This is a genomic window from Bacillus sp. FSL M7-0558, assembly GCF_038003245.1.
Taxonomy (GTDB): domain Bacteria; phylum Bacillota; class Bacilli; order Bacillales; family Bacillaceae; genus Bacillus; species Bacillus pumilus.
In genome coordinates this window covers 57,672-173,014 of sequence record NZ_JBBOOU010000001.1, presented here as the reverse complement: position 1 = coordinate 173,014, position 115,343 = coordinate 57,672, and the positions used below count along the sequence as shown (strand labels likewise).

The following is a 115,343-nucleotide window of genomic DNA, read 5'->3' as shown; positions in this document are numbered from 1 at the left end:
TCTTTATCCTGCGTACCAGTGTTTCCAGCTTGAACCACTAGTTCACGTACACGTTGAAGGATCGAGTGAGTTTCAGTCAATGCACCCTCAGCTGTTTGGATAAGAGAGATACCGTCTTGTGCGTTTTTAGATGCCATTTCTAAGCCGCGGATTTGTCCACGCATTTTTTCAGAGATGGCTAGACCTGCTGCGTCATCTCCTGCACGGTTGATTTTAAGACCAGAAGAAAGCTTCTCCATGTTCTTTTGGCTCGCACCGTTGTTTGCAGACAAACGGTTTAATGTGTTAAGTGCTGCGATATTGTGGTTAATTCTCATTTCTTATTACCTCCATGTAATTTTTTTCGAGAGCTTATCTGTTAAGTCCATTTGGATGAGAAGCTCTTCCTTAGAATTTCCGATTTCTAAGGCATGTGTATAGTAGTAACGCAGAGCACCTTTTGGCTCTCTAACTTTACTACCATATGTAACACCAGTCATGGCAATAATCATGAAATCTCCTTCTTTTAATGCTCACCATAACAATGAGTATTGTGTTACCTACTATAGACAGACCTACCATATATTTTAGTTTGTGGAAATTGTTAATTTCACAAATTCGACACATTTAAAAAGCACATAGGGATGATAAAATTCAATCAACTGCGTTTTGTGGAATATTAAGTAAAATAAAAATGACATTTTACGAAAACAGGGGAGAAACATGATTAGTGTAAAACCGTGTGGAAACAACACTTTTTCACATGCCCTAAAAACACTCGATAAAGTAACAGAGAAAAGAAAAAGGATTTTGAGAGAAGGATTCACTTCAAAAGAAGAACAATGAAAGTTGCAAATGCAAAAGAATTGCAGCTCCACGGATTTTCAAACGATGAAAAATAAACATCAAAAAAGCCCCTATTCTCTATGGTCAGGGGCTTTACTTTTTTCATTTTTTCAATGCTTTTTGAAGAGCTGCTTTTGTTTTCGATCCGTTCCATCTCTTATGTGGCACAACGTTGGCCAATGAAATGCCTTGCTCTGTCATCAGCTGGACGAATTAGCATTGTGCGTTCTCTCAACTACCTTTTCAAATTTAAATACATGGTGGGAGCGATTCGTAAAAAGGCACAATATAAGAAAATTCATTTGCATGATATGCATCATACTCATGCTGCTATGCTAATAAATCAAATCGGCAAAATACCTGGGTTTAATATCAAATCTGTCTCTCAGCGTTTAGGTCATGCGGAAGCTATAACAAACTTATTGCAAATTCGATAATTGGTCCCTAATTTGTCCCCAAGCAATTAAAAAAGGACATAAAAAAAGCCTTCTCATCATCGAGAAACCTTGTCAGATCAACATTTAGAGGAAAGCTTCCAAGCGGGCTCGAACCGCTGACCTCTTCCTTACCATGGAAGTGCTCTACCTACTGAGCTATGGAAGCATGGCTCCGCAGGTAGGACTCGAACCTACGACCGATCGGTTAACAGCCGATAGCTCTACCACTGAGCTACTGCGGAATGATAAAGTAACTTCTTCCATTGGAAGGATATAAACAAAAAGCTTGGCGGCGTCCTACTCTCACAGGGGGAGACCCCCAACTACCATCGGCGCTGAAGAGCTTAACTTCCGTGTTCGGTATGGGAACGGGTGTGACCTCTTCGCTATCGCCACCAAACCTGATGGAGAGAATGTTCTCTCAAAACTAGATAACAATGTTCAAACTTCACATTAGAATATAGGTTAAGTCCTCGATCTATTAGTATCTGTCAGCTCCACGTGTCACCACGCTTCCACCTCAGACCTATCAACCTGATCATCTTTCAGGGATCTTACTTCCTTGCGGAATGGGAAATCTCATCTTGAGGGGGGCTTCATGCTTAGATGCTTTCAGCACTTATCCCGTCCGCACATAGCTACCCAGCGATGCCCTTGGCAGAACAACTGGTACACCAGCGGTGCGTCCATCCCGGTCCTCTCGTACTAAGGACAGCTCCTCTCAAATTTCCTGCGCCCGCGACGGATAGGGACCGAACTGTCTCACGACGTTCTGAACCCAGCTCGCGTACCGCTTTAATGGGCGAACAGCCCAACCCTTGGGACCGACTACAGCCCCAGGATGCGATGAGCCGACATCGAGGTGCCAAACCTCCCCGTCGATGTGGACTCTTGGGGGAGATAAGCCTGTTATCCCCGGGGTAGCTTTTATCCGTTGAGCGATGGCCCTTCCATGCGGAACCACCGGATCACTAAGCCCGACTTTCGTCCCTGCTCGACTTGTAGGTCTCGCAGTCAAGCTCCCTTGTGCCTTTACACTCTGCGAATGATTTCCAACCATTCTGAGGGAACCTTTGGGCGCCTCCGTTACATTTTAGGAGGCGACCGCCCCAGTCAAACTGCCCACCTGACACTGTCTCCCTGCCCGATAAGGGCAGCGGGTTAGAAGGTCAATACAGCCAGGGTAGTATCCCACCGATGCCTCCACCGAAGCTAGCGCTCCGGTTTCCAAGGCTCCTACCTATCCTGTACAAGCTGTACCAACATTCAATATCAGGCTGCAGTAAAGCTCCACGGGGTCTTTCCGTCCTGTCGCGGGTAACCTGCATCTTCACAGGTACTATAATTTCACCGAGTCTCTCGTTGAGACAGTGCCCAGATCGTTGCGCCTTTCGTGCGGGTCGGAACTTACCCGACAAGGAATTTCGCTACCTTAGGACCGTTATAGTTACGGCCGCCGTTTACTGGGGCTTCAATTCGCACCTTCGCTTACGCTAAGCGCTCCTCTTAACCTTCCAGCACCGGGCAGGCGTCAGCCCCTATACTTCGCCTTACGGCTTCGCAGAGACCTGTGTTTTTGCTAAACAGTCGCCTGGGCCTATTCACTGCGGCTTCTCGGGGCTTTAACACCCTAAGAAGCACCCCTTCTCCCGAAGTTACGGGGTCATTTTGCCGAGTTCCTTAACGAGAGTTCTCTCGATCACCTTAGGATTCTCTCCTCGCCTACCTGTGTCGGTTTGCGGTACGGGCACCTCTCACCTCGCTAGAGGCTTTTCTTGGCAGTGTGGAATCAGGAACTTCGCTACTAAATTTCGCTCGCCATCACAGCTCAGCCTTTACGGGAAACGGATTTGCCTATTTCCCAGCCTAACTGCTTGGACGCGGATATCCAATACCGCGCTTACCCTATCCTCCTGCGTCCCCCCATTGCTCAAATGGTGAGGAGGTGGTACAGGAATATCAACCTGTTGTCCATCGCCTACGCCTTTCGGCCTCGGCTTAGGTCCCGACTAACCCTGAGCGGACGAGCCTTCCTCAGGAAACCTTAGGCATTCGGTGGACGGGATTCTCACCCGTCTTTCGCTACTCATACCGGCATTCTCACTTCTAAGCGCTCCACCAGTCCTTCCGGTCTGACTTCACAGCACTTAGAACGCTCTCCTACCACTGTTCGTAAGAACAGTCCGCAGCTTCGGTGATACGTTTAGCCCCGGTACATTTTCGGCGCAGAGTCACTCGACCAGTGAGCTATTACGCACTCTTTAAATGGTGGCTGCTTCTAAGCCAACATCCTGGTTGTCTAAGCAACTCCACATCCTTTTCCACTTAACGTATACTTTGGGACCTTAGCTGGCGGTCTGGGCTGTTTCCCTTTCGACTACGGATCTTATCACTCGCAGTCTGACTCCCAAGGATAAGTCATCGGCATTCGGAGTTTGACTGAATTCGGTAACCCGGTAGGGGCCCCTAGTCCAATCAGTGCTCTACCTCCGAGACTCTTACCTTGAGGCTAGCCCTAAAGCTATTTCGGAGAGAACCAGCTATCTCCAGGTTCGATTGGCATTTCACCCCTACCCACACCTCATCCCCGCACTTTTCAACGTGCGTGGGTTCGGGCCTCCATTCAGTGTTACCTGAACTTCACCCTGGACATGGGTAGATCACCTGGTTTCGGGTCTACGACCACGTACTCATGCGCCCTATTCAGACTCGCTTTCGCTGCGGCTCCGCATCTTCTGCTTAACCTTGCACGGGATCGTAACTCGCCGGTTCATTCTACAAAAGGCACGCCATCACCCTTTAACGGGCTCTGACTACTTGTAGGCACACGGTTTCAGGATCTATTTCACTCCCCTTCCGGGGTGCTTTTCACCTTTCCCTCACGGTACTGGTTCACTATCGGTCACTAGGGAGTATTTAGCCTTGGGAGATGGTCCTCCCGGATTCCGACGGAATTTCACGTGTTCCGCCGTACTCAGGATCCACTCTGGAGAGAACAACATTTCAGTTACAGGGCTGTTACCTTCTTTGGCGGGCCTTTCCAGACCTCTTCGCTTATATCGTTCCTTTGTAACTCCGTATAGAGTGTCCTACAACCCCAAGAGGCAAGCCTCTTGGTTTGGGCTGTTCCCGTTTCGCTCGCCGCTACTCAGGGAATCGCATTTGCTTTCTCTTCCTCCGGGTACTTAGATGTTTCAGTTCCCCGGGTATGCCTTCTCATACTCTATGTATTCAAGTATGGATACTACTCCATTACGAGCAGTGGGTTTCCCCATTCGGAAATCTCCGGATCAAAGCTTGCTTACAGCTCCCCGAAGCATATCGGTGTTCGTCCCGTCCTTCATCGGCTCCTAGTGCCAAGGCATCCACCGTGCGCCCTTTCTAACTTAACCATTTCTTACTTTAGAAAGAATCACTATGTGTGATGAACTTTGCATTGCATTCAATGTGAATGTATTACTTATTGTTATCTAGTTTTCAAAGAACAATCCTGTCTCGCTAGAGACATGTCTTGAAGGAATGATCCTTCAAAACTAAACAAGACGAAAACGCACACTGCTCCATATATCCTTAGAAAGGAGGTGATCCAGCCGCACCTTCCGATACGGCTACCTTGTTACGACTTCACCCCAATCATCTGCCCCACCTTCGGCGGCTGGCTCCATAAAGGTTACCTCACCGACTTCGGGTGTTGCAAACTCTCGTGGTGTGACGGGCGGTGTGTACAAGGCCCGGGAACGTATTCACCGCGGCATGCTGATCCGCGATTACTAGCGATTCCAGCTTCACGCAGTCGAGTTGCAGACTGCGATCCGAACTGAGAACAGATTTATGGGATTGGCTAAACCTTGCGGTCTCGCAGCCCTTTGTTCTGTCCATTGTAGCACGTGTGTAGCCCAGGTCATAAGGGGCATGATGATTTGACGTCATCCCCACCTTCCTCCGGTTTGTCACCGGCAGTCACCTTAGAGTGCCCAACTAAATGCTGGCAACTAAGATCAAGGGTTGCGCTCGTTGCGGGACTTAACCCAACATCTCACGACACGAGCTGACGACAACCATGCACCACCTGTCACTCTGTCCCCGAAGGGAAAGCCCTATCTCTAGGGTTGTCAGAGGATGTCAAGACCTGGTAAGGTTCTTCGCGTTGCTTCGAATTAAACCACATGCTCCACCGCTTGTGCGGGCCCCCGTCAATTCCTTTGAGTTTCAGTCTTGCGACCGTACTCCCCAGGCGGAGTGCTTAATGCGTTAGCTGCAGCACTAAGGGGCGGAAACCCCCTAACACTTAGCACTCATCGTTTACGGCGTGGACTACCAGGGTATCTAATCCTGTTCGCTCCCCACGCTTTCGCTCCTCAGCGTCAGTTACAGACCAGAGAGTCGCCTTCGCCACTGGTGTTCCTCCACATCTCTACGCATTTCACCGCTACACGTGGAATTCCACTCTCCTCTTCTGCACTCAAGTTTCCCAGTTTCCAATGACCCTCCCCGGTTGAGCCGGGGGCTTTCACATCAGACTTAAGAAACCGCCTGCGAGCCCTTTACGCCCAATAATTCCGGACAACGCTTGCCACCTACGTATTACCGCGGCTGCTGGCACGTAGTTAGCCGTGGCTTTCTGGTTAGGTACCGTCAAGGTGCGAGCAGTTACTCTCGCACTTGTTCTTCCCTAACAACAGAGCTTTACGATCCGAAAACCTTCATCACTCACGCGGCGTTGCTCCGTCAGACTTTCGTCCATTGCGGAAGATTCCCTACTGCTGCCTCCCGTAGGAGTCTGGGCCGTGTCTCAGTCCCAGTGTGGCCGATCACCCTCTCAGGTCGGCTACGCATCGTCGCCTTGGTGAGCCATTACCCCACCAACTAGCTAATGCGCCGCGGGTCCATCTGTAAGTGACAGCCGAAACCGTCTTTCATCCTTGAACCATGCGGTTCAAGGAACTATCCGGTATTAGCTCCGGTTTCCCGGAGTTATCCCAGTCTTACAGGCAGGTTACCCACGTGTTACTCACCCGTCCGCCGCTAACATCCGGGAGCAAGCTCCCTTCTGTCCGCTCGACTTGCATGTATTAGGCACGCCGCCAGCGTTCGTCCTGAGCCAGGATCAAACTCTCCGAAAAAGTACAAAACCGAAGTTTTGTTTTTCGTCAGTGTTTGACTGACTACCTATGATATAACATAGGATTTTTTATAAAAACTCGAATTAACAGGTGCGTTTTGTCTTGTTTAGTTTTCAAAGATCATCTTCGCCGTTCTTAGCGGCTTTAATAATATAACATTTCGCTTCATCTTATGTCAATAACTTTTTTCAAGTTTATTTCCCGAAGCGTTTTATGTTTGTCACTGTGTGTCAGCGACGATTAATAATATATCACGAAAACTTTCTATTGGTCAACGCCTTTTCAAAACTTTTTTTGAAATAGTTTTATCGTGCATCTCAAACCCTTGTCCTGCATACAATCAAGTAACAATCTCGGACAAGGCAGGAGTGTTTGAATTGAGTCGATTATATGTGTTGCCTATTAAACGGCTGAAGCAAGTTGTCATTATTCTTGTAGCAGCCCTTGCAGCTGCAACCTTTTTTTATGTACAAAAGGCACCGCCGCTGTCGGTATTTAAAACAGAACACGGACCCCGAGCCATTTATAAAGGCGAGACTTCCTCAAAACAGGTCTCCCTTACTTTTAATATCGGCTGGGGAGATGAGAAGGCAGTTCCTATTTTAAATGTCCTTCGAGAGTACGATATAAAGAACGCTACTTTCTTTCTGTCTGCTTCTTGGGCTGAGCGTCATCCTGATATCGTCAAACAAATTAGAGAGGACGGTCACCAAATCGGCAGCCTTGGCTATGCTTATAAAAATTATAGCCAGCTTGAAGATAGTGAAATCAAGCAAGATCTTGTCCGGGCACAAAATTCATTTCAAAAGCTTGGACTAGATGACATTCAACTATTAAGACCGCCAACTGGGCAATTTAACGAAAAAGCTTTAAAAATTGCCACACAGTACGGTTATACCGTTGTCCATTACAGCGTCAATTCACAGGATTGGCTGAATCCAGGCGTCGATCAGATTGTTCAGAATGTAAATGATCGAATGAAAAGCGGAGACATTGTTCTCCTCCATGCCTCAGATTCAGCAACCCAAACCGCTCAAGCCTTACCAGCTATTTTGAAACAAATCAAAGAAAAGAATTTAAAGAATGTGACGGTTGGCGAACTGATCTCCAATACCAAAACAAGGTCATCGGAAGTTAAGTAGCTTTTGCCTTTGAAAACCGCGGCATAGCTAATAACTGAAACGCATTACAGCCTAATAGCGGGAATAGCATTAAATACAGCCAGTCCTCTTCATTGACTCTGAGCGCCGGGAACCATTCTAGCGACGTGATGACGACCATGAGAAACATTGCGGAAACAAATGTTTTCTTAGAGGACTGCTGCTGTTTAAAGTACGCCACGATCAATGCGAACACACCGATAAAGACAGGCAGCCATAGGTATGGAAGAAATGATTCATTCTCCCCGAAAAACAAAAATCGCAAGTAAGCTAAATCAAACAGCACAAAGATCACCAGAAACAGCTGAATGGTATTCCATAAAGAATGTGACCGGAATATCTCTAGCGCAAACCGGTGCACCGTCAAAAAGACAACAAACCCCATCTGACTAATGACACTAAAAATCATCCCCACACCAATGAACCAAAATAACACAGATACGATTTCTAGTATTTCAAACGATATAAAAAGCTTCTGATATTTCCCCCACTCCAGCGCAAAGCCTACCACGCTTGTAATGACCGCTCCAACAGCTAGCACAGAGAAGAAGAAACGAACTAAATCCCGACTTTTCATTGAATTGACCCAACCCCTATTTTTGTTATGTATAAATTCACGTGAAACATTCATATTAAAAGTAAGACATGTAACGAAAGGAGCCACAGTATGTCAAAAGGCATCTTGCGTATAATGAGCTGTTTTCTCCTTTTATCTCTAACAGCTTGTGCTCCCAAAACCCAATCCTCATCTAATATGGACTATGACGAAACAAAGAAAATGGTCGTCGATATATTGAAGACAGATGACGGTAAAAAGGCCATTCAACAGTTATTAAATGACGAGGCAATGAATGAAGCTTTGGTAATGGATGAACAAACTGTGAAAAAAACGATAGAGAAAACACTGACTTCTGATAAAGGCAAAGAGTTCTGGAAGAAGGTCTTTGAGGATTCTAAATTTGCCGAGACTTTCGCAAAATCCATGCAGCAACAGCATGAAAAGATGTTAAAACAGTTAATGAAGGACCCTGACTATCAGCAATTGATGATGGATATTCTCAAGGATCCTGAAATGGAAAAGAAATACGGTGAACTGGTGAAAAGCAAAGAGTTCAGAAAGCATTTAGAAAAAGTTATTACGGAAACATTAAGCAGTCCTCTTTATAAGAAGAAATTCGAAGATGAGCTTAAAAAAGCAGCATCTGAAAGCAGTGATTCCGGATCAAAAGGCAGCGAAGAAAGCGGCAGTTAAACATCACCCGAGTGGACATACATCCACTCGGGCTTTCATTATGCTTTTACTGCTAATTGTTCAATGACTTTATTCGCAATGTGTTGATACACTTCTCCTGTCGGATGACTCGCATCATAGACGGATGGAGCAAAATCCTCTTCATTCCAATCAGGCTGTCTTAAAGGAATTTGGCCAAGGACCGATACACGCAGTTCTTCTGCCAGCTTGTCCCCGCCCCCTTTTCCAAAGACATGTTCTTTCTCACCTGTTTTTTTGCTTTCATAATAGCTCATATTCTCAACGACCCCTAGCACTTCGTGATCTGTTTGCAGTGCCATTGCGCCTGCTCTAGCAGCAACGAAGGCAGCTGTAGGATGCGGTGTTGTGACAATGATTTCTTTACAGCTTGGAAGCATTGTATGAATATCAAGCGCCACATCTCCCGTTCCAGGCGGAAGGTCTAATAGTAAGTAATCTAATTCTCCCCACTCGACTTCGTGGAAGAAGTTATTTAGCATTTTACCAAGCATCGGTCCTCTCCATATGACCGGTGCATTTTCTTCAACAAAAAAGCCCATTGAAATCACTTTGACACCAAAGCGTTCCACAGGAATAATTTTTTCCCCTTTAACCGTTGGTCTGACGGTGATTCCCATCATATCCGGTACACTAAAGCCATAAATATCTGCATCAATCAGTCCGACTTTTTTCCCTAGACGAGCCAGCGCTACAGCAAGGTTAACAGACACGGTGGATTTCCCAACGCCGCCCTTTCCGCTCGCTATCGCTAAGAACTCAGGCGGATTTTTAGAATTGAGCAGGTTTTCTTCCTCATCTTGTGAAGGCATAAACCTTTCAAGTGTTTCCTGAGGCAGTTCTTCAAAACGAAGTCCTACTGTGTTAGCACCCTCTGCTTTCAAGGCTTGTACGATGTCTTGCTGCAGCTTCATCTGCTCAGCAGTACCCGTTTTGGCAATGGCGACCTTTAAGCTCACATGTTCTTTTTCAGGCTTTAGGCTGATTTCCTTGATGGCATCCAGCTCACCAAGCGGTATATGAAGGAAAGGTTCGTCCATCTTCCCAACTAGTTTTCTCACATCATCTTGTCCGATCATAGCAGAACCTCACCCTTTATTGAATTCGTTTACAATCCAAGTATATCATACATATCCTTACAATGTCTGTCCTGTTTGCCTGCGTTCAAAAGGAAAAAGCCCCTTATTCAGGCGGCTCTTTTTGCTCTGTTAAATATCTTAAAATGCCTTTATAAATGGATGCGGCTATTTGATCTTGATATTTAGGTGTTGCCAGCTGACCGGCCTCTTTCGGATTGGAGAGAAACCCAATCTCCACAAGAGCTCCTGGCTTTGTGACATTTTGCATTAAATAAATACCATTGATCCGCTTCGCCTTTCGATCTGTGTTTTCAAGATTATTGCGTAATTCATCTTGTATGAACTTCGCTGCCTTTTCATTCTCTTCATACTTTCCGTAAAAAAACGTCTGCGCGCCGCTCCATTTGTTCGATGGGATCGCATTTAAATGAATACTTAAATAGAGATCCGCTTCAGACTCATTGATGACTTTTACGCGGTTTCTTAAATCTTCCGCTTTCTTCCGGGCATATCCCTTTGTGTTCTTTGATGATAAATCAGAATCATCCTCGCGGGTCATGAGAACAAGCGCTCCCTGCTCCTGCAAATAGTCACGTATCTTCATGGATACATCCAGTGCAATCTCTTTTTCAAGCAGCTCTCCTCCTACAGCCCCGCCATCTGGACCGCCATGACCCGGATCTAAATAGATGATCTTGCCGCTCAGAGGCAAGTTCCACGATTTCCACGAATCATCATTTAGAAATTGAAACCTGAATAAGAATAAGAGGACAATAAACCCGATTAAAAACCCTGTCCATTTCAGCTTTCTTTTCATCCCTGTCCCTCCCATACACCATTATTTTATAGATATGGGACAAGGACTGGAAATATGCTTAATGCAGCCGAAGCTTATGCCTTTTTTCTGATTCTCGAAAGCCTTCCTGCCACCACACGCTTAAAAAATCCTTCGCAAATGAATACAGACACGACATCTTCCGCTCCATTCGGAACATATTTCCCCACGATTGCAAACACCCTACTAGCTCCTCAACCAGCTCATCTTCTTCATGAACTGACCGCTTCTTTATATCATCGAACGATTCACCGTATTTGCTCGACTCACCGTATCTCCCACCTGCTAAAAAAGCTTCAATGGCGAAATCGATGCAGCCATCACTCATAATCCCAGCTGGATCATCTGCAAATGGGAACAGCTTCTTCGTGAATTTCTCGGAAGCGACCGTCACCTGTTGAAGAGACAATGTACGCAACAGCTTCTTTTCAAGCGTGACATCTCGTTTTGTTTTCAATTGATAAAATGAAAGAACCTCTGCCATGGACTGAACTCCTTTTTTCTTTGTATTGTTCGTTGGTTTGAACAAAACATGCAGTTCAGTAAATGGAAATCAATGAGCTAATGGATTGGAAAATTGTGATAAGATGAACACTTATATATAGAAAGAATGGAAAAGGGGCAAAATTCATGAAGAAGTGGATGTATATCCTACTGCTACTAACAGTCGTCTTATCTGGATGCAGCAGTCACGCGACCGAGCAGAAGAGCGATATAAAAGGAATAGAAGACATATCATTAAAACAGCTTTCTAAGCACAAAAATTCTTATATTGGAGACAACGGAGCAATTGGCGCTATTTTATCAGATCTTCCAGGTAACGTGATTCGTGAGTATGAAATCGTAGATGAAAAAGAGCTAAAAGTGACATATGGCGTGAAAGAAAATGCCAATGATACAGAAGAACAATTTGATACATTTTGGTTTGACAAGAAGGATACCATTGAAAAAAACTACTTATATAACGCATTGGCACTTTTTATTCTTATCGATAATGCTGAGCAAGTGACACTCAAGATGAACTCTAACGACAAACAATCCGTCACGTTTAAAAGACAAGAGCTAGAAAAAAAGCTGCCTCACTCATTTAAAGAGTACCAAGACGATGTAGCGCTTTGGCAGAAGGAACTGGTTGTTGGAGTTGTGAAGTCAAAAGAGAAACGCCAAGATGTATACAAAGTGTTTCCAATGCAGAAATAATAAAACAGAGGGGTATCTCCCTCTGTTTTTTTGATGATTATGTAGTAAAAGCCTTAATTAAACGTTGTCTAAAGTTTTGATCCACTGCTGCAGTAAGCATAAATTCATTGAATACTTCCTCAATCCAGTGAGAATTGTTCGCTTTCGGATCATTGATAAAAAGAGAGATGGATATAGAGGATGTTTCTGTTCTTCGATATAAAGCAGCTGTGAAAACAAACAATGTTGCTCCGCCTTTATACCAAAGGTATTGATCTGTTTCCGCCTTGAATGTTTCTCCCAGCACAATTTGGCTAAAAAGACGCTTTTCTTCTGTTGTTAACAACTCATCCTGCAGACGTTTCATAAAATGTGCATATTGATTAGTTGTAGACCTTGTCATTTTTTGCGTCAGTAATGATTGAATACGCAAGCTTAACAAGTTCTTTTTCATTATTTTATCTTCTAACGCCTTTTTATGCTCTGAGTCATTTTTCATGATATTAAAAATCTCACTCATCAGAGATTTGTATTGTTCATCTGTTACACCGCTCATTTGCTTGAATGCATCCCGCTCATGATCAGATACATAAGCTGGCCACAACACCTTAGGTGTCAGTGGCATGACTTCACCATGTTCTGTAAGGTCCGCTTGTTTCATTCGATCATTGATCTTATCTAAGCCGAGGCGTTCAATCAAATAATCAGTACAAGCATTCGAACTGACTTGCATCATCCCTTTGGCAACATCTAATAAAGTTGCATGCTCAGAAAAATCGTTGACCTCCAGCCAGTATGTGTGAGCACCGCCATCTGTTCTATCAATATAAAACCGCTCTATGTCCGCCAATGCCACTTTTTCATCTAGCTTGATGTCACCGCTAGAGACGGTTTTAACAAAATGAAACAAAACCATTAATTTCACCGTACTTGCAAGTGGTGTTTTTTGATCACCATTCCAATCTAATCTCACATCTTCATTTTCAATAATTGTCACTGATACGTCCTTTTTGTTTTTCGTGACAAATGTCAAAAGATCTTCCTTTGTTTTATTCAAATGTTTCTCCTTTCCCAACCACTATAGATTCTCATCTTCAATATAACAAATATTTGAAATAAAGGCACAAAAAACAAAGGATTGTGAATACCTTTGCTTCTCTGTGTGTTTATTGACGATGAACTTGCAGCTTCATCCCATCATGCGTAGCTTCAAAGCCCAACTTTTCGTAAAAACGGCGTGCATCTGGTCTCTGTTTGTCTGTTGTTAGCTGAACGATATGACACCCGCGGTCGATGGCGCGTTGAATCGCCCATTTTATGAGCAGCGTGCCAATTCCTTTCCCTCTATGAGACGAGGCCGTACGAACTCCTTCTATTGAAGCTCTCCATCCTCCTTGATGTGTAAGAAATGGCGTCATGGTCAATTGGAGAACACCTACAGCTTCTTCCTGATCACACGCAACAATGAGTTCAATATTTGGATCAGCATCTATTGAATGAAAGGCTTCGATATAGCTTTCTAACAATGGTTGCGTGTAACGCTCTCTTTTTTGACCTAACATATCATCCGCGAGCATGAAGACGATTTTATCGAGATCATCCAGCTTGGCTTCTCTGAACGTCAGTTGACTTAACCCCATTGAACACACCTCCTATGAAATTATTGACCAAAATACCATTGATGTGCGTTCTTATATAAGATATGATCAGCTGCTTTTTCATCAAAGAGCTGCTGAATCAACCCAACATCACCGTATTCAAATGGACGCTTCGCCCTTGTGGATGGAAGGTCTGTACCAAACATCAGTGCATCAGGATTCGTTTGATAAATGGATGTCAATGCATGTTCAACGTTTAAATCGACTCGTCCAAAACCAGTTGCTTTTACCCGAACTCCTTTATCAACCAGCTTGAGCAAATGCGGCAAGCCTTCTTCTGATAAGCCTAAATGATCAATCGAAACGGCCGGCAGCTGTTCAAGCGTAGATGAGATGTCAGGGAGATGCTTAGCGTCTATGTAGAGCTCACTATGCCAGCCCGCCAGCTCATACACCCTTCTCGCAAAATAATCGAGATTCGAAATATCCTCCGAACCGCCCCGCTTCACATTAAAACGTAATGCCTTTACCCCATGTTGATCCAAATGAACAATTTCATCATCAGTTGCTGTAGAAGGTAATTGAGTCACACCGCAAAAAGCTGAGCCCAGTTCATCCAGCGCTTTCAACAAATAGCCTTGATCAAAGCCTTGAAATGACCCTGAGACGATGGCTCCACCTACAATCCCCAGATCAGCCGTCTCTCTCCTATAATCATTCACCACATAACTAGAGGGTGTATACCCTTGGTTTTCTTGAATGGGAAAATCAAAATCAATGATATGAAAATGTGCATCAAAGATCCTCATGCTTGGCGCCCCTCTTCTGCTTATTTGATCTGATTATATCAATAGCGAAAGCCAAGGGATATTTGGAATGACGAATTACTTCATATCATGAAAACTTATCAAGTTTTCCATTCCTCACTTAAGATGGCATAGTAAAACTCATCCCACCACTCATTTCCTTGTGGGATACATTTTTCAAAATATCCTTCTCTTCTCATCCCTATTTTCTCCATCACTCTCCACGATGGCACATTTTCAGGCTGACAAGTGGCAATGATCCGATGTAAATTCATTGTGTGAAAGCCATGATGCAGTACAGCATAGGCTACTTCAGATGCATAGCCTTTGTTTTGATATACAGGATTGAAGACCCAGCCAATTTCATACGTGTGATCACCAAAGTAAGGATGAAATGCGATATGCCCGATGCATGTATGATCTTCTTTTAATAGGACAGCGACATACTTAGCATCTTCATGACGATTATTTTTGACAAATTCCTTCGCATCTTCTTTAGAAAATACATCTTCCGGAATATACTTCATCACTACCGGATCAGATGTATATGCATAGACATCCTGCCAATCATCATCAGCAAATGGACGAATCAGACATCTTTCTGTCGTTAGATTCATAGGACAACCTCCATCTTTTTTAACAAAAAACTTCTATACTCATATTTTATACGTATTCAAGAGGAAGAGACCAGTCATGATCTATCACATAAAAAGCACAAAAAAAAGCACCAGCACGAAGCTGATGCTTTTTTTATAAGGTTTGTTTGTAACAAACCTTTGTAAAACGTCCATACAATATAAAATTGATTAACGTTTTGAGAACTGAGGTGCGCGACGTGCGCCTTTAAGACCGTATTTCTTACGCTCTTTCATACGAGGGTCACGAGTAAGAAGTCCAGCACGTTTAAGTGATGTACGGTACTCAGGATCTACTTCTAGAAGAGCACGAGAGATACCGTGACGAATTGCTCCAGCTTGACCAGAGAATCCACCACCGTGAACAGTTACAAGAACATCGTAGCTGTTAGCTGTTTCTGTGATGTTCAAAGGCTGTTTCACGTCTTCGATTAAAGCAGCGAATGGAATGTATTCAGTAATTTCACGATTATTAACGACGATACGGCCTTCACCTGGAACTAAGCGAACGCGCGCTACAGAACTTTTACGACGACCTGTACCGTAATATTGAACCTGTGCCAAATTGTTAACCTCCCTTATAATTAACCGCGAAGTTCGTAAACTTCAGGTTGTTGTGCTTGATGTGGATGCTCAGAACCACGGTACACATTTAATTTTTTGAACATTTGACGGCCTAATGGACCCTTTGGAAGCATACCTTTAATAGCAAGCTCCAACATTTTTTCAGGGTAGTTTGTACGCATCTCAAGAGCAGTTCTTTGTTTCAAACCACCTGGGTGCATTGTGTGACGGTAGTAAATTTTGTCCGTCAATTTCTTACCTGTTAGTTCGATTTTCTCAGCATTGATGATGATGACGTGATCACCTGTATCAACGTGTGGTGTATAAGTTGGTTTGTGCTTACCGCGCAAAAGTGATGCTACTTCAGTAGAAAGACGACCTAGAGTCTTTCCTGCCGCATCAACAACTAGCCATTTGCGCTCAATTGTGCTTGCGTTCGCCATTGGTGTTGTACGCATGAGTTTCCCTCCTAAATAAATCAATGATTTTTCCTTGAATCAAATGCTACGTTCTATTTCAAAACACAAGATAAGTCTTCCGGGGCTTATTTGTGGGGTTGAAATACATACCATATGATATCTTATAACTTTCTGCTTCCTGTGTCAAGAACATGTTACACCTGGTTTAGTTGTCATAGAAAACTTCCCATAAATACAGTCCGTGACTAGGCGCAGTCTTGCCTGCCGCTTCGCGATTTCGGGCGGCAAGCATGGCTTTTATCTCCTCAGGGTGAAATTTACCAGATCCGATTTCAAGTAACGTTCCAGCGATAATTCGCACCATGTTGTATAAAAAGCCATTTCCTCTCACACGCATTTCAAGCCCGTCTGAGACGTTTTTCCACTCGAGGGCGTAAATCTCCCTCACCTTGTCCTGAACCTCTGTATTGGCCGCACAAAAGCTTGTGAAGTCGTGTGTGCCAATGAGGTGCCCAGCAGCTTCTCTCATTTTGTCTGCATCCAGCCGGTAAGGAAAGTGGCAGGCATACTGTCTCGTGAACACATTTTGGTGCGTTTCCGTTGAGACCTTATAACGGTACTCCTTCGAAACGACACTAAAACGTGCATGAAACGACTCATCCACTTCCTCAGCCTTTAGAACCCGGATGTCATCCGGCAGGAGACTGTTGAGGGCAAAAGGCCATCTTTCCATCGGAATCGAGAGCGGCGTGTCGAAATGGATGACCTGCCCCTTCGCATGGACGCCGCTGTCCGTCCGGCCAGAAGCCACGATCGGAATCAGTTCATCCTGTTTGTGCATTCTTGCAAGAGCCGACTCGATCTCCGTCTGAACAGTTCGCTGCCCAGGCTGCACCTGATAGCCTTTAAAATGTGTTCCATCGTAGGATACGGTACATTTGACCTTCATCTAGGAATCACCTAATTTCTCAGAAGCACAAGGAGTGCTGTTAACAGGATGAATAGGAGCAGTGTGAACGTGTCTTTCATGCCCCAGACAAGCTGACGGTATTTCGTCCGCCCTTCTCCTCCGCGGTAGCCTCTCGCTTCCATAGCGGTCGCCAGTTCCTCTGCACGCTTAAACGCACTGACGAAAAGCGGGACAAGTAAAGGAACGATGGCTTTCATGCGATCTTTAAGAGGTCCGCTTGTAAAATCAACACCTCTTGCCATTTGTGCCTTCATGATTTTGTCCGTCTCTTCTAATAAAGTTGGAATGAACCGAAGAGAGATGGACATCATGAGAGCAAGCTCATGAACGGGCAGTTTGATTTTACGGAATGGGTGAAGCAGCTTTTCCATACCGTCTGTCACTTCTATAGGCGTTGTGGTTAACGTCAGAAGTGTCGTCATCATGATGAGATAGACAAAACGGAGAGAAATGAAAATCCCCTGCTTTAGACCTTCTTCATAAATATTTAAAAAACCAAAGTGAAATAGCAAGGCGCCATCCTTTGTCATGAAGATATGCAGTATGAAGGTAAACAGGACAATCCATAGGATCGGCTTCATTCCTTTGAGAATAAAGTATAGCGGCACCTGAGAAACCATCACCACAAGGAGGGTAAAGACACCTAAAAGCCCGTAAGTGATGTAATTATTAGCAAAAAAGACAATAAAGACAAAAAAGAAAATTGATAACAGCTTTGTCCTTGGATCAAGACGATGGACAAAGGATGAACCTGGCACATACTTGCCGATAATCATACTATCCATCATGATGTCGTGTCCTCCTGATAAAGAGCTGTTAAGGCTTCTGCCATTTCATCCATGGTCAGAAGCGGCCTTGGAAACGTAATGCCCAGCTTTTTTTCTACAGTCTGCTGGAATTTAATCGTTTCTGGGAGGTCGAGACCAAACGAAGACATGTCTGTACGATTGGCAAACAATTCTCTCGGCGTACCTGTCGCCTTCACCGTTCCTTTATGCATCACAATCATTTGATCCGCAAAATGAGCTGCATCCTCCATACTGTGTGTAACCAGAATCGTGGTGAGGTTTGCCTTTTGATGAAGCTCATAGAACATGTCCATGATTTCCTTACGTCCGCGTGGATCTAATCCTGCAGTCGGCTCATCCAGCACAAGCACTTCTGGCTCCATCGCTAGAACACCTGCAATCGCCACACGTCTCATTTGACCGCCGCTTAGTTCAAAGGGAGATCGAGATAATAAGGATTCAGGAAGACCAACTAGCTTCAGCATTTCCTTCGCCTTTGCTTCTGCCTTCTCCTGAGGAACACCGAAATTCATCGGACCAAAGCAGATATCCTTAAGGATCGTTTCTTCAAAGAGCTGATGCTCAGGAAACTGAAACACGATGCCTACTTTTTTCCGAAGTGACTTTAAATCTTTCTGCTTTTTATTGGCTTGTAAGATGGTATCCCCAAGCGCAATGCTCCCCTTCGTTGGTTTGAGCAAGCCATTTAAATGCTGCAGCAACGTGGACTTGCCAGAGCCCGTATGACCAATGACAGCGACATAGCTGCCCTCTTGGATGGAAGCATTGACATCATACAAAGCGAGACGCTCAAACGGCGTTTTCATTTGATAACGATGCTCTAATTCTTTGATCGTAATGTCCATAGCTCTTTCACCAATCCTTCTTGTGTCAAATGGGCATTTGCAAGCGGTACACCTTGCTGCTTCAATTGTTTGCTCAACCGATAGGAGAATGGCAGATCAAGTCCAATTTGAACTAGCTCTTCGTCTAGTTCAAATACTTCCTCTGGGGTTCCCTCGGCAAATTTTTTCCCGCCATTCATGACAATGACCCGGTCTGCCTTGGCGGCCTCGTCTAAATCATGTGTGATGGAAATGACTGTGACCGTTCCTTGTTCCTTCAATAGTCTAACAGTCTCTAACACTTCTTCACGGCCAATCGGATCAAGCATCGATGTTGCTTCATCCAAGATCATGATGTCAGGGCTTGCGGCAAGTACACCTGCAATAGCGACTCTCTGCTTTTGCCCGCCTGATAGATGGTGCGGCTCTTGATCAAGAAACTCCTGCATATTGACCTGTTTGACAGCCCAATCTACACGTTCTATCATCAATTCCCGCTCAACCCCGTTATTTTCTAAACCAAAAGCCACATCATCACGAACCGTTGAGCCAACGAATTGATTATCTGGGTTTTGAAAGACCATTCCGACCTTTTTGCGAATATCCCAGACACTCTCTTCTTTCAGCTCAATCTCTCCAACCTTGACCGTTCCAGCATCCGGTAAAATGAGCCCATTCAGTACACGGGCAAGTGTGGATTTACCGGAACCGTTATGACCAACAATGGCGAGCCATTCATTTTGATTCACATGCAATGACACCTGATCTAAAGCGGGCTTGTCTGCATCCTTGTGATAACGAAATACAATGTCCTTTACATCAATTAATGTCTTCCCCATGTCTACCGGACCTCCTCTCAGCTCAACCTCTTCTTTGCTTATTGCTAAAAAGCCGTAGTATCTAAAAAAGGGCATAGATCCAGTTATGAACTGTCCCGCCCTTTCTTAGATACACGCTATGTGATTAAACTAATTCAATGACAGCCATTGGTGCGCCATCGCCGCGACGAGGTCCAAGCTTCATGATACGAGTGTATCCACCTTGGCGATCTTCGTAGCGAGTTGCAACGTCAGCGAATAATTTTTGAAGTGCATCTTGGTTTGTTTCAGCGTTAGCTACTTCATTACGAATGTAAGCTGCAGCTTGACGGCGAGCATGAAGATCTCCGCGTTTGCCAAGAGTGATCATTTTTTCAACTACAGAGCGAAGTTCTTTCGCACGTGTTTCAGTTGTTTCGATGCGTTCGTTGATGATCAAATCAGTCGTTAGGTCACGAAGCATTGCTTTACGTTGTGCACTAGTGCGTCCTAGCTTTCTGTATGCCATGTGATGTCCCCTCCTTAGTTAGAGAATGCTGTATGAATAAAAAACACACGAAAATCCTAGTTCACAATGAAACTAGTCAATCGTCTTTACGAAGACCCAGTCCAAGTTCTTCTAGTTTCGCTTTCACTTCTTCAAGAGATTTACGTCCAAGGTTACGAACTTTCATCATATCCTCTTCTGTCTTGTTAGCAAGCTCTTGAACAGTATTAATACCCGCACGCTTCAAACAGTTGTAAGAACGAACAGAAAGATCAAGCTCTTCAATTGTCATTTCAAGCACTTTTTCTTTTTGGTCTTCTTCTTTCTCAACCATAATCTCAGCATGCTGAGCTTCGTCAGTTAACCCAACGAAAATATTCAGGTGTTCAGTTAAAATCTTAGAACCTAGAGCGATCGCTTCTTTCGGTCCTGTGCTTCCATCAGTCCATACATCTAGTGTTAATTTATCATAGTTTGTGATTTGCCCAACACGGGTGTTCTCCACTTGATAAGTCACACGAGAGACAGGTGTATAGATTGAGTCGATCGGAATCACACCGATTGGCTGATCGTCTCTTTTGTTTGCATCAGCAGGATTATACCCGCGACCTCTTTGTGCAGTTAAGCGAACACGGAAGCTCGCATTCTTGCCAAGAGTTGCGATGTGGAGATCTGGATTTAAGATTTCAATATCGCTGTCGTGTGTAATATCAGCAGCTGTTACAGTACCTTCATCTTGTACATCAATTTCAAGCGTCTTCTCTTCTTCAGAGTAGATTTTGAGTGCAAGCTTTTTAATGTTTAAGATAATCGTTGTAACATCTTCAACCACGCCTTCGATCGTTGAGAATTCGTGTAAGACACCATCTATCTGGATCGATGTTACAGCTGCACCAGGAAGTGAGGATAAAAGGATACGACGAAGGGAGTTCCCTAAAGTGGTACCATATCCACGCTCAAGTGGCTCTACGACAAACTTGCCATACTTGGCATCGTCGCTGATTTCAACCGTTTCGATTTTTGGTTTTTCAATTTCGATCATCTAATAAAACCCTCCTTCAAAACGTCGAAACCTCGAATAGAATCATATGAGATTCCATCCGAAATTCCTCATTGTTTAGTCCCGTATGTGCTCAGGCAACGAGTCGTGTATTCGTCTCATAAATAACTGTATCATAACCCATTATTGACAGGGACACAAAATCTATACAAACAAATTACACGCGGCGACGTTTTGGTGGACGGCATCCGTTATGAGGAACTGGAGTTACGTCTCTGATTGCAGTAACTTCAAGACCTGCAGCTTGAAGTGCACGAATTGCAGCTTCACGACCAGAACCAGGACCTTTAACAGTTACTTCAAGTGTTTTAAGACCATGTTCGATAGAACCTTTAGCAGCAGTTTCAGCAGCCATTTGTGCAGCGAAAGGAGTAGATTTACGAGAACCTCTGAATCCTAATGCACCAGCACTTGACCAAGAAATTGCGTTTCCATGAACATCAGTAATCGTTACAATCGTGTTGTTGAAAGTGGAACGAATATGAGCGATTCCAGCTTCAATATTCTTTTTCACGCGACGTTTACGCGTATTTTGTTTACGAGCAGCAGCCATTCTTTAACTACCTCCTTTACTTATTTTTTCTTGTTAGCTACAGTACGACGCGGACCTTTACGAGTACGCGCGTTGTTTTTTGTGTTTTGTCCACGAACAGGAAGTCCTCTACGATGACGGATTCCGCGGTAGCTTCCGATTTCAATTAGACGCTTAATGTTAAGTGAAACTTCACGACGAAGGTCACCTTCTACTTTAAGTTTGTCAATGATATCACGGATTTTACCAAGTTCGTCTTCAGTTAGATCGCGAACGCGAGTGTCTTCAGAAACACCTGCTTCTTTAAGGACTTGTTGCGCAGTCGTACGACCAATTCCAAAAACATATGTTAAAGAAATGACAACACGTTTATCACGTGGAATATCTACACCAGCAATACGAGCCATGATTTGGGCACCTCCTTGTTATTAGCCTTGTTTTTGTTTATGTTTTGGGTTTTCACAGATCACCATTACTTTTCCTTTTCTGCGAATAACTTTACATTTTTCACAGATAGGTTTAACAGATGGTCTCACTTTCATGTGTTTCCAACCTCCTTCTTCCGGAGTTGCTTTATTTGTAACGGTACGTAATTCTACCACGAGTTAAGTCATATGGAGATAATTCTACCGTAACTTTGTCTCCAGGTAAAATGCGAATGAAGTGCATACGGATTTTTCCTGATACATGAGCCAAAACTGTATGACCATTCTCTAGTTCAACTTTGAACATTGCATTTGGCAAAGTTTCTGCTACAGTACCTTCCACTTCAATTACATCGTCTTTCGCCATTCAAGTGTTCTCCCTTCTTCAAATCAGTAACTTGCTCTCTGACAAATGTCCAAATGAGTTCATCTCAATTGTCCATCTATCACCCGACCTGTTTTGAATATACTGTTCTGAACTTCCGGAGATACGCAACCATAAAAGGTTATATGATTGATATTTTTTCTTAGGAGAATGAAATTTACGCTTTTCTCCGTCTGCGATTAGTACATGGCAGCCACCGAACATGCCGATGACACCTGTATACTGATCTTGTTCTTTCCTTTGGACTATACAGACAACCTGCCCGATTTGGGCCTGAAAGGCTTCAGTGAAGACCTAAATCTTAGTCAGTATATCAAAACCTGTATCTGTAATCGCAATCGTATGCTCAAAGTGAGCACACTTTTTCCCATCAACCGTTACAACCGTCCAGTTATCAGCCAATGTTTTCACATATCGGCTGCCTGCGTTCACCATCGGTTCGATGGCCAACACCATTCCAGGTTTTAGCCGCGGGCCTTTGTTGGGCGGACCATAATGAGGAATTTGAGGGTCCTCATGAAGATCCTGTCCGACCCCATGTCCAACATATTCTCTAACAACTGAGAAATTCTCGTTTTCTACATACGTTTGTATGGCATGGGAAATGTTCGACAGACGTTCGCCTGGCTTTGCTTCCTGTAAGCCTTTATATAGAGATTCCTCTGTGACTTCCAGTAATTTGCGGTCTTCATCACTGATTACCCCAACTGGATAAGTCCAAGCAGAGTCACCATGATAGCCATTTAACTTTGCGCCAATATCGATACTAATGATGTCACCATCACGTAAAACCCGTTTACCAGGAATACCGTGAACGAGTTCTTCATTCACCGAAACGCAAATGCTCCCGCGAAAACCATTATACCCTTTAAAAGATGGGATTGCACCCTGCTTTGTAATAAAACGTTCGGCAATTTGATCCAATTCTTTTGTCGAAATACCTGGTTTTATGTGTTTCTTCAGCTCTTCATGAGTCAGTGCGACAATGCGTCCAGCTTCTCTCATAATCTCAAGCTCGCGAGGAGTTTTACAGATAATCATTTATTTAATCCCCCAAGCAGGCCCTTGATATCTGCATATACATCATTAATGTGTTTTGCACCATCAATGTTTGCAAGATATCCTTTTTCTGAATAGAAGTTCAGTAAAGGTTCAGTCTGCTTTAAGTTTACTTCAAGTCTAGTCGAAACGGTTTCTGCATTATCATCTGCACGTTGATAAAGCTCGCCTCCACACTTATCGCAAACATTTTCTTTCGCAGGTGGATTGAATACTAAATGATAGGTTGCTCCGCAATTTTTGCAAATTCTTCGGCCAGTCAGACGCTCCATCAATGCATCTTTATCGACTTTAATATTAATGACATAATCAATCGTTCTGCCAAGGTCCTTTAGAATGTCTTCTAAAGCTTCAGCCTGAGCGACTGTTCGCGGAAATCCGTCCAGAAGAAAACCTTGTTCACAATCATTTTTGCCAAGTCTTTCTCTAACAATACCGATTGTGACCTCATCAGGAACAAGCTCTCCTTTATCGATAAAGGATTTTGCTTCGAGCCCAAGTTGTGTCTCCTCTTTCATAGCAGCACGGAACATATCTCCTGTTGAGATATGAGGGATCCCATAATCATCAACAATTCGTTCTGCCTGAGTGCCTTTACCAGCACCCGGAAGCCCCATTAAGACTAAGTTCATTTCGGATTTCCCCTTCCTTACTTAGAGAGGTTGGGCAGGAGCCCAGCCCTCTGTTTTATTTCATAAATCCACGGTAGTTTCGTTTCACTAATTGGCTTTCAAGCTGTTTCATTGTTTCAAGTGCAACACCTACAACAATGAGAAGACTTGTGCCGCCAATTTGTGCAGCGGAAGGTAATCCAGCGAATTGAATGAAAAAGATAGGAAGTATTGAAATCACGGCTAAGAAAATGGCGCCCACAAACGTGAGTCGGTACAAAATGCTCGTAATTCTATCTTGAGTCATTTTCCCTGGACGAACTCCCGGGATATAGCCACCCTGCTTTTGCAGATTTTCAGCCATTTGTTCAGGATTCACTTGGACAAAGGCATAAAAATATGTGAAAGCAACAATCAGTGCTACATAAATCGTCATACCGATTGGCTTAGTATAGTCAAAGTTGTTGGTTATCCAAGTTGTCACATTATTGGTTCCGAAGAACGATGCGACCGTCTGCGGAGTAATAATGAAAGAAACGGCAAAGATGACTGGAATCACCCCTGCTGGATTCACTTTCAATGGAAGGTGCGTTGCTTGACTAGCAGACATTTGTGCACGGCCAGTTCCTTTTGAATATTGAATCGCAATCTTTCTCACTGCCATTTGAATGTAAATAACACCAATAACAATGACAAGAATAGCAATGACAATAAGGGCAATTTTCAGGATTTGCATGAACAGCTGTCCATCTCCACCTACAAACTGCTGAGCGTACACTTGTTTTAATGTTTGAGGGATACCTGCGATGATCCCGGCAAAGATAATAATCGAAATACCGTTACCAACACCGTGAGCAGTAATCTGCTCTCCTAGCCACATTAAAAATGCTGTTCCCGCAGTGAGTACGACCGCAATTAAGAGATACGTTGAAACACCTGGGTTTTCAATCAGCATGCCTCCTGCCATATTGTTAAATCCATATGACATTCCTAACGCCTGGATAAAACCTAGAACAATTGTAAAATACCTTGTGAATTGTGCTAATTTTCGGCGGCCAACCTCTCCTTGCTTTGACCACTCAGTGAACTTCGGAACAACATCCATCTGCAAGAGCTGAATGATGATCGAAGCGGTGATATACGGCATAATCCCCATTGCAAGAATGGAGAATTGGAAAAGTGCCCCGCCCCCAAACGTGTTGAGGATCCCGAAAACACTCATTTGATCCTGTGCCTGGAGAACTTCGGCGTTCACATTAGGCACAGGGATGAAAGCACCTATACGAAAGACGATTAACATTAAAAGAGTGAATATAATCTTATTCCGTATATCTTTCACGCGCATAAAATTGGAGATTGTCTTAAACAAGTTAGATCACCTCGGCTGTACCGCCAGCAGCTTCAATAGCTTCTTTCGCAGAAGCAGAGAATTTATTGGCTTTTACAGTTAATTTTTTTTCTAATTTACCGTTGCCAAGAATTTTTACTCCTGCTTTTAACTTGCTTATTGCACCAGTCTCTAGAAGAAGTTCAGGAGTTACTTCCGTTCCTTCGTCAAAACTGTTTAATCTGTCTAAGTTGATTACCGCGTAATCTTTACGGTTGATGTTTGTAAAACCACGTTTTGGAAGACGTTGGAATAAAGGCATCTGACCACCTTCGAAACCAGGGCGTACACCGCCGCCAGAACGAGCGTTTTGACCTTTATGACCTTTACCAGAAGTTTTACCGTTACCTGATCCAATACCACGACCAACACGGTTGCGTACTTTACGTGAACCTTCTGAAGGCTTCAATTCATGAAGTTTCATTTGGGCACCTCCTTATCGATTAAAAATGTTTTATTGTTCTTTAACAGAAACTAAATGAGACACCTTGTTAATCATGCCGCGGATCGCTGCATTGTCTTCATGTACGACTGTTTGGTTTGTTTTCTTAAGACCAAGAGTACGAACAGTGACACGCTGATCTTCTGGGCGACCGATTACACTGCGTTTGAGGGTAATTTCTAATTTATTTGCCATTAATGTTCCCTCCTTATCCTAACAGGTCTTCTACAGATTTTCCACGAAGCTTCGCAACGTCTTCAGCACGTTTAAGTTCACTTAAACCCTGAAGTGTTGCGCGGATCATGTTGATCGGTGTATTAGAACCTAGAGATTTAGAAAGGATATCAGCTAGACCAGCAAGCTCAAGAACCGCACGCACTGGGCCTCCAGCGATAACTCCTGTACCTTCTGAAGCAGGCTTCAATAGAACGTTTCCTGCACCGAATCGACCGATGATTTCATGTGGAATTGTAGTTCCAACCATTGGTACTTCAATTAAATTCTTTTTCGCATCTTCAACAGCTTTGCGGATCGCTTCTGGTACTTCTTGTGCTTTACCAGTACCGAAACCTACATGACCGTTTTTGTCACCGACAACAACTAAAGCTGCAAAACGGAAACGACGTCCACCTTTAACAACTTTCGCTACGCGGTTAACCGTAACTAAGCGTTCTTCTAACTCTAATTTGCTTTGGTCAATACGACTCATTCGGATGTGTCCCTCCTTCTTTTATTAAAATTTAAGTCCAGCCTCACGAGCAGCTTCAGCTAGAGCTTTTACACGTCCATGATATAAGTATCCTCCGCGGTCAAATACCACGTTAGAGATTCCTTTTTCAACAGCACGTTTTGCAACAAGTTCGCCAACTTTAGTAGCAGCTGCAGCGTCAGAACTATTCTCGATCTTTAACTCTTTATCAAGAGTAGAAGCACTTACAAGTGTTACACCGTTAACATCATCAATTACTTGAGCGTAGATGTTCTTGTTAGAACGGAAAACGTTAAGGCGAGGTCTTTCAGCAGTACCTGAAAGTTTCGCACGAACACGAGCGTGTCTTTTAAGACGAGTAGCGTTTTTGCTAGTTTTCGTAATCATCCGAGTCACTCCTTTCTTCACATTAAGCGATCTTACTTACCAGTTTTTCCTTCTTTACGGCGAACGAATTCACCTTCGTAACGAATTCCTTTACCTTTGTAAGGCTCTGGAGAACGGACAGCGCGGATGTTAGAAGCTAGAGCTCCCACACGCTCTTTATCGATACCTTTAATGACTACTTTCGTTTGAGATGGAACTTCGACTTCAACTCCAGCCTCAGGAACGATTTCAACTGGATGAGAGTATCCAACGTTAAGAACAAGTTTGTTTCCAGATTTAGCTGCACGGTAACCGACACCGATAAGTTCTAAACCTCTTTCGAAACCTTTAGATACACCTTCAACCATGTTTGCAATTAAGCTACGTGTTGTACCATGTAATGCACGGTGTTCTTTATGATCAGACGGACGGCTTACAGTTAAGACGCTGTCCTCAATTTTAATTTCCATATCAGGGTGAAATGTACGAGTTAGTTCACCTTTTGGTCCCTTTACTGTCACTGTGTTATCGTTGTTTGTCACAGTAACTCCTGAAGGGATCTCGATTAGTTTTTTACCTATACGAGACATACCAAGCACCTCCATTCATCTTAAACTTTTTTTACCATACGTAAGCAAGTACTTCTCCACCAGCTTGTTTAGCACGGGCTTCTTTGTCCGATAAAACACCTTGTGATGTAGAAATAATTGCGATTCCAAGTCCGTTAAGTACACGTGGTACTTCATTTGATTTCGCATATACACGTAAACCAGGTTTACTGATTCTTTTAAGACCAGTGATAACACGTTCGTTGTTTTGGCCATATTTAAGGAACATACGGATAATTCCTTGTTTGCTGTCTTCTACATATTCAACGTCACGGATAAAACCTTCACGCTTTAAGATTTCAGCAATTTCTCTTTTGATTTTTGAAGCCGGTACTTCTAGCTTCTCATGACGTACCATGTTCGCATTGCGAATACGAGTCAGCAAATCTGCAATCGGATCTGTCATAACCATTATTTAATAACCTCCTTCCCATTTATGGGGATTACCAGCTGGCTTTTTTAACGCCAGGAATTTGTCCTTTATATGCAAGTTCGCGGAAACAAATACGGCAAAGTTTAAACTTGCGAATTACTGAATGTGGACGTCCACAACGTTCGCAGCGCGTATACTCTTGAACTTTAAACTTTTGTTTGCGTTGTTGTTTCGCAATCATAGACTTTTTAGCCACGATTTCGCCTCCCTTTCATTGATTATTTCTGGAACGGCATACCTACTTGAGTTAATAACTCACGTGCTTCTTCGTCCGTATTGGCAGTCGTAACGATAACGATATCCATACCGCGGACTTTTGTTACTTTATCGTAATCAATTTCTGGGAAGATTAACTGTTCTTTAATACCAAGCGTGTAGTTTCCACGACCGTCGAAAGATTTCTTAGAAATCCCGCGGAAGTCACGTACACGTGGTAAAGATACAGAAATAAGTTTATCAAGGAAATCGTACATGCGCTCTCCGCGAAGTGTTACTTTCGCACCGATTGGCATTCCTTCACGTAGACGGAATCCAGCAATAGACTTCTTCGCACGAGTAACGACAGGTTTTTGACCAGCGATAAACGTTAATTCTTCAACAGCAGTATCGATTGCTTTAGCGTTTTGAACGGCGTCACCAACACCCATGTTGATCACGATTTTTTCGATTTTTGGCACTTGCATTACTGATTTGTATTCAAACTTAGAAACTAATGCAGGTGTAATTTCTTTTACATACTTTTCTTTAAGGCGGTTCATGAGAAAGACCTCCCTTCCTTATTTACTATTTATCTAGAACTTGCCCAGATTTTTTCGCTACACGGACTTTCTTTCCGTCCTCAACTTTATACCCAACACGTGTCACTTCACCCGTTTTAGGATCAAGCGGCATTACGTTTGATACGTGGATCGGCGCTTCTTGTTCAGAAATTCCGCCCTGAGGGTTAGCTTGGGTTGGTTTAGAGTGTTTTTTCACAAGGTTAATACCTTCTACTAAAACACGGTCATTCTTAGGGAAAGCAGCAAGGATGACTCCTTGTTTACCTTTATCTTTACCAGAGATAACCACTACTTTATCGCCCTTTTTAACATGCATTTAATCGCACCTCCTTGAGTCGCGGATTGTATTCATTAAAGTACTTCTGGTGCTAGAGAAACAATTTTCATATAGTTGTTTTCACGAAGTTCACGTGCTACTGGTCCGAAGATACGAGTTCCACGTGGGCTCTTGTCGTCACGGATAATGACACATGCATTTTCATCGAAGCTGATGTAAGATCCATCGTTTCTGCGAGCTCCGCTCTTTGTACGAACGATAACTGCTTTCACAACTTCACCTTTTTTGACAACGCCTCCTGGTGTTGCTTGTTTAACCGTACAAACAATGACATCACCGATGTTAGCCGTCTTACGTCCAGAGCCACCAAGAACTTTAATCGTTAGTACTTCGCGTGCGCCAGAGTTGTCAGCTACTTTTAAACGAGTCTCCTGTTGAATCATTAATGTTACCTCCTTTCGGAAAAAGAAATCCGAACTTTATTAGATAATAACGGCTTCTTCGACAACTTCAACTAGACGAAAGCGTTTAGTCGCAGATAAAGGACGAGTTTCCATGACCTTTACGATGTCTCCGATTTTTGCTTGGTTGTTTTCATCATGTGCTTTGAACTTTTTAGAGTATCTTACACGTTTGCCATAAAGTGAATGCTTTTTGTATGTTTCAACTACAACAGTGATGGTTTTATCCATTTTGTCAGAAACAACACGACCTTGATACACTTTACGTTGGTTACGTTCGCTCATGTTTGCGGGGCCTCCCCTCTAATTATTATTTATTAGCAGCGATTTCTCTTTGACGAATCACAGTTTTCATGCGTGCGATTGATTTACGCACTTCACGAATGCGAGCAGTGTTTTCAAGCTGCCCAGTCGCTAATTGGAAACGAAGATTGAAAAGTTCTTCTTTAAGAGACTTTACTTTTTGTTCAATTTCAGCAGTGGTAAGGTCACGAATTTCATTAGCTTTCATTTGATTCACCACCAATTTCTTCACGTTTTACGAATTTCGTTTTAATTGGCAATTTGTGAGATGCAAGACGAAGAGCTTCACGAGCAACTTCTTCAGACACACCAGAAATTTCAAATAAAACTTTGCCTGGTTTTACTACAGCCACCCATCCTTCTGGAGCACCTTTACCGGAACCCATGCGGACCTCTAGAGGTTTAGCTGTGTATGGCTTAGAAGGGAAAATTTTAATCCAAACTTTACCGCCACGTTTCATGTAACGAGTCATAGCAATACGAGCAGCTTCGATTTGACGGTTCGTGATCCAAGAAGCTTCTTGAGCTTGGATACCGTACTCACCGAAATGTACTTCAGTACCACCTTTTGCACGTCCACGCATTTTTCCACGATGTTCTCTGCGATACTTCACGCGTTTTGGCAATAACATATTATTTTCCTCCTTCCGCAGTATTCTTCTTAGTTGGAAGGACTTCTCCACGATAGATCCATACTTTTACGCCAAGCTTACCATAAGTAGTGTCAGCTTCAGCAGTAGCATAGTCGATGTCAGCACGAAGTGTGTGCAACGGAACAGTACCTTCACTGTAATATTCAGAACGAGCAATATCTGCACCGCCAAGACGACCAGAAACCATTGTTTTGATTCCTTGTGCTCCAGCACGCATTGTGCGTTGGATTGTTTGTTTTTGTGCACGACGGAATGAAATACGATTTTCAAGTTGACGAGCGATGTTTTCAGCAACTAGCTGAGCATCAAGATCTGCTCTTTTGATTTCAAGGATGTTGATGTGTACACGTTTGCCAGTTAGGCTGTTAAGAGCTTTACGAAGTGCTTCAACTTCAGATCCGCCTTTACCAATTACCATACCTGGTTTAGCCGTGTGGATTGTGATATTTACGCGGTTTGCAGCACGTTCGATTTCTACTTTAGAAACAGACGCGTCAGACAAACGCTTGCTGATGAATTCACGGATTTTCAAGTCTTCATGTAAGAAGTCAGCGTAATCTTTTCCTGCGAACCATTTAGATTCCCAATCACGAATGACGCCAATACGAAGACCTACTGGATTTACCTTTTGACCCACGGATTATCCCTCCTTCTTTTCTGATACAACGATTGTAATGTGGCTAGTACGTTTGTTAATTGCGCTCGCACGACCCATAGCACGTGGACGGAATCTCTTAAGTGTTGGACCTTCGTCAACGAATGCTTGAGTAATCACTAGGCTGTTAGCGTCCAACTCGTAGTTGTGCTCAGCGTTTGCGATAGCAGATTTTAATACTTTTTCAATAATTGGTGAAGCAGCCTTAGGTGTAAGGTTTAAGATAGAAACTGCTTCTCCTACTTGCTTACCTCGGATCAGGTCCATTACTAGACGTGCTTTACGAGGAGCAATACGGACTGTTCTTGCGACAGCTTTAGCTTGCATTTAAAAGCCTCCTCTCATTAGCGTCTTGTTTTTTTATCGTCACTAGCATGACCTTTGTAAGTACGGCTTGGTGCGAATTCGCCCAATTTGTGACCTACCATATCTTCAGAAATGAAAACAGGTACATGTTTGCGTCCGTCATAGACAGCGATTGTGTGACCGATGAATTGTGGGAAAATTGTAGAACGACGAGACCAAGTTTTTACGACTTGCTTTTTGTCAGTTTCATTCAATTTCTCGACTTTAGCCATCAAATGATCATCAACAAATGGTCCTTTTTTTAAGCTGCGAGCCATTGTGGAACCTCCCTTCGTGATTGAACTACGGTCCTAAATGAACCGTAGACAACCCCGTTACTTGTTTTTACGACGACGTACAATGAATTTATCAGACTTGTTGGTTTTCTTACGAGTCTTGAATCCAAGAGTCGGTTTGCCCCATGGAGACATTGGTGATTTACGTCCGATTGGAGCACGTCCTTCACCACCACCGTGTGGGTGATCGTTAGGGTTCATTACAGAACCACGAACTGTTGGGCGTACGCCTTTCCAGCGTGAACGTCCAGCTTTACCGATGTTAATTAATTCGTGTTGCTCGTTTCCAACTTGACCGATAGTCGCACGGCAAGCAGAAAGAATCATACGAACTTCTCCTGAGTTCAAACGTACAAGAACGTATTTACCTTCTTTACCAAGAACTTGAGCAGAAGTACCAGCAGAACGAACTAATTGTCCACCTTTACCTGGTTTTAATTCAATGTTATGCACAACTGTACCAACTGGGATGTTGATAAGTGGAAGAGCATTACCTGGTTTGATGTCAGATTCTGGTCCAGAAGTAACTTCAGTACCAACTTGGATTCCTTTCGGAGCAAGAATGTAACGTTTCTCACCATCTGCATAGTTTACAAGAGCGATGTTCGCTGAACGGTTTGGATCATACTCGATTGTAGCAACGCGTCCAGGTATACCGTCTTTATCACGTTTAAAGTCGATGATACGGTATTGACGTTTATGACCGCCACCTTGATGACGAACAGTCATTCTACCTTGGTTGTTACGTCCGCCTTTTCTGTGAAGCGGCGCAAGCAACGATTTTTCTGGTTTGTCAGTCGTGATTTCAGCAAAATCTGAAGTAGTCATGCCACGACGACCATTACTGGTTGGTTTATACTTTTTAATCGCCATTTTGAATTTCCCTCCTTCTTTTTAAGATTTACGCTTCAAAAATTTCGATTTCTTTGCTGTCAGCTGTTAATTTCACGATCGCTTTTCTGCGACGGCTAGTCATACCAGTGTAGCGTCCAACGCGTTTAGATTTCCCTTTGTAATTTTGAACGTTGACTTTCTCAACTTTCACTCCAAAGATTTCTTCAACAGCGTCTTTCACTTCTGTTTTGTTAGCTCTGACATCAACTTCGAACGTGTACTTCTTCTCTGTCATTAGATCAGCAGAACGTTCAGTAATGATAGGGCGCTTTAGAACATCACGAGGATCTTTCATTATGCAAGTCCCTCCTCTACTTTTTCAACCGCTGCTTTAGTGATCAGAAGTTTCTCGTGGTTGACAACGTCAAGAACGTTGATACCGTTAGCTTCAACAACTGTTACTCCAGGGATGTTACGAGCAGATAAAGCAACTGTTTCGTTTGCATCCGCAGTGACGATCAACGCTTTCTTCTCGACAGATAATCCTTTAAGGATGCCTGCGAATTCTTTCGTTTTCACTGCATCAAGAGTCAGATCTTCAAGAACGATGATGTTGTTGTCGATTACTTTAGAAGACAATACTGACTTGATAGCCAAGCGGCGAACTTTTTTAGGTAATTTATAAGAATAGCTGCGTGGTGTTGGACCGAATACGATACCGCCTCCGCGCCATTGTGGTGAACGGATAGAACCTTGACGAGCACGACCAGTACCCTTCTGTCTCCAAGGCTTACGACCTCCGCCACGTACTTCAGAACGAGTTTTTACTTTGTGAGTTCCTTGACGTAAGGAAGCTCTTTGCATAAGAATAGCATCGAATACTACGCTTTCGTTTGGCTCGATTCCAAACACAGAAGCGTTTAATTCGATTTCACCGTTAGTAGAACCGTTTTGGTTAAATAATGCTACTTTTGGCATGACTTGTTTCCTCCTTTCCTAAGAGAGTTATTTAGATTTAACTGCACTCTTTACAGTTACTAGAGATTTTTTAGCTCCTGGTACATTTCCTTTGATCAATAGAAGATTGCGTTCTGCATCAACTTTAACGATCTCAAGGTTTTGGACAGTGATTTGCTCTCCGCCCATACGACCTGGAAGAAGTTTACCTTTGAATACTCGGTTTGGATCAACAGGTCCCATTGAACCAGGACGACGGTGGTAACGTGAACCGTGAGTCATTGGTCCGCGTGATTGTCCGTGGCGCTTGATAGCCCCTTGGAATCCTTTACCTTTTGATGTTCCTGTTACATCTACGATATCTCCATTTGCGAAAATATCAACTTTGACTTCCTGACCAACTTCATACGCATCTAACTCCGCACCGCGTAATTCTTTTACGAAGCGCTTAGGAGCAGTTTCCGCTTTAGCAACGTGGCCCTTCTCTGGTTTGTTAGAAAGCTTTTCACGTTTGTCGTCAAAACCGATTTGGATTGCTTCATAGCCATCCGTGTCAGCAGTCTTCTTTTGAAGAACAACGTTAGCAGCAGCCTCAACAACAGTTACAGGGATAAGATCACCGTTTTCTGCGAATACTTGCGTCATACCAATTTTTCTACCTAAGATTCCTTTGGTCATTAGTCACACCTCCTATAATATGTGTTTTCTATTTGAATTAAAGTTTGATTTCGATATCTACACCAGATGGTAAATCTAAACGCATAAGTGCATCAACTGTTTGTGGAGTTGGATTCACGATGTCGATTAGACGTTTGTGAGTACGCATCTCAAATTGCTCACGAGAATCTTTGTACTTATGCACCGCACGAAGGATTGTGTAAACTGATTTTTCAGTTGGAAGCGGAATTGGACCAGATACACTAGCACCAGAACGCTTAGCCGTTTCAACAATCTTCTCAGCAGATTGATCAAGAATTCTATGATCATATGCTTTTAAACGAATACGAATTTTTTGTTTTGCCATTATTTTCCCTCCTTTTCGCCTACTTACGTTAGACAGTTCTCCGTGAGAAAAACCTGATCACCTTGCCATGGCAAAGCGGCCGGGTGTGTCAGCAACCTCTCACTTCATCGCAGTCAAAGACCAACATGCACTATTGTACCAAATTGGCCTGCGTGTTGCAATAATAAATCGGATAAATTTATGATTTGCACACTTTTCATATTATACAGGGGTTCAGCCTATAAATCAAGCTTTCCCTGAAGATGATGTACAGCCGTCTTTTTTATGGTACGAATAAATTCTTCTGGCTCTTCTAGATGCGGGGAATGTGCAGATTCTTTAAAGGCAAACCATTCTTTGACTGGTGCTGTTAATTGCTCAACATAAGGTTTTGATACAGCAGCTGGTGTAATCATGTCATATTCACCAATGATAAAGTAACAAGGTATTAATATAGTAGAAACTCGGTATTCAATGCTCTCATTCATCAATTCATCCCATAGCATGTCCTGACTAAGCTTCTGTCCTTTAAGGAAATTCCACTTATCTTTGAGTTGATATTCCTTACTAAAAAGAAACCCGCGTAGCATTTGAATCAGCGGCTTCCACCTATGTGTGAGACCTACGCTTCCGAGCTCTTTATATAGAGAGAACAGAGCATGAGCTGATATTCGTTTCCACGGAGGAGGCGTCAGTAATCGCAGGCACCAAGTAAACAACCGATTCCGATCGTATTTCTCCAAAAGGAGCTTGTATGACACAATATCTTCTTTTATTACATCTACTACCTGACTAATTCCATAATAAGCGTGATATAGATCTGGGCGCTTATGTACTGCTTGTATGGCAATTAATGACCCCCATGAATATCCGGCGATGTACAATTTTGATTGACCTAGATATGAAAGGACTTTCTCTGTCAGTTCAATCGTATCTTCAATAAATTGCTGAATGGTCATGGAAGTATTGGGGAGGTTCTTTTGATAGGAAAGTCCCGCACCTCGCTGATCCCAATGAACCACTGTAAAATCTTGATTAAGTTCCTCATGAAATGAGTCGATATAGCTGATTTGAGCGGAGCCGGGCCCACCGTGTAAAAATAATAGAACAGGCTTCGCTTCACTTGTGTGATCTTCTTTGATCATAATCCATTGGTCAACCCCGCCGATTAACCATTTCTTCAAATATGTCTTCGCCATTCCAGTGATCCTCTCGGTTCCATTTAGATTCTATAGCTTATAGTAGCCGTTCTGATCTGGAAAAGCAAAAAAAGAGACCCTTTTGCAAGGAGTCTCTTTTAAATGTTTATTACTTAATGATATTTGAAACGACGCCAGAACCTACAGTACGTCCACCCTCACGGATAGAGAAACGAGTTCCTTCTTCGATAGCGATAGTAGAGATAAGTTCAACTTCCATCTCAGTGTTATCGCCAGGCATAACCATTTCAGTACCTTCTGGAAGATGTACGATACCAGTTACGTCAGTTGTACGGAAGTAGAACTGCGGACGGTAGTTAGCAAAGAATGGAGTATGACGTCCACCCTCTTCTTTAGAAAGTACATAAACTTCAGCTTTGAAACGGCTATGTGGAGTGATTGTACCTGGTTTAGCAAGTACTTGACCACGTTGGATATCTTCACGAGATACACCACGAAGTAGTGCACCGATGTTGTCACCAGCTTCAGCATAGTCAAGAAGTTTACGGAACATTTCAACACCTGTAACAGTTGTTTTACCATTGTCTTCTTGAAGACCGATGATTTCAACTTCGTCACCGACTTTAACTTGTCCACGCTCAACACGACCAGTAGCAACAGTTCCACGACCAGTGATTGAGAATACATCCTCAACTGGCATCATGAATGGCTTCTCAATGTCACGTTCTGGAGTTGGGATGTACTCATCAACCGCATCCATAAGTTCAAAGATTTTTGCTTCGTAATCAGCATCTCCTTCAAGAGCTTTAAGAGCAGAACCTTTGATAACTGGAACATCATCACCAGGGAAGTCATAGTCAGAAAGAAGGTCACGAACTTCCATTTCAACAAGTTCAAGTAACTCTTCATCGTCAACCATGTCACATTTGTTAAGGAATACTACGATGTATGGTACACCTACGTTACGAGAAAGTAGGATGTGCTCACGTGTTTGTGGCATTGGACCATCAGCAGCAGATACTACTAAGATCGCGCCGTCCATTTGAGCAGCACCAGTGATCATGTTTTTAACGTAGTCAGCGTGTCCTGGGCAGTCTACGTGTGCATAGTGACGAGTGTCTGTTTCATACTCGACGTGTGAAGTTGAGATTGTGATTCCACGCTCGCGCTCTTCTGGAGCACCATCGATTTGGTCATATCCCATAGCTGATCCTTTACCAGACTTCTTATGAAGAACTGTTGAGATAGCAGCAGTTAGAGTTGTTTTACCATGGTCAACGTGTCCAATTGTACCAATGTTAGCATGCGATTTGGAACGGTCGAATTTTTCTTTAGCCATTCTAAAAATCCTCCTTAAAGGTTCATTGTATTTGGTATAGAGTGATAGAAAGTGAAGAGTTACCTCTCACTTTCTGATCTTCAATAGTAGTTATACTTTAGTTTAAAGGCAAAATCAATTATTCACCTTTATTTTTTTTGATGATTTCTTCACTAATGCTCTTAGGCACTTCTTCGTAGTGATCCATGTGCATAGTGAAAGTACCGCGTCCTTGTGTGTTAGAACGGAGTGAAGTTGCATATCCGAACATTTCAGAAAGTGGAACCATTGCGCGAACAACTTGAGCGTTACCGCGAGCTTCCATACCTTCTACACGTCCACGACGAGATGTGATATCACCCATGATGTCTCCCATGTATTCTTCAGGGATAACGACTTCTACTTTCATCATTGGCTCAAGTAGAACTGGGTTACATTTGCTGACAGCATTTTTCAACGCCATAGATGCAGCAATTTTAAACGCCATTTCGTTCGAGTCAACATCGTGGTATGATCCATCAAATAATTTAGCTTTGATGTCGATTAATGGGAATCCAGCTAATACACCATTTTCAAGTGAATCTTCAAGACCTGCTTGAATAGCTGGAATGTATTCACGAGGAACAACCCCACCGACGATTGCATTTTGGAATTCGAAGCCTGCGCCTTCTTCGTTTGGTTCGAATTCGATCCAAACGTGTCCGAACTGACCACGTCCACCAGACTGACGTACGAATTTACCTTCAACTTTTGCACCAGAACGGAATGTTTCACGGTACGCAACTTGAGGAGCACCTACGTTAGCTTCAACCTTGAACTCACGCTTCATACGGTCAACAATGATATCAAGGTGAAGCTCACCCATACCAGAGATGATCGTTTGACCAGTTTCAGGGTTTGTTTGTGTACGGAATGTTGGATCCTCTTCAGCTAGTTTAGCTAAAGCGATACCCATTTTATCTTGGTCAGCTTTTGATTTAGGCTCGATTGCTACATCGATAACTGGCTCTGGGAATTCCATAGACTCAAGGATAACAGTATCTTTCTCGTCACAAAGAGTGTCACCAGTAGATGTATCTTTAAGACCAACAGCTGCTGCGATATCCCCTGCATATACAGTAGAGATTTCTTCACGGCTGTTTGCGTGCATTTGAAGGATACGTCCAACACGCTCACGCTTGTTCTTAGAAGAGTTCTTCACGTATGAACCTGAAGCAAGTGTTCCAGAGTATACGCGGAAGAAAGTAAGTTTCCCAACATAAGGGTCAGTCATAACTTTAAATGCAAGAGCTGCGAATGGTGCGTCATCAGTAGACTCACGAACAACCTCTTCATTTGAATCTGGCAGGATACCTTTGATTGCAGCAACATCAGTTGGTGCAGGAAGGTAATCAAGCACAGCATCAAGTACAAGCTGAACACCTTTGTTTTTGAAAGCAGATCCAACAAGAACTGGGTAGAATTCAACATTCAACGTTCCTTTACGGATTGCAGCTTTCAATTCAGGAATTGTAATTTCTTCACCCTCAAGGTATTTTTCCATAAGCTCTTCATCAAGCTCAGCGACAGCTTCAATAAGGCTGTTACGAAGCTCTTCAGCTTTGTCTTTATACTCAGCAGGGATTTCTTGTGCATCAGAGCGAGTTCCAAGGTCATCTTCGTAGAAGTATGCTACGTTATCTACAAGGTCGATGATTCCTTCGAATTGATCTTCAGCGCCGATCGGCAATTGAATTGCATGAGCGTTCGCTTGAAGACGATCTCTTAATGTGCCTACAGAGTAAAGGAAGTCCGCACCGGTTTTATCCATTTTGTTAACGAATACGATACGAGGTACTCCGTAAGTTGTTGCTTGGCGCCAAACTGTTTCAGTTTGTGGCTCTACACCTGATTGTGCATCAAGAACTGCTACCGCACCATCAAGTACACGTAAAGAACGTTCAACTTCAACAGTGAAGTCTACGTGTCCTGGTGTATCGATGATGTTTACACGGTAACCTTTCCATTGTGCTGTAGTAGCAGCAGAAGTGATTGTAATACCACGTTCTTGCTCCTGCTCCATCCAGTCCATTTGGGAAGCTCCTTCGTGAGTTTCACCAATTTTATGGATACGACCAGTGTAGTATAAGATACGCTCAGTCGTTGTCGTTTTACCAGCATCGATGTGAGCCATGATACCAATATTACGAGTTTTGTCTAAGGAGAACTCTCTTGCCATTGGGTAATTTCTCCTTCCTTATTAGGGAATAGTTTTTTTAGTTTGGTATAAATCCTACCAGCGGTAGTGAGCGAATGCTTTGTTCGCTTCTGCCATTTTGTGTGTATCTTCACGTTTCTTAACAGCAGCACCAGTGTTGTTAGCTGCGTCAAGGATTTCGTTAGCAAGACGCTCTTCCATCGTTTTTTCTCCACGAAGACGAGCGTAGTTTACTAACCAGCGAAGACCTAAAGTAGTACGACGGTCTGGGCGAACTTCTACAGGAACTTGGTAGTTAGCTCCACCTACACGACGTGCTTTAACTTCAAGAACTGGCATGATGTTTTTCAAGGCTTGTTCGAAAACCTCCATCGCTTCATTACCAGTACGTTCTTTGATGATATCAAATGACTTGTAGAGAATTGTTTGTGACTTTCCTCTTTTACCGTCGATCATCATTTTGTTGATCAAACGAGATACAAGTTTAGAATTGTAAATTGGATCTGGCAATACGTCTCTTTTTGCTACAGGACCTTTACGTGGCATCTGATAGCCTCCCTTCTCATTTAAAAGGATTTCTATCTGTCTCTCATCTCAATATCATTGTCAGTTGCCTGACTCCACTGATCTGATATCAACTTCTAAAAACCCTTATGTTTGTTTGTATTATTTACTTTGTTTAGGGCGTTTTGTTCCGTATTTAGAACGTCCTTGCATACGACCGTCAACTCCGGCAGTATCAAGCGCACCACGAACGATGTGGTAACGTACACCCGGTAAGTCTTTTACACGTCCGCCACGGATAAGTACTACACTGTGCTCTTGTAGATTATGACCGATACCAGGAATGTAAGCTGTTACCTCAATCAGGTTAGACAAACGTACACGAGCATATTTACGTAGTGCTGAGTTTGGTTTTTTCGGTGTCATTGTGCCGACACGAGTACAAACCCCGCGCTTCTGTGGAGATGTTACGTTAGTGTGCTCTTTTTTGAAACTGTTGTATCCTTTGTTAAGTGCAGGAGACTTTGAGTTTTCAACTTTACTCACGCGTCCTTTGCGTATTAGCTGATTAATTGTAGGCATGTTGTTATTCCTCCCTTCGTTGCTTTTTTTATAACCCACATACCCAGGTGGTTCATTAAAAGGCAAAAAACAATGCTTTTGCATTTACACATGCAAAAACAAAACAAGTACGCTATAACATAATGGCAACAGCTGCTGCCCCAACTTCAATTCCGCAGGCTTTGCCGAGCTTTTTCATGGAATCTACCACTAAAATGTCTACACCCTTCTCTTGCGCTAGTTTTGTTACACTAGCTGTTAAAGCAGGATCAGCATCTTTCGCTACGACGATTTCCTTTACTGAATCTCGTTTCAGAGCTTTTACTGTTTGCTTCGTACCAATAATAATGGATTGAGCCTGTGATACTTTATCATAAGACATCGAATATCCTCCAAAGTAACAGGTTTTATTTTGAGCACCTTGGTTATATTATCATCATGGCAGAAGGATGTCAATATCATATGACAGATTATCTTGACATCCTTCACCATTTTTTGATGATTTTATAGGAATCTCACGAGAAAGATTACTCTACAGGCACCATATCGTCAGACGGTTGCACTTGTGAAACTGGCTTAACTTTACGGTAGTTTGGCATTCCTGTTCCAGCTGGAACAAGTTTACCGATGATAACATTCTCTTTCAAGCCAAGCAGTTCATCACGTTTTCCTTTGATCGCCGCATCTGTTAGGACACGAGTCGTTTCTTGGAAGGATGCTGCAGACAAGAATGAGTCTGTTTCAAGCGATGCTTTTGTAATACCAAGAAGAACTGGGCGGCCTGTTGCAGGGCGCTTGCCTTCGAATAGTACTTTTTTGTTCGCTTCAGTGAATTGATGTACATCAAGAAGTGTGCCTGGTAATACATCTGTATCCCCTGCATCAGCGACACGCACTTTACGAAGCATTTGGCGAACCATTACCTCAACGTGCTTATCTCCGATTTCTACCCCTTGCATACGGTATACTTTTTGTACTTCATGAAGCAGATATTCTTGAACAGCTGTCATGTCAGTCACTTTAAGAAGTTCTTTCGGATCGATCGAACCTTCTGTCAGTACTTGACCACGAGTAACTTTGTCACCTTCAACAACTTTCAGACGTGCATTGTAAGGAGCTGTGTAAGAGCGAGTTTCAACGTCGCCTTGAACCACAATTTCCTGCTGCTTGTCACGAACATCGTTAATTTCAGCAACGACACCATCAATTTCAGAAATCGTCGCTTGCCCTTTCGGATTACGCGCTTCAAATAGCTCTTGGATACGAGGTAAACCTTGTGTGATATCGTCTCCTGCTACCCCACCGGTGTGGAACGTACGCATTGTAAGCTGTGTTCCTGGCTCACCGATTGATTGAGCAGCGATGATTCCAACTGCTTCACCGACTTCAACGTCAGTACCAGTTGCAAGGTTACGGCCGTAGCATCGTTTACATACACCATGAGGCGTGTTACATGTAAATGCAGAACGGATCCATACTTCCTCAATTCCTGCTTCAACTACTTCAAGTGCTTTATCTTCATCAATTAGTTCGTTTTCGCCAACAATGACTTCGCCCGTTTCAGGATGAACAATTGGTTTTCTTGCAAAACGTCCAATTAGACGTTCTTCAAGTTTCTCAATAATTTCATTTCCTTCTCTAATGGACTTTGCCAAGATACCACGGTCTGTACCGCAATCTGTTTCACGGATGATAACATCCTGTGCAACGTCGACGAGACGACGCGTGAGGTAACCTGAGTCAGCTGTTTTAAGGGCTGTATCGGCAAGACCTTTACGCGCTCCGTGAGTGGAAATAAAGTATTCCAATACGGTTAAACCTTCACGGAAACTAGATTTGATCGGAAGTTCAATGATACGTCCAGCCGGGTTGGCCATCAGACCACGCATACCAGCCAGCTGAGTGAAGTTAGATGCGTTACCACGCGCCCCGGAATCACTCATCATGTAGATTGGGTTGACTTCATCAAGGGACTTCATCAGTTTACCTTGGATGACATCTTTAGAAGAACTCCAGATCGAAATGACTCTCTCGTAACGCTCTTCTTCAGTAATCAAACCACGTCTGAATTGCTTCATGACGTTATCTACTTTTGCTTGCGCTTCTTCGAGGATCTTCTGTTTATCATCTAATACGACGATATCAGACACCCCAACCGTAATACCCGCTTTAGTAGAGTATTTGAAACCAAGATTTTTCATGCGGTCAAGCATTTTAGATGTCTCAGTGATATGGAATCTCTTAAAGATTTCCGCAATGATTTTACCTAAAATACCTTTTTTGAACGGCGCATTGATTTCTTGTTTCTCAATCGCAGCTTTGACATCTTCACCTTTTTCAAGGAAGAAGCGGTCAGGCGTTTTTTCTTCAATATTGCTCTTTGTCGGCTCATTCATGTAAGGGAATGATTCCGGTAAGATTTCGTTAAAGATTAGTTTTCCAACTGTTGTAATCAACAATTTAGAACGCTGTTCATCAGTGAATGTCACATTCTTCAACGAGTTAGCTGCAACAGCTACACGTGTATGAAGATGCACATACCCATTTTGATAAGCTAGAAGGGCTTCGTTCGTATCTTTGAAGATCATACCTTCTCCGATAGCACCTTTACGCTCAAGTGTAAGGTAGTAGTTACCAAGCACCATATCCTGAGATGGCGTAACAACAGGTTTTCCATCTTTCGGGTTCAAAATGTTTTGAGCAGCAAGCATTAAGATACGAGCTTCAGCTTGAGCCTCAGCAGATAATGGTACGTGAACCGCCATTTGGTCACCGTCAAAGTCAGCGTTGTAGGCTGTACATACAAGTGGATGCAGACGAATTGCGCGTCCTTCCACAAGTGTAGGTTCAAACGCTTGAATACCAAGTCTGTGAAGAGTCGGTGCACGGTTTAGTAAGACTGGATGCTCACGAATCACTGATTCTAAAACATCCCATACTTCCGGCTGCACGCGCTCAATTTTACGCTTCGCACTCTTGATGTTGTGAGCTAAACCTTTTTCAACAAGCTCCTTCATCACGAATGGTTTGAATAATTCAAGAGCCATTTCTTTCGGAAGTCCACACTGATACATTTTCAAATGTGGTCCTACGACGATAACGGAACGTCCAGAATAGTCAACACGTTTACCAAGCAAGTTTTGACGGAAACGTCCTTGTTTCCCTTTCAGCATATGAGAAAGAGATTTCAATGGTCTGTTTCCTGGTCCTGTTACTGGTCGGCCTCTACGTCCATTATCAATCAAGGCATCGACAGCTTCTTGAAGCATACGCTTCTCGTTCTGAACGATGATGCTTGGCGCGCCAAGATCTAATAAACGTTTCAGACGATTGTTACGGTTGATGACACGACGATAAAGGTCGTTTAAGTCAGAAGTAGCAAAACGTCCACCATCAAGCTGAACCATTGGACGTAATTCTGGCGGAATAACCGGAAGTACATCAAGAATCATCCATGATGGTTTGTTTCCTGAGTTACGGAAGGCTTCTAGCACTTCAAGGCGTTTAATCGCACGAGTACGACGCTGTCCTTGAGCAGTTTTCAGCTCTTCTTTCAGTGCATCTACTTCTTTTACAAGATCGATATCTTGAAGAAGTTTATTGATTGCTTCTGCACCCATAGCTGCTTGGAATGTATTACCGTATTTATCTAAATAAGCACGGAATTCCTTCTCAGAAAGAAGTTGTTTCTTCTCAAGCGGTGTGTTGCCAGGATCTGTCACGACGTATGAAGCGAAGTAAATCACTTCTTCTAACGCACGTGGTGACATATCAAGAACAAGACCCATACGGCTTGGGATACCTTTGAAATACCAAATGTGGGAAACTGGGGCAGCCAGTTCGATATGCCCCATTCTCTCACGACGGACTTTTGCCCGTGTTACTTCTACACCACAACGGTCACATACAACACCCTTATAACGAACGCGTTTATACTTTCCACAATGACATTCCCAGTCTTTTTGTGGTCCGAAGATACGTTCACAAAAGAGACCATCTTTTTCAGGTTTCAGTGTACGATAGTTAATCGTTTCAGGCTTTTTCACTTCACCAAAAGACCAAGAACGGATTTTATCAGGTGATGCGAGACCGATGTTCATATACTCAAAATTGTTCACATCTAGCAAGGGGCCTACCTCCCTTTTAATCTTCGGGTTATACCCTAGTCACTTGCTCTAATCGTTTCTGCTATTCTTTTGTGACTGCGTCACGTTCAAGATCGACAGGTGCGAGGTCTGCAGCATCTTCGTCATTAGATAACGCTAATCCGTCTGCTTTCTTCGTTTCCTCATCGTCTTCTAAATCTCTCATTTCTATCTCTTCTTCATCGCCAGATAGGATTTTGACATCCATACCTAAACTTTGAAGTTCTTTAATTAACACTTTGAATGATTCAGGGACACCTGGTTCAGGGACGTTATCCCCTTTGACGATGGCTTCGTATGTTTTCACACGACCCACAACGTCATCCGATTTAACTGTTAAGATCTCTTGAAGTGTGTATGCTGCACCGTAAGCTTCAAGTGCCCATACTTCCATCTCTCCGAAACGCTGACCACCAAACTGTGCTTTACCGCCAAGTGGCTGCTGCGTAACAAGTGAGTATGGTCCAGTTGAACGAGCGTGAAGTTTGTCGTCAACCATGTGAGCCAGTTTGATCATGTACATGATTCCGACTGATACACGGTTATCGAATGGTTCACCAGTTCGACCGTCATAAAGGACTGTTTTCGCATCACGGGACATACCTGCTTCTTCAAGCGTTTCCCAAACATCTTCCTCACGCGCACCATCAAATACTGGTGACGCAATGTGGATGCCAAGGTAACGTGCAGCCATACCCATATGAAGCTCAAGTACCTGACCGATGTTCATACGAGATGGTACCCCTAGAGGGTTTAACATGATATCAATCGGTGTTCCATCTGGAAGATACGGCATATCTTCTTCTGGAAGGATTTTAGAGATAACCCCTTTGTTACCATGTCGTCCAGCCATTTTGTCACCTTCAGAAATTTTACGCTTCTGAACGATGTATACGCGGACTAACTGGTTAACACCTGGAGGTAATTCATCTCCATCTTCACGGTTAAAGACTTTGACATCGTGGATAATTCCGCCGCCGCCGTGTGGAACACGTAGAGATGTATCACGTACTTCACGAGCCTTTTCACCGAAGATTGCATGTAATAGACGTTCTTCAGCTGTTAGTTCTGTTACACCTTTAGGCGTTACTTTCCCTACAAGAAGGTCTCCGTCTTTTACTTCTGCACCGATACGGATGATTCCACGCTCGTCAAGGTTGCGTAAAGCATCTTCCCCAACGTTTGGAATATCACGAGTGATTTCTTCCGGTCCAAGCTTTGTATCACGAGCTTCTGATTCATATTCTTCAATATGGATAGACGTGTAGACGTCATCTTTTACAAGGCGCTCACTCATGATGATCGCATCCTCGTAGTTATAACCGTCCCAAGTCATGAAGCCGACCATGACGTTACGTCCTAGAGCCAATTCACCTTTTTCCATTGAAGGACCGTCTGCAAGGATTTCTCCTTTTACGACTTCATCTCCAACACTTACGATTGGACGCTGGTTGTAGCAAGTCCCTTGGTTAGAGCGGACAAATTTCAGCAAGCTGTATTTGTCTAGGTTTCCTTTGACTTGTTGTCCGTCGACATCTTCATAGCGGCGAACCCAAATATTTTTAGCTTCAACACGTTCTACAACACCTGGGTAACGGCAGATGACAGCAGCACCAGAGTCTTTACCTGATACATACTCCATACCTGTACCAACAATCGGTGATTCCGGCTGCATCAAAGGCACAGCCTGACGTTGCATGTTTGCTCCCATTAGAGCACGGTTAGAGTCATCGTTTTCTAGGAATGGGATACATGCTGTCGCTGCAGAAACAACCTGCTTTGGCGAAACGTCCATGTAGTCAACGCGGTTTCGAGGAACAACGGTGTTTTCTCCTCTGAAACGAGCAATGATATTATCATCGATAAACGAACCATCTTCACCTAATATAGCGTTCGCTTGTGCTACTACGTAGTTATCCTCTTCATCCGCAGTTAAGTAATCGATTCTTGGTGTCACTTTACCTGTTTCGGGATCAACCCGGCGGTAAGGTGTTTCAATAAAGCCGAAACGATTCACTTTTGCAAATGAAGATAGAGAGTTGATCAAACCAATGTTTGGACCCTCTGGTGTTTCAATCGGACACATACGACCATAGTGAGAGTAGTGAACGTCACGAACTTCCATTCCTGCACGCTCACGTGTCAAACCACCAGGCCCAAGCGCTGACAGACGACGTTTGTGCGTCAATTCAGCAAGCGGGTTTGTTTGATCCATGAACTGAGAAAGCTGAGAGCTACCAAAGAACTCTTTGATAGAAGCGATCACAGGACGGATGTTGATCAGTTGCTGAGGTGTGATCGTGTTTGTGTCTTGGATCGACATTCTTTCACGAACAACACGCTCCATTCTGCTTAAACCAATACGGAATTGGTTTTGCAGAAGCTCACCTACAGAACGCAGGCGACGGTTACCAAGGTGATCGATATCATCTGTGTCACCTACACCATGAAGAAGATTGAAGAAGTAACTGATCGATGCAATGATGTCAGAAGGCGTGATGTTTTTCACAGCTTCCTCTACGTATGCATTCCCGATCACGTTGATCACTTGCTCGCCTTCTTGATCAGACGGTGCATAAATCTTAATAGATTGAAGTTCTACTTCATCTTCTACTACGCCACCATTTGGATAAAGCTTTCTAAATCCGATGCCGTTTTCTAAGTATGGAAGAACTTTATCAAGAACTCTTCTGTCTAAAATTTGACCTTTTTCTGCTAGAATTTCACCTGTTTCAGGGTCAACTAACGTTTCAGCCAATTTTTGATTGAACAGTCTATTTTTAATATGAAGCTTTTTATTAATCTTGTAGCGTCCAACATTTGCTAGGTCATATCTCTTCGGATCGAAGAAGCGAGAGTCTAGCAGGCTTTTCGCATTTTCAACAGTTGGCGGCTCTCCAGGACGGAGGCGCTCGTAGATTTCGAGAAGTGCTTTATCCGCATTCTCTGTATTGTCTTTTTCCAGCGTGTTGCGTAAGTATTCATTCTCGCCAATGAGGTCAAGAATCTCTTGATCAGAGCTGAAGCCGAGAGCACGCAAAAGAACCGTAACCGGCAACTTACGTGTGCGATCGATGCGTACATAGACTACATCCTTCGCATCAGTTTCGTATTCTAACCATGCGCCACGGTTTGGAATGACAGTCGCAGTAAAACCTTTTTTACCGTTTTTGTCTACTTTACCACTGAAATATACACTTGGAGAACGTACTAACTGAGAAACGATTACACGTTCCGCACCGTTAATGATAAAAGTACCTGTGTCTGTCATGATTGGGAAATCACCCATGAACACATCTTGGTCTTTTACTTCTCCAGTTTCTTTGTTAATTAAACGAACTTTTACTCTTAGTGGAGCAGAGTAAGTTACATCACGTTCTTTTGATTCTGCTACAGGATACTTAGGATCCCCTAGGCTGTAATCAATGAATTCAAGAGAAAGGTTACCAGTAAAATCCTCAATTGGGGATATATCTTGAAACATCTCTCTAAGACCCTCATCAAGAAACCACTGATAAGAAGAGGTTTGAATTTCAATGAGATTTGGTAATTCTAACACTTCGCTTATGCGTGCGTAGCTTCTGCGCTGGCGGTGTCGTCCATACTGAACTAGTTGACCTGTCAACTGATTCACCCCTCAAATCATGCGTATTATATGTGTAAAAAGTATTTCAGCCTTTCAAATGTCAGTAAAGAAATACTTTTACAAGACAAAAGAAAAAAGGGTTTCTAAAATAAGAAAACCACATCCAAAAACAAATACCGATTTTATTAGTTTTCCCAAATATGCATAATTTATACAAAACAGTTGTTTTTTAAGCCTATTAAGCAAAATATACACATTGGCATTTTATAATGTTAACACAGCTAGGAAACTGCGTCAAACTTTTTTAGCTTTGATAATATAGTAGCCCTTTTTTTTCAATACAACTTCGACTTCTCCAAAGAGCTGTTCTAATTTCTCAATCGCAGATGGTCCGCCCTGCTTTTTCTGAATAACCACCCACAACTCACCTTCCGGCAATAAATGATCAGCACTTTTTTCAAAGATCGCATGTACAACTTTCTTCCCTGCCCGTATTGGGGGATTGGTCAGTATAGAGGCAAAAGCAGCTGATGAATGAACATTCGAGAACAAATCACTTTGATAGATGCGGACATTATCAACGCGATTATGTTTAGCGTTTTCCTTTGAAAGTTCGACTGCTCTTTCGTTCACATCAATCATATGAATGGTGCGGCTCGTCATTTCGTTTGCTAACGATAAGCCAATCGGTCCATAACCGCAACCGACATCTAAGATATCGCCATCCACGTCAGGTTCTTCAAAAGCTTCAATTAAAAGCCTTGAACCAAAGTCGACTTCTTTCTTAGAAAACACTCCACTGTCACTTGTAAAAGTAAAGGTACGGTTTCTCAAGGTGAAGTCCCATGTCTGTTTATTGCTTTTCACTGATGGCTTTTCCGTATAATAGTGGTCACTCATGGTGAATGGACCTCCTCTGGATTCAATCGTTTCAGGAGAATAGAAAAGAAAAAGCCCGCCAGTAAAAGCGAGCTTTCCCAAAAGATTAGGCGAAGATTACTTAACTTCTACAGAAGCGCCAACTTCTTCAAGCTTAGCTTTAAGTTCTTCAGCTTCTTCTTTAGCAATACCTTCTTTAAGTGGTTTTGGAGTGTTGTCAACAAGTTCTTTAGCTTCTTTCAAGCCAAGACCAGTGATTTCACGAACCACTTTGATAACTTTGATTTTTTGGTCTCCAGCACCAGCAAGTACTAGATCAAAATCAGTTTTCTCTTCAGCAGCGGCACCACCAGCTGCAGCTACAGCTACAGGAGCAGCAGCAGTTACGCCAAATTCTTCTTCGATTGCTTTTACTAAGTCGTTTAACTCAAGTACAGTTGCTTCTTTAACTGAAGCAATGATTTCTTCGATATTTAAAGCCATTTGTAATTCCTCCATTTTAAGTTTTTTACGTTAAGTACGCATTAAGCGCCTTGTTCTTCTTTTTGATCTGCAACTGCTTTAGTAGCAAGAGCAAGGTTACGAACTGGAGCTTGAAGAACGCTAAGCAACATAGATAGTAAGCCTTCGCGAGACGGAAGTTCCGCAAGAGCCTTCACTTCTTCTACAGTCGCTACGTTTCCTTCGATGACACCAGCTTTGATTTCTAAAGCTTCGTGGCTTTTCGCAAATTCGTTGATGATTTTCGCAGGTGCGATAACATCTTCGTTACTGAATGCGATAGCGTTTGGACCTGTTAAGAAATCGTTTAAACCTGTTAGTTCAACTTGTTCAACTGCACGGCGAGTCAAAGTGTTTTTGTAAACTTTGAATTCTACGCCAGCGTCACGAAGCTGTTTACGAAGTTCAGTCACTTCAGAAACTGAAAGACCGCGGTAATCTACAATTACAGTAGACATACTGTCTTTAAATTTAGAAGTAATTTCATCAACGACAACTTTTTTTGTATCGATTGCATTGCTCATGGTTACACCTCCTGTACATTGTTTGTGTAACACTTATACCGATCAGGCCATCACGTTCCTAACGAACGGTTCTCCATATAAAAAGCCTCCATTAAGACATGGAGGCTGTATATACAAGCATACGTTAACGTAAGACTGTGACATATACACCTCGGCGGGTTAATTAAGCCATAAGGCCCCTGCTGTCTACGGTATAAATGGACATATTCTATTTTACAACATTTTGATATTATCAAAATGATTGTGATAAGTCAAGATTTATTTTGCAGAGAAAGAAGATGGATCCACTTTCACACCAGGGCCCATAGTAGATGTAACAGAAACGTTTTTCACGTATACACCTTTAGCCGCTGCAGGTTTTGCTTTAAGGATTGTGTCATAGATTGTTGCAAAGTTCTCAACAAGCTTTTCGTCCTCGAAAGAAACCTTTCCGATTGGCGCGTGGATGTTACCAGCTTTATCAACGCGGTATTCTACTTTACCAGCTTTGATTTCATTGATTGCTTTTTCTACTTCGAATGTAACAGTTCCTGTTTTAGGGTTTGGCATAAGACCTTTTGGTCCAAGTACACGACCGATCTTACCAACTTCACCCATCATGTCAGGTGTTGCAACGATTACATCGAAATCGAACCAGCCTTGTTGGATTTTAGTGATGTAATCAGAATCTCCAACGTAGTCTGCTCCAGCAGCTTCTGCTTCTTTTGCTTTTTCGCCTTTAGCGAACACAAGAACGCGTTGAGTTTTACCAGTTCCGTTAGGAAGTACAACTGCACCGCGGATTTGTTGGTCGTTTTTACGAGGGTCTACGCCCAAACGAAAAGCAACTTCTACAGTCGCATCAAATTTCGCTGTATTTGCTTTTTTTGTAAGAGAAACAGCTTCAGCTACATCATACGCTTTAGTACGTTCGATTAGCTTAGCAGCTTCTACATACTTTTTACCTTTTTTAGCCATTATAAAAATCCTCCTTATGTGGTTTTAGCGGAATAACCTCCCACGAATAAGGGTTGCGAACTTGTCAAAACCAAACTCGCAACCCAACAAGACAATAAATTAATCTTCGATGACAATACCCATACTGCGTGCAGTACCTTCAACCATGCGCATAGCTGATTCAACGCTAGCAGCGTTTAAGTCAGGCATTTTTGTTTCCGCGATTTCGCGTACTTTATCACGCTTAACAGTTGCCACTTTATTACGGTTAGGTTCACCAGAACCAGACTCAATACCAGCTGCTTTTTTAAGTAAAACTGCAGCAGGTGGAGTTTTAGTAATAAATGTAAATGAACGGTCTTCAAAAACCGAAATTTCAACAGGAATGATAAGACCAGCTTGGTCAGCTGTACGAGCATTAAACTCCTTACAGAATCCCATGATATTAACACCGGCTTGACCTAGTGCAGGTCCAACTGGTGGAGCTGGGTTAGCTTTTCCAGCAGGAATTTGCAATTTAACAACTTTAACTACTTTTTTAGCCACGAGACACACCTCCTTAAAGTCCGTGATGTGGTAATAGGGGAATCCCCCTCCCACTCAACAACTTCATTCTTTATATGAATGACGAAATAACTAGCTAGCGATCTTGAGCGAACTCAAGACGTACCTTTGCTATATTACCACTTCTATACACTCATTTCAAGCTCTTTTGAATTACAATTTATCGATCTGCGTGAACTCAAGTTCCACGGGTGTTTCTCTACCAAACATATTAACGAATACTTTGACTTTGCTTTTATCGTAATCAATCTCTTCGATAGAGCCTGTGAAGTTCGCAAATGGTCCGTCGATGACCTTGACTGTTTCTTTCAATTCAAAGTCGATTTCTGTTTTGCGTTCTTCAAGACCCATTCTCTTCAGAATGGTTTCAGCTTCGCCTGGCAAAAGCGCTGTCGGCTTTGAGCCTGATCCAGCTGATCCAACGAATCCTGTGACACCTGGTGTATTACGAACAACATACCAAGAGTCGTCAGTCATCACGATTTCCACTAGGACATAGCCAGGGAATACTTTCTTTTTGACAACTTTTTTCTTACCATTTTTAATATCTGTTTCTTCTTCTTCTGGTACAACAACGCGGAAGATCTTATCTTGCATGCCCATTGATTCAACACGCTTTTCCAAGTTCGCTTTTACTTTGTTTTCATAGCCAGAGTACGTATGCACAACATACCAATTCTTTTCCATTTCGTTCAGGACTATTTAGTCCTTCCCTCCCCACATTTCGTAATGTCTATTTGACGAATCTCGAGTACCGGTAAATATTTTCAAGCAATTGAAAAAACCCGTAAAACGGGTTTTTTGGCAAGTCATATTATGATCTATTATAGCACGTTCAGCAGACCATTATTCAAGTATTAATGAATTAATTCGATTAATTGTGAGATTCCTATATCAAGAAAAGAGAAAAAGATTGCAAAGAATACGACTGTTAAAATAACAGTGATTGTGTAACGAATCATTTCGTTTTTCTTTGGCCAGCTGACCTTCTTCATTTCTTTCCCGACACTTTTTAAGAAACTGATAATACGCATTGTAAAAGACCTCCACAGATTAAAGAACGCAAATCTTACTTCGTTTCTAAATGTGTTTTATGTGAATTACAAGTCTTGCAATATTTCTTAACTTCTAATCTTTCAGCTGCTGAAGCATCACTTTTCATTGTCGTATAATTGCGGCTTCCGCAGTCTTTACAGGCTAGAGTAATATTTTTCCTCATATTTACACCTATTTTCTCGACATCATTTCCTTAGTACCTTATCACAGTGTCGAAAAAGCTGTCAATATAGGTTTGATTAGAGACTAATCTCGCGAAGCTCTAAATATTTCTCTAATTTTCTCTTTACTCTTTGGAGTGCGTTATCAATTGATTTCACATGACGGTTTAAATCTTCAGAAATCTCTTGATAGGATCTGCCATCAAGGTAAAGCACAAGAACCTTTCTTTCCAGCTCGCTTAGTAGTTCACCCATCTTCATTTCGATATCATCAAATTCTTCTTTGCTAATGATTAAATCTTCTGGGTTAAGCGCTTTAGCACCGGAAATGACGTCCAATAATGTTCTGTCTGATTCTTCATCATATATTGGCTTATCTAATGATACATAGGAATTTAACGGGATATGTTTTTGGCGAGTAGCTGTTTTAATTGCGGTGATAATTTGGCGGGTAATACATAATTCTGCAAAAGCCTTAAATGAAGTAAGCTTGTCCTCTCTGAAATCGCGGATAGACTTATAAAGTCCGATCATCCCCTCTTGAACAATGTCCTCTCGATCCGCTCCAATCAAGAAATAAGATCTTGCTTTTGCACGTACAAAATTGCGGTATTTCGTTATTAAGTAATCTAGCGCATCACTATCTCCGACATGAACCCTTTCAATGACTTGTTCATCTTCCAACTGGCAAAATTGCTCTCTGATGGATTTATCCTTGCTGTTGTTTAGATTCACTTCGATCCCCCCGACCGCACCTAGATAGAAATATTATACATTAATGGTTGAAATATCGTCAAGCTATTCTAGATTCCCACGCCGCCATTTTTCAAACGTTTTCAATACATCTTCTGACAATTCAATCTTAGATGCTGGTTTATCAGAAGTAATCTTTTTGACTCTCGTTTCAATCTTTCGTTCGATCACTTCAATCTCTCTTAAAAGCTCTCGAGCCGACTTTCGAAGAGCTCCTTGTCCAAAGATTGCCCATTGTTCTGTAAAGTCTGAGGTCGCCACATGAATCTGCGTCCGAATATTATTCAAATCCTGGGCAAGCTTTTCAATCCGCTCATCAGCTGTTTCATTCTCTCTCGTAAAGATGACCTCTACTCGGTGATTGATCCGCTTTTTTTCGATTCCTTTGACCATATGGGCATCGAATACGACAATGACTCGATACCCTGTGTATGCTTGATATTCTGCTAAATTTTGAATCAGTATGTCTCTGGCTTCTTCAAAGCTGTTTTCCTTTAAGTGCTGCAGCCGTGGCCAAGCACCTATCATGTTGTATCCATCGACTAAGAGGATGTCCATCTCTATTCTCCTAACGGATAACGTTTTCGATACACTTCATACATCAATAGACTAGCGGCAACTGACGCGTTTAACGAAGTGACCTTTCCGGCCATAGGCAGCTTAATCAGAAAATCACACTTTTCTTTGATCAATCGGCCAATCCCTTTTCCTTCACTGCCAATCACGAGAGCAAGCGGCATCGTGCCATCAAATTGTCTGTAATCCTGTTTGGCAGACGCATCTGTTCCCGCAACCCAGATTCCTCTTTCTTTCATCTCATCAAGAGCTCTTGAAAGGTTGGTGACTTTGGCAACAGGAATATGTTCAATTGCCCCAGTGGATGCTTTGGCAACGGTTGTCGTTAAGCCGACCGCTCTCCTTTTCGGAATCACAATCCCGTGTGCACCTACAGCATCTGCTGTACGCATAATGGAACCTAAATTATGCGGGTCTTCAATTTCATCTAAGATAAGAAAAAATGGCTGTTCATTCCGCTGTTCAGCGATTTGATATAGATCGTCCAATTCTGCATATTCATATGCTGCTACTTGTGCAACGATTCCCTGGTGCTGACCTGTTACCATTTGATCAAGCTTTTTCCTCGGAACATACTGAATGGTGATATTTTGTTTTTTTGCGAGTTCAATGACCTGCTGGGCTTGTCCTTTTACAGTGTTTTCTGCCATCCAGAGCTTGTATAACTCCCGATCTGACTTCAGTGTTTCAATCACTGCATTTTTCCCAATCACATAATCATGTTGCTGACTCATTTGTCTTCCTCCCTGACGTTCCGATTTCAATCGCCTGACTAATCAGCTCTTCTAAGCGTTCGTCCTGCTTTTCAATAAATAAATAACCCATGAGCGCTTCAAACGCCGTACTATAACGATACGTTTGAACGTCTGTGTTTTTAGGCACTGTGCCTGATTTTGCATTTCTTCCTCTTTTCAGCACCGCTTCTTCTGCTTCAGTGAAAAAGCCTTGCTGCTGTAGCGTAAATAAAATGGCTGCCTGAGATTTAGCTGAAACAATTTTGCTTGCTCGTTTGTGCAGCTCATTTGGTTTTGTCGCCCCCGTTTGGAGGAGGTGATGCCTCACATAGACTTCAAAAATGGCATCACCCATGTAAGCAAGCGCAAGTCCGTTTAACTGTTTACCGTCTTTCAGCTTTTCAAAATTCAACATGACCTATTCTCCTCTTTTCCAGCGAGTACCTTGAGGAGTGTCCTCCAATACAATATTCATGCTCTTTAACTGGTCACGAATTTGATCAGATAGCGCAAAATCACGATTTCTTCTAGCCTCATTGCGTTTTTCAATTAACGCTTCTACTTCTTCATCGAGCGTATGCTTTTCTTCTAATGAAAAGCCAAGAACAGACGTGATTTCTTGGAACAAGCCGATAAATGCCTTGATCACTTCCTCCGAAGTATGATCATTTTCCATATAATAATTCGCCTGTTTCGCAAGTTCGAATAAAACAGAGATCGCATTTGCCGTATTGAAGTCATCATTCATTTCAGAAATAAATGTCGCTCGCTGCTCTTCAACCTTCGCCAGCCATTCAGCATTGTCTTCTGTGATATTCGTGCTGCTCTCGAGGCGATGATGTAAATTGGCATACGACGTTTTGAGCCGGTTAAACGCACTCTTTGTACTCTCTAGTAAATCCATTGAGTAGTTAATTGGATGACGGTAGTGAACCGACAACATAAAGAAGCGAAGCACGTCAGGATCTTGTTCTTTCACAATGTCATGCACAAGCACAAAGTTGCCTAGTGATTTTGACATTTTTTCGTTCTCAATATTAATATATCCGTTATGCATCCAATACTTTGCAAAAGGTTTCCCTGTCAAAGCCTCAGATTGAGCGATTTCATTTTCATGGTGAGGGAAGGTTAAATCCTGTCCGCCAGCATGAATGTCGATCGTATCACCTAAATATTTTTTAACCATGGCCGAGCATTCGATGTGCCAGCCTGGTCGTCCTTCGCCCCACGGGCTATCCCATGAGATTTCTTGATCCTTTGCAGCCTTCCATAAAGCAAAGTCCAGCGCATCTCGTTTCTTCTCACCTACACGAATACGGGCACCTGTCTTCAGTTCATCAATCGACTGGTGAGAAAGCTTTCCGTAGCCTTCAAATGAGCGTGTGCTGTAATACACGTCGCCATCCGCTTCATAGGCGTAGCCCTTTTCAATCAATGTCGCAATAAATGCAATGATATCATCCATATTTTCCGTCACTCGCGGGTGAAGGTCAGCTTTTTTGCAGCCTAGTGCACTGACGTCTTCAAAGTAGGCTTGAATAAAGCGGTCAGCAATCGTCGGGACATCTTCCCCGAGTTCATTGGCTGCTTTGATGAGCTTATCATCCACATCTGTAAAGTTTGAGACAAAGTTCACATCATAGCCGCTGTATTCTAAATACTTACGTACAGTGTCATAAACAATAGCAGGCCTTGCATTCCCGATATGAATGTAGTTATAAACGGTTGGTCCGCACACATACATCTTGACCTTTCCTGGCTCAAGCGGGACGAATTCTTCCTTCTTACGTGTCAATGTATTATAAATATTGATTGTCATGATTGTTCTTCCTTTCTGCTCAATGAAGCTAGCTCACCTTTTAGCTTTTCCATTTCTCGTTCCAATTCTTTGAAACGATCGGAAATTGGATCTGGCAAATCTTGATGATTGAGATCACGATTGATTTTCTTACCATTTTGAACGACGACTCGCCCAGGTATACCGACAACAGTAGAATGGTCGGGTACGTCCTTTAACACGACCGACCCCGCTCCAATCTTGGCTCCTTTTCCGACTGTAATGGAACCAAGCACCTTTGCACCTGTCGCAATGAGCGCATCGTCTAAAATGGTCGGGTGCCGCTTTCCCTTTTCTTTCCCTGTTCCCCCTAATGTCACGCCTTGGAAAACAGTGACGTTGTCTCCAATTTCACATGTTTCCCCAATCACCACTCCCATACCGTGGTCAATGAAGAAGCGCCTGCCAATGGTTGCCGCAGGGTGAATTTCAACCCCTGTGAAAAACCGGCTGACCTGAGAAATGATCCGCGCAAGAAAGTACAGCTTCCGCTTATAAAATGCATGCGCGATACGATGAGCCCAAATCGCATGAAGCCCTGAATAGGTTAGCACTACTTCAATATAGCTTCTAGCAGCAGGATCTTGATCAAACACAGTATCAATATCTTCTTTCAGCATTTTGAAAAACACATGCTCCCCCCGTTCTTCCCCATCAATCTCTCTTCGGACTTGCTCTCTTTTTTGGACAAATAAAAAACGCCTCTGCCATATGACAGAGACGTTTTGAAAACGCGGTTCCACTCTGTTTAGAAAGCCCTCATTTCGCAGCCTTCTCAACTTAATCCCATAACGGAGGGTACCGCCCTTGCATACTAACGTACTCGTGTTCCTCAAGGGTCTTGAGGGTGCATTTCCAACGTCTGCCCATAAGTCTCTTTCAGCCGGTGAAGACTCTTTCTGTGATGGACGAAAACATTGTACTTCTCCCTCGCAACGATTTCCTTATATTTGTTTAATGCGGTTTAATACCGTTTCTTTACCTAGTAGTTCAATACTTTGCGGAAGTTCTGGGCCATGCGTTTGTCCTGTGACAGCCACACGAATTGGCATGAATAGTTTCTTGCCTTTATGCCCTGTTTCTTTTTGTACTGCTTTAATAGCAGCCTTGATTTCATCAGGTGTGAAAGATTCAAGTCGTTCAAGCTGACCAGCAAAAGATGCCATGACTTCTGGTACTTGCTCCTCTGCTAGAACTTCCTTTGCCTCTTGATTATACTCAATTTGCTCCTTAAAGAACAACTCTGTTAACTCAACAATTTCTGCTCCATAGCTTAATTGTTCGTGATACAGAGCAATCAGCTTGCGTACCCACGTGTTTTCTTCGTCTGACAGCTGCTCGCTTACCTTGCCTGCCTTTTGAAGATGCGGAAGCGTTAACGCAACAACCTGATCAAGATCAAGTGCCTTCACGTATTGGTTATTCACCCATTTTAGTTTATGCATATCGAATAGAGCTGGTGACTTAGAAAGTCGGTTTACATCGAAAATGTCGATGAATTGCTCTTTTGTAAACAGTTCTTCTTCGCCCACTGGAGACCATCCAAGTAGTGCAATGAAGTTGAATAGGGCTTCTGGTAAATAGCCCAAGTTTTTATATTGCTCGATGAATTGAATAATGGATTCATCACGCTTGCTTAATTTCTTGCGGTTCTCGTTCACAATCAGCGTCATATGTCCGAATAGCGGAACATCCCAGCCGAATGCATTGAAGATCATAATTTGTTTAGGCGTATTCGAAATGTGATCCTCTCCGCGGAGAATGTGAGTCATTTTCATCAAATAATCATCCACTGCTACAGCGAAGTTATAAGTTGGCGTACCATCTTTCTTCACAATGACAAAGTCACCGATGCCGTCTGTCTCAAATGAAATATCGCCTTTGACCATGTCGTCAAATTTGATAATTTCTCCTTTTGGCACTCGGAAGCGGATGCTTGGCTCTCTTCCTTCAGCAATCAGCTTGTCCTCTTCTTCTTTTGATAAATGACTGCATTTACCAGAATATCGAGGCATTTCACTGCGGGCGATTTGTGCTTCACGCTCTTCCTCTAGCTCTTCAGCCGTACAATAGCACTTATACGCCAAGTCCTTCTCTAGCAGCTCATCATAATACTTTTTATAAATATCATTACGCTCTGATTGTCTGTAAGGGCCGTAGCCGCCATCTTTATCAATGCTCTCATCCCAATCAATACCGAGCCATTGCAGGTGGCGAAGCTGGCTTTCTTCTCCGCCCTCTACATTACGCTTTTGATCCGTATCTTCGATTCGAATAATAAATTTGCCGCCTTGACTGCGTGCGAACAAATAGTTGAAAAGAGCCGTTCTAGCATTCCCAATATGTAAATGACCAGTTGGACTCGGTGCATAACGAACACGCACTTCATTTCCCATGAGTTTAACTTCCTTTCATCTGCATCATGTTGTCTGACACCAATTTTTTATAAACGTATTTTATCATCAAATCCCATTCTCATCAAAATGAGTTTTACTTTTTCTGAAGAAGCACAGTTGCCTGAGAGGCAATTCCTTCGCCTCTTCCTGTAAATCCGAGTTTCTCTGTCGTTGTTGCTTTCACATTCACCTGTGTGACATCTGCCTCAAGCGCTTCTGCAATCTTCTCACACATCGGTTGAATGTAAGGTGCCATTTTGGGCTTTTGCGCCATGATGGTGCAATCAATATTCACAAGTGTGTAGCCTTTTTCCTTTACTAGTGCCCACACATGTTGCAGTAATTTAAAAGAATCCGCATCCTTAAACTCAGGATCTGTGTCTGGGAAATGTCTGCCGATATCTCCTTCAGCAATCGCACCTAGGCAGGCATCTGCCACTGTGTGAAGCAGTACATCAGCGTCTGAATGCCCAAGCAGCCCCTTTTCATAAGGGATGGTGACCCCGCCAATAATCAAAGGTCTTCCCTCTGTTAATTGATGTACATCAAAGCCTTGTCCTATTCTCAACATGATCTAGTACCCTCTTTCCGCATCCATAATTGCCTTGGCAACCAATAAATCATCCGGTGTCGTCAGCTTAATATTGGTGTAATCTCCTTGGACAATATACACGTTTTCACCATGTAATTGTTCCACAAGACTGGCGTCGTCTGTTCCAAGGAAACCGGTCCGCTCTGCATATTCATGCGCCTCTTTTAAAATAGAATGACGAAAAGCTTGTGGGGTCTGGACTGCCCACAAGCTCTGACGTTCAATGGTTTGTTCCACTTTGCCTTCTTGAACGCGTTTGATTGTGTCTTTCACTGGTACCGCTACAACTGCGGAGCCTTTTTCAATCGCTGCTTTAACGAGCAAGTCAATCTGTGTATGCTTAATAAAAGGCCTTGCCCCATCATGAACAAGCACGATGTCCGCATCTTTCACAGCCTTTAATCCTTCGTATACACTTTGCTGACGTTCTTCGCCGCCAGTGACAAGTGAAACAGGCGTTTGAAAAGCGTGTACCTTGAGTAGCCTTTCAAAGTCTTGACGCTCCTCTTCATTGATCGCTAGGATCATGCGTTTGCATTGAGCATGAGCGTCAAACACCTTTAGTGTATGAATAATAACCGGCATTCTTTTCAGCTCAATAAAAAGCTTATTGCGGCCGGCCTTCATTCGTTTCCCCTGCCCCGCAGCCGGAATAACTACTTCATAATACATGTTCGTTCTCCCTTTAGAGCGCCTTCTCCAGAAGTTTTGGCTTCGCAAAAATCATTCTTCCAGCAGCAGTCTGCAGCACACTTGTGACGAGCACATCGATGTCTTTTCCAATGTAATTGCGTCCTTCTTCGACCACAATCATCGTACCGTCATCTAAGTAAGCAACACCTTGGTTATGCTCTTTCCCATCTTTAATGACCTGTACCTTCATTTCTTCCCCAGGCAGCACAACCGGTTTCACCGCATTGGCTAGATCATTGATGTTTAACACTGCTACTTTTTGAAGTTCGCATACTTTATTTAAATTAAAATCATTTGTCACAACAACACCTGAAGTTAATTTAGCGAGCTTCACAAGCTTGCTATCAACCTCTTGAATGTCTTCAAAGTCACCTTCGTAAATTTCAACTTTGATATCTAATTCTTTTTGAATACGATTTAAAATATCAAGACCTCTTCGACCTCTATTTCTCTTTAATACATCAGAAGAGTCTGCAATATGCTGTAATTCCTCGAGCACAAATTGAGGAATGACCATGACACCTTCTAAGAATCCAGTTTGACAAATATCTGCGATTCTTCCATCAATGATAACACTTGTGTCTAAAATTTTCAGCTTTTTATCTTCTATTTCAGGTTCATCATCGGCTGCTCCTTTTTTCTTGGTGACCTTTGCAGATCGGGAGAACAGCCCCATCATTTCATCCTTCTTCTTAAAGCCTACCTGAAATCCAAGGTATCCTAAAAAGAAAGCCAGGAAAATCGGAATAATGGTACCAAAAATATGATATGGGATATTGTTTAGCGGGATCACGTTTACAATAAGATATGCTAGAATAAGTCCAAATACTAATCCGAAACTTCCAGAAATAAGATCAGGAAGAGGCGCCTTTAATAGAGAATCCTCGATCCATTTCACCCAATTAACCACATAGCCTGTGCACCATTTGCCGATGATAAAGAACACAGCGGCTCCTATTAGTGCTGAAGAGTAAGCATTTGTTATGAAAGGTATGTCCTTTACATTTAACAGCAGAAATAACTCTGGAATGATAAAAATCCCTACAACTGCACCAAAAATGATAAAAAACGCCTGAACGATTCTTTTTAACATACCTTCACCTCCTTTATTTTTCATCTGTCAATCCACCCTCACCTGACATTGATATATGTTTAAGTTTCCTATCATAATCAATAGAAAACAAAAGCATCATTAATATACCCATATTCATCCATTTTTAACCGTGTTTAAGAAAAATTTCTCTTCTTACAGCTGTCGGTCGATATAATGTTTTTCTTGCAGCCTTTTTAATCCTTTTTTTATCTTTTTCGCTCTTACTTCTCCAATTCCTTCTACTTCATCCAAATCTTGTACATCCGCTTCCATAATTCGATCTAACACACCGAACGCTTCAACCACGTTTTCGACGATTGGCATAGGCAGTCTAGGGATTTTGTGAAGCAGTCTGTAACCTCTTGTGTACACATATTCGTCAATATTTGTAGAAACTGGATAGCCAAGTAACTTGTACAGAATGGAATCATCTAAAAGCTCAAAGCTCGACATATCTTGGAGCTGCTTAAGCAGAACATATGGATCTTTAATCTTTTCTTTCACATAATCTTTAATAAATAAAGCCGCTTCCTGCTCCATATCTGTAATCAATTCATTGACTTGCAGACGGATCAAATGCCCTTCTGTTCCGAGCTCTTTGATATACATATTGATTTCATTTTTGATTCTGAGCACCATCTCGTAACGATGGAGCACGGATAATACATCACCAAAGGTCACAAGCTCTTCAAATTCTAGGGCGCTTAGCGTAGAAATGGCGTGATCTAAAATGGTTTTATATTTCTCAAGTGTTTGTATCGCTTGGTTGGCCTTCGTTAAAATAAAGCCAATATCTTTCAGCGTATAACGACGATTCCCTTGGTATAAGGTAATGACGTTCCTCCGTTCAGATATCGCAATGATTAAGCAGCCTGTCTGCTTCGCTACACGTTCAGCTGTACGGTGCCTCATGCCCGTTTCCGATGAATGGATCGTTGCATCTGGCATGAGCTGTGTATTCGCATACAAGATCTTTTGACCAGAATCGCTTAAAATAATGGCCCCATCCATCTTAGCCAATTCATATAAATGTGCTGGAGAGAAGGCAGAGTTAATATGAAACCCTCCATCTACAACACTCTTTACTTTGTCGTTATAACCAACAACAATAAGCCCGCCAGTATTTGCCCTCAGGACATTTTCAATCCCAGCCCGAAGAGGTGTCCCTGGTGCCACAAACTGTACGATATCTAAGAGATCGAGTTCTTTCGCTCCTTTTTTCTCTTTTTCCATTTCTATGATCCCCCTAGTGAAATTCGAAGTGCCTCCGCTACATTTTCTACACCGACTAACTCAATCCCTCTCGGCTTTTTCCATCCATCTATATTCGCCTGAGGAATAAACATTCGCTTAAATCCAAGTTTCGCAGCTTCCTGCACACGCTGTTCAATTCTTGATACTCTTCTGACTTCTCCCGTCAGACCGACCTCTCCTATAAAACAATCCGCTTGATGCGGCGCTGCGTCTTTAAAGCTTGATGCAATACTGACCGCAATGGCCAAGTCAATCGCCGGTTCGTCAAGCTTCACACCGCCTGCAACCTTTAAATACGCATCTTGATTTTGCAGCAGCAGTCCGACACGTTTTTCTAAAACCGCCATGAGCAGTGACACTCGATTATGATCAAGACCAGTGGCCATTCTGCGCGGATTCCCAAAGCTTGTCGGTGAAATTAATGCTTGTATCTCGACAAGAACAGGTCTTGTTCCTTCCATTGAGGCAACAACACACGAACCAGATACACCTGCCGAACGTTCTTCTAAGAAAATTTCGGATGGGTTTAATACTTCCGTGAGCCCTTCCTCTCTCATTTCAAAAATCCCTAGTTCATTCGTTGAACCAAATCGGTTTTTCACCGCACGCAAGATACGAAACGTATGATGACGCTCGCCTTCAAAATAAAGAACCGTGTCCACCATATGCTCTAAAAGGCGTGGACCTGCGATCGAGCCTTCTTTGGTCACGTGACCAACGATAAATATTGGAATCCCATTTGTCTTGGCAATTTTCATCAGCTGTGCTGTACATTCTCTCACTTGAGATACAGACCCAGGAGCTGACGTAATATCGCTTTGATAAACGGTTTGAATCGAATCCACCACGACAAAAGCGGGTTTCATCTCTTGTATAGCAGACGTTATATACTCCATATCGGTTTCAGCCAAAACATGTAAAGAGGTGCTTTTTATGCCAAGGCGGTCCGCTCTTAGCTTCGTTTGTTTAATGGACTCCTCACCAGATATGTATAATACATTCTGATTTTTGTCTGAGAGCTGTGCTGATACTTGTAATAATAATGTGGACTTCCCAATCCCAGGATCTCCGCCAATGAGAACAAGAGAGCCTTTGACAATTCCACTTCCTAATACTCGGTTAAATTCTTCTAAATTCGTTTTGATTCGGGGTTCATCAGATGTTTCAATTGCAGATATAGGTGAAGGTTTTTGAATGGTTTGAACAGAATGATTAAAAGCACTTCGACGGTTTGCCGGCTCTTTGCGAACGACCTCTTCTGTCATACTGTTCCACGTGCCGCAGCCTGGACATTTCCCCATCCATTTGGCTGACTCATAACCGCACGATTGGCATATAAATTTTGATTTTGTCTTAGCCATAGATTGAAGAATACAACTCCTTATACTGGTCAGAAATAAGTAAAGGGAGGCATACACCTGACTGGTATGCCTCACACTTTTTTCTTACTATATTAGTTCGTAGCAGCCGTCGTTTTTACGACAATTTCTCCATCTTCCACATCTAATACGATTTGTTGACCTTTTTCAATATTGCCCTTCAGAAGCTCCTCAGAAAGTCGATCTTCCACATGCTTTTGAATCGCTCTTCTTAACGGACGCGCACCGTACTCAAGGTCTACACCTTCGTCGGCAATCTTCGCTTTTGCTGCTTCTGTCAATTCGATTGAAAGGTCTTGTTCTTTTAATCGTTTCGTCAATTGATCAGACATGAGAGACACGATCTCTTTTAGATGTTTCTTTTCAAGAGAATGGAAGACAATGATTTCATCAATACGGTTGATGAATTCTGGTCTAAACGCACGTTTCAACTCGCCCATCACTTTGCCTTTCATATCCTTGTAATTTTGACCTTCATCCTGCACATTAAAGCCAACATATTTATTTCGCTTCAGTTCACTAGCTCCAACGTTGGATGTCATGATTAAAATCGTGTTTCTAAAGTCAACAGTACGCCCTTTAGAATCAGTCAGACGACCATCCTCTAACACTTGCAGTAAGATGTTGAATACATCTGGATGCGCCTTTTCAATCTCATCTAAAAGCACAACAGAATAAGGTTTTCTTCTCACTTTTTCAGTCAGTTGTCCGCCTTCTTCATAGCCAACATAGCCTGGAGGTGACCCAACAAGTCTAGATGTAGAGTGTTTTTCCATGTATTCAGACATATCGATACGAATCATCGCTTCTTCATCACCGAAAATAGACTCTGCGAGTGCTCTTGCAAGCTCCGTTTTACCAACTCCTGTTGGGCCTAAGAAGATAAATGAGCCGATTGGACGTTTTGGATCTTTTAAGCCAGCACGCGCACGTCTCACAGCTTTTGCTACAGCGACAACTGCTTCATCCTGCCCAATTACACGAGAATGGAGTAATTGTTCCATATTTAGAAGCTTATCTGTTTCGGTTTGGGCAATTTTTGAAACAGGCACTCCCGTCCAGCTAGAGACAACCATTGCGATATCATCCACTGATACCTCTGAATTCTCCTGACCTTGCTTTTCTTTCCAAGATTTCTTTGTGACTTCTACTTTTTCACGCAAACGCTGCTCTGTATCGCGAAGAGAAGCTGCTTTTTCAAATTCCTGACTTTGAACAGCCGCATCCTTTTCCTTGCGTACTTCATCTAGCTTTTGCTCTAGTTCTTTTAGGTTAGGCGGTGTTGTGAAAGAACGTAAGCGGACTTTCGACCCTGCCTCATCAATTAAATCAATCGCCTTATCTGGAAGGAAACGATCAGATATATAACGGTCAGATAACTTCACCGCCGCCTCAATCGCTTCATCTGTAATGGACACACGGTGATGTGCCTCATAACGATCTCTAAGTCCTCTTAAAATTTGAATACTTTCATCAACAGATGGCTGATCTACTTGAATTGGCTGGAAACGTCGTTCAAGCGCAGCATCCTTTTCAATATATTTACGGTACTCATCTAACGTTGTCGCCCCAATACATTGAAGCTCTCCACGTGCTAAGGATGGTTTGAGAATATTAGATGCGTCAATCGCACCCTCTGCTCCACCAGCACCAATCAATGTATGAAGCTCATCAATGAAGAGAATGATATTTCCTGCCTGACGAATTTCGTCCATGACTTTTTTCAAGCGATCCTCAAATTCACCACGATATTTCGTTCCCGCTACAACAGTTCCCATATCAAGCGTCATCACTCGTTTATCGCGCAGGATTTCAGGCACTTCATTATGAATAATTTGCTGTGCCAGACCTTCAGCAATGGCTGTTTTACCAACACCAGGCTCACCAATCAGCACAGGGTTATTCTTTGTTCTTCTGCTTAGAACCTCGATGACACGCTGAATTTCTTTGCTTCGTCCAATGACAGGGTCCAAGCTATCTTCTTTCGCAATCGCTGTTAAATCTCTTGCCAAGCTATCTAATGTTGGTGTATTTGCATTGCTGTTAGAGCCAGCGGCAGATGCACCTGTTTCATTGCTGCCAAGCAGCTGTAGGACTTGCTGACGTGCTTTATTTAAGCTCACTCCGAGGTTATTTAACACGCGGGCAGCTACACCCTCTCCCTCGCGAATAAGACCTAATAGAATATGTTCTGTCCCTACATAGGAATGACCTAGCTTTCTTGCTTCATCCATTGAAAGCTCAGTGACCTTCTTCGCTCTAGGCGTATAATGAGGAATAGCTTGAGACACCTCTTGCCCTCTTCCAATCAAGCTTTCGACTTCTTTTTGGATTTTATCTGAAACAAGGCCCAGTGCTTCTAACGCTTTTGCGGCGATGCCCTCACCCTCACGAACTAGACCAAGTAAAATGTGTTCAGTACCAATGTTCTTATGGCCTAGGCGAATGGCTTCTTCTTGTGCAAGTGCTAATACCTTTTGAGCTCTTTCAGTGAATCTTCCAAACATCATATCGTTTCATCCTCCTGTCCATTCCTATGCATTTCTAAACGCAGCCTTTCTCTAATAATCGCTGCTCGTTTTATATCTCGTTCATTTGGCTCCAGAGCTCCTCCTGAATATTGTTGAAGAAAGCCAGGCTGTGTCAAAATCATGAGTTCATTCAGTATATTACTTGAAAGCCCCTTAATGATACCTAAATCAATTCCAAGGCGCACATCTGACAAACACTTTGCTGTTTCCTTTGATTCAATCATACGACAATTGGACAAAATCCCTAACGAACGGTACACTCTGTCCTCAAGTTCAATTTTAGATGTTTGATATAACGCTTTTCGTGCAGATCGCTCTTGTTCAATGAGCTGAGCGGTCACACTATTTAAATCATCTACAATGTCTTCTTCTGATTGACCAAGTGTCATTTGATTTGAAATTTGAAAGATGTTCCCTATTGCTTCGCTGCCTTCACCATAAATTCCTCTGACTACAAGACCTAATTGATTAATCGCCGGAATAATCCGATTCATTTGTCTTGTGAGGGCTAAAGCTGGTAAATGCATCATGACCGAAGCCCTAATACCTGTACCTACATTCGTTGGACAGCTTGTTAAGTATCCTCGCTTTTCAGAAAACGCATAATCCACTTGCTCTTCAATCCAGTCATCTATCTGGTTAGCTGCTTTCAGTGCATTGGCTAGTTGGAATCCTGGAAATAAGCATTGGATCCGAATATGGTCTTCTTCATTCAGCATCACACTGATTTCTTCATTTTCAGAAAGCAAACAACCGCCAAATCTTGATTCTGCTAAGTTTGGGCTGATCAAATGCTTTTCAACAAGTACCCTCTTTGCTAAAGGCTGTGTTTCATTCATTCGAATCAGAACAAAGTTTCCGATGTCCTTCACTTCCTGGCTAGCAAACTTTTGCTCGAATTGCTGGAGAACAGCTTCAGCCTCTTCCTGAGAAAACTGAGTTGGGAAACGAACATGCTCTAGATTGCGCGCTAGCCTGATTCGACTGCTTAGAACAATGTCACTTTCTGGTCCTTTTTGTTTCATCCATTGACTTAAAGCGTCTTGAATAAAATGCTGGAGCGACATGTTGTTAATCTCCCTCCCTCTGCTGAGATTGCTCATGCTCTAATGCACGAATTTGATCTCGAACTTCCGCTGCTTTTTCAAACTCTTCTTGTTCAATTAACTGCTTTAGCTCTTGCTGCATCAACTCAAGTTTCCGGCGCACATGAAGACTGCCGGCAATCCGTTTAGGCACTTTTCCATGATGGACTGTATTTCCACTATGGACTTTCCGTAAAACAGGGTTTAGATACTGATCAAATGAACGATAGCATTCTGCACAGCCAAAACGGCCTGTTTTTCTGAATTGTTGAAAGGTTAAGCCACATTTAGGACATTGATCCACTTCTCTCGCTTCTTGAAAAATGGATGATCCCTTATTCGCACTTGTGGTAAAGCTAGGATCAATATTCAGTAAGCCTGATAATAGGTTGTGAATCGAGAAACCTTGGTTTCCACTCATAGCATATGAATCACTGTTTTCTTTTGCACATTGTTCACATATGTGCATTTCCTGTTTTTCTCCATTTATAACTTTCGTAAAGTGAAAAGTGGCTGGTCTCTCATTGCATTCTTGACAAATCAATCTTTTCACCCGCTTTACTTTAATTTCAAAGCATTTAACATCGCTTTCATCATCCGAGCCCGTAATTCATCCCGTTCAGGTAAATCAATGTGCAAAACAGAACGGTCCATGACACTGATCATCATCTTTGCTTCTCTTTCAGATAAAATGTTATTTTCGACAAGACGCATGATGATATGATCAGAGGCAGCCTGTGATAAACGATGATATATTTGGGAAATAATATTGTTCAATAAGTCGACTTCATCATTCATTTTGACTTTAATGATGCGGATATAGCCACCGCCGCCACGCTTACTTTCAACGATATAGCCTCTCTCGCTCGTAAAGCGTGTATTGATAACATAGTTAATTTGTGAAGGTACGCATTGAAACTTATCTGCAATTTCATTGCGCTTAATTTCTAATATTTCTCGACCATTCTGATCCAAGACTTCTTTCAAATACTGCTCGATGATATCAGAAATATTTTGTGCCACTCCGCCTCCTCCTCCATTGACTTTGACTATATTTGACTTTAATCTTACTATAAATTTTTTCGGTCGATTTTTCAAGATAATCGCTCAACTAAGAATATTATTTCCACATTTATATGGTGTCAAACCTCTCAAAAACACAAAAAAGACCAGTTCCGTATGGAACTGATCCTTATACAAGCTTGGCGGCGTCCTACTCTCACAGGGGGAGACCCCCAACTACCATCGGCGCTGAAGAGCTTAACTTCCGTGTTCGGTATGGGAACGGGTGTGACCTCTTCGCTATCGCCACCAAACCTGATGGAGAGAATGTTCTCTCAAAACTAGATAACAATGTTCAAGCTTCACATTAGAATATAGGTTAAGTCCTCGATCTATTAGTATCTGTCAGCTCCACGTGTCACCACGCTTCCACCTCAGACCTATCAACCTGATCATCTTTCAGGGATCTTACTTCCTTGCGGAATGGGAAATCTCATCTTGAGGGGGGCTTCATGCTTAGATGCTTTCAGCACTTATCCCGTCCGCACATAGCTACCCAGCGATGCCCTTGGCAGAACAACTGGTACACCAGCGGTGCGTCCATCCCGGTCCTCTCGTACTAAGGACAGCTCCTCTCAAATTTCCTGCGCCCGCGACGGATAGGGACCGAACTGTCTCACGACGTTCTGAACCCAGCTCGCGTACCGCTTTAATGGGCGAACAGCCCAACCCTTGGGACCGACTACAGCCCCAGGATGCGATGAGCCGACATCGAGGTGCCAAACCTCCCCGTCGATGTGGACTCTTGGGGGAGATAAGCCTGTTATCCCCGGGGTAGCTTTTATCCGTTGAGCGATGGCCCTTCCATGCGGAACCACCGGATCACTAAGCCCGACTTTCGTCCCTGCTCGACTTGTAGGTCTCGCAGTCAAGCTCCCTTGTGCCTTTACACTCTGCGAATGATTTCCAACCATTCTGAGGGAACCTTTGGGCGCCTCCGTTACATTTTAGGAGGCGACCGCCCCAGTCAAACTGCCCACCTGACACTGTCTCCCTGCCCGATAAGGGCAGCGGGTTAGAAGGTCAATACAGCCAGGGTAGTATCCCACCGATGCCTCCACCGAAGCTAGCGCTCCGGTTTCCAAGGCTCCTACCTATCCTGTACAAGCTGTACCAACATTCAATATCAGGCTGCAGTAAAGCTCCACGGGGTCTTTCCGTCCTGTCGCGGGTAACCTGCATCTTCACAGGTACTATAATTTCACCGAGTCTCTCGTTGAGACAGTGCCCAGATCGTTGCGCCTTTCGTGCGGGTCGGAACTTACCCGACAAGGAATTTCGCTACCTTAGGACCGTTATAGTTACGGCCGCCGTTTACTGGGGCTTCAATTCGCACCTTCGCTTACGCTAAGCGCTCCTCTTAACCTTCCAGCACCGGGCAGGCGTCAGCCCCTATACTTCGCCTTACGGCTTCGCAGAGACCTGTGTTTTTGCTAAACAGTCGCCTGGGCCTATTCACTGCGGCTTCTCGGGGCTTTAACACCCTAAGAAGCACCCCTTCTCCCGAAGTTACGGGGTCATTTTGCCGAGTTCCTTAACGAGAGTTCTCTCGATCACCTTAGGATTCTCTCCTCGCCTACCTGTGTCGGTTTGCGGTACGGGCACCTCTCACCTCGCTAGAGGCTTTTCTTGGCAGTGTGGAATCAGGAACTTCGCTACTAAATTTCGCTCGCCATCACAGCTCAGCCTTCACGGGAAACGGATTTGCCTATTTCCCAGCCTAACTGCTTGGACGCGGATATCCAATACCGCGCTTACCCTATCCTCCTGCGTCCCCCCATTGCTCAAATGGTGAGGAGGTGGTACAGGAATATCAACCTGTTGTCCATCGCCTACGCCTTTCGGCCTCGGCTTAGGTCCCGACTAACCCTGAGCGGACGAGCCTTCCTCAGGAAACCTTAGGCATTCGGTGGACGGGATTCTCACCCGTCTTTCGCTACTCATACCGGCATTCTCACTTCTAAGCGCTCCACCAGTCCTTCCGGTCTGACTTCACAGCACTTAGAACGCTCTCCTACCACTGTTCGTAAGAACAGTCCGCAGCTTCGGTGATACGTTTAGCCCCGGTACATTTTCGGCGCAGAGTCACTCGACCAGTGAGCTATTACGCACTCTTTAAATGGTGGCTGCTTCTAAGCCAACATCCTGGTTGTCTAAGCAACTCCACATCCTTTTCCACTTAACGTATACTTTGGGACCTTAGCTGGCGGTCTGGGCTGTTTCCCTTTCGACTACGGATCTTATCACTCGCAGTCTGACTCCCAAGGATAAGTCATCGGCATTCGGAGTTTGACTGAATTCGGTAACCCGGTAGGGGCCCCTAGTCCAATCAGTGCTCTACCTCCGAGACTCTTACCTTGAGGCTAGCCCTAAAGCTATTTCGGAGAGAACCAGCTATCTCCAGGTTCGATTGGCATTTCACCCCTACCCACACCTCATCCCCGCACTTTTCAACGTGCGTGGGTTCGGGCCTCCATTCAGTGTTACCTGAACTTCACCCTGGACATGGGTAGATCACCTGGTTTCGGGTCTACGACCACGTACTCATGCGCCCTATTCAGACTCGCTTTCGCTGCGGCTCCGCATCTTCTGCTTAACCTTGCACGGGATCGTAACTCGCCGGTTCATTCTACAAAAGGCACGCCATCACCCTTTAACGGGCTCTGACTACTTGTAGGCACACGGTTTCAGGATCTATTTCACTCCCCTTCCGGGGTGCTTTTCACCTTTCCCTCACGGTACTGGTTCACTATCGGTCACTAGGGAGTATTTAGCCTTGGGAGATGGTCCTCCCGGATTCCGACGGAATTTCACGTGTTCCGCCGTACTCAGGATCCACTCTGGAGAGAACAACATTTCAGTTACAGGGCTGTTACCTTCTTTGGCGGGCCTTTCCAGACCTCTTCGCTTATATCGTTCCTTTGTAACTCCGTATAGAGTGTCCTACAACCCCAAGAGGCAAGCCTCTTGGTTTGGGCTGTTCCCGTTTCGCTCGCCGCTACTCAGGGAATCGCATTTGCTTTCTCTTCCTCCGGGTACTTAGATGTTTCAGTTCCCCGGGTATGCCTTCTCATACTCTATGTATTCAAGTATGGATACTACTCCATTACGAGCAGTGGGTTTCCCCATTCGGAAATCTCCGGATCAAAGCTTGCTTACAGCTCCCCGAAGCATATCGGTGTTCGTCCCGTCCTTCATCGGCTCCTAGTGCCAAGGCATCCACCGTGCGCCCTTTCTAACTTAACCATTTCTTACTTTAGAAAGAATCACTATGTGTGATGAACTTTGCATTGCATTCAATGTGAATGTATTACTTATTGTTATCTAGTTTTCAAAGAACAATCCTGTCTCGCTAGAGACATGTCTTGAAGGAATGATCCTTCAAAACTAAACAAGACGAAAACGCACGCTGCTCCATATATCCTTAGAAAGGAGGTGATCCAGCCGCACCTTCCGATACGGCTACCTTGTTACGACTTCACCCCAATCATCTGCCCCACCTTCGGCGGCTGGCTCCATAAAGGTTACCTCACCGACTTCGGGTGTTGCAAACTCTCGTGGTGTGACGGGCGGTGTGTACAAGGCCCGGGAACGTATTCACCGCGGCATGCTGATCCGCGATTACTAGCGATTCCAGCTTCACGCAGTCGAGTTGCAGACTGCGATCCGAACTGAGAACAGATTTATGGGATTGGCTAAACCTTGCGGTCTCGCAGCCCTTTGTTCTGTCCATTGTAGCACGTGTGTAGCCCAGGTCATAAGGGGCATGATGATTTGACGTCATCCCCACCTTCCTCCGGTTTGTCACCGGCAGTCACCTTAGAGTGCCCAACTAAATGCTGGCAACTAAGATCAAGGGTTGCGCTCGTTGCGGGACTTAACCCAACATCTCACGACACGAGCTGACGACAACCATGCACCACCTGTCACTCTGTCCCCGAAGGGAAAGCCCTATCTCTAGGGTTGTCAGAGGATGTCAAGACCTGGTAAGGTTCTTCGCGTTGCTTCGAATTAAACCACATGCTCCACCGCTTGTGCGGGCCCCCGTCAATTCCTTTGAGTTTCAGTCTTGCGACCGTACTCCCCAGGCGGAGTGCTTAATGCGTTAGCTGCAGCACTAAGGGGCGGAAACCCCCTAACACTTAGCACTCATCGTTTACGGCGTGGACTACCAGGGTATCTAATCCTGTTCGCTCCCCACGCTTTCGCTCCTCAGCGTCAGTTACAGACCAGAGAGTCGCCTTCGCCACTGGTGTTCCTCCACATCTCTACGCATTTCACCGCTACACGTGGAATTCCACTCTCCTCTTCTGCACTCAAGTTTCCCAGTTTCCAATGACCCTCCCCGGTTGAGCCGGGGGCTTTCACATCAGACTTAAGAAACCGCCTGCGAGCCCTTTACGCCCAATAATTCCGGACAACGCTTGCCACCTACGTATTACCGCGGCTGCTGGCACGTAGTTAGCCGTGGCTTTCTGGTTAGGTACCGTCAAGGTGCGAGCAGTTACTCTCGCACTTGTTCTTCCCTAACAACAGAGCTTTACGATCCGAAAACCTTCATCACTCACGCGGCGTTGCTCCGTCAGACTTTCGTCCATTGCGGAAGATTCCCTACTGCTGCCTCCCGTAGGAGTCTGGGCCGTGTCTCAGTCCCAGTGTGGCCGATCACCCTCTCAGGTCGGCTACGCATCGTCGCCTTGGTGAGCCATTACCCCACCAACTAGCTAATGCGCCGCGGGTCCATCTGTAAGTGACAGCCGAAACCGTCTTTCATCCTTGAACCATGCGGTTCAAGGAACTATCCGGTATTAGCTCCGGTTTCCCGGAGTTATCCCAATCTTACAGGCAGGTTACCCACGTGTTACTCACCCGTCCGCCGCTAACATCCGGGAGCAAGCTCCCTTCTGTCCGCTCGACTTGCATGTATTAGGCACGCCGCCAGCGTTCGTCCTGAGCCAGGATCAAACTCTCCGAAAAAGTACAAAACCGAAGTTTTGTTTTTCGTCAGTGTTTGACTGACTACCTATGATATAACATAGGATTTTTTTATAAAAACTCGAATTAACAGGTACGTTTTGTCTTGTTTAGTTTTCAAAGATCATATTGGTGGAGCCTAGCGGGATCGAACCGCTGACCTCCTGCGTGCAAGGCAGGCGCTCTCCCAGCTGAGCTAAGGCCCCATAAAAGATGGTCGGGAAGACAGGATTCGAACCTGCGACCCCTTGGTCCCAAACCAAGTGCTCTACCAAGCTGAGCTACTTCCCGATCTTAATGGCGCGCCCGAGAGGAGTCGAACCCCTAACCTTTTGATCCGTAGTCAAACGCTCTATCCAATTGAGCTACGGGCGCTTATTGTATAATGCCGAGGGCCGGACTTGAACCGGCACGGTAGTCACCTACCGCAGGATTTTAAGTCCTGTGTGTCTGCCAATTCCACCACCCCGGCGTGGATGGTATAAGCGGAAGACGGGATTCGAACCCGCGACCCCCACCTTGGCAAGGTGGTGTTCTACCACTGAACTACTTCCGCATTACAGGATTTCTTTATTTTATTTGGCAATGCGGGTGAAGGGACTTGAACCCCCACGTCATAAAGACACTAGATCCTAAGTCTAGCGCGTCTGCCAATTCCGCCACACCCGCATGAAACATGGTGAGCCATGAAGGACTCGAACCTTCGACCCTCTGATTAAAAGTCAGATGCTCTACCAACTGAGCTAATGGCTCGCTTTAAAAGCGACTTGTCTATCTTACCATATGAAACTGGTGCCGGCAAGAGGACTTGAACCCCCAACCTACTGATTACAAGTCAGTTGCTCTACCAGTTGAGCTACACCGGCTTTATCTATCCTAACATTATGTAAGAATAAATATGGTGGAGGATGACGGGCTCGAACCGCCGACCCTCTGCTTGTAAGGCAGATGCTCTCCCAGCTGAGCTAATCCTCCATATTGTGTTGTCATTTCGAATGTCTCTCGATCCGACAAGTAGTATTATATAACGATAAGATATTGTTTGTAAAGACTTTTTTAAAATAATTTTTGAATTTATTTTAACGTTGTTTTTTTCATCTTTTCGTTAAGGCACCTAAAGAAGTTTACCACTTGTCTCATCATTTTAAAAGTCTTTTTTTCATTTTTTTATGTTTTTTTGTTAAAAAGTGCTCTAATAAAGCTTTATTGGTGTGAAATGACCCTTTTCATGCTTTTTATATGCTTGTTTTCTTCAATATATCTTCTCATACAAATCATCTAGAGAAGGGATTCTTTTATTATTTTATTTTTCTGAGAAATCATTTTCATGCAAAAATATCCGTAAATGATGCTGTTCTTTACCATCTTCAATATTAAAGTGTTACTTGGTTAACAAGTTAGTTATTGATTCTTTCTTGTTCTTACTTAGAGCGGGCGAAAAAATTGACTGAAGGTGCTATATGTTCTTTGGTAATACTCAGTTATCTAGTGTGTCTCTAAACAGCCCTCTGTATCTGGTTGCCAAAGAAAATTCTTATTGGCTGCTTTCTATGCTTTTGATCTTCATCCTAAACAAATTGAACGACCGATCCACACAACAGCTGCGTTGTTCAATGAGAATACATGAAAGTGAGACGAACAGAAAAATTAATTGATCGATGAGGCTTACTACATCATCACTTCTCACTTTACAAAGTGATTTAATAGAAGTAATTTTTTCAAAAACACAAAAAAGACCAGTTCCGTATGGAACTGATCCTTATACAAGCTTGGCGGCGTCCTACTCTCACAGGGGGAGACCCCCAACTACCATCGGCGCTGAAGAGCTTAACTTCCGTGTTCGGTATGGGAACGGGTGTGACCTCTTCGCTATCGCCACCAAACCTGATGGAGAGAATGTTCTCTCAAAACTAGATAACAATGTTCAAGCTTCACATTAGAATATAGGTTAAGTCCTCGATCTATTAGTATCTGTCAGCTCCACGTGTCACCACGCTTCCACCTCAGACCTATCAACCTGATCATCTTTCAGGGATCTTACTTCCTTGCGGAATGGGAAATCTCATCTTGAGGGGGGCTTCATGCTTAGATGCTTTCAGCACTTATCCCGTCCGCACATAGCTACCCAGCGATGCCCTTGGCAGAACAACTGGTACACCAGCGGTGCGTCCATCCCGGTCCTCTCGTACTAAGGACAGCTCCTCTCAAATTTCCTGCGCCCGCGACGGATAGGGACCGAACTGTCTCACGACGTTCTGAACCCAGCTCGCGTACCGCTTTAATGGGCGAACAGCCCAACCCTTGGGACCGACTACAGCCCCAGGATGCGATGAGCCGACATCGAGGTGCCAAACCTCCCCGTCGATGTGGACTCTTGGGGGAGATAAGCCTGTTATCCCCGGGGTAGCTTTTATCCGTTGAGCGATGGCCCTTCCATGCGGAACCACCGGATCACTAAGCCCGACTTTCGTCCCTGCTCGACTTGTAGGTCTCGCAGTCAAGCTCCCTTGTGCCTTTACACTCTGCGAATGATTTCCAACCATTCTGAGGGAACCTTTGGGCGCCTCCGTTACATTTTAGGAGGCGACCGCCCCAGTCAAACTGCCCACCTGACACTGTCTCCCTGCCCGATAAGGGCAGCGGGTTAGAAGGTCAATACAGCCAGGGTAGTATCCCACCGATGCCTCCACCGAAGCTAGCGCTCCGGTTTCCAAGGCTCCTACCTATCCTGTACAAGCTGTACCAACATTCAATATCAGGCTGCAGTAAAGCTCCACGGGGTCTTTCCGTCCTGTCGCGGGTAACCTGCATCTTCACAGGTACTATAATTTCACCGAGTCTCTCGTTGAGACAGTGCCCAGATCGTTGCGCCTTTCGTGCGGGTCGGAACTTACCCGACAAGGAATTTCGCTACCTTAGGACCGTTATAGTTACGGCCGCCGTTTACTGGGGCTTCAATTCGCACCTTCGCTTACGCTAAGCGCTCCTCTTAACCTTCCAGCACCGGGCAGGCGTCAGCCCCTATACTTCGCCTTACGGCTTCGCAGAGACCTGTGTTTTTGCTAAACAGTCGCCTGGGCCTATTCACTGCGGCTTCTCGGGGCTTTAACACCCTAAGAAGCACCCCTTCTCCCGAAGTTACGGGGTCATTTTGCCGAGTTCCTTAACGAGAGTTCTCTCGATCACCTTAGGATTCTCTCCTCGCCTACCTGTGTCGGTTTGCGGTACGGGCACCTCTCACCTCGCTAGAGGCTTTTCTTGGCAGTGTGGAATCAGGAACTTCGCTACTAAATTTCGCTCGCCATCACAGCTCAGCCTTCACGGGAAACGGATTTGCCTATTTCCCAGCCTAACTGCTTGGACGCGGATATCCAATACCGCGCTTACCCTATCCTCCTGCGTCCCCCCATTGCTCAAATGGTGAGGAGGTGGTACAGGAATATCAACCTGTTGTCCATCGCCTACGCCTTTCGGCCTCGGCTTAGGTCCCGACTAACCCTGAGCGGACGAGCCTTCCTCAGGAAACCTTAGGCATTCGGTGGACGGGATTCTCACCCGTCTTTCGCTACTCATACCGGCATTCTCACTTCTAAGCGCTCCACCAGTCCTTCCGGTCTGACTTCACAGCACTTAGAACGCTCTCCTACCACTGTTCGTAAGAACAGTCCGCAGCTTCGGTGATACGTTTAGCCCCGGTACATTTTCGGCGCAGAGTCACTCGACCAGTGAGCTATTACGCACTCTTTAAATGGTGGCTGCTTCTAAGCCAACATCCTGGTTGTCTAAGCAACTCCACATCCTTTTCCACTTAACGTATACTTTGGGACCTTAGCTGGCGGTCTGGGCTGTTTCCCTTTCGACTACGGATCTTATCACTCGCAGTCTGACTCCCAAGGATAAGTCATCGGCATTCGGAGTTTGACTGAATTCGGTAACCCGGTAGGGGCCCCTAGTCCAATCAGTGCTCTACCTCCGAGACTCTTACCTTGAGGCTAGCCCTAAAGCTATTTCGGAGAGAACCAGCTATCTCCAGGTTCGATTGGCATTTCACCCCTACCCACACCTCATCCCCGCACTTTTCAACGTGCGTGGGTTCGGGCCTCCATTCAGTGTTACCTGAACTTCACCCTGGACATGGGTAGATCACCTGGTTTCGGGTCTACGACCACGTACTCATGCGCCCTATTCAGACTCGCTTTCGCTGCGGCTCCGCATCTTCTGCTTAACCTTGCACGGGATCGTAACTCGCCGGTTCATTCTACAAAAGGCACGCCATCACCCTTTAACGGGCTCTGACTACTTGTAGGCACACGGTTTCAGGATCTATTTCACTCCCCTTCCGGGGTGCTTTTCACCTTTCCCTCACGGTACTGGTTCACTATCGGTCACTAGGGAGTATTTAGCCTTGGGAGATGGTCCTCCCGGATTCCGACGGAATTTCACGTGTTCCGCCGTACTCAGGATCCACTCTGGAGAGAACAACATTTCAGTTACAGGGCTGTTACCTTCTTTGGCGGGCCTTTCCAGACCTCTTCGCTTATATCGTTCCTTTGTAACTCCGTATAGAGTGTCCTACAACCCCAAGAGGCAAGCCTCTTGGTTTGGGCTGTTCCCGTTTCGCTCGCCGCTACTCAGGGAATCGCATTTGCTTTCTCTTCCTCCGGGTACTTAGATGTTTCAGTTCCCCGGGTATGCCTTCTCATACTCTATGTATTCAAGTATGGATACTACTCCATTACGAGCAGTGGGTTTCCCCATTCGGAAATCTCCGGATCAAAGCTTGCTTACAGCTCCCCGAAGCATATCGGTGTTCGTCCCGTCCTTCATCGGCTCCTAGTGCCAAGGCATCCACCGTGCGCCCTTTCTAACTTAACCATTTCTTACTTTAGAAAGAATCACTATGTGTGATGAACTTTGCATTGCATTCAATGTGAATGTATTACTTATTGTTATCTAGTTTTCAAAGAACAATCCTGTCTCGCTAGAGACATGTCTTGAAGGAATGATCCTTCAAAACTAAACAAGACGAAAACGCACGCTGCTCCATATATCCTTAGAAAGGAGGTGATCCAGCCGCACCTTCCGATACGGCTACCTTGTTACGACTTCACCCCAATCATCTGCCCCACCTTCGGCGGCTGGCTCCATAAAGGTTACCTCACCGACTTCGGGTGTTGCAAACTCTCGTGGTGTGACGGGCGGTGTGTACAAGGCCCGGGAACGTATTCACCGCGGCATGCTGATCCGCGATTACTAGCGATTCCAGCTTCACGCAGTCGAGTTGCAGACTGCGATCCGAACTGAGAACAGATTTATGGGATTGGCTAAACCTTGCGGTCTCGCAGCCCTTTGTTCTGTCCATTGTAGCACGTGTGTAGCCCAGGTCATAAGGGGCATGATGATTTGACGTCATCCCCACCTTCCTCCGGTTTGTCACCGGCAGTCACCTTAGAGTGCCCAACTAAATGCTGGCAACTAAGATCAAGGGTTGCGCTCGTTGCGGGACTTAACCCAACATCTCACGACACGAGCTGACGACAACCATGCACCACCTGTCACTCTGTCCCCGAAGGGAAAGCCCTATCTCTAGGGTTGTCAGAGGATGTCAAGACCTGGTAAGGTTCTTCGCGTTGCTTCGAATTAAACCACATGCTCCACCGCTTGTGCGGGCCCCCGTCAATTCCTTTGAGTTTCAGTCTTGCGACCGTACTCCCCAGGCGGAGTGCTTAATGCGTTAGCTGCAGCACTAAGGGGCGGAAACCCCCTAACACTTAGCACTCATCGTTTACGGCGTGGACTACCAGGGTATCTAATCCTGTTCGCTCCCCACGCTTTCGCTCCTCAGCGTCAGTTACAGACCAGAGAGTCGCCTTCGCCACTGGTGTTCCTCCACATCTCTACGCATTTCACCGCTACACGTGGAATTCCACTCTCCTCTTCTGCACTCAAGTTTCCCAGTTTCCAATGACCCTCCCCGGTTGAGCCGGGGGCTTTCACATCAGACTTAAGAAACCGCCTGCGAGCCCTTTACGCCCAATAATTCCGGACAACGCTTGCCACCTACGTATTACCGCGGCTGCTGGCACGTAGTTAGCCGTGGCTTTCTGGTTAGGTACCGTCAAGGTGCGAGCAGTTACTCTCGCACTTGTTCTTCCCTAACAACAGAGCTTTACGATCCGAAAACCTTCATCACTCACGCGGCGTTGCTCCGTCAGACTTTCGTCCATTGCGGAAGATTCCCTACTGCTGCCTCCCGTAGGAGTCTGGGCCGTGTCTCAGTCCCAGTGTGGCCGATCACCCTCTCAGGTCGGCTACGCATCGTCGCCTTGGTGAGCCATTACCCCACCAACTAGCTAATGCGCCGCGGGTCCATCTGTAAGTGACAGCCGAAACCGTCTTTCATCCTTGAACCATGCGGTTCAAGGAACTATCCGGTATTAGCTCCGGTTTCCCGGAGTTATCCCAATCTTACAGGCAGGTTACCCACGTGTTACTCACCCGTCCGCCGCTAACATCCGGGAGCAAGCTCCCTTCTGTCCGCTCGACTTGCATGTATTAGGCACGCCGCCAGCGTTCGTCCTGAGCCAGGATCAAACTCTCCGAAAAAGTACAAAACCGAAGTTTTGTTTTTCGTCAGCGTTTGACTGACTACCTATGATGTTTCATAGGATTTTTTTATAAAAACTCGAATTAACAGGTACGTTTTGTCTTGTTTAGTTTTCAAAGATCATTTTCGTTATCGCTCGTAAGCGACTTTAATATCTTAACATTTCGTATCGGTTAAAGTCAAGAAGTTTTTTCAATTTCTTTTTTTAACCTCGTTGCTGTTTTGCGGCAACGAATAATAATATACCACCTTGATTCTTTCCTTGCAATAGTTTTTTTAAAAAAAGTTTCATTTTATGAAAAATAAAAAGCGCCATAGTTAAAATGGCGCTTTAATTGATGTATTAGCGGTTTCTCATTTGTGGGAAAAGCAGTACATCTCTGATTGATGGAGAATTTGTTAATAGCATGATTAACCGGTCGATACCGATTCCTAGTCCGCCTGTTGGAGGCATACCATATTCTAATGCTTCAACAAAATCGTCATCCATTAGATGCGCTTCGTCATTTCCTTCTTCACGTTCTTTTAATTGAGCTTCGAATCGTTCTCTTTGATCGATTGGATCGTTTAGCTCTGTGAATGCATTAGCATGTTCACGGCGTACGATAAATAGCTCAAAGCGATCAGTGAAGCGAGGATCTTCAGGATTTTTCTTAGCTAATGGAGAAATCTCCACTGGGTGTCCGTAAATAAAGGTAGGCTGCACCAATGTTTCCTCAACTTTTTGCTCGAAGAACTCATTGATGATATGACCTACTGTCATGTTTTTCGTAATTTCAATTCCGTGATCAGCTGCATGCTGTTTCGCTTCTTCTATAGACATCTCCTGCCAGAAGTCTACACCAGTTGCTTCTTTGACCGCTTCAACCATATGGAGTCTTTTCCATTCAGGCTTGAGATCAATTTCATCTTCTCCATATTGAATCGTGGTTGTCCCTAGTACCTCTTCGGCAATATGAGCAATCAGGTTTTCAGTTAGGTTCATGATGTCTTTGTAATCTGCGTAAGCTTCGTACAGCTCGATCATAGTGAATTCTGGGTTATGACGAGTTGATACACCTTCGTTACGGAATACACGGCCAATCTCGTATACTTTCTCTAGGCCACCGACAATGAGGCGTTTTAAGTGCAATTCAATCGCAATACGCATATAGAGCGGCATATCCAGTGCATTATGATGAGTAATGAAAGGACGTGCTGATGCACCACCAGGGATGCTGTGCATAGTTGGTGTTTCAACTTCTAGGTATCCTTTAGAATCTAAGTATCTTCTCATAGATTGAATGATCTTGCTTCGCATAATGAACGTCTGCTTACTTTCTGGATTTACAATTAGGTCAAGGTAGCGTTGACGATAGCGTTGTTCAACATCTTTTAATCCATGATATTTATCAGGAAGCGGGCGAAGTGCTTTTGTGAGAACCTCAAAGCTAGTCGCTTTAATAGAAAGTTCTCCTACATTCGTTTTAAATACCGCTCCTGTTACACCGATAATATCACCTAGGTCTGAGCTTTTGAATAATTCGTAAGCTTCTTCTCCTACACTATCTTTACGAACGTAGATTTGAATTTGTCCTTCTAAGTCTTGTATATGCGCAAAGCCAGCTTTCCCTTTTCCACGCTTTGTCATCATACGTCCAGCGATTGTCACTTGGGCAGACTTTTCTTCTAAGTCTTCTTTAGAAAACTCATCGTATTCTGCAATAATTTGTGCAGATTGATGAGAACGGTCATATCGTTCACCGAATGGATCGATACCCTCTTCTCTCATTTTATTCATTTTGTCACGTCTGACCTGGAATTGGTCATTTAATTCTTCGTTATTAAGCCCTTCATTACTCATTTATATCACTCCAATAATGTATTTTGCAGAGAAAAGCAGAAAAACTGCCAGTACATGCACTAGCAGTGAGCTACAAAAAGAAAGATAGTCTTATCCTACTTTTATACTTTGAAGCTCTTTTGCCTCGGCTTCGATCGTAAAGTCATCAAGAACTTGTACAAGCTCCGCTCTCGTTTCGCTTTGATTGATTTGATTTCTCACGTCCGCATTGCCTCGGACACCTTTTAAGTACCATGCTGCGTGCTTTCTCATTTCTCTGACAGCCACATGCTCGCCTTTTAGATCAATGAGTCTGTCTAAGTGAAGCTTGCACACTGACATCTTCTCACGTACATTTGGCTCTTCTTTCAGTTCACCCGTTTCTAAATAATGAACCGTTCGATAGATCATCCACGGGTTTCCTAGTGCGGCTCTTCCGATCATGACAGCATCTACACCCGTTTCATCAAGCATACGTTTTGCATCTTGAGGGGTTTTAACATCTCCATTGCCGATGACAGGAATGGAAACAGATTGTTTGACCTCTTTTATAATATCCCAATTCGCTGTTCCTTCGTACATCTGCACACGTGTCCGCCCGTGAAGCGCAACCGCTTGTCCACCTGCTCGTTCAACAGCACGGGCATTGTCGATAGCGAAGATATGATCTTCGTCCCAGCCCATTCTCATTTTCACCGTAACAGGTTTATCTACAGCATCTACAACAGCAGAGACCATTTCATAAATCTTGTTTGGATCAAGCAGCCATTTCGCTCCTGCATCACATTTCGTAATCTTCGGTACAGGACAGCCCATGTTGATATCAATAATGTCCGCTGTGGTATTCTGGTCTACAAACTTTGCTGCTTCAACGAGAGTGTCTTTTTCACCTCCAAATATCTGAAGGCTCAAAGGCTTTTCCCGTTCATCAATGTATAGCATACCCATTGTTCTTGCATTGTTGATCAGGATCGCCTTGTCACTGATCATTTCAGCGCAGACTAAACCTGCTCCAAACTCTTTCACTGTCAGTCTGAAGGCAGAGTTGCACACACCAGCCATAGGTGCGAGCACCACTTTGTTTTTAATGTCGATATCTCCGATTTTAAACATCATTTCCCCTCCTTCCTTCTTCAAGAATTGGTGAAAGTTCTTCCACCGTTATATTTAAAGCATCTGCTATTTGATCAACCAATTGGTTTGTTGGTAATCGATTGCCTCGCTCAATTTCTCCTAAGACAGAGACAGAGATGCCCAGTCTTTTCGCGAACCCTTCCTGAGTATACCCTTTTAGCTTTCGGTATGCACGAATTCTTCTACCCCACATATCTTTTTCCATATGCTTACACCTTCTTGGTCTGTTACGGCATTTATTTGTACTTCGCCGATTTCTGGGCAAATCTCACTCATCGGAACGAGAACGAATAAACGTTCGTACATTCTAGGATGTGGCACTACAAGCTGTTCTGTTTCAATATTTTCACGATTATAAAGTAAAATGTCAAGGTCAGCCGTTCGCGGTCCCCATCTCACTTCTCTTGTTCTGCCTAACTCTTGCTCGATTTTCTGAGTAAGTGTCAGTAGTTCATGCGGACGAAGCGAGGTGGAAATTTTCACAGCCATATTTAAAAAGTCATCTTGGTTTTCGTAACCTACAGGTGTTGTTTCATATATAGATGAGATTGATTCTACTTGAACCTCTGGATGTTCGTGCAGTTTTTTGACGGCTTCTTTTAAATAGGTTTCCTTTTTCCCTATGTTCGAACCTAAAGCGATGTATGCGGTATTGTTCATGCGCGCGATCTCGTCATTTCAATGGCAACGGACTGATAGTGTCCTGGAATTGGCGGATCTGGTTTGATCACCTTCACTGTACATTCCTGAACTGTCGGGAAGTCCTTTAACACTTGGCTCGCAATTCTTTCTGTCAGTGTTTCAACGAGGTTGACTGATTCACCCTCTACAATGCTTTTGCAGATATGGTAGAGCTCTGCATAATTGATCGTCTCATTGAGGTCATCCGTTTGTCCGGCTTTACTTAAATCAAGTGAAGCTGTTAAATCCACACGGAACCGCTGTCCTAATTTATTTTCTTCTGCAAATACGCCATGGTAGCCGTAAAATTCCATTCCATTTACATATACTTTATCGATGATAAGCGCCTCCTTTATTCAACATGGCATCCATCATTTTTGCCATTCTTGCGATTTCTTTTACATCATGTACACGAACCATCGCACTGCCTTTTTGAATCCCAAGGCAGACCGTAGCCCCCGTTCCTTCAGTACGTTCTTCCGGTGGCAGGTCTAAGACAGCTCCGATGAATCGTTTTCGAGATGTAGCTAAGAGCAGTGGATACCCAAGGTAACAAAAATGTTCGAGTTCATTCATGACCATCAGGTTGTCCTCTTTATTTTTCGCAAACCCTACACCTGGGTCTAATATGATCATGTCATCACGGACACCCGCTTGTTTCGCAATTTGAACACTTTCTTTCAAATCTGCGATCATATCTGAAATTAGATGTGTATAGTTTCGCTCTGGCCGATTGTGCATTAAAATAATCGGCACATTGTGCTTCGCTGCCACATGCGCCATTTGAGGATCTGCCTTCGCTCCCCATACATCATTGATGATGGAAGCTCCGGCTTTCACTGCTTCATCTGCCACATGGGCTTTATACGTATCAATGGAAATCGGTACATCCAATTCTTTTGTGATCTTTTCAATGACGGGAATGACTCTTGAAAGCTCCTCTTGTTCTGAGACAAACGCCGCTCCCGGACGAGTCGATTCTCCGCCTATATCAATGATATGTGCCCCGTCCTCTATCAGCTGCGCTGCATGAGCCAGCGCTTTATCCACTTGATTAAACTTTCCTCCATCTGAAAAAGAGTCAGGTGTGACATTTAAAATGCCCATGACCAATGTCTTTTCTTCATAACTAAGGGTGTGGTGCTTGGCTTGTATGATTTTAGGCTGTTTTATCACTTGTTGTGTCATTGTGTCCACCTACTCTTTATGTTCTAGACGTTCTTTTTTATATTGTGTTCTCAATTTTGTTGAGATGATCCGGCTGTTTTGGGAAAAGGAGATTTCCCCTATACTTCTGAAAGGCACAATCCCTTGAACAGAATTGGTCATCCATGCCTCATCAGCTGATAGTAAATGCGAGACTGGGTATCGCCCTACTTTTAGTGAAACCTCCATCGCTTGGAGTGTTTCGATACAATATCGACGAGTGACCCCATTTAAAATGCCTGTATCAAGTGACGGTGTATAAATCACATCGCCTTTTCGCCAAAATACATTGGAGGTAATGCCTTCTGCCACATCATTTTCTTTTGTTAAAAAGATGCCTTCTAACGACGGATCATTCCCCACTTCTCTTTTAGCCAGCAGGTTGTTCATATAATGATGAGACTTGAGGCGCCTTGAACCTTCCGGCGTATTTCTTCTCGTTTGAAGAATGACTCCCTGCTTCTCATCTAAAATAGATTCGGGCCGGAATGGAGAGATCATGACAAACACGACAGGCTCTTCATAAGGATCTGCTGAAAATCCATTGCCTCTGCCTGCAGAAACATTGAAGCGAATTCTCGCATGACCACCGGCTATTTCGTTTTTATTTAGTAAGGTATGAATGATGTCGAGTACAAATGGTTTCTCTATTGTGGATTCGATGCAAAGGTCACGCAATGATTGATTGAGCCTTTCAAGGTGCCAATCTAACAGAAAGACTTGTCCTGCCAGGCTGGTAAATGTTTCGAATACACCGATGCCATATAGAAAACCATGATCAAAAGGAGAAAGAGTCGCGTCTTTCTCCTCTATATACTGACCGTTCAGATAAATGATCATGCGTTTACTTCATGCCCCTTTTTACGATAGGTTTCAATGAAATTTTTCAGCATTTCTTTTCCGAAGGACGTCATAATCGATTCAGGATGAAACTGTACACTTTCAATTGGTAGCTCTTTATGGCGAATGGCCATGAGCTCGCCTTCCTTTGTACTGGCTGTTGCGTCAAAGCACTCCGGCAGCGTCTCGTTTTTGACAATTAACGAATGATATCTCGTTGCGACGAGCGGATTTTGGAGTCCAGTGAAGACACCTTTTCCGTCATGTTCAATCTCTGACGTTTTACCATGCATTAAGCGTTCAGCACGAACGACATCCCCTCCAAAGACTTGCGCAATGGATTGATGCCCCAGGCACACACCGAAGATCGGAATACTTCCCGCAAAGTGCTTGATTGCCTCCATACTAATTCCCGCTTCATCAGGACTGCATGGCCCTGGAGAAATCATGAGAAAATCTGGCTGAAGCTTTTCAATTTCTTGAATGGTTACTTGATCATTCCGTTTCACAATCAATTCTTCTCCAAGCTCACCTAAATACTGGACCAGGTTGTACGTAAATGAATCATAATTATCAATCATTAATATCATGCTCTGCTCACCTCTAACTCAAAATAGTCTCTTCTTTGCTCAACTGTAATGCTTTTTTTACTGCATAGGCTTTTTTAATCGATTCTTTGTATTCGTGCTTTGGTACAGAATCGATGACGATCCCAGCACCCGATTGCATAAAGGCTTTGCCTTCAGTGCAGTACGCCGTACGAATGACGATGTTAAAGTGCATATCTTGATTGAATCCAAACCAGCCTATAGATCCAGTATAAAGCCCACGCCTTGTCGGCTCAAGCTCTTCTATGATTTCCATTGTTCTCACCTTTGGAGCACCTGTAATTGTGCCGCCTGGGAATACAGCTCTCATGACATCTACTGCATCACAATCATCACGCAGTTCCCCTTGTACGTTGGATACAATGTGCATCACGTGTGAATATTTCTCAATCGCCATAAATTCGTTCACTCTTACTGAGCCATAAGTGGACACGCGTCCAAGGTCATTCCGCTCAAGATCCACGAGCATCACATGCTCCGCGCGTTCTTTTTCATTTTCAATGAGCTCTTTTGCCAGCGCTTGATCCTCAGCATCGTCTTTGCCTCTTGATCTTGTACCCGCAATCGGTCTTGTTTCTAATTGAGTCCCCTTTTTCTTAATCAGCAGCTCTGGAGATCCACAAACAATTTGGAAATCAGGCGTGTGCAGATAAGACATATAAGGAGATGGATTGACTTGACGTAACGTTTTGTATAAATCATAAGGGTGGGTGTGGAGCTGTTCACCTTGTCTGATGGACAAATTCACTTGGAACACATCACCGCTTGCGATATATTGCTTAATCTTCTCTACTGCTTCTCCAAAGGTTTCTTCGGTAAAAGGTGCTGCTGGTACACATTCTACAGAAGGTTCATGAACAGGTGATTGCGCTGATTCTTTTGCAGAGCTTGTCCACTTTTGCTTCAAATCTTCAAGTCTTTGATGAGTGACACTCACAGATTCCGCTCCCTCTGTGTGAGTGATCAGCCACAGCACGTTTTCTTCATGATCAAAGACCGCAACATCATTAAACACGAGAAAATAAAGGTCAGGTGTTTTCAGGTCATCAATGGACAGCATCTTAAAATGCTCAATATATCTAGCATAATCATAGCTTAAAAATCCAATCGCCCCACCTTGAAAATCAGGGTATTCCTCATTCGTTTCGGTTCGAAGGGTTTGGAACCAATCCGTAAACGCTCTAAATGGATCGCCTTCTTTGAACAGCACCTCATCTTGATAATGGATGGTTGTCATCCCGTCTTTTCCCTTCGCTTTAGCGATTGGGTGAATGCCAGCAATGCTGTATGAACCGCCGCGAGCACTTTCAAGCAGAACATGGTGTGTTTCGCCAGCAGTTAATTGTTCGTATCTTTTCAAGAATGCATCTTTCGTAAAAGGAATTTTGATGCCCATCGGCCTGCGTTGTGTCATGTTATCATCCTTTTTCATTTTCATTAATCTTATTGTAATGCAATCCAATTTATTTAGAAAATAGTATTTGCTTTCCATCTACAGATTTCATAAAAAAACCCCAGCAAATGCTGGGGTAATCGGTTTAATCGAATTGATAAAGAGGTGTGCTGAGGTAACGCTCCCCATTACTTGGGATGATTGCGAGAACCTTTTTCCCTTTACCAAGCTTCTTCGCTGTTTGAAGTGCTGCGTAAATAGCTGCTCCTGAAGAAATACCGCCAAGGATTCCTTCCTCTTTCGCTGCTTTTCTTGCAAGCTCAAATGCATCTTCGTTTTTCACTTGGATAATGCCGTCATATACTTCCGTGTTCAAGATGGAAGGGATAAAACCTGCCCCAATCCCTTGGATTTTATGTGGGCCTGGCTTTCCTCCTGATAGTACAGGAGAATCTGTCGGCTCTACCGCATAAAGCTGAATCGACGGGATGGCTTCTTTGAGGACTTCACCAGCACCCGTAATTGTGCCGCCCGTACCAACACCTGCAATAAATGCATCAAGCTCGCCGTCAAACTGTTCAAGAATTTCTTTTCCTGTAGTACGACGGTGAATCTCCGCATTGGCTTCGTTGTTAAATTGCTGAGGCATGAAGTAACCGTGCTCTTCTGCCAATTCTTCTGCCTTTTTGATGGCACCTTTCATTCCTTCTGCACCTGGTGTTAATACAAGCTCTGCACCATAAGCGCGTAAAAGGTTGCGGCGCTCCTGACTCATTGTGTCTGGCATCACTAGAATCGCGTTAATTCCTTTAGCTGCCGCTACCATTGCAAGACCGATTCCTGTGTTTCCGCTTGTTGGTTCGATGAGCGTGTCGCCGGCTTTTAAAGTACCTTTCGCTTCAGCATTTTCGATCATCGCTAACGCAATACGATCTTTTACACTGCTGCCCGGGTTCATATATTCAAGTTTCAAGTAGACATCCGCACTGTCTTCATCTACTAAACGGTTTAATTTAACGACTGGTGTATTTCCTATTAGTTCAAAAACTGAATTTGCAATACGAGCCATCACTAACACCTCTATCTCCGAGTAATTTTATTGTATTAATATTAAATTATCAATTTCGAAAAATTTTGTCAATGCTTTTAGTCCTGCTCGCCATCGTAAAACCATGTGACTTTTGCTTCTTTCCACAGGGTTTTAACATTCGCCTTTTCACCTAGATCTTCCATGGCAATCTGCCTTTTGATCTGATTTTTGACTTCTTCATACGAGAAGGAGCGACCATCTAATTTTTCTTTCAATTGAATAATGGCATACCCGTTTTTGGTCTCGATCGGTTCTTTTGTCCATTGATCTGGCTGAAGCTTTTGAGCTTCCTGTATGTATAGGGCTGGGATACTTTCTTGTTCTTCTGTGACAAACCCAAGATCTCCGCCATATGGAGAGGTGTAGCGGTCAATGGAGCGTTCAGCTGCCACCGCTTCGAAGCTAGATCCGCCTTTTAGATCCTTCAATACATTTTCAGCTTCGCCCTTTGTCTTCACGACGATATGACGAATACGGTATGAATCATCATATTGATATAAGTCCTTGTTTTTTTCATAAAAGGATTTCGCTTCTTTTTCGGAAACGACAGCATCTCTCGTTAAAAGCTGCTCTAATAATATTTGATAACGAATCTGTTCTGTCCAGTCCTTTTCACTCGTATGTCCATCTTCGTAGAAATTATTTGATACCGCTTTAAGCATCAACAATTCACGATTGATTTCTTTTGAGGACACCTCAAGCTTGTTTTCTTTCGCAAGCTGATCGACCACCTTCTGATTAATCATTTGCTCAAGTGTTGCCTTTCCATAGCGGTCTTCCATCTTCTTTAACCATTCTTGACGTGTCACCTTCTCTTTTCCAATCGACGCAATTTCTTCACCGCTCTTCCCGTTTGAAGAAGCCTGTGACATTTGCGACTTTGTTAATACATATGCAATGACAACGGCATTGATCATAAGCAACACGAGAATAAATGTCCATACCACTCTTGCTTTCAGTCTCATCTTTCGTCTCCTTTCCATTCTAAAAAGAAAACCCGCTGCTTAGAGCTTAGCGGGTTATTTCTTCACGTAGCTCTTCTAGCTCTTCTTTTGTAAATACATACGTTTCGTTACAAAAATGGCATTGAGCTTCTGCTTGTCCGTCTTGTTCAATCATGTCTTCAATTTCGGCTTTTCCTAGGCTGATAATGCCATTAGAAAAACGTTCTTTTGAGCAGTTACAAGAGAATTCGACAGGTACAGTTTCTAAAATTTGAGGTTTTTCTCCGAGTACTTCTTCTAAGATTTCTTCTGGTGTCATCCCTTTTTCAATGAGTTTAGAAATGGGTTCAATGGTTGAGAGCCGCTTTTCTAATCTTTCAATGACAGCATCTTCTGTTCCAGGCAGCAATTGAATGATGAAACCGCCTGCTGCAAGGATCGAGTTATCTGGATTGACCAAAACCCCTACACCTACAGAGGAAGGCACTTGCTCAGAAGAGACAAGGTAATAAGTGAAGTCATCTCCAATTTCACCTGAAACGATCTCCGTTTGTCCTGTAAAGTGATCTTTCAGCCCGATATCTTTAACAACACTTAACGTTCCAGATGTCCCGACTGCACGTCTAACATCCAGCTTGCCATGTTCATTTAAGTCAAAATGGACTTGTGGGTTTGAGACATATCCGCGCACCTGGCCCTTTGCGTTTCCATCAGCAATGATGGCACCGATTGGTCCACCGCCTTCAATTTTGACCGTTAGCTTATTTTCACCTTTCAGCATAGCACCCATCATGACTGTAGCTGTCATTGTTCTGCCAATCGCTGCTGATGCTGTTGGCCATGTATGGTGTCTTCTTTGTGCTTCGTTGATTGTATCTGTTGTGTTTGCAGCATATGCTCGGACTTTTCCGTCATATGCTAACGCTTTAACTAAGTAGTCCATTCGATTTTAAACCTCCTATAGTACACCGACACGATTACGTTCATAAATGAGTTGAAGTCCTTTTAATGTTAAGAACGGATCAACAATATCAATGCAGTCTGATTCATTTCCAATCAATGTGGACAAACCACCTGTTGCAATGACTTTCGGTGTTTGTTTCGCTTGCTGCTTCATCCGTTTCACTATTCCCTCGACTTGCCCAACATATCCATAAAGGATGCCGGATTGCATCGCACTGATGGTGTTTTTTCCAACAATGTGATCTGGACGGACAATTTCAATTCTCGGCAGCTTCGCCGCTCTTGTATATAAAGCCTCTGTTGAGATGGTAATACCAGGTGCTATTGCCCCACCCATGTATTGTTTTTGTTCATTGATATAGCAGTAGGTTGTCGCTGTGCCAAAGTCTACGACAATGAGAGGTGCCCCATATAGATGAATCGCCGCTACTGCATTCACAATTCGATCAGCCCCGACTTCCTTTGGATTGTCACACATAATGTTTAATCCAGTCTTCATTCCAGGCCCTACAATTTGGGGAGTTATGTGAAAGTACTTCTCGCACATTCTTTCTAATGCAAACATCATTGGCGGGACAACAGACGAGATGATAATTCCTTCTATTTGGTCAAACATCAGCCCGACATAATCAAATAAAGACCTGATGGCCATACCAAATTCATCTTCTGTTTTATGACGACTTGTTTCAATTCGCCAATGGTAGTTTAGATCGCCATTATGATAAACACCTAAAACGGTATTTGTGTTCCCTACATCTATCACGAGTAACAACTTCATCACCACTTTGAATAGTTTCTCAAAAAGAGCATTTTTCGACTTTCTATCATACCATACACGAATTGAGTTCCATTTGTAAACAATTCGAAACCGATCCATTCAGGAATCGAAATAAAAAAAGCTGCCGATGATCCCGGCAGCTTTCACAGAAGGAGATTAGATCTCCTCATCTTCTTCTTTTTTCTTGATGTTCACTTTCACATCATCGTTTTTCTCTTCGTCATCTGCGTATACACGCTCTGGAAGCTTTCCAGTTTCGTAAAGAGATTTAATTTGCTCAGCATCTAATGTTTCAACTTCTAGAAGAGCTTGTGCGATGATTTCTAGCTTATCTTTATTCTCAGTGAGAATTTGTTTCGCACGTTCGTAGCTGTCCTTGATGAAACGCTGAATTTCTTGGTCAATTTCGTAAGCGATCGCTTCACTATAATTCGGCTCGTTGTTAAAGTCACGGCCAAGGAATACTTGACCTCCTTGTGCTTGACCGAATTGAAGTGGACCAAGTTTATCAGACATACCGAACTCTGTAACCATTTTTCTTGCAATGCCAGTTGCACGCTGGAAGTCGTTGTGAGCACCTGTACTTACTTCACCAAACGTAATTTCCTCTGCAACACGACCGCCGAGCAAGCCGACAATTTTATCAAGAAGCTCTGGCTTCGTTTGGAAATAACGGTCTTCTCTTGGAAGCATGACCGCATATCCGCCTGCCTGACCACGAGGAACGATCGTTACTTTATGCACCATGTCCGCTTCGTCTAGGATAAGACCAATGACGGTATGACCTGCTTCATGGTAAGCCACGATATTACGTTCTTTCTTCGAAATGACACGGCTTTTCTTCGCCGGCCCAGCGATGACACGGTCAGTCGCTTCGTCGATATCACGCATATCAATTTTCTTTTTGTTATGACGGGCAGCAACAAGTGCTGCTTCGTTTAGTAAGTTCTCAAGATCTGCTCCTGAGAAACCAGGTGTTCTGCTTGCAATGGCTTTCAAATTCACTGTATCATCAAGCGGTTTGTTTTTCGCATGAACCTTCAGTACTTCTTCACGGCCAATGACATCTGGGCGGTCAACCGTAATTTGACGGTCAAAACGTCCCGGACGCAGCAATGCAGGATCTAGGATATCTGCACGGTTCGTCGCAGCGATGATAATAATACCTTCGTTCGCACTAAAACCATCCATTTCAACAAGAAGCTGGTTAAGCGTTTGTTCACGCTCGTCATGACCACCGCCAAGACCGGCTCCACGCTGACGACCCACTGCATCAATCTCATCAATAAAGATTAAGCATGGTGCATTCTTTTTCGCATTTTCGAATAAATCACGTACACGTGATGCACCGACACCGACGAACATCTCGACGAAGTCAGAACCACTGATGCTGAAGAAAGGAACGCCTGCTTCTCCTGCAGATGCTCTCGCAAGCAATGTTTTACCTGTACCTGGAGGTCCTACTAGTAAAACCCCTTTAGGAATTCTTGCGCCAAGCTCTGCGAATTTACGTGGGTCCTTCAGGAACTCTACCACTTCTACAAGCTCTTGCTTTTCTTCATCTGCACCGGCAACATCTTTAAATTTCACACGTTTCTTCTCTTCAGTGTAAAGCTTCGCCTTACTCTTACCAAAGTTCATAACACGGCTTCCACCGCCCTGAGCTTGGTTCAGTAAGAAGAAGAACAGGATAAAGATGATGATGAACGGAATGATGGTTGTCAGAACTTGCAGCCATCCATTTGTTTCAGGTGCTGGTTCTACTTTTACATCTGTATTCTTTAGTGCACTGTAAATCTGGTCAACACCTTGACCATCTGGAACATGGGTAATGAAGTATTCATCTTTCTTCGCGCCATCTAATTGACCACGAATTTCATAAACCCCTCTTACAGGCTGAATGGAGATACTCTCCACTTTTCCCGCACTTAGATTTTGCGAAAATTTGCTGTAAGACATGTTCTCAGGCTTTTGATTAGGGGATCCTAACCAACTGACTACCCCTATCACAAGTAATAAAATAAGTATATAAAAAATCGTATTACGAAAAACCCGATTCATTCCTTACCTCCTCCCACAGTAAGCACAACTATGTTCAATAGTATCATAGAAAATCATTCCAATACAACCAATAACCTCATGTATACGTATGCTGATTAGCCTTCGTAAACAGATGGTTTTAACACTCCAATATACGGGAGGTTTCGGTAACGTTCAGCGAAATCCAATCCATAGCCGACAACAAATGCATCTGGCACTTCAAATCCAACATAATCTGCTTTGATGTCTGCTTTACGACCGCTTGGTTTATCAAGCAATGTCACAATTTTTATGGAGTTTGCTTTACGGTATCGGAAAAGCTCTACCAGATAGCTCAAAGTTAACCCACTGTCGATGATATCTTCCATAATTAAAATATCTCTTCCCTCAACAGAAGTATCTAGATCTTTTATGATCTTTACTTCTCCTGAAGATACGGTAGATTTTCCGTAGCTAGATACATCCATAAAATCAAGTTCTAAATATGTATCAATGTGTTTGATCAGGTCTGCCATGAATGGAAGAGCCCCTTTCAAAACACCAATAGCCAGGGGAAATTTACCATCATAATCGCTGGTTAATGTTGCACCCAGTTCCTTCACTTTTTGCTGGATCTCTTCTTCTGAGATCAAAACCTTTTCAATATCTTGTTTCATGCTTTTGCTTGCCCCCTACAAATTTTCATGCTGTCTATATTGTAATACAATGAGATCGCTGTTTGTCATATCAATTTCTTCAAAAACGGATTTTTTCAGACCTGGGATCCAGATGATTTGATGATCCGAGTCAGTGACGATCGGCCAGCTGTCTCTTTCTGCAAGAGGCACTTTTTTATCAATAAATATATCCTTCACCTTTTTTGATCCATTCATCCCTTTAAGTTTCATTCGATCACCATTTTTTCGTGAGCGAATGATCAAAGGGAAACGAACTTGATCTTTTTGAAGCAAGAAAAAATGGTTTCCGTTCCGTGCATCCTTCGGAACATGATTTGATACCACGATAGACTGCCCATTTGGAAGGAAAAGCTTCTCTCCAAGCTCACCCTTTAAGTGAAGAGCATAAGACTGGTCTAGTACAAGCGATCGTTCAAAGGTAAACATACAGTAATCATAAGACTTGACAGCTTGTAAACCTTTTGGCAAATCTAATGATCCAGACGGTTGTTCGGTATGAGATAACCAGTCCAAAGTCCCTAGAATATGCTGGTTTGAAAACGCTGATTGAGTGTTTTCATAAAGATAGTTTAATATTAGTTGAATGCCTCTTCTTTGTAAAGGCAAAGGCAGGTCAAGCAAAGGCTTCGTTTTGATCTTAATTTGCTTAGGCGATTGATTCGTTATCACTTGATTCATTTGTTCCTTTGTTAATGCCTGCAAATATTGCTCATCTTCAGTCAGCATGTCACTTACAAACTGAAAGCTTTCATGTACATGAGGTGCCTCTTCTTTTAACACGGGAAGAATGTGTCTTCTTACCCGGTTTCTCAAGTAGTCATCTGTGTGATTGCTTTGATCAATGACATAGGGAATATGTTCTTTTTCACAAGCGGTCAGCACGTCATCCTTGGAATATCCAATGAGCGGCCGAATCAGCCATCCATCTTGATAAGGACGTTTTGCTTGGATACCTGCGAGTCCTATTCCAACTGTCCCTCTCACAAGCCTCATCATCATTGTTTCTACTTGGTCGTCTCCATGATGTGCAAGCGCTAAAAATTGAGCGTTGTATTGCTCCATCAATTGACGAAAGAAAGCATATCTGCACTCTCTTGCAGCTGCCTGTTTGTTTAAGTGGTTTTCTTTCGCATATTGGGCAACTTGTATGCGGGCCGATTCAAAAGGAATTCCTTGCTCCTTGCAGTATGCCTCAACAAATGCCAAATCAGCAAAGGATTCTTCTCCTCTGAACATGTGATCTACATGGGCTGCAATCAGCTGAAAGGAACCTTTTCGACGTTTGTTTAGTTCGTGCAGTAAAAGCATGGAATCTGGTCCGCCAGAAACCCCGACAATGACTGTCGTATTTTCAAGGTAAACATCATGTTTTTTCAAAAATGATTCAATTCTATTCACAACTTCCTCCTCACAAAGAGCAGGTAATTTAAAGATATACATATCCTATCACTTTCAGTAGCTCCAAGCAAAGATGAAGCCTGCTTTTTTACAGGTCTATAGCAGGAACAAAACTACATATGCACAGTAAAGAGCAAGTACACTGCACACGATAAGAACAGTTTCAAAAAGCCCGCCTGATTTTTTGCGTACTGGTGTTCTTTTTGCTGCTGCAACTCTCGATCGTGAAGTCACCTGTTGATTTTGTTGAACAGCGGGCTTTTGCCCGTTTTTTTGCTGCTTCTTTTGACTCGCTTTTCTTGAAGCGATCAGCTGTCCTTCTTTCAGCATTGCACTCTTCATAGCCGCCGCTGATTGATATTTACCTTGTAGAGCAGCCTTTAACACCCGCTCATAACGCTTTAATAAAGGATGTCCTTCAATGGCTCTGTAAAGCTGCTTTTCCGGTTCTGCTCCTTTTTTGAATTCTTTCTTATACGCACAGTTCACCATCACCATACTTAAGGCAAACAGATCATAAGATGGCTCTGCCTTTCTTGTGCCGAATCCCCAATAGCCTCGATCAAAAAACTCGGTATACTCCTTGATTGCCCTGCCTGAATTTGTCGTTCCCCCTACATCAATGCACCGGATCGCGGCCGGGGGACCTGACACGATGAGATTATCTGGCTTCAAGTCACCAAAAATCCAGCCTTCTTGATGTAAATGAGCCAGGTTAGATAAAAGTTGAACCATTAAAACAACGATCCACTCATCACCTTTTTGTTTTACAAATTCAAGTAGTAATGGGCCTCTGACATACTCCATCACATAAAAGGAACGCTTTTGAAGCATGCCGGGATAAATCGCATCATCCATATCATAAAAAGAAGGCCCCATGGTTTTCACAGGAGCCTTAGAAAAGGATTTTAACACATTGACTTCAGATGCAATGAGCATACTGTCATCACTCACTTTAAGGGCTACTTGACCATTTGGCGATTCGGCTAGATAGACAATACCGTTCGCCCCTTTTCCTAGCTCTTTTACGATGCGGTAATGATGGTGATGCCATTTCCCATGAATCACCGTGCCTAACGGAATGTTAGAAGCCGAATTCATCATGCTCTTCCTTTGCTTCAAGCAGCCCTTTACGTGAACGAACTGATTTGAAATGCTGGAGTGCTTCTCGAAGCGCTGGTCCAGTTGGAGTAATTCCTCCCGTGGTCAGTTTCGGGAAAATAGATGACAGTGAATCGAATCGAGGCGTCCAATTCAACACAATTTCAGCATCTGAGTTTTTCCCGGGAAATATACACATTCCAAACTGATTTTCACCAATTCTTGAATTTAAACTAATGGAGAGGTCAATGAGTGCTTCTTTAACGGTCGGCAGCTTCGGTTTCATACTTGCACTTGTATCAACAAGCACAAGTACTTGAAGGTGAACCGTCTCTCCTAACTCATCGACTACTTCCATCACTTCCCCGCGCTTATCAGGCGGAAGCTCTTCAATTTCAGTGTCCTTACCAAGGATTTGCTGCAATTCTTTATTCACAACACCTTGCAAGGTTTGTGTCATCGCTTTTTTTGTAACCATTTGTACCGTTTGAGATAACTGCTGGACGTAGACAACTTGATGAATGCCTCCGCCTGCTAGAGCAATCCCCTCAACTTCTTTCATTGCTTCATGATCGTGTCTGTTTTCCTCCATAATGCCAATGACATTGACTGTAATCCCTTGTTCCTTTGCCAATGAGGCAATCGCAAGTGGATCTTCCCCGTGATTTGAGCAGCCATCTGTAATCAATAAGATTTGGTTTACGTGACCTTTTCGCATCTTCATTCCTCCTGGGATCGTAACTGAATGCTTTATATCCCCATCATCGCCAGAAGAAATTCATATTATACGATATTTCAAGAAATCTCTTGTTTCTCAAGATAGAATGTACCAGTCGGAATGGATGCCCATTTAGGCGTATTGTGATCAAGCCTGATGACAACAACCGTCATATCGTCATCAATTTGACCCGATCTTGTTCGAATGACCTCTTCCATTAATAAATCAGCAATCTCTTGCGGATCTTCTGTTTTAAAGCTTTTCATTTTGCGTTTCACCCAGAGATCATGATTTTCAATATGCTTTGGTCCTTCGAAAATGCCATCACTCATCATAATCAGCAGATCTCCTGCCTTCATCTGTTCACTCACAACCTCCACTTCAAATTCATCAATAATCCCAATCGGTAAGTTGCTCGCTTGTACCTTCATCACCTGATCACCCCGTTTAATAAAGCTGGGTGTTGAACCGATCTTAAGGAATTTACAGCTCGCATCCTGTAAATCAATAATGGACAAATCTAACGTTGAATAGATTTCATCTGTCGTTCGTAAAGATAAAATACTATTAATGGTTTTAATCGCCACTTTTTCATTGATGCCTGATGCCAATATTTTTTCTAACAGCTTAATCGTTTCATTGCTTTCAAAATGAGCCCTTGCTCCATTGCCCATTCCATCACTAATAGCCGCGGCATATTTGCCCGCACCCAGCTCCATCATGCTGTAGCTGTCTCCAGACACTAATCCTCCGCCTTTTGCTGCATGCGCTACGCCTGTAGCCACTCGATATGATTTTGCAGAGCCAAATACAACGTGGCAATAGCCTGTTGGGTGCTCTGCACACTGCTCTGCTTTGACTAAAATCTGTTCTTCTAAAATATCTGAGAGCATAGGGGCGATGATTTTTTCACATTCACCATGGCCCTGGCAATATGGGATTCTCATTTCAATATCGACATTCCCCTGCTCCAAGCTATAAATTTCTACTTGCTGAATTTCAATTCCAAAGTGCTGAAGTGCTTCTATCATCTGCTCTTCTTGAATAAAATGCTGTTCTCTTTCCCGTTTTATTTCCCGGGAAAAATCCTCCATCACTTGTGAAACACCCATCAGCTGTTCAGCTACCAGTCGTCTGCTGTCTTGGACTTTTTTCTTCAGAGTCTGGTTGGCTTTATAGTAAGCGATCTCCTCTTCAATCAATTCCTCGACATGTTTTGATTTTGAGCAGTGCTGGCTAAATTTCTTCTTCAATTTCCGGTTTTGCTCGTAGGTTTTTTCATCAGATTCATGCATAACTTGTTTCATCAGTTCATAGGTTGTATCAAAGTTCTGCACCCAGCATTTATTTTTCTTATAGCACGTTTGACAGGATCGTTCTGTGATCGTACTTAAAAAAAGATCTACATCCTCTTCCTGTTTCTTTTCTTCAGGAATGGAATCGTAAAATGTCGCAAAACTCTCAGACAGCGCATGAAATACGTTAGAAAATTGGTCTACCTTTTTTGCTGTCACATCTCGTACTTTCCGGGCGTATTGTTGCTGTTCCTGTACATGCTCTACCGTACCAGGAATATATTTCGCTACCTTAGAGGTCACTGATTGCGGCGTGAGCAAGAAGAGCGCAACCGCAATCAATGATTCATATAGCGTGGTTATGAGTCCTGCTGATCCTTCTCCGTACAAAGAAATAAGTAAGGAACCTACAATTAAGCCAATGGCTGCGCCTGCTTTCTTCCCCTCTTTCAGCAATCCTCCTAATAAACCTGAAAAGGCAAGAAGACTCATCTGATAAAGGTTTCCGATGTTAGCGAGACCGAGGATTAACCCAGTCACGACACCCACTGTACAACCAATACTCGCTCCTCCAATAAAGGCAAAGCTCAGCACTACATATCGTGACAAAATATGCTCTGCCTGCATTCCTTGAAATGTGATGCCTGCCAGACCTGTTAAAACTGAGGCAATCAAAATCATAAAGCAAATAATTTCTTCAACCTTTAAGGAGTGTTTGATTTTCCTGACTGTAAAAATCGGCAGGCTTTGAAGGAAAATCAGTGTCAAAATGAAGGCAAGTCCTGCTTCGACACCCGCCATGACGTAATCGTAGCTTTGCACAGCACCTTGCTCTAGGTAAACAAACGCTCCTCTGGTGATCAGCATTGACAGCACAATGACAACCGGCAATGTTTTCACTGGGTCTTTGATGATGAAAGAAACCACCTTGGACATAAGAAGGAATACGATCAGCGACGCAAACACAAACAATGCATTTTGAGGTGATATCGTCATGGCTCCAGCAAGTAAAGCGAGACAAGCAAGCATGGACTTATCTCTTTTGATAAGTAGCATGGAGCCAAAGAAAGGCAGAGCAAACGGCATAATTTCAGATAATATAAAGGCTCGTCCTAATAAAAAACCAAGAACGACATAAATAAACCCTTTATAGAAAAAAAGAGAATGCGTATGATGAAGAAACAGGTTTTTCATCTTTTTTAACCCTGCACTGATTCTTTCAAACCCCGCTCCTGTTAAATCAGTTCTTCTTTCTAGTTTTTCCATCTTTTCATCCCCCACCTGATATTCGTTGCTTGTCATTATAGCGAAGGTGAAAAAGAAATTTTGTCAAAAGAAGTTGTCGTTTCCATAAAACGTTCGACGCTTTATTCGTCAAAAAGGCATACTTTCATGAAAGTCGATGTCTTTCATCAGAATTTTACGAAGACACAAAAAAACAGCTTTCCTAAAGAAAGCTGTTTTCGAAGATGACCCGTACGGGATTCGAACCCGTGTTACCGCCGTGAAAGGGCGGTGTCTTAACCGCTTGACCAACGGGCCTTGCTTTTATGTTCTAATAAAAAGGATAGCGGCGGAGGGGATCGAACCCCCGACCTCACGGGTATGAACCGTACGCTCTAGCCAGCTGAGCTACACCGCCATAATAAAAATGCGCTAAGAAGCACAAGATCTATAATACAAAGGAATCGCTTGTCCGTCAATAGGAAGTTTTAAATTAAATGACGAAATCTCAAAAAATGTCGTATGGATCAAGAAAAAAAGCACCTGCGGACAGCAGGTGCTTTGTTGTGAAAGATATATAGAAAGCAGCAACAAGTTAACCTCTTCTTGCTCCGCGTCCCCCACGTTTTGATTCCGTGTTACGTTTTAAAGATGTTAAGCGGTCTTCACTATCTTTTAAGAATTTGTTCATTTTTTGCTCAAACGATTCCTTCGGACGGAAATCATTTCTGCTCGGTCTTGATTGTTGTTGTTGAGGACGATCTTTTGCTTTTTTAATGGACAAGCCGATTTTACCGTCTTTTTCAACGTTAATCACTTTCACTTCAACTTGTTCACCGACTTTTAAATGCTCATTAATATCTTTTACATAGTTATCGGCTACCTCACTGATATGAACGAGACCAGTTGAACCGCCTGGCAACTCCACAAAAGCTCCAAAATTTGTAATGCCCGTAACTTTCCCTTGTAACTTGCTGCCAACTTCAATCGACATAAAAAAAGTGCTCCTCCTTAGACTTATAAAAAAATCTCATTTGTTCAATTATACATAAACTGAATTTTAAGTGTCAACAAGGCTAATCGCTCTTATTGCCCACATCAAAGATTTTTTCGCCTTTTTTGGACATATAATAGTCTCGTCGTGCCAGTTCGAGTACGTATTCCTTGCTTTTCAGCTTTTTAATTTCATCAGAAATATCTTCCTGCTTTGTTTGTAATTGCTTTAATTCTTTTTCGAGCGCAACCTTCTTCTCTTCTTTTTCCTTTAATGAGGACGATTGCGACCAGAGGGCACTTGTCACCAAGACAGCAAACATGAGCACGATCACACCAAACACGGTAAGCCTTCTAAGGAGTCCACGGCGTTTGCGTTTTAAGCGTTGTGCTTGCTGTTCCATTTGTTTTTGGTAATCATTTTGAATTTGTGCGATATTTCTTTTTCTCTTGTTCAAGGTTGAAGGCCTCCTCTCTTACTTTGTCCAGAATTGTTTCCATTTCGTTTTGATGGTACCAGATAATTTCTTGGTCCCTTGTAAAATTCCTGCTCCTTTAGAGAAAAACAATCTCATTGATGTTCGCCATTTTTCGGGAATCCGATGAATAATGGTCACATTAAGTAACCAGATGAGCGGATAACAAACAATGGACAGCACCTTCCACACGAGCCGAAACGTAAAACGAACAAGACGTAAGAGCGAGTGGAACAAGAACAGTATAACACTTATGACCATTGTGACAATCCAACGGATCGGCTGGAAGACGATCGACATGACCAGCCTTTTAAGGATGAGAACGGTTTGATAAATACACATCGTGATAAATTTGAGAATGTTCATATACAGCTGTTTCATCAATGCCTGATACATCGAGAAACCTAGTGCAACGGCTAGAAAGATATAAAGCCTGAATTCTCCCTCATTTGTCAGCAGCAGAACATAAAAGAATAAGAGACCCTGTACCAGCCAAAAAAGGAGATCGTGTATAATCAAAAGCCATTTTGCTGTCTTTTCCCGATTCACAAACAGCTTGTACGTATCAAGCGATGCGCCCAGCCAGATGCCCATCGCTACCATCGAAAGCATCGTATAAAACTGGACTGTCAGCGTCATTTAAACAGCTTGCTAAAAAATCCTTTAGCTTTCTCCCCGTGCTGCTCATCTACATAAATTAAGTCAAAGACACGTCCTTTAATCGACACAACGCCTTTTTCGACGTCTAGGTTTTTCATTTGCAGATTTTCTCCACGGATAGCGAGAATCCCCATGACCGTCTCAAGCAGAAATTCTTCATTATCAAAGCTTTCCACCTGTTTGACGCCGGTAATATCTAAATGCTTTCTGTTTCGCATTGTGATATTGTGTTCCGCTTCTGATGACAGCTTCGTGCCTTGAGGTTGATTATAATATTGATTCATTTATACATCCCCCATATCTCATACTTGCATTGTTACTGCATTGTATGTGACAGGAGGATCATTTAGAACAAGCCCTATTCTGCTGTTTTTTCTTCTTTTAGCACAGTATACATGCCAGCGGCTTCTTCTTTTTTCGTTGTGTCCTTTAACTCGTTGACTTGAACCGTCACTAGTTTTTGACCAAAACGGATTTTAAGCTCGTCTCCTTCTTTCACATCAGAGCTGGCTTTCGCCTGTGTGCCGTTAATCGAAATTCTGCCTTGATCAGCGACTTCTTTTGCCAATGTTCTTCTTTTGATTAAACGGGACACTTTTAAAAATTTATCTAATCTCATGTATGCTCACCTCTTTCTATACGTTTGGCATCGTTCCATAGATCGTCCATTTCCTCTAGCGTTAAGTCCTCTAATGAACGTCCCATGTCCTTTGCTTTTTGTTCGATATGCTGAAAGCGACGCATGAATTTTGTGTTGGCGGAAGCGAGCGCCGTTTCAGGCTCTAGCTGATAGAACCTTCCAATGTTGACGAGAACAAACAAAAGATCTCCAAATTCATCTTTCATCTGCTTCGTTGCACTTTCGTCCGGCTTCTCTGCCACTTCAACGAGAAATTCCTGCTTTTCTTCTTCGTATTTGTTCCAAATATCTTTCACATCTGTCCAATCAAAGCCTACTTTGGCGGCTTTCTTTTGGAGCTTATATGCCTTTGTTAGTGCTGGAAGCGTCGCCGGGATGGATTGCAACATAGAGGCTGCCCGCTCCGGCTTCTCCTGCTGCTTGATTTTTTCCCAGTTGACGACCACTTCTTCTGCTTCAGAAACATTTGTGTCGCCAAACACATGGGGATGTCTACGAATCATTTTTTCTGTGACATGCTGGATGACGTCATCAATTGAGAAAAAGCCGTCATCTTCACCAATTTGAGCATGAAGTAACACCTGCAGCATCACATCTCCGAGCTCTTCCACCATATGGTCTGGATCATCTTCATCTATCGCTTCAAGCAGTTCATAGCATTCTTCAATTAAATAGGGTTTAAGTGACTCATTGGTTTGTTTTTGATCCCATGGACAGCCGCCCGGACCTCTTAATGTACGGATGACGTCACGGAAGGTGTCAAATTGTTGGTAAAGCAGCTTTTCATCTTGAATCGGAGGCACATAAACACTCGTTAAGTTATTTATCGACACATCTCGATCAAGTTCAAATAAAGGAACGGCAGTAATCTGTTCCAGGCTGCTTCCAGCCGCAGTCACAATATAGACTTCATAATCGTCTGGAAGCTTTTCCATCAGCGTGAGTTTCACATTCGAAGCAGTGAGCTGATCATATACCTGACAAATGAGGACATGCTGGGTCAATTTCAGATCGTCCGCTCTCATATCTCCTGCATCAACGAATTGGAATCCCTCGATGGGGTCGATCTGCAAGGAGTTAAACGTCGCATCCAAAAAGCTTTGTCCACCAGCAACGGACACCTCAATCCCGCGCTCTTGCTGCTGAGAAACTAATAGCTGGACGGTCTTTTCAGCGACAAATGGGTGACCTGGTACTGCGTACACAATCTCCTTTTCCGCAGCCTCTGTAAATAAAATTTCCGTGATTTCCTGATAGACCGAATCAAACTGATCGTGCTTTTCATAAATCTCATCAAAAAAGGTCAGCGATGGAACCTCCTGCATTAACTCTGCGGTAAGCGGGTGGTCCTGCGTTCTCATAAATACTTCTTTCGCCTGCTTCAGCTGCTTGTATACACCGAGCGTCAGCTGATCCATGTCGCCTGCCCCAAGACCGACGACGGTAATCTTACCTGCCATTTTGATTCCCTCTCATCTGTTTAAAATATAAAATCTTTTCTCCTAATGGAATGAGTCTCCATTTCTCGTCCGTAAATACTTCTAGCTTAAGAATACTATATAAAAAGGCGAAACCACCAATAAAAACTGACGTCAGGCTCTCTAAAACGGAAAAAGGACGTTTTTCAAAGGGAATGACCCAAGAAAACAGTGCCTGATACCCTATTAAGACAATGGCCATGAAAGCGGCCGATAAAAGAATTTTCACTGGAAACAGCTCTCTCAACGAAATCCATCCTTTATGCCTCAAATAAACGGCATTGAGCAGAGCGGCAGCGAGAAAACCGCACACGGTTGACCATGCGGCACCGTAGATGCCAAATAGCGGGACCAGTGCAAGCGTAAGTATCCATTTCACCAGCACACTGAGAAGCACCACAACAGCCGGATACACAGTATGCCCGAGCCCTTGAAGTAAAGCTGCTTGCGTAATCGCAATCGATGTAAATGCGATGGAAATACAGAATATTTGCAACGCATCGGTACCTAAATCATTACGAAAAAGCATGGTATTGACTGACGAAAGAATACAAATCAGCCCAACTGCGGAACCAATCCCTAAAACCGACGTGGTCTTAAACGATGTACGTACTTTTTGCCTGATCGCTTCATGCTCTCCATTCCTCATGGCAGCAGATAAAAATGGCACAAGAGAGGTCCCGATGCTAATGGCAAACACTGTCCCTAGCTGTAAAAACGGCTGCCCTCGGTCATACACACCTTTTGCCGCCTTTGCCGCGGCTTCACTCAGTCCCTCACTGCGCAGCAACGCATACAGATGAAAGGCATCAATCATTTGCATCCATAAAATGAGCAATCCGCTGACACAAATCGTGAATGTATACAGCACCAAACTCTTCAAAACATCCTTTTTCCGAAGTGTCGCCCGCTTGACTGTCATAGGTGCAGAAGACTGTTTTCGGTAAGTCAGCCAAAGGAAAAGAAGCAGTATAAGCGAGGCCGCGCTTCCCGCTATGGAGGAGAAGACTGCACCCGCCCCTGTTTCATAAAGCGAATAGCCGTGCCTGACGAAATAGAAGGATAAAACAAGCAGGACGCCTACCCTGATGAGCTGCTCAACCAATTGAGAAACAGCTGTTGGAAGCATCATACCGTCACTCTGAAAAACGCCTCTCAGCATCACGGTAAGCGGCAGAAATAAAAACACGAAAGCACTCATTTGGATGAGCAGGATTAATTGACTGTCCGCCATAAGGCTCGCAATACTGCCTGCTCCTATGTAAAGACAAAGAAATAAGACCAGGCTCAGTAAAGTGATATAGACCAAGGATACCCTTGTAATAATTCGTCGATTCTCCTCCCCATGCTCACTCAAAAGCTTGGACACCATGACAGGAAACCCTGTGGTGCCGAGCATGATCGCAATACCTAGGAAGGGGTACACTTGCTGATAAATATAAAACCCTGTGTCTCCTACGATGTTCTGGAACGGAACACGATAAACGGCACTTAGTACCTTTGATAACAAGCCTGCGATGGTCAAAATCACCGCACCCTGGAAAAGCCAATGCGGCTGATTCACAGCATTTTTCATGGATGACTCCTTTAAAAATAGATCTACAGTTAAACGCACTCATTATATCATACGTGAATGAAAAGCCGTTTCTTTCTAAGGAGTAGACGGCACATTTCTCGTTTTGTTTCATTCCATATAAAAAACGCCGACAAAATCAAATGATTTCATCGGCATTCTTTCGTTTCATCAAAATGATATAGAATTATTAGACCTAGTGTTCCATTTGACGGGCTAGGAAGCCAGCTGCTGTTTCTGCCGCTTTATGCTCCACTTCCCCCATTGAACGCTCTTTAGAAAATAAGACGACGGCGCCAATCGGATCTCCGTTTGCAACAATAGGTGCAATGGTATAAGCAGATACGTCATCATCAATACCATCGACAAGTTGAATTTCTTTTTTGCTTTCTTCTAATACAGAATTGCGCTGGTCCATTGTTCTTTCAAGTAAATCACTGATGGATTTGTTTAAGTACTCTTTTTTCGAACTGCCGGATACAGCAATATACGTATCTCGATCACAAATCAGGATGGAATGACCCAAACTGTCGAATAATGCATCAGCATATTCCTTCGCAAAGTCTCCTAGCTCACTAATCGGCGAATACTTCTTCAAAATGACTTCTCCATCGCGGTCGACGAAAATCTCAAGCGGATCTCCTTCCCGGATGCGCAATGTTCTGCGAATCTCCTTCGGAATAACCACTCTACCTAGATCATCGATGCGGCGTACAATTCCAGTTGCTTTCATTCACTGCTGCCTCTCTTTCGTTTGATGATGTGTTGGGTGAATGGAGCAAAAGCGTCCACTTTATGCAACATTCACCACTTGACCCTGAGATTAGTATCCGTCACATCAACCGTAATATACACGAGAGACAAACAAATTTTTATGAAGATGGAATGGTTTCTTTTTTCACATCTTGAAGACCCCGAAGCATATTCAGAACGATTTCAAGCCATTCCCCTGTCTTCTTGCCTTTCGTTTGGACAGAAATAATTAGCTTGCTGCCTTCCATTCCTAGGCCAATATCACGGCCATATTTACTGCCGAGGGCAAATAATTTTTGACCGTCGATTTCACTGCTTGCTTGCTCTTCAAGGGTGAGCCTGACAATGCCTTTCTCCATCTTGATCAGTTCGACACGTTCCTGCACTGCGTATACTTTCATCGTCGCAATCGTGAACAAGTCCGCCACTTCTTGCGGATATTCACCGAATCGGTCGATCATCTCATCTTGAAGCTCTTTTCGCTCTTCAATTGATCCAATCGCTCTGAACTGTTTATACATCTCGATCTTTTGCTTCCCATCCGAAATGTAAGTGTCCGGGATGTAAGCATCGATTTGCAGATCGATTTCCGGTTCGAATTTATCTTGAGCCGTTGTATCGCCTCTTCTTTCCTCAATGGCTTCTTTCAGCATTTGAGAATAGAGGTCGAATCCAACAGAATCAATGAATCCATGCTGCTGTGCACCAAGTAAATTTCCTGCTCCTCGAATCGTTAAATCACGCATCGCAATTTTAAATCCTGATCCGAGCTCTGTGAATTCTTTAATAGCTTGAAGTCTCTTCTCTGCTACTTCAGAAAGAACTTTATCTTTTCGATACGTGAAATAAGCATATGCGACCCGATTCGAGCGTCCTACTCGTCCTCTTAGCTGGTACAGCTGAGAAAGCCCCATTTTATCCGCATCGTGGACGATGAGCGTGTTCACATTTGGAATGTCGACTCCCGTTTCAATGATGGTGGTACTGACCAATACATCTGATTCACCTTCAAGGAAATTGATCATCACTGATTCCAGCTCGTTCTCACTCATTTTCCCATGTGCATAGCTGACTTTCGCATCTGGAACTAACATAGAGATTTCATCTGCTTTTCGTTCAATATCCTCGACACGGTTGTACAGGAAGTACACTTGACCACCGCGTGCTAGTTCTCGCTCAATCGCTTCTCTGACTAAAGCGCCATTGTACTCGACCACATAGGTTTGAACAGGGAAACGGTTTTCAGGCGGTGTTTCAATAACCGATAAATCCCGTACGCCAAGCATAGACATATGCAGCGTACGCGGAATTGGCGTAGCCGTTAATGTCAGTACATCGATATTGGCTTTCATCTGTTTAATTTTCTCTTTATGGGTCACACCAAAACGCTGCTCTTCATCAATAATCAACAAACCTAAGTCTTTATAGACAATATCTTTAGAAAGCAAACGGTGTGTACCAATAACCATATCAATCGTTCCATTTTTCAACCCTTTTAACGTTTCGGTTGTTTCTTTTCTTGTACGGAAACGGCTCAGCTGAGCAATTTTGACCGGATAGTCTTGGAATCGGTCCATAATCGTGTCAAAATGCTGCTGCGCTAAGATGGTTGTCGGCACGAGTAGAGCAACTTGCTTCCCGTCAGCAATCGCTTTGAAGGCGGCTCGAATCGCCACTTCTGTTTTTCCGTATCCCACATCTCCACAAAGTAGGCGGTCCATTGGACGCTCCCGCTCCATGTCTTGTTTGATTTCATGAATCGAACGGATTTGATCATCTGTTTCCTGGTAAGGGAACGCTGATTCAAACTGGTGCTGCATCTCATGATCAGGCGAGAAGGCATACCCTTTGCTTGCCTCACGCTCTGCGTACAGCTTAATGAGATCATCTGCGATGTCCTGTACAGAGGACTCTACTTTTTTCTTCACACGTTTCCAATCGCTGCCGCCTAGTTTGTACAGCTTTGGCTCTTTACCTTCTGATCCCACATATTTCTGTACCTGATCAATTTGTTCAACCGGTACATAAAGCTTGTCGCTTCCTTGATAATGAATATTTAAATAATCTTTATGAATGCCGCCGATTTCAAGCGTTTCAATTCCTAAATACTTACCGATCCCGTGGTTAATGTGCACCACGTAATCGCCGACTTGAAGCTCTGAATAGCTCTTAATTCGCTCTGCATTGGTCAGCTTTTGCTTACGTGCCTGCTTCTTCACACGTTTCTTGAAGAGCTCGCCTTCTGTGATCACGGCAATTTTCGATAACGGCAGTTCAAAGCCTGTTTGCAGCTCACCTTGTAAAATATACACCTGCCCGCTTACAAGCTCTGCGTCCGGCTTGGCAAGAGCGGCTTCAATGTCATAATCATGTAAGACAGAAGACAGTTTGTCTGTCCGCTCTTCATCCGCACCTAAGAAGACAACTGTATATTGTTGTTTTTTGTAGCGTTCAATTTCACTTGCAAGCACATTCATCTGCCCGTGGAAATTCTGCATTTGCTTACTAGATACATTGACGATATTTTGCGGATTTGTCTGCTGGACATGTCTCAGGAACAAGGAGTAGTACAGAATCGACCGCGATTGCTGATTGATCAGTTGTTGGAACGGGAAAGAAAGGGATAAATCATGAAGAATATTGCCTTCTTCAAGCAGGCTAATTGTCCAATCGGCTTCTTCCTGCTCAAGCTGTTCTTCCATCTCCTGAATCCTGCTAATTTCATCTAAAATAATAATCGTATCCTGTGAAGTGTAATCTAGCAAACTAGCAGGTTTTTCATAGAAATAGGACAGGTACTTCGTCATTTCCTGTGTCACGATACCTTCTAGCAGCTTCTCTCGATCAGCAGAAATATGTTGATGCAGCAATTCTTTTTGCTGGTCCGAGTTGAATTTCTTTAAGCTCTTCGCAAGTCCTTGATCAAGCTGTTCAATGGCTCTCACTCGTTCAGGCCCTCTCACAATCAGCTCTTTTGCGGGACCGATTTTAATTTCTTGAAGTGTTTCTAATGAACGCTGTGTATCCGAGTGGAACGTTCGAATTGAGTCTACTTCTGTATCAAACAGCTCAATACGAATTGGATGATCTTCCGTTAACGAATAAATATCTATGATTCCTCCGCGCACACTAAAATCTCCGGGCGCAGCAACCATTGACGTCCGGTCATAACCGATTTGTACAAGCTGTTTTGAAAACGCCTCCAAATCAATTTCTTCACCAAGCTTTAAATGGATCTGACTCTCCTTCCAGAGCTCAACTGGCGGAAGCATTCGACGCACCGCAGCAGCCGGGGTGACGATAATGGGGTTTTCTCCATTCGCCAGCCGGTTCAGAACATCTAGACGCTGTGCTCTGAGCTCAGGGCTTGCAACGGCAATTTCTGAAGCAATGAGTTCATTCACAGGATAAAGAAGGACCGAGCGATCTGACATCACACTGGCAAGATCATCTGTTACCTTCTGCGCTTGATACAAGTTGTGAGTCACAATAAACATTGGCCGCTTAAGTTCGTCTGATATAGCGGCTGTAAATAAAGATCTGACGGAGCCTGATAGTCCGGCGAGCAGCTGTTCTTTTAACCCTTCCTTTAGCCCATTAAAAATGGACTGAAAATCATCACTTTGTTTGATAAATGATTGTATATTTTTCATTTGGCTCCTCCTCCCTGCTTGTTTAAAACAGAAAAACGCTTTGGTCTATTATCTACACCAAAGCTTTTTATTGAATAAAGGTATGATACTGATGGTAATCAGGATTTCTTTCGAGCGCCTCTTGGCAATCCTCACAAATGGTTTGTACATGTAAATCACCATTTTCCCTATAAGAAATCATATCGTTTCTTTCCTCATTTGTTAAGTGATGAAATCCAAGTGCTTCACTTTGAACAGCGGATTCATCTAGACTGCCAACCTTTACACCACAGTGCCGGCAGTAATAATGCAAAGCCATACGTGATCCTCCCATGCTGAGATTTTATGATCAGTATGTGCTTTGCTTATCATTCTTATACCTTTTTGTTAAAATCATTCATCACTTCTAAAAATGGCTTAGTTAAAGCCGCCTCACAAGCTTCAACAGACGCCTGAATGGCTGATGCAATGTCAGGCTGCTCCTCTTCTGAAAAGCGCCCTAGCACGTAATCGACGACTTTCATGCCATTTTGAGGGCGTCCAATGCCAATACGGAATCGATCAAACTCAGGTGATCCTAAATGCTGAATCAACGATTTGATTCCATTATGCCCGCCAGCACTTCCTTTTGTACGCAAACGAATCCGGCCAGTTGGCAAATCAAGATCATCATAGATGACTTTCAAATGTTCAAGAGGAATATCATAGTAATCCATTAGCGGACGCACGCATTCTCCTGATAAGTTCATATATGTAAGCGGCTTTACAAGTAGAACCTTTTGCCCTGAAACAAACCCTGTTCCAAACAGTCCATTGAATTTTGATTGATTTAAAGGGATGTCCCATTTTTTCGATAATTCATCTATTGTCATAAACCCGACATTATGTCTTGTTTTTTCATATTCTTTTCCTGGATTACCTAATCCAATGAATGCAAGCATGAAACCAATAACCTCCTTTGTCACAAAGCACACGCCTAAAAAATGAGCCAATAGGATTGCCTCATGTAAAACGTATGAATTCTTTTCATTCTAGCACAAAAGACGCAACCGCGGGAGGGTTACGTCTCTAAATGACCAGTTATTCTCCATCGTTATCCTTTTCTTTAATGGCCTCAGGTTCTTTTGGTTCCTCTGCGCTATCTGGTTCAGGAACCTCTGATTGCTGAGGCGGTAAAATGGATGCCACGACTTCTTCTGGATCGTTATTCACTTGATATGATGACTGAACAGACAAATCAGCGACTGTTAGGACATCATTCACTTCTAAGTTTGTAATATCTGCTTCTATATGCTGAGGGATATCTTTTGGTTTCGCTGTAATGGATAGTTCAAATAGTGGCTGCTGAAGCACACCGCCATCTTTAACTCCTTTAGATTCGCCAATCAGTTGAACAGGTACATCCGCTTCAATTTCACGCTGTAAATCGACCACTTGGAAATCTGCATGGACAAGCTCATTTTTCAGCGGGTCTGTTTGTAATTCTGTGACCATCACAGATTTTGTTTCACCGTTCACGTCTAGTGTGATGATTGTATTCTTCCCTTCATCACGTAAGGTCTTTAATAAATCGATGCTGTCTAGTGAAACAGCCAGGTTGTCTGTATTTTTTCCGTATATGACACCAGGAACGTGTCCTGAATGACGGATTTTTTGCAGTGTGGAACGTTTGAAATCAGTTCTTTTATTTGCTTTTAAAGTTGCCATATTCAGCACCATCCTATTTCATTTTTGTCACTACTCTCATAATTACCCATAATCGAATCATTTTAAACCTATTTACTGTGAATGATGATAGCAAAAAGACCCCAAGCGGATGCCTAGGGCCTTTTTTAATCAGAAAATTAGCTGAAAAGGTAGCTCACAGATTCTTCTTCATGTACACGGATGATGGCTTCTGCAAGCAAAGGCCCAACTGAAAGTGGAATGAATTTTCCAACTTTCTTGTCATCTGTTAAGTGAATACTGTTTGTCACAACTAATTCTTTAATTTTAGAATTTGTGATACGTTCTACTGCTGGTCCAGACAATACTGGGTGAGTACAGCAAGCATAGACTTCAGCCGCTCCATTTTCCACAAGTGCATTTGCAGCAAGTGTAATGGTACCAGCTGTATCAATGATATCATCGATGAGAATCGCCGTTTTGCCTTCAATGTTACCAATGATGTTCATCACTTCAGCAACGTTTGGCTTTGGACGACGTTTGTCGATAATTGCGATTGGCGCTTTCAGGCGATCTGCCATTTTACGCGCACGTGTTACACCACCGTGGTCAGGAGACACAACGACGATATCATTCAAGTTTTTCTGTTCGAAATAGTTTGTTAAGATTGGCACAGCCATTAAGTTATCGATTGGAATATCAAAGAAACCTTGGATTTGCGGCGCATGAAGATCAAGTGCAATGACACGTGTAGCACCTGCTGTTTCAAGTAAGTTCGCAAAAAGCTTCGCAGTGATCGGCTCACGAGGTTTTGCCTTACGATCTTGACGTGCATATCCGTAATAAGGGATCACAATATTGACCGTTTTCGCAGAAGCGCGTTTTAGTGCGTCTACCATAATGAGCAGCTCCATAATGTGCTCATTCACTGGCGCACTAGTGGATTGAATGACATAACAATCACAGCCGCGGATACTTTCTTCAATATTGATTTGGACTTCACCGTCACTAAAGCGTTTAACAGAGCTCTTTCCTACATCAACTCCGATACGATCGGCAATTTCTTTCGCAAGTTCAGGGTTTGAATTCAAAGAGAATATCTTTAAATTCGCATCAGCATAACGATTAGACATGGTAAACCTCCGGGTATTTGGATTATTTTTTATGAATATTTTTCACATAATCTTCTTTATTGACTTGTCTTGCTCTAGCAATAGACAATGCATCCTGCGGTACATCTTCTGTAACCGTTGAACCAGCTGCAACATATGCCCCTTTTCCGACAGTGACTGGTGCCACGAGATTAGAATTACAGCCAATAAAAGCGCCATCTTCAATCTTCGTTAAGAATTTGTTCTTCCCATCATAGTTGACTGTAATAGATCCACAGCCAAGGTTTACATCAGTTCCGACCTCTGCATCTCCAATATAGCTTAGATGAGATGCTTTGCTGCGGTCACCGAAAACCGTTTTCTTGATTTCGACAAAATTCCCGATCTTCACTTCATCGCCAATTTTCGACAACGGGCGAATATGAGCAAACGGCCCAATTGTCACATCGACTCCAACCTCACTATCGCAGACGACAGATTGCTTAATCACTGTGCGGTCTCCGATGATGCTGTCAACAATTTCAGTGTTTGGCCCAATAGTGGCGTCTGCACCGATTTTCACATTCCCTTTGATGACCGTCCCAGGATAAATCATTGTATCTTCACCGATCACTGCATCAGGTGAAATATACGTGTTCTCAGGATCAATCAAGGTCACACCATTCTTCATATGCTGATGATTAATACGTCGCTTCATGAATTGCTCTGCTTGTGATAGAGCGATACGATCATTGACTCCAAGTGTTTCTTCAAAATGCGGTGTTTGATATGCTGCAACCGTTTGTCCTTCATTCTTTAAAATTTCAATGACATCTGGCAAATAGTATTCGCCCTGTGCATTTTCATTCGACACTTGCTCAATCACACGGAAGAGATCTTCATTTGAAAAACAATAAGTCCCTGTATTAATTTCATTCACTTGACGTTCCGCATCATTCGCATCTTTATGCTCCACAATTTTCACGACAGCACCGGTTTCGTCACGAATAATACGACCATAACCTGTCGGGTCATCCGCATGTGCTGTTAAAATAGTGACTTTCGCTTGATGTTTTTGATGCTCGCTCAACATAGCTTCCATTGTTTCCGCTGTCAATAATGGCGTATCACCACAAATGACAATGGTTGTTCCCTTTTCCTGCGCAAGGAACGACTTTGCTTGCTTGACGGCATGTGCTGTTCCCAGCTGTTCTTCTTGAAGTGCATACTCACTTCTGTCTCCAAGCTGCTCTTTGACGTTCTCTGCTCCATGACCGACAATCGTCACTAGCTTGGCTAAAGAAAGCTTTAACGCTTCATCTGCCACATGCTCGACCATTGGCTTTCCGCAAACTGGATGAAGTACTTTGTATAGCTTTGACTTCATTCTCGTTCCTTTTCCCGCTGCTAAAATCACTGCGAACCGCTTATCCATTGATTGGCCTCCAATATCCCTATTATCCATAGAAAAATATATCCTAAATAAGGACTGATTTCAAGGATACATGAGGAAGTACAATATTTTTCTAACGGATGAAACATATAAGACACATGAGGAAAAACGCAAAAAAGACAGCATTTAAAAGAAAACATCCATTTTCTCTTAAAGCTGCCTTTTTAGGTTAACGTATCATTAAGAAGCTCCAGCTTCTTCATATTCAATTGTCTCTTCCTCTTCGCCTAAGCGATGATATTCATTTAATACAGCATCTTGGATTTTTCCCCGAGTACCTGAATTAATTGGATGTGCAATGTCGCGAAACTCTCCATCAGGCGTGCGTTTGCTAGGCATTGCAACAAACAAGCCATTGTTTCCATCAATCACACGAATATCATGAACAACAAATTCGTGGTCCAGCGTGATGGATGCAATCGCCCTCATGCGACCATCGGTATTCACGCGGCGTAATCTTACGTCAGTAACTTCCACAGTAGTTCACCACCTTTTCCCAATATAAAAGCATTACTTAGGTATTCAACGATTGTGGTGATTCTCCTGCTCTTTTTTTAAACTTTTTTTGAAATATCGGGATATTTATACATTTTTTGTCATTTTAGTGACGGCGCTTACATTCTCTGCGCGAAAAAAAGACATCATGATGATGTCTTTTCCTGCATATGATGAAACCAAACGGCTTTCGTTACGATTGCCTGTTTACTTTACTAATGCAATCACTTCAATTTCTACGAGTGCATCCTTAGGAAGTCTTGCCACTTCCACACAAGAACGAGCTGGCTTATGTGTATGGAAATACTCACCGTACACTTCATTTACTTCTGCGAATTGTTCCATATCTTTGATAAAAACTGTTGCTTTCACGACTGTTTCAAAGGAAGCACCTGCTGCTTCAAGTACGGCCTTAAGATTACGGAACACTTGATGAGTTTGTTCTT

The 115,343-nt window shown here is 43.4% G+C and carries 115 protein-coding genes, 13 tRNA genes, 9 rRNA genes, 2 pseudogenes and 2 other annotated features (2 of these 141 cut by a window edge); of the genes and pseudogenes, 3 read left to right on the top strand and 136 right to left on the bottom strand.

Going from position 1 to position 115,343, the window contains the following annotated elements; genetic code table 11:
- From hag to MHB79_RS00970, 7 genes are all read right to left on the bottom strand, one after another.
- Positions 1–317, bottom strand: the 5' portion of a protein-coding gene (hag, locus tag MHB79_RS01000) for a flagellin Hag (protein ID WP_212046753.1). It extends 649 nt beyond the left edge of the window; the window shows 317 of its 966 coding nt (coding positions 1–317); the start codon lies at positions 315–317; its stop codon lies beyond the left edge, outside the window.
- 6 nt (positions 318–323) lie between these two features.
- Positions 324–491 carry a hypothetical protein gene (locus MHB79_RS00995; protein WP_340988685.1) on the bottom strand — a complete coding sequence of 56 codons (168 nt, stop codon included), beginning with the start codon at positions 489–491 and terminating at the stop codon, positions 324–326.
- An 864-nt stretch (positions 492–1,355) separates the two neighbouring features.
- Positions 1,356–1,428 (bottom strand) — tRNA-Thr (locus tag MHB79_RS00990).
- Position 1,429: 1 nt separating this feature from the next.
- A tRNA-Asn gene (locus MHB79_RS00985) sits at positions 1,430–1,504 on the bottom strand.
- A gap of 42 nt (positions 1,505–1,546) precedes the next feature.
- Positions 1,547–1,662: ribosomal RNA gene (gene rrf, locus MHB79_RS00980) — 5S ribosomal RNA — on the bottom strand.
- Between the two features lie 61 nt (positions 1,663–1,723).
- A 23S ribosomal RNA gene (locus MHB79_RS00975) occupies positions 1,724–4,654 on the bottom strand.
- A gap of 182 nt (positions 4,655–4,836) precedes the next feature.
- Positions 4,837–6,385: ribosomal RNA gene (locus MHB79_RS00970) — 16S ribosomal RNA — on the bottom strand.
- Together the 16S, 23S and 5S rRNA genes with 2 tRNA genes alongside form the textbook arrangement of a ribosomal RNA operon.
- A gap of 377 nt (positions 6,386–6,762) precedes the next feature.
- On the opposite strand from MHB79_RS00970, the gene pdaB reads away from it, so the two are divergent.
- Positions 6,763–7,527: a polysaccharide deacetylase family sporulation protein PdaB gene (gene pdaB, locus MHB79_RS00965; RefSeq protein WP_253621924.1), complete on the top strand. Its 765-nt coding sequence runs from the start codon at positions 6,763–6,765 to the stop codon at positions 7,525–7,527.
- Here pdaB and kbaA read toward each other — a convergent pair.
- Positions 7,520–8,122, bottom strand: a complete 603-nt coding sequence (kbaA, locus tag MHB79_RS00960) for a KinB-signaling pathway activation protein (RefSeq protein WP_050945809.1) — start codon at positions 8,120–8,122, stop codon at positions 7,520–7,522. The two genes, pdaB and kbaA, sit on opposite strands and share 8 nt — an antisense overlap.
- Positions 8,123–8,212: 90 nt before the next feature.
- On the opposite strand from kbaA, the gene gerD reads away from it, so the two are divergent.
- Positions 8,213–8,797 (top strand): spore germination lipoprotein GerD, encoded by a 585-nt coding sequence (gerD, locus tag MHB79_RS00955; protein ID WP_003217144.1) that lies wholly within the window; start codon positions 8,213–8,215, stop codon positions 8,795–8,797.
- Positions 8,798–8,835: 38 nt separating this feature from the next.
- Here the strand turns inward: gerD and MHB79_RS00950 are convergent, their stop codons facing one another.
- From MHB79_RS00950 to MHB79_RS00940, 3 genes are all read right to left on the bottom strand, one after another.
- Positions 8,836–9,894 (bottom strand): Mrp/NBP35 family ATP-binding protein, encoded by a 1,059-nt coding sequence (locus MHB79_RS00950; RefSeq protein WP_003217013.1) that lies wholly within the window; start codon positions 9,892–9,894, stop codon positions 8,836–8,838.
- A gap of 103 nt (positions 9,895–9,997) precedes the next feature.
- Positions 9,998–10,711, bottom strand: coding sequence for an N-acetylmuramoyl-L-alanine amidase CwlD (gene cwlD, locus MHB79_RS00945; RefSeq protein WP_017359175.1), 714 nt, complete (start codon positions 10,709–10,711; stop codon positions 9,998–10,000).
- A gap of 58 nt (positions 10,712–10,769) precedes the next feature.
- The gene (locus tag MHB79_RS00940) at positions 10,770–11,213 is read right to left on the bottom strand and encodes a DUF2521 family protein (RefSeq protein ID WP_340988682.1); all 444 of its coding nucleotides are present in this window, start codon (positions 11,211–11,213) and stop codon (positions 10,770–10,772) included.
- Positions 11,214–11,359: 146 nt separating this feature from the next.
- Between MHB79_RS00940 and MHB79_RS00935 the strand changes: the two genes are divergently transcribed.
- On the top strand, positions 11,360–11,929 hold the full coding sequence (locus MHB79_RS00935; RefSeq protein ID WP_050945811.1) for a DUF4825 domain-containing protein: 570 nt from the start codon (positions 11,360–11,362) through the stop codon (positions 11,927–11,929).
- 37 nt (positions 11,930–11,966) lie between these two features.
- Here MHB79_RS00935 and MHB79_RS00930 read toward each other — a convergent pair whose 3' ends face one another.
- The 125 genes and pseudogenes from MHB79_RS00930 to ridA form a co-directional block, all read right to left on the bottom strand.
- Positions 11,967–12,965 (bottom strand): serine hydrolase, encoded by a 999-nt coding sequence (locus tag MHB79_RS00930; RefSeq protein WP_340865382.1) that lies wholly within the window; start codon positions 12,963–12,965, stop codon positions 11,967–11,969.
- Positions 12,966–13,074: 109 nt separating this feature from the next.
- Positions 13,075–13,548 carry a GNAT family N-acetyltransferase gene (locus MHB79_RS00925; RefSeq protein ID WP_253621926.1) on the bottom strand — a complete coding sequence of 158 codons (474 nt, stop codon included), beginning with the start codon at positions 13,546–13,548 and terminating at the stop codon, positions 13,075–13,077.
- A gap of 20 nt (positions 13,549–13,568) precedes the next feature.
- On the bottom strand, positions 13,569–14,315 hold the full coding sequence (locus tag MHB79_RS00920) for an amidohydrolase family protein (RefSeq protein ID WP_253621927.1): 747 nt from the start codon (positions 14,313–14,315) through the stop codon (positions 13,569–13,571).
- 98 nt (positions 14,316–14,413) lie between these two features.
- Positions 14,414–14,929 carry a GNAT family N-acetyltransferase gene (locus tag MHB79_RS00915; protein WP_340988678.1) on the bottom strand — a complete coding sequence of 172 codons (516 nt, stop codon included), beginning with the start codon at positions 14,927–14,929 and terminating at the stop codon, positions 14,414–14,416.
- Between the two features lie 189 nt (positions 14,930–15,118).
- A complete protein-coding gene (gene rpsI / locus MHB79_RS00910; RefSeq protein WP_003217273.1) occupies positions 15,119–15,511 on the bottom strand; it encodes a 30S ribosomal protein S9 in 393 nt (130 codons plus the stop codon).
- Positions 15,512–15,531: 20 nt separating this feature from the next.
- Positions 15,532–15,969, bottom strand: coding sequence for a 50S ribosomal protein L13 (gene rplM, locus MHB79_RS00905; protein ID WP_003217042.1), 438 nt, complete (start codon positions 15,967–15,969; stop codon positions 15,532–15,534).
- A gap of 166 nt (positions 15,970–16,135) precedes the next feature.
- Positions 16,136–16,879 carry a tRNA pseudouridine(38-40) synthase TruA gene (truA, locus tag MHB79_RS00900; protein WP_226804569.1) on the bottom strand — a complete coding sequence of 248 codons (744 nt, stop codon included), beginning with the start codon at positions 16,877–16,879 and terminating at the stop codon, positions 16,136–16,138.
- A gap of 11 nt (positions 16,880–16,890) precedes the next feature.
- Entirely contained in the window at positions 16,891–17,688 is a 798-nt protein-coding gene (locus MHB79_RS00895) for an energy-coupling factor transporter transmembrane component T family protein (protein ID WP_044139647.1), read from the bottom strand.
- Positions 17,685–18,554, bottom strand: a complete 870-nt coding sequence (locus MHB79_RS00890) for an energy-coupling factor ABC transporter ATP-binding protein (RefSeq protein ID WP_340988675.1) — start codon at positions 18,552–18,554, stop codon at positions 17,685–17,687. Before MHB79_RS00890 ends, MHB79_RS00895 begins: the two co-directional genes overlap by 4 nt.
- Positions 18,530–19,372: an energy-coupling factor ABC transporter ATP-binding protein gene (locus MHB79_RS00885; RefSeq protein WP_050945818.1), complete on the bottom strand. Its 843-nt coding sequence runs from the start codon at positions 19,370–19,372 to the stop codon at positions 18,530–18,532. The genes MHB79_RS00890 and MHB79_RS00885 overlap by 25 nt, the downstream gene beginning before the upstream one ends.
- Positions 19,373–19,496: 124 nt before the next feature.
- The gene (gene rplQ, locus MHB79_RS00880) at positions 19,497–19,859 is read right to left on the bottom strand and encodes a 50S ribosomal protein L17 (RefSeq protein WP_003216944.1); all 363 of its coding nucleotides are present in this window, start codon (positions 19,857–19,859) and stop codon (positions 19,497–19,499) included.
- Positions 19,860–19,935: 76 nt separating this feature from the next.
- Positions 19,936–20,880 carry a DNA-directed RNA polymerase subunit alpha gene (locus tag MHB79_RS00875; RefSeq protein ID WP_003217009.1) on the bottom strand — a complete coding sequence of 315 codons (945 nt, stop codon included), beginning with the start codon at positions 20,878–20,880 and terminating at the stop codon, positions 19,936–19,938.
- A gap of 175 nt (positions 20,881–21,055) precedes the next feature.
- A complete protein-coding gene (gene rpsK, locus MHB79_RS00870; protein WP_003217231.1) occupies positions 21,056–21,451 on the bottom strand; it encodes a 30S ribosomal protein S11 in 396 nt (131 codons plus the stop codon).
- Positions 21,452–21,471: 20 nt separating this feature from the next.
- The gene (gene rpsM / locus MHB79_RS00865) at positions 21,472–21,837 is read right to left on the bottom strand and encodes a 30S ribosomal protein S13 (RefSeq protein WP_003217023.1); all 366 of its coding nucleotides are present in this window, start codon (positions 21,835–21,837) and stop codon (positions 21,472–21,474) included.
- 21 nt (positions 21,838–21,858) lie between these two features.
- Positions 21,859–21,972: a 50S ribosomal protein L36 gene (gene rpmJ / locus MHB79_RS00860; protein WP_003156543.1), complete on the bottom strand. Its 114-nt coding sequence runs from the start codon at positions 21,970–21,972 to the stop codon at positions 21,859–21,861.
- 31 nt (positions 21,973–22,003) lie between these two features.
- Entirely contained in the window at positions 22,004–22,222 is a 219-nt protein-coding gene (gene infA, locus MHB79_RS00855; protein ID WP_003217190.1) for a translation initiation factor IF-1, read from the bottom strand.
- Positions 22,200–22,507, bottom strand: a pseudogene (locus tag MHB79_RS00850) (KOW domain-containing RNA-binding protein). The gene infA and the pseudogene MHB79_RS00850 overlap by 23 nt, the downstream one beginning before the upstream one ends.
- Positions 22,508–22,534: 27 nt before the next feature.
- Entirely contained in the window at positions 22,535–23,281 is a 747-nt protein-coding gene (map, locus tag MHB79_RS00845) for a type I methionyl aminopeptidase (protein ID WP_003217210.1), read from the bottom strand.
- Positions 23,278–23,931 carry an adenylate kinase gene (locus MHB79_RS00840; RefSeq protein WP_253621931.1) on the bottom strand — a complete coding sequence of 218 codons (654 nt, stop codon included), beginning with the start codon at positions 23,929–23,931 and terminating at the stop codon, positions 23,278–23,280. Before MHB79_RS00840 ends, map begins: the two co-directional genes overlap by 4 nt.
- Before the next feature lie 55 nt (positions 23,932–23,986).
- Positions 23,987–25,279 carry a preprotein translocase subunit SecY gene (secY, locus tag MHB79_RS00835; RefSeq protein ID WP_012008710.1) on the bottom strand — a complete coding sequence of 431 codons (1,293 nt, stop codon included), beginning with the start codon at positions 25,277–25,279 and terminating at the stop codon, positions 23,987–23,989.
- 1 nt (position 25,280) lies between these two features.
- A complete protein-coding gene (gene rplO, locus MHB79_RS00830) occupies positions 25,281–25,721 on the bottom strand; it encodes a 50S ribosomal protein L15 (RefSeq protein WP_003216888.1) in 441 nt (146 codons plus the stop codon).
- Positions 25,722–25,751: 30 nt separating this feature from the next.
- A complete protein-coding gene (gene rpmD, locus MHB79_RS00825; protein ID WP_003217067.1) occupies positions 25,752–25,934 on the bottom strand; it encodes a 50S ribosomal protein L30 in 183 nt (60 codons plus the stop codon).
- Positions 25,935–25,947: 13 nt separating this feature from the next.
- Positions 25,948–26,448, bottom strand: coding sequence for a 30S ribosomal protein S5 (rpsE, locus tag MHB79_RS00820; protein WP_003217179.1), 501 nt, complete (start codon positions 26,446–26,448; stop codon positions 25,948–25,950).
- A 24-nt stretch (positions 26,449–26,472) separates the two neighbouring features.
- The gene (rplR, locus tag MHB79_RS00815; protein WP_003216951.1) at positions 26,473–26,835 is read right to left on the bottom strand and encodes a 50S ribosomal protein L18; all 363 of its coding nucleotides are present in this window, start codon (positions 26,833–26,835) and stop codon (positions 26,473–26,475) included.
- Between the two features lie 32 nt (positions 26,836–26,867).
- Positions 26,868–27,404 (bottom strand): 50S ribosomal protein L6, encoded by a 537-nt coding sequence (rplF, locus tag MHB79_RS00810; protein WP_003217186.1) that lies wholly within the window; start codon positions 27,402–27,404, stop codon positions 26,868–26,870.
- Between the two features lie 31 nt (positions 27,405–27,435).
- On the bottom strand, positions 27,436–27,834 hold the full coding sequence (rpsH, locus tag MHB79_RS00805; protein WP_003217040.1) for a 30S ribosomal protein S8: 399 nt from the start codon (positions 27,832–27,834) through the stop codon (positions 27,436–27,438).
- 31 nt (positions 27,835–27,865) lie between these two features.
- Entirely contained in the window at positions 27,866–28,051 is a 186-nt protein-coding gene (gene rpsN / locus MHB79_RS00800) for a 30S ribosomal protein S14 (protein ID WP_008356542.1), read from the bottom strand.
- 22 nt (positions 28,052–28,073) lie between these two features.
- The gene (gene rplE / locus MHB79_RS00795; protein WP_003217159.1) at positions 28,074–28,613 is read right to left on the bottom strand and encodes a 50S ribosomal protein L5; all 540 of its coding nucleotides are present in this window, start codon (positions 28,611–28,613) and stop codon (positions 28,074–28,076) included.
- A 25-nt stretch (positions 28,614–28,638) separates the two neighbouring features.
- A complete protein-coding gene (gene rplX / locus MHB79_RS00790) occupies positions 28,639–28,950 on the bottom strand; it encodes a 50S ribosomal protein L24 (RefSeq protein WP_003217151.1) in 312 nt (103 codons plus the stop codon).
- 35 nt (positions 28,951–28,985) lie between these two features.
- Positions 28,986–29,354 (bottom strand): 50S ribosomal protein L14, encoded by a 369-nt coding sequence (gene rplN / locus MHB79_RS00785; RefSeq protein WP_003216882.1) that lies wholly within the window; start codon positions 29,352–29,354, stop codon positions 28,986–28,988.
- A gap of 39 nt (positions 29,355–29,393) precedes the next feature.
- Complete coding sequence (rpsQ, locus tag MHB79_RS00780; protein ID WP_003216906.1) at positions 29,394–29,657, bottom strand: 30S ribosomal protein S17; 264 nt, start codon at positions 29,655–29,657, stop codon at positions 29,394–29,396.
- Between the two features lie 25 nt (positions 29,658–29,682).
- The gene (rpmC, locus tag MHB79_RS00775) at positions 29,683–29,883 is read right to left on the bottom strand and encodes a 50S ribosomal protein L29 (protein WP_003217155.1); all 201 of its coding nucleotides are present in this window, start codon (positions 29,881–29,883) and stop codon (positions 29,683–29,685) included.
- The gene (gene rplP / locus MHB79_RS00770; protein ID WP_003217039.1) at positions 29,873–30,307 is read right to left on the bottom strand and encodes a 50S ribosomal protein L16; all 435 of its coding nucleotides are present in this window, start codon (positions 30,305–30,307) and stop codon (positions 29,873–29,875) included. The genes rpmC and rplP overlap by 11 nt, the downstream gene beginning before the upstream one ends.
- Before the next feature lies 1 nt (position 30,308).
- Positions 30,309–30,965, bottom strand: coding sequence for a 30S ribosomal protein S3 (gene rpsC, locus MHB79_RS00765; RefSeq protein WP_003217241.1), 657 nt, complete (start codon positions 30,963–30,965; stop codon positions 30,309–30,311).
- A 3-nt stretch (positions 30,966–30,968) separates the two neighbouring features.
- Positions 30,969–31,310: a 50S ribosomal protein L22 gene (gene rplV / locus MHB79_RS00760; RefSeq protein ID WP_007496316.1), complete on the bottom strand. Its 342-nt coding sequence runs from the start codon at positions 31,308–31,310 to the stop codon at positions 30,969–30,971.
- Between the two features lie 17 nt (positions 31,311–31,327).
- Positions 31,328–31,606: a 30S ribosomal protein S19 gene (gene rpsS, locus MHB79_RS00755; RefSeq protein WP_003216920.1), complete on the bottom strand. Its 279-nt coding sequence runs from the start codon at positions 31,604–31,606 to the stop codon at positions 31,328–31,330.
- Positions 31,607–31,663: 57 nt separating this feature from the next.
- Positions 31,664–32,497: a 50S ribosomal protein L2 gene (gene rplB / locus MHB79_RS00750; RefSeq protein ID WP_003217065.1), complete on the bottom strand. Its 834-nt coding sequence runs from the start codon at positions 32,495–32,497 to the stop codon at positions 31,664–31,666.
- Between the two features lie 28 nt (positions 32,498–32,525).
- Positions 32,526–32,813 carry a 50S ribosomal protein L23 gene (rplW, locus tag MHB79_RS00745; RefSeq protein WP_003217016.1) on the bottom strand — a complete coding sequence of 96 codons (288 nt, stop codon included), beginning with the start codon at positions 32,811–32,813 and terminating at the stop codon, positions 32,526–32,528.
- The gene (gene rplD, locus MHB79_RS00740; RefSeq protein ID WP_003217216.1) at positions 32,813–33,436 is read right to left on the bottom strand and encodes a 50S ribosomal protein L4; all 624 of its coding nucleotides are present in this window, start codon (positions 33,434–33,436) and stop codon (positions 32,813–32,815) included. The genes rplW and rplD overlap by 1 nt, the downstream gene beginning before the upstream one ends.
- Before the next feature lie 27 nt (positions 33,437–33,463).
- A complete protein-coding gene (rplC, locus tag MHB79_RS00735) occupies positions 33,464–34,093 on the bottom strand; it encodes a 50S ribosomal protein L3 (protein ID WP_003217069.1) in 630 nt (209 codons plus the stop codon).
- A 37-nt stretch (positions 34,094–34,130) separates the two neighbouring features.
- Complete coding sequence (gene rpsJ, locus MHB79_RS00730) at positions 34,131–34,439, bottom strand: 30S ribosomal protein S10 (protein WP_003156464.1); 309 nt, start codon at positions 34,437–34,439, stop codon at positions 34,131–34,133.
- A gap of 218 nt (positions 34,440–34,657) precedes the next feature.
- A complete protein-coding gene (locus MHB79_RS00725; RefSeq protein ID WP_340988673.1) occupies positions 34,658–35,617 on the bottom strand; it encodes an alpha/beta fold hydrolase in 960 nt (319 codons plus the stop codon).
- Positions 35,618–35,726: 109 nt separating this feature from the next.
- Positions 35,727–36,917, bottom strand: coding sequence for an elongation factor Tu (tuf, locus tag MHB79_RS00720; RefSeq protein WP_003217109.1), 1,191 nt, complete (start codon positions 36,915–36,917; stop codon positions 35,727–35,729).
- A gap of 118 nt (positions 36,918–37,035) precedes the next feature.
- Complete coding sequence (gene fusA / locus MHB79_RS00715; RefSeq protein ID WP_050945820.1) at positions 37,036–39,114, bottom strand: elongation factor G; 2,079 nt, start codon at positions 39,112–39,114, stop codon at positions 37,036–37,038.
- 54 nt (positions 39,115–39,168) lie between these two features.
- Positions 39,169–39,639 carry a 30S ribosomal protein S7 gene (gene rpsG / locus MHB79_RS00710; RefSeq protein WP_003216884.1) on the bottom strand — a complete coding sequence of 157 codons (471 nt, stop codon included), beginning with the start codon at positions 39,637–39,639 and terminating at the stop codon, positions 39,169–39,171.
- A gap of 120 nt (positions 39,640–39,759) precedes the next feature.
- Complete coding sequence (rpsL, locus tag MHB79_RS00705) at positions 39,760–40,179, bottom strand: 30S ribosomal protein S12 (protein WP_003216962.1); 420 nt, start codon at positions 40,177–40,179, stop codon at positions 39,760–39,762.
- A gap of 112 nt (positions 40,180–40,291) precedes the next feature.
- Complete coding sequence (locus MHB79_RS00700; RefSeq protein WP_003216985.1) at positions 40,292–40,540, bottom strand: 50S ribosomal protein L7ae-like protein; 249 nt, start codon at positions 40,538–40,540, stop codon at positions 40,292–40,294.
- Between the two features lie 145 nt (positions 40,541–40,685).
- Positions 40,686–44,285: a DNA-directed RNA polymerase subunit beta' gene (gene rpoC / locus MHB79_RS00695; RefSeq protein ID WP_050945821.1), complete on the bottom strand. Its 3,600-nt coding sequence runs from the start codon at positions 44,283–44,285 to the stop codon at positions 40,686–40,688.
- Between the two features lie 61 nt (positions 44,286–44,346).
- Positions 44,347–47,928 (bottom strand): DNA-directed RNA polymerase subunit beta, encoded by a 3,582-nt coding sequence (rpoB, locus tag MHB79_RS00690; protein WP_003217223.1) that lies wholly within the window; start codon positions 47,926–47,928, stop codon positions 44,347–44,349.
- Positions 47,929–48,183: 255 nt separating this feature from the next.
- Entirely contained in the window at positions 48,184–48,789 is a 606-nt protein-coding gene (locus MHB79_RS00685; protein WP_034620762.1) for a class I SAM-dependent methyltransferase, read from the bottom strand.
- A 96-nt stretch (positions 48,790–48,885) separates the two neighbouring features.
- Positions 48,886–49,251, bottom strand: coding sequence for a 50S ribosomal protein L7/L12 (rplL, locus tag MHB79_RS00680; RefSeq protein ID WP_003216952.1), 366 nt, complete (start codon positions 49,249–49,251; stop codon positions 48,886–48,888).
- Between the two features lie 41 nt (positions 49,252–49,292).
- The gene (rplJ, locus tag MHB79_RS00675) at positions 49,293–49,793 is read right to left on the bottom strand and encodes a 50S ribosomal protein L10 (protein ID WP_003217048.1); all 501 of its coding nucleotides are present in this window, start codon (positions 49,791–49,793) and stop codon (positions 49,293–49,295) included.
- A 69-nt stretch (positions 49,794–49,862) separates the two neighbouring features.
- Positions 49,863–50,003, bottom strand: a sequence feature (ribosomal protein L10 leader region).
- 48 nt (positions 50,004–50,051) lie between these two features.
- Positions 50,052–50,750, bottom strand: coding sequence for a 50S ribosomal protein L1 (gene rplA / locus MHB79_RS00670; RefSeq protein WP_003217271.1), 699 nt, complete (start codon positions 50,748–50,750; stop codon positions 50,052–50,054).
- 99 nt (positions 50,751–50,849) lie between these two features.
- Positions 50,850–51,275 (bottom strand): 50S ribosomal protein L11, encoded by a 426-nt coding sequence (gene rplK, locus MHB79_RS00665; protein ID WP_003216956.1) that lies wholly within the window; start codon positions 51,273–51,275, stop codon positions 50,850–50,852.
- 171 nt (positions 51,276–51,446) lie between these two features.
- Positions 51,447–51,980, bottom strand: a complete 534-nt coding sequence (nusG, locus tag MHB79_RS00660) for a transcription termination/antitermination protein NusG (protein WP_003217197.1) — start codon at positions 51,978–51,980, stop codon at positions 51,447–51,449.
- A gap of 170 nt (positions 51,981–52,150) precedes the next feature.
- Positions 52,151–52,327: a preprotein translocase subunit SecE gene (gene secE, locus MHB79_RS00655; protein WP_003216942.1), complete on the bottom strand. Its 177-nt coding sequence runs from the start codon at positions 52,325–52,327 to the stop codon at positions 52,151–52,153.
- A gap of 35 nt (positions 52,328–52,362) precedes the next feature.
- On the bottom strand, positions 52,363–52,512 hold the full coding sequence (gene rpmG, locus MHB79_RS00650) for a 50S ribosomal protein L33 (RefSeq protein ID WP_340988671.1): 150 nt from the start codon (positions 52,510–52,512) through the stop codon (positions 52,363–52,365).
- Positions 52,513–52,588: 76 nt separating this feature from the next.
- A complete protein-coding gene (gene sigH, locus MHB79_RS00645) occupies positions 52,589–53,245 on the bottom strand; it encodes an RNA polymerase sporulation sigma factor SigH (protein WP_003217132.1) in 657 nt (218 codons plus the stop codon).
- Between the two features lie 63 nt (positions 53,246–53,308).
- Positions 53,309–53,821: a ribosome-dependent mRNA decay endonuclease Rae1/YacP gene (gene rae1, locus MHB79_RS00640; protein WP_003216949.1), complete on the bottom strand. Its 513-nt coding sequence runs from the start codon at positions 53,819–53,821 to the stop codon at positions 53,309–53,311.
- Positions 53,822–53,823: 2 nt separating this feature from the next.
- Complete coding sequence (gene rlmB / locus MHB79_RS00635) at positions 53,824–54,573, bottom strand: 23S rRNA (guanosine(2251)-2'-O)-methyltransferase RlmB (protein WP_003217141.1); 750 nt, start codon at positions 54,571–54,573, stop codon at positions 53,824–53,826.
- Complete coding sequence (locus tag MHB79_RS00630) at positions 54,557–54,988, bottom strand: Mini-ribonuclease 3 (RefSeq protein ID WP_003217007.1); 432 nt, start codon at positions 54,986–54,988, stop codon at positions 54,557–54,559. The genes rlmB and MHB79_RS00630 overlap by 17 nt, the downstream gene beginning before the upstream one ends.
- Before the next feature lie 3 nt (positions 54,989–54,991).
- Positions 54,992–56,392, bottom strand: a complete 1,401-nt coding sequence (gene cysS / locus MHB79_RS00625) for a cysteine--tRNA ligase (protein WP_003217177.1) — start codon at positions 56,390–56,392, stop codon at positions 54,992–54,994.
- Positions 56,389–57,042, bottom strand: a complete 654-nt coding sequence (cysE, locus tag MHB79_RS00620) for a serine O-acetyltransferase (protein WP_012008691.1) — start codon at positions 57,040–57,042, stop codon at positions 56,389–56,391. The genes cysS and cysE overlap by 4 nt, the downstream gene beginning before the upstream one ends.
- A gap of 81 nt (positions 57,043–57,123) precedes the next feature.
- Positions 57,124–57,355: a binding site (T-box leader), on the bottom strand.
- The gene (gene gltX / locus MHB79_RS00615) at positions 57,355–58,806 is read right to left on the bottom strand and encodes a glutamate--tRNA ligase (RefSeq protein WP_003217162.1); all 1,452 of its coding nucleotides are present in this window, start codon (positions 58,804–58,806) and stop codon (positions 57,355–57,357) included. (Overlaps the previous feature by 1 nt.)
- A gap of 94 nt (positions 58,807–58,900) precedes the next feature.
- Entirely contained in the window at positions 58,901–59,377 is a 477-nt protein-coding gene (ispF, locus tag MHB79_RS00610; protein ID WP_003216928.1) for a 2-C-methyl-D-erythritol 2,4-cyclodiphosphate synthase, read from the bottom strand.
- Between the two features lie 3 nt (positions 59,378–59,380).
- Positions 59,381–60,070: a 2-C-methyl-D-erythritol 4-phosphate cytidylyltransferase gene (ispD, locus tag MHB79_RS00605; protein ID WP_003217158.1), complete on the bottom strand. Its 690-nt coding sequence runs from the start codon at positions 60,068–60,070 to the stop codon at positions 59,381–59,383.
- 13 nt (positions 60,071–60,083) lie between these two features.
- Positions 60,084–61,184 carry a PIN/TRAM domain-containing protein gene (locus MHB79_RS00600; RefSeq protein ID WP_003217214.1) on the bottom strand — a complete coding sequence of 367 codons (1,101 nt, stop codon included), beginning with the start codon at positions 61,182–61,184 and terminating at the stop codon, positions 60,084–60,086.
- A 153-nt stretch (positions 61,185–61,337) separates the two neighbouring features.
- Positions 61,338–62,417 carry a DNA integrity scanning diadenylate cyclase DisA gene (gene disA, locus MHB79_RS00595; RefSeq protein WP_050945822.1) on the bottom strand — a complete coding sequence of 360 codons (1,080 nt, stop codon included), beginning with the start codon at positions 62,415–62,417 and terminating at the stop codon, positions 61,338–61,340.
- Positions 62,418–62,419: 2 nt separating this feature from the next.
- A complete protein-coding gene (gene radA / locus MHB79_RS00590; RefSeq protein ID WP_034620767.1) occupies positions 62,420–63,799 on the bottom strand; it encodes a DNA repair protein RadA in 1,380 nt (459 codons plus the stop codon).
- A 92-nt stretch (positions 63,800–63,891) separates the two neighbouring features.
- The gene (gene clpC, locus MHB79_RS00585) at positions 63,892–66,327 is read right to left on the bottom strand and encodes an ATP-dependent protease ATP-binding subunit ClpC (RefSeq protein ID WP_003216969.1); all 2,436 of its coding nucleotides are present in this window, start codon (positions 66,325–66,327) and stop codon (positions 63,892–63,894) included.
- On the bottom strand, positions 66,324–67,415 hold the full coding sequence (locus MHB79_RS00580) for a protein arginine kinase (protein WP_003217181.1): 1,092 nt from the start codon (positions 67,413–67,415) through the stop codon (positions 66,324–66,326). The genes clpC and MHB79_RS00580 overlap by 4 nt, the downstream gene beginning before the upstream one ends.
- Before the next feature lie 4 nt (positions 67,416–67,419).
- On the bottom strand, positions 67,420–67,977 hold the full coding sequence (locus MHB79_RS00575; protein ID WP_034620770.1) for a UvrB/UvrC motif-containing protein: 558 nt from the start codon (positions 67,975–67,977) through the stop codon (positions 67,420–67,422).
- Between the two features lie 14 nt (positions 67,978–67,991).
- Positions 67,992–68,456 carry a CtsR family transcriptional regulator gene (locus MHB79_RS00570; protein ID WP_003217184.1) on the bottom strand — a complete coding sequence of 155 codons (465 nt, stop codon included), beginning with the start codon at positions 68,454–68,456 and terminating at the stop codon, positions 67,992–67,994.
- Positions 68,457–68,633: 177 nt separating this feature from the next.
- Positions 68,634–68,749, bottom strand: a 5S ribosomal RNA gene (gene rrf, locus MHB79_RS00565).
- Positions 68,750–68,810: 61 nt separating this feature from the next.
- A 23S ribosomal RNA gene (locus tag MHB79_RS00560) occupies positions 68,811–71,741 on the bottom strand.
- A 182-nt stretch (positions 71,742–71,923) separates the two neighbouring features.
- Positions 71,924–73,472: ribosomal RNA gene (locus MHB79_RS00555) — 16S ribosomal RNA — on the bottom strand.
- Between the two features lie 127 nt (positions 73,473–73,599).
- Positions 73,600–73,675 (bottom strand) — tRNA-Ala (locus MHB79_RS00550).
- Positions 73,676–73,683: 8 nt separating this feature from the next.
- Positions 73,684–73,760 (bottom strand) — tRNA-Pro (locus tag MHB79_RS00545).
- A 7-nt stretch (positions 73,761–73,767) separates the two neighbouring features.
- Positions 73,768–73,844: transfer RNA gene (locus MHB79_RS00540), tRNA-Arg, on the bottom strand.
- Positions 73,845–73,855: 11 nt separating this feature from the next.
- Positions 73,856–73,941, bottom strand: a tRNA-Leu gene (locus tag MHB79_RS00535).
- Positions 73,942–73,953: 12 nt separating this feature from the next.
- A tRNA-Gly gene (locus MHB79_RS00530) sits at positions 73,954–74,025 on the bottom strand.
- Between the two features lie 30 nt (positions 74,026–74,055).
- Positions 74,056–74,138: transfer RNA gene (locus tag MHB79_RS00525), tRNA-Leu, on the bottom strand.
- 8 nt (positions 74,139–74,146) lie between these two features.
- Positions 74,147–74,222, bottom strand: a tRNA-Lys gene (locus MHB79_RS00520).
- 37 nt (positions 74,223–74,259) lie between these two features.
- Positions 74,260–74,335, bottom strand: a tRNA-Thr gene (locus tag MHB79_RS00515).
- Between the two features lie 33 nt (positions 74,336–74,368).
- Positions 74,369–74,444: transfer RNA gene (locus MHB79_RS00510), tRNA-Val, on the bottom strand.
- Between the two features lie 792 nt (positions 74,445–75,236).
- Positions 75,237–75,352 (bottom strand): 5S ribosomal RNA (rrf, locus tag MHB79_RS00505).
- 61 nt (positions 75,353–75,413) lie between these two features.
- Positions 75,414–78,344, bottom strand: a 23S ribosomal RNA gene (locus MHB79_RS00500).
- Positions 78,345–78,526: 182 nt separating this feature from the next.
- A 16S ribosomal RNA gene (locus MHB79_RS00495) occupies positions 78,527–80,075 on the bottom strand.
- 344 nt (positions 80,076–80,419) lie between these two features.
- Positions 80,420–81,919 (bottom strand): lysine--tRNA ligase, encoded by a 1,500-nt coding sequence (gene lysS / locus MHB79_RS00490; RefSeq protein ID WP_003217915.1) that lies wholly within the window; start codon positions 81,917–81,919, stop codon positions 80,420–80,422.
- A 90-nt stretch (positions 81,920–82,009) separates the two neighbouring features.
- Positions 82,010–83,011, bottom strand: a complete 1,002-nt coding sequence (gene dusB, locus MHB79_RS00485; protein WP_003217922.1) for a tRNA dihydrouridine synthase DusB — start codon at positions 83,009–83,011, stop codon at positions 82,010–82,012.
- On the bottom strand, positions 83,004–83,237 hold the full coding sequence (locus MHB79_RS00480; protein ID WP_003217963.1) for a helix-turn-helix domain-containing protein: 234 nt from the start codon (positions 83,235–83,237) through the stop codon (positions 83,004–83,006). The genes dusB and MHB79_RS00480 overlap by 8 nt, the downstream gene beginning before the upstream one ends.
- Complete coding sequence (gene folK / locus MHB79_RS00475; RefSeq protein WP_137055654.1) at positions 83,189–83,692, bottom strand: 2-amino-4-hydroxy-6-hydroxymethyldihydropteridine diphosphokinase; 504 nt, start codon at positions 83,690–83,692, stop codon at positions 83,189–83,191. The genes MHB79_RS00480 and folK overlap by 49 nt, the downstream gene beginning before the upstream one ends.
- A complete protein-coding gene (folB, locus tag MHB79_RS00470) occupies positions 83,689–84,051 on the bottom strand; it encodes a dihydroneopterin aldolase (RefSeq protein WP_034620891.1) in 363 nt (120 codons plus the stop codon). Before folB ends, folK begins: the two co-directional genes overlap by 4 nt.
- Complete coding sequence (gene folP / locus MHB79_RS00465; RefSeq protein WP_340988668.1) at positions 84,044–84,901, bottom strand: dihydropteroate synthase; 858 nt, start codon at positions 84,899–84,901, stop codon at positions 84,044–84,046. The genes folB and folP overlap by 8 nt, the downstream gene beginning before the upstream one ends.
- Before the next feature lie 9 nt (positions 84,902–84,910).
- The gene (gene pabC, locus MHB79_RS00460; protein WP_340988666.1) at positions 84,911–85,759 is read right to left on the bottom strand and encodes an aminodeoxychorismate lyase; all 849 of its coding nucleotides are present in this window, start codon (positions 85,757–85,759) and stop codon (positions 84,911–84,913) included.
- The gene (gene pabA, locus MHB79_RS00455; protein WP_340988664.1) at positions 85,756–86,349 is read right to left on the bottom strand and encodes an aminodeoxychorismate/anthranilate synthase component II; all 594 of its coding nucleotides are present in this window, start codon (positions 86,347–86,349) and stop codon (positions 85,756–85,758) included. The genes pabC and pabA overlap by 4 nt, the downstream gene beginning before the upstream one ends.
- 13 nt (positions 86,350–86,362) lie before the next feature.
- Positions 86,363–87,781, bottom strand: a complete 1,419-nt coding sequence (locus MHB79_RS00450; protein ID WP_340988661.1) for an anthranilate synthase component I family protein — start codon at positions 87,779–87,781, stop codon at positions 86,363–86,365.
- A 124-nt stretch (positions 87,782–87,905) separates the two neighbouring features.
- On the bottom strand, positions 87,906–88,829 hold the full coding sequence (gene cysK, locus MHB79_RS00445; protein WP_340988659.1) for a cysteine synthase A: 924 nt from the start codon (positions 88,827–88,829) through the stop codon (positions 87,906–87,908).
- 77 nt (positions 88,830–88,906) lie between these two features.
- Positions 88,907–89,809 carry a peptidyl-prolyl cis-trans isomerase gene (locus MHB79_RS00440; RefSeq protein WP_223251241.1) on the bottom strand — a complete coding sequence of 301 codons (903 nt, stop codon included), beginning with the start codon at positions 89,807–89,809 and terminating at the stop codon, positions 88,907–88,909.
- Between the two features lie 52 nt (positions 89,810–89,861).
- Complete coding sequence (gene hslO, locus MHB79_RS00435) at positions 89,862–90,737, bottom strand: Hsp33 family molecular chaperone HslO (protein WP_003217983.1); 876 nt, start codon at positions 90,735–90,737, stop codon at positions 89,862–89,864.
- 15 nt (positions 90,738–90,752) lie between these two features.
- Positions 90,753–91,529 (bottom strand): type III pantothenate kinase, encoded by a 777-nt coding sequence (locus MHB79_RS00430; protein ID WP_008341820.1) that lies wholly within the window; start codon positions 91,527–91,529, stop codon positions 90,753–90,755.
- A gap of 162 nt (positions 91,530–91,691) precedes the next feature.
- Positions 91,692–93,596, bottom strand: coding sequence for an ATP-dependent zinc metalloprotease FtsH (gene ftsH / locus MHB79_RS00425; RefSeq protein ID WP_034620893.1), 1,905 nt, complete (start codon positions 93,594–93,596; stop codon positions 91,692–91,694).
- Positions 93,597–93,691: 95 nt separating this feature from the next.
- Positions 93,692–94,231 carry a hypoxanthine phosphoribosyltransferase gene (gene hpt, locus MHB79_RS00420; RefSeq protein WP_003217950.1) on the bottom strand — a complete coding sequence of 180 codons (540 nt, stop codon included), beginning with the start codon at positions 94,229–94,231 and terminating at the stop codon, positions 93,692–93,694.
- Positions 94,228–95,650 (bottom strand): annotated as a pseudogene (gene tilS / locus MHB79_RS00415) (tRNA lysidine(34) synthetase TilS). Before tilS ends, hpt begins: the two are co-directional and overlap by 4 nt.
- Before the next feature lie 96 nt (positions 95,651–95,746).
- Positions 95,747–96,751: a protein kinase domain-containing protein gene (locus MHB79_RS00410; protein WP_340988655.1), complete on the bottom strand. Its 1,005-nt coding sequence runs from the start codon at positions 96,749–96,751 to the stop codon at positions 95,747–95,749.
- Positions 96,735–97,469: a vWA domain-containing protein gene (locus MHB79_RS00405; RefSeq protein WP_003217969.1), complete on the bottom strand. Its 735-nt coding sequence runs from the start codon at positions 97,467–97,469 to the stop codon at positions 96,735–96,737. The genes MHB79_RS00410 and MHB79_RS00405 overlap by 17 nt, the downstream gene beginning before the upstream one ends.
- Positions 97,470–97,546: 77 nt before the next feature.
- Positions 97,547–100,030: a stage II sporulation protein E gene (spoIIE, locus tag MHB79_RS00400; RefSeq protein WP_003217965.1), complete on the bottom strand. Its 2,484-nt coding sequence runs from the start codon at positions 100,028–100,030 to the stop codon at positions 97,547–97,549.
- A gap of 204 nt (positions 100,031–100,234) precedes the next feature.
- Positions 100,235–100,306 (bottom strand) — tRNA-Glu (locus MHB79_RS00395).
- 26 nt (positions 100,307–100,332) lie between these two features.
- Positions 100,333–100,406, bottom strand: a tRNA-Met gene (locus MHB79_RS00390).
- 177 nt (positions 100,407–100,583) lie between these two features.
- Entirely contained in the window at positions 100,584–100,982 is a 399-nt protein-coding gene (locus tag MHB79_RS00385) for a S1 domain-containing RNA-binding protein (protein WP_003217901.1), read from the bottom strand.
- Between the two features lie 82 nt (positions 100,983–101,064).
- The gene (locus MHB79_RS00380; protein WP_003217952.1) at positions 101,065–101,439 is read right to left on the bottom strand and encodes an FtsB family cell division protein; all 375 of its coding nucleotides are present in this window, start codon (positions 101,437–101,439) and stop codon (positions 101,065–101,067) included.
- Positions 101,440–101,457: 18 nt separating this feature from the next.
- The gene (gene yabQ, locus MHB79_RS00375; protein ID WP_003217942.1) at positions 101,458–102,096 is read right to left on the bottom strand and encodes a spore cortex biosynthesis protein YabQ; all 639 of its coding nucleotides are present in this window, start codon (positions 102,094–102,096) and stop codon (positions 101,458–101,460) included.
- Entirely contained in the window at positions 102,093–102,401 is a 309-nt protein-coding gene (yabP, locus tag MHB79_RS00370) for a sporulation protein YabP (protein ID WP_003217974.1), read from the bottom strand. Before yabP ends, yabQ begins: the two co-directional genes overlap by 4 nt.
- A gap of 74 nt (positions 102,402–102,475) precedes the next feature.
- Complete coding sequence (locus tag MHB79_RS00365; protein WP_003217975.1) at positions 102,476–102,736, bottom strand: RNA-binding S4 domain-containing protein; 261 nt, start codon at positions 102,734–102,736, stop codon at positions 102,476–102,478.
- A complete protein-coding gene (mazG, locus tag MHB79_RS00360) occupies positions 102,733–104,217 on the bottom strand; it encodes a nucleoside triphosphate pyrophosphohydrolase (RefSeq protein ID WP_003217954.1) in 1,485 nt (494 codons plus the stop codon). The genes MHB79_RS00365 and mazG overlap by 4 nt, the downstream gene beginning before the upstream one ends.
- The gene (locus MHB79_RS00355) at positions 104,207–105,811 is read right to left on the bottom strand and encodes a putative polysaccharide biosynthesis protein (protein WP_340988652.1); all 1,605 of its coding nucleotides are present in this window, start codon (positions 105,809–105,811) and stop codon (positions 104,207–104,209) included. The genes mazG and MHB79_RS00355 overlap by 11 nt, the downstream gene beginning before the upstream one ends.
- A gap of 193 nt (positions 105,812–106,004) precedes the next feature.
- The gene (gene spoVT, locus MHB79_RS00350; RefSeq protein ID WP_003217990.1) at positions 106,005–106,541 is read right to left on the bottom strand and encodes a stage V sporulation protein T; all 537 of its coding nucleotides are present in this window, start codon (positions 106,539–106,541) and stop codon (positions 106,005–106,007) included.
- A 139-nt stretch (positions 106,542–106,680) separates the two neighbouring features.
- Positions 106,681–110,214, bottom strand: coding sequence for a transcription-repair coupling factor (gene mfd, locus MHB79_RS00345; protein ID WP_327840484.1), 3,534 nt, complete (start codon positions 110,212–110,214; stop codon positions 106,681–106,683).
- A 67-nt stretch (positions 110,215–110,281) separates the two neighbouring features.
- Positions 110,282–110,512 (bottom strand): anti-sigma-F factor Fin family protein, encoded by a 231-nt coding sequence (locus MHB79_RS00340; protein WP_003217967.1) that lies wholly within the window; start codon positions 110,510–110,512, stop codon positions 110,282–110,284.
- Positions 110,513–110,567: 55 nt separating this feature from the next.
- Positions 110,568–111,134, bottom strand: a complete 567-nt coding sequence (gene pth / locus MHB79_RS00335) for an aminoacyl-tRNA hydrolase (RefSeq protein WP_003217909.1) — start codon at positions 111,132–111,134, stop codon at positions 110,568–110,570.
- A gap of 139 nt (positions 111,135–111,273) precedes the next feature.
- A complete protein-coding gene (locus MHB79_RS00330) occupies positions 111,274–111,900 on the bottom strand; it encodes a 50S ribosomal protein L25/general stress protein Ctc (RefSeq protein ID WP_003217956.1) in 627 nt (208 codons plus the stop codon).
- A 137-nt stretch (positions 111,901–112,037) separates the two neighbouring features.
- The gene (locus MHB79_RS00325; RefSeq protein WP_003217907.1) at positions 112,038–112,991 is read right to left on the bottom strand and encodes a ribose-phosphate diphosphokinase; all 954 of its coding nucleotides are present in this window, start codon (positions 112,989–112,991) and stop codon (positions 112,038–112,040) included.
- A gap of 22 nt (positions 112,992–113,013) precedes the next feature.
- The gene (glmU, locus tag MHB79_RS00320; protein WP_003217924.1) at positions 113,014–114,384 is read right to left on the bottom strand and encodes a bifunctional UDP-N-acetylglucosamine diphosphorylase/glucosamine-1-phosphate N-acetyltransferase GlmU; all 1,371 of its coding nucleotides are present in this window, start codon (positions 114,382–114,384) and stop codon (positions 113,014–113,016) included.
- 198 nt (positions 114,385–114,582) lie between these two features.
- Complete coding sequence (spoVG, locus tag MHB79_RS00315) at positions 114,583–114,879, bottom strand: septation regulator SpoVG (RefSeq protein WP_034324487.1); 297 nt, start codon at positions 114,877–114,879, stop codon at positions 114,583–114,585.
- A gap of 225 nt (positions 114,880–115,104) precedes the next feature.
- On the bottom strand, positions 115,105–115,343 hold the 3' portion of the coding sequence (ridA, locus tag MHB79_RS00310; protein WP_003217959.1) for a 2-iminobutanoate/2-iminopropanoate deaminase. It continues 139 nt past the right edge of the window; 239 of the gene's 378 nt are visible here — the last part of the coding sequence; its start codon lies off the right edge, out of view; the stop codon is at positions 115,105–115,107.

What these genes read in the sequence shown, in the direction of transcription:
- MHB79_RS00995 (WP_340988685.1), bottom strand. Translation starts at nt 491, where the DNA reads ATGATTATTGCCATGACTGGTGTTACATATGGTAGTAAAGTTAGAGAG.
- kbaA (WP_050945809.1), bottom strand. Translation starts at nt 8,122, where the DNA reads ATGAAAAGTCGGGATTTAGTTCGTTTCTTCTTCTCTGTGCTAGCTGTT.
- gerD (WP_003217144.1), top strand. Translation starts at nt 8,213, where the DNA reads ATGTCAAAAGGCATCTTGCGTATAATGAGCTGTTTTCTCCTTTTATCT.
- MHB79_RS00950 (WP_003217013.1), bottom strand. Translation starts at nt 9,894, where the DNA reads ATGATCGGACAAGATGATGTGAGAAAACTAGTTGGGAAGATGGACGAA.
- cwlD (WP_017359175.1), bottom strand. Translation starts at nt 10,711, where the DNA reads ATGAAAAGAAAGCTGAAATGGACAGGGTTTTTAATCGGGTTTATTGTC.
- MHB79_RS00940 (WP_340988682.1), bottom strand. Translation starts at nt 11,213, where the DNA reads ATGGCAGAGGTTCTTTCATTTTATCAATTGAAAACAAAACGAGATGTC.
- MHB79_RS00935 (WP_050945811.1), top strand. Translation starts at nt 11,360, where the DNA reads ATGAAGAAGTGGATGTATATCCTACTGCTACTAACAGTCGTCTTATCT.
- MHB79_RS00925 (WP_253621926.1), bottom strand. Translation starts at nt 13,548, where the DNA reads ATGGGGTTAAGTCAACTGACGTTCAGAGAAGCCAAGCTGGATGATCTC.
- MHB79_RS00920 (WP_253621927.1), bottom strand. Translation starts at nt 14,315, where the DNA reads ATGAGGATCTTTGATGCACATTTTCATATCATTGATTTTGATTTTCCC.
- MHB79_RS00915 (WP_340988678.1), bottom strand. Translation starts at nt 14,929, where the DNA reads ATGAATCTAACGACAGAAAGATGTCTGATTCGTCCATTTGCTGATGAT.
- rplM (WP_003217042.1), bottom strand. Translation starts at nt 15,969, where the DNA reads ATGCGTACAACACCAATGGCGAACGCAAGCACAATTGAGCGCAAATGG.
- truA (WP_226804569.1), bottom strand. Translation starts at nt 16,879, where the DNA reads ATGAAGGTCAAATGTACCGTATCCTACGATGGAACACATTTTAAAGGC.
- MHB79_RS00895 (WP_044139647.1), bottom strand. Translation starts at nt 17,688, where the DNA reads ATGATGGATAGTATGATTATCGGCAAGTATGTGCCAGGTTCATCCTTT.
- MHB79_RS00890 (WP_340988675.1), bottom strand. Translation starts at nt 18,554, where the DNA reads ATGGACATTACGATCAAAGAATTAGAGCATCGTTATCAAATGAAAACG.
- MHB79_RS00885 (WP_050945818.1), bottom strand. Translation starts at nt 19,372, where the DNA reads ATGGGGAAGACATTAATTGATGTAAAGGACATTGTATTTCGTTATCAC.
- rplQ (WP_003216944.1), bottom strand. Translation starts at nt 19,859, where the DNA reads ATGGCATACAGAAAGCTAGGACGCACTAGTGCACAACGTAAAGCAATG.
- MHB79_RS00875 (WP_003217009.1), bottom strand. Translation starts at nt 20,880, where the DNA reads ATGATCGAAATTGAAAAACCAAAAATCGAAACGGTTGAAATCAGCGAC.
- rpsK (WP_003217231.1), bottom strand. Translation starts at nt 21,451, where the DNA reads ATGGCTGCTGCTCGTAAACAAAATACGCGTAAACGTCGCGTGAAAAAG.
- rpsM (WP_003217023.1), bottom strand. Translation starts at nt 21,837, where the DNA reads ATGGCTCGTATTGCTGGTGTAGATATTCCACGTGATAAACGTGTTGTC.
- rpmJ (WP_003156543.1), bottom strand. Translation starts at nt 21,972, where the DNA reads ATGAAAGTGAGACCATCTGTTAAACCTATCTGTGAAAAATGTAAAGTT.
- infA (WP_003217190.1), bottom strand. Translation starts at nt 22,222, where the DNA reads ATGGCGAAAGACGATGTAATTGAAGTGGAAGGTACTGTAGCAGAAACT.
- map (WP_003217210.1), bottom strand. Translation starts at nt 23,281, where the DNA reads ATGATTATCTGTAAAACTCCTCGCGAGCTTGAGATTATGAGAGAAGCT.
- MHB79_RS00840 (WP_253621931.1), bottom strand. Translation starts at nt 23,931, where the DNA reads ATGAACTTAGTCTTAATGGGGCTTCCGGGTGCTGGTAAAGGCACTCAG.
- rplO (WP_003216888.1), bottom strand. Translation starts at nt 25,721, where the DNA reads ATGAAACTTCATGAATTGAAGCCTTCAGAAGGTTCACGTAAAGTACGC.
- rpmD (WP_003217067.1), bottom strand. Translation starts at nt 25,934, where the DNA reads ATGGCAAATAAATTAGAAATTACCCTCAAACGCAGTGTAATCGGTCGC.
- rpsE (WP_003217179.1), bottom strand. Translation starts at nt 26,448, where the DNA reads ATGAGTCGTATTGACCAAAGCAAATTAGAGTTAGAAGAACGCTTAGTT.
- rplR (WP_003216951.1), bottom strand. Translation starts at nt 26,835, where the DNA reads ATGATTACGAAAACTAGCAAAAACGCTACTCGTCTTAAAAGACACGCT.
- rplF (WP_003217186.1), bottom strand. Translation starts at nt 27,404, where the DNA reads ATGTCTCGTATAGGTAAAAAACTAATCGAGATCCCTTCAGGAGTTACT.
- rpsH (WP_003217040.1), bottom strand. Translation starts at nt 27,834, where the DNA reads ATGGTTATGACAGATCCGATTGCAGATTTGCTGACTCGTATTCGCAAT.
- rplE (WP_003217159.1), bottom strand. Translation starts at nt 28,613, where the DNA reads ATGAACCGCCTTAAAGAAAAGTATGTAAAAGAAATTACACCTGCATTA.
- rplX (WP_003217151.1), bottom strand. Translation starts at nt 28,950, where the DNA reads ATGCATGTTAAAAAGGGCGATAAAGTAGTGGTTATCTCTGGTAAAGAT.
- rplN (WP_003216882.1), bottom strand. Translation starts at nt 29,354, where the DNA reads ATGATTCAACAGGAGACTCGTTTAAAAGTAGCTGACAACTCTGGCGCA.
- rpsQ (WP_003216906.1), bottom strand. Translation starts at nt 29,657, where the DNA reads ATGAGCGAACGTAACCAACGTAAAGTGTATCAAGGTCGTGTTGTTTCT.
- rpmC (WP_003217155.1), bottom strand. Translation starts at nt 29,883, where the DNA reads ATGAAAGCTAATGAAATTCGTGACCTTACCACTGCTGAAATTGAACAA.
- rplP (WP_003217039.1), bottom strand. Translation starts at nt 30,307, where the DNA reads ATGTTATTGCCAAAACGCGTGAAGTATCGCAGAGAACATCGTGGAAAA.
- rplV (WP_007496316.1), bottom strand. Translation starts at nt 31,310, where the DNA reads ATGCAAGCTAAAGCTGTCGCAAGAACAGTCCGTATTGCTCCTCGTAAA.
- rpsS (WP_003216920.1), bottom strand. Translation starts at nt 31,606, where the DNA reads ATGGCTCGCAGCTTAAAAAAAGGACCATTTGTTGATGATCATTTGATG.
- rplB (WP_003217065.1), bottom strand. Translation starts at nt 32,497, where the DNA reads ATGGCGATTAAAAAGTATAAACCAACCAGTAATGGTCGTCGTGGCATG.
- rplW (WP_003217016.1), bottom strand. Translation starts at nt 32,813, where the DNA reads ATGAAAGATCCTCGTGATGTTCTAAAGCGCCCTATCATTACTGAACGT.
- rplD (WP_003217216.1), bottom strand. Translation starts at nt 33,436, where the DNA reads ATGCCAAAAGTAGCATTATTTAACCAAAACGGTTCTACTAACGGTGAA.
- rplC (WP_003217069.1), bottom strand. Translation starts at nt 34,093, where the DNA reads ATGACCAAAGGAATCTTAGGTAGAAAAATTGGTATGACGCAAGTATTC.
- rpsJ (WP_003156464.1), bottom strand. Translation starts at nt 34,439, where the DNA reads ATGGCAAAACAAAAAATTCGTATTCGTTTAAAAGCATATGATCATAGA.
- MHB79_RS00725 (WP_340988673.1), bottom strand. Translation starts at nt 35,617, where the DNA reads ATGGCGAAGACATATTTGAAGAAATGGTTAATCGGCGGGGTTGACCAA.
- tuf (WP_003217109.1), bottom strand. Translation starts at nt 36,917, where the DNA reads ATGGCTAAAGAAAAATTCGACCGTTCCAAATCGCATGCTAACATTGGT.
- fusA (WP_050945820.1), bottom strand. Translation starts at nt 39,114, where the DNA reads ATGGCAAGAGAGTTCTCCTTAGACAAAACTCGTAATATTGGTATCATG.
- rpsG (WP_003216884.1), bottom strand. Translation starts at nt 39,639, where the DNA reads ATGCCACGTAAAGGTCCTGTAGCAAAAAGAGACGTATTGCCAGATCCA.
- rpsL (WP_003216962.1), bottom strand. Translation starts at nt 40,179, where the DNA reads ATGCCTACAATTAATCAGCTAATACGCAAAGGACGCGTGAGTAAAGTT.
- MHB79_RS00700 (WP_003216985.1), bottom strand. Translation starts at nt 40,540, where the DNA reads ATGTCTTATGATAAAGTATCACAGGCTCAATCCATTATTATTGGTACG.
- MHB79_RS00685 (WP_034620762.1), bottom strand. Translation starts at nt 48,789, where the DNA reads ATGAGTGACCACTATTATACGGAAAAGCCATCAGTGAAAAGCAATAAA.
- rplL (WP_003216952.1), bottom strand. Translation starts at nt 49,251, where the DNA reads ATGGCTTTAAATATCGAAGAAATCATTGCTTCAGTTAAAGAAGCAACT.
- rplJ (WP_003217048.1), bottom strand. Translation starts at nt 49,793, where the DNA reads ATGAGCAATGCAATCGATACAAAAAAAGTTGTCGTTGATGAAATTACT.
- rplA (WP_003217271.1), bottom strand. Translation starts at nt 50,750, where the DNA reads ATGGCTAAAAAAGGTAAAAAGTATGTAGAAGCTGCTAAGCTAATCGAA.
- nusG (WP_003217197.1), bottom strand. Translation starts at nt 51,980, where the DNA reads ATGGAAAAGAATTGGTATGTTGTGCATACGTACTCTGGCTATGAAAAC.
- secE (WP_003216942.1), bottom strand. Translation starts at nt 52,327, where the DNA reads ATGCGTATTATCAGTTTCTTAAAAAGTGTCGGGAAAGAAATGAAGAAG.
- rpmG (WP_340988671.1), bottom strand. Translation starts at nt 52,512, where the DNA reads ATGAGGAAAAATATTACTCTAGCCTGTAAAGACTGCGGAAGCCGCAAT.
- rae1 (WP_003216949.1), bottom strand. Translation starts at nt 53,821, where the DNA reads ATGGACATCCTCTTAGTCGATGGATACAACATGATAGGTGCTTGGCCA.
- rlmB (WP_003217141.1), bottom strand. Translation starts at nt 54,573, where the DNA reads ATGAGTCAGCAACATGATTATGTGATTGGGAAAAATGCAGTGATTGAA.
- MHB79_RS00630 (WP_003217007.1), bottom strand. Translation starts at nt 54,988, where the DNA reads ATGTTGAATTTTGAAAAGCTGAAAGACGGTAAACAGTTAAACGGACTT.
- cysS (WP_003217177.1), bottom strand. Translation starts at nt 56,392, where the DNA reads ATGACAATCAATATTTATAATACATTGACACGTAAGAAGGAAGAATTC.
- gltX (WP_003217162.1), bottom strand. Translation starts at nt 58,806, where the DNA reads ATGGGAAATGAAGTGCGTGTTCGTTATGCACCGAGTCCAACTGGTCAT.
- ispF (WP_003216928.1), bottom strand. Translation starts at nt 59,377, where the DNA reads ATGTTGAGAATAGGACAAGGCTTTGATGTACATCAATTAACAGAGGGA.
- ispD (WP_003217158.1), bottom strand. Translation starts at nt 60,070, where the DNA reads ATGTATTATGAAGTAGTTATTCCGGCTGCGGGGCAGGGGAAACGAATG.
- MHB79_RS00600 (WP_003217214.1), bottom strand. Translation starts at nt 61,184, where the DNA reads ATGTTAAAAAGAATCGTTCAGGCGTTTTTTATCATTTTTGGTGCAGTT.
- disA (WP_050945822.1), bottom strand. Translation starts at nt 62,417, where the DNA reads ATGGAAAAAGAGAAAAAAGGAGCGAAAGAACTCGATCTCTTAGATATC.
- radA (WP_034620767.1), bottom strand. Translation starts at nt 63,799, where the DNA reads ATGGCTAAGACAAAATCAAAATTTATATGCCAATCGTGCGGTTATGAG.
- clpC (WP_003216969.1), bottom strand. Translation starts at nt 66,327, where the DNA reads ATGATGTTTGGAAGATTCACTGAAAGAGCTCAAAAGGTATTAGCACTT.
- MHB79_RS00580 (WP_003217181.1), bottom strand. Translation starts at nt 67,415, where the DNA reads ATGTCGCTCCAGCATTTTATTCAAGACGCTTTAAGTCAATGGATGAAA.
- lysS (WP_003217915.1), bottom strand. Translation starts at nt 81,919, where the DNA reads ATGAGTAATGAAGGGCTTAATAACGAAGAATTAAATGACCAATTCCAG.
- dusB (WP_003217922.1), bottom strand. Translation starts at nt 83,011, where the DNA reads ATGTTTAAAATCGGAGATATCGACATTAAAAACAAAGTGGTGCTCGCA.
- MHB79_RS00480 (WP_003217963.1), bottom strand. Translation starts at nt 83,237, where the DNA reads ATGGAAAAAGATATGTGGGGTAGAAGAATTCGTGCATACCGAAAGCTA.
- folK (WP_137055654.1), bottom strand. Translation starts at nt 83,692, where the DNA reads ATGAACAATACCGCATACATCGCTTTAGGTTCGAACATAGGGAAAAAG.
- folP (WP_340988668.1), bottom strand. Translation starts at nt 84,901, where the DNA reads ATGACACAACAAGTGATAAAACAGCCTAAAATCATACAAGCCAAGCAC.
- pabC (WP_340988666.1), bottom strand. Translation starts at nt 85,759, where the DNA reads ATGATCATTTATCTGAACGGTCAGTATATAGAGGAGAAAGACGCGACT.
- pabA (WP_340988664.1), bottom strand. Translation starts at nt 86,349, where the DNA reads ATGATATTAATGATTGATAATTATGATTCATTTACGTACAACCTGGTC.
- MHB79_RS00450 (WP_340988661.1), bottom strand. Translation starts at nt 87,781, where the DNA reads ATGACACAACGCAGGCCGATGGGCATCAAAATTCCTTTTACGAAAGAT.
- cysK (WP_340988659.1), bottom strand. Translation starts at nt 88,829, where the DNA reads ATGGCTCGTATTGCAAATTCAGTTTTTGAACTAATAGGAAATACACCA.
- hslO (WP_003217983.1), bottom strand. Translation starts at nt 90,737, where the DNA reads ATGGACTACTTAGTTAAAGCGTTAGCATATGACGGAAAAGTCCGAGCA.
- ftsH (WP_034620893.1), bottom strand. Translation starts at nt 93,596, where the DNA reads ATGAATCGGGTTTTTCGTAATACGATTTTTTATATACTTATTTTATTA.
- hpt (WP_003217950.1), bottom strand. Translation starts at nt 94,231, where the DNA reads ATGAAACAAGATATTGAAAAGGTTTTGATCTCAGAAGAAGAGATCCAG.
- MHB79_RS00410 (WP_340988655.1), bottom strand. Translation starts at nt 96,751, where the DNA reads ATGAATTCGGCTTCTAACATTCCGTTAGGCACGGTGATTCATGGGAAA.
- MHB79_RS00405 (WP_003217969.1), bottom strand. Translation starts at nt 97,469, where the DNA reads ATGCGAAAAGGTCACGTAAACCAAATCTTATTGATTACAGATGGCTGC.
- spoIIE (WP_003217965.1), bottom strand. Translation starts at nt 100,030, where the DNA reads ATGGAAAAACTAGAAAGAAGAACTGATTTAACAGGAGCGGGGTTTGAA.
- MHB79_RS00385 (WP_003217901.1), bottom strand. Translation starts at nt 100,982, where the DNA reads ATGTCGATTGAAGTTGGCAGCAAGTTACAAGGGAAAGTTACGGGCATT.
- yabQ (WP_003217942.1), bottom strand. Translation starts at nt 102,096, where the DNA reads ATGACGCTGACAGTCCAGTTTTATACGATGCTTTCGATGGTAGCGATG.
- yabP (WP_003217974.1), bottom strand. Translation starts at nt 102,401, where the DNA reads ATGAATCAATATTATAATCAACCTCAAGGCACGAAGCTGTCATCAGAA.
- MHB79_RS00365 (WP_003217975.1), bottom strand. Translation starts at nt 102,736, where the DNA reads ATGAGATTAGATAAATTTTTAAAAGTGTCCCGTTTAATCAAAAGAAGA.
- mazG (WP_003217954.1), bottom strand. Translation starts at nt 104,217, where the DNA reads ATGGCAGGTAAGATTACCGTCGTCGGTCTTGGGGCAGGCGACATGGAT.
- MHB79_RS00355 (WP_340988652.1), bottom strand. Translation starts at nt 105,811, where the DNA reads ATGAAAAATGCTGTGAATCAGCCGCATTGGCTTTTCCAGGGTGCGGTG.
- spoVT (WP_003217990.1), bottom strand. Translation starts at nt 106,541, where the DNA reads ATGAAAGCAACTGGAATTGTACGCCGCATCGATGATCTAGGTAGAGTG.
- mfd (WP_327840484.1), bottom strand. Translation starts at nt 110,214, where the DNA reads ATGAAAAATATACAATCATTTATCAAACAAAGTGATGATTTTCAGTCC.
- MHB79_RS00340 (WP_003217967.1), bottom strand. Translation starts at nt 110,512, where the DNA reads ATGGCTTTGCATTATTACTGCCGGCACTGTGGTGTAAAGGTTGGCAGT.
- pth (WP_003217909.1), bottom strand. Translation starts at nt 111,134, where the DNA reads ATGCTTGCATTCATTGGATTAGGTAATCCAGGAAAAGAATATGAAAAA.
- MHB79_RS00330 (WP_003217956.1), bottom strand. Translation starts at nt 111,900, where the DNA reads ATGGCAACTTTAAAAGCAAATAAAAGAACTGATTTCAAACGTTCCACA.
- MHB79_RS00325 (WP_003217907.1), bottom strand. Translation starts at nt 112,991, where the DNA reads ATGTCTAATCGTTATGCTGATGCGAATTTAAAGATATTCTCTTTGAAT.
- glmU (WP_003217924.1), bottom strand. Translation starts at nt 114,384, where the DNA reads ATGGATAAGCGGTTCGCAGTGATTTTAGCAGCGGGAAAAGGAACGAGA.